Genomic DNA, 103,269 nt, shown 5'->3' with positions numbered 1-103,269 from the left:
CTACAAGGTCATCCGCGAGTTACAACTGCTACTCGCGACCTGGACCGGCGCATGCCCCACCTGCCATCAAAGACTGAAACCGTCACGCCGCAACCGCCATCGACCGACCTAACAAAGCACTACTAGGGCCCGTATCGAAGCCGTTCGTCGATCGTGGCGACGAGCGGTGGCGGACCTGGCGGCCGACCCCATGACGGTGATCAGCGGCAGGGGCCCCGGCAGCCGTGCGCTGCCGGGACCCCTGCCGTACCCGGCCACCTCCGGCACGTCCGGCACGTCCGGCACGTCCGGGCCGGCGCTCAGTGGGCTGGGTGGTCGGGGAAGGAGGCCGGGTGTGCGCGCACCCGGGCCTTGTCGCCTTGCCTGCCGAAGATGTGGAGGATCTCGACGGGGTGGTCGCCCGCGGGGCCGAACCAATGCGGCTCGGCCGTGTCGAACTCGGCCACCTCGCCGGGACGGAGGGTCAGCTCGCGCTCCCCGAGGACGAGCAGGAGTTCTCCCGCGAGGACGAAGAGCCACTCATAGCCGGGGTGGGTGACGAGCCTGCGAGGGCAGGGCGCGATCACCTGCTTGAAAACCTGGAGACGGCCCGGGTATCGCGTCAGCGGCACCAGGACGCTTCCGTGGCGCTTGAGCAGCGGGGTCAGGTGGACCCGCGGGTCGCCGGTCGCCGGGGCGGCGATGAGCTGGTCGAGCGCGACGCGGTGTGCTCGTGCGAGCGGTATGAGGAGTTCGAGGGTGGGGCGCCTCTTGCCGGACTCGAGCCGGGACAGGCCGCTGACCGAGATGCCCGTCGCCTCCGACAGCGTCTCGAGGGTCATGCCGCGGTCGCGGCGCAGTGACCGCAGCCGGGGCCCGATGGCGGCGAGCAGTCGCTCCATTTCGGCGTCCACGTCTACCAGTCTGGCCTGCCCGGGTCCTGGTCGAGCCGGTTTTTTGCGGCTTTCGCAAATTCGCTACCCGATCCGCGGCCGGTGGCCCGACATTGCTGTCCGGCCGCCGCGAGGTCTCGATCCCGCGAGTACCCGTCGAGCGGCGCGAAGGAGTGATAATGGACACCGGATCCGCCGCGCCCAGACGCTGGACGGTGCTGGGCATCTGCTGCCTGAGCCTGTTCCTGGTCGGGCTGGACACCACGATCGTGAACGTCGGCCTGCCGGCGGTGGGCGCCGGCCTGCATGTCGGGACGCGCGCGCTGGAGTGGACGGTCGACGCGTACACGCTCGTACTAGCCGGCCTGCTGATCTCCTCCGGCGCGCTGGCCGACCGCATCGGACGGCGGCGGGTGTTCCGTCTCGGGCTGGTCGTGTTCGGCGCGGCCTCGCTGGCGTGCGCGCTCGCGCCGACCATCGGCGTGCTGGTCGCGGCCCGCGTCGTGCAGGGGGCCGGCGCGTCGATGCTCAGCCCGGTGGCGCTCGCGATCGTCGTGAACGTGATCAGCGACCCAAAGGAGCGGGCGCGGGCGATCGGCGTGTGGGCGGCCGTCTTCGGCGTTAGCATGGCGGCCGGGCCCATCGCGGGCGGCGCCCTGGTCTCGGCCGCCGGCTGGCGGTCGCTCTTCTGGATCAACGTGCCGGTCGTCGCCGTGGCGCTGGGGCTGACCGCGGTCTTCGTCCCGGAGTCCCGCGCGCGGCAACCGCGCCGGCTCGACGGCCCGGGGCAGTTGCTGCTGACCATCATGGTCGGCTGTGCCGTCGCCGTCCTGATCGAGGGACCGCACGTCGGGTGGGCCTCGCCCGCGGTGATCTGCGGTTACGTCGTCGTCGCCGTCTCCGCGGCGGCCTTCGGGTGGGTCGAGTCGCGACGGGCCGAGCCGCTGGTGGACCCCGGGCTGTTCCGCCGGCCGCCGTTCGCCGCGGCCGTGGTGGGCGCGGTGGTGGTGTTCATCGCCCTGAGCGCGACCCTGCTGCTCAACACCCTCTACCTCCAGCACGCCAGAGGCATGACCCCGCTGGCCGTAGGGCTGGTCACGCTCCCGATGGCCGTCGCCGCGACCGTGTGCGCACCGCTTTCGGGGGTGCTCGTCGGGCGTTTCGGCCCGCGTCCGCCGCTGGTGCTCGCCGGGGCGTTCATCACGGCCGGCGGTCTTCGCCTGGTGGGTATCGGTGACGACACCGACATCCGGTCGCTGTCGCTGGCCTACCTGCTCGTCGGCATCGGGTTCGGATTCGCCAACGCGCCGATCACCAATACGGCGGTCGGCGGCCTGCCGCCCGCCCGCGCCGGGGTCGCCGGCGGGATCACCTCCACCGCCCGCCAACTCGGCTCGGCCCTTGGCGTCGCCGTCGCCGGCGGCATGATCGCCGATGTCTCGCCCGCAGGCCTCGCTGAAGCGTCACGTCCCGGCTGGTTCCTCGTCGCCGGGTGCGGGCTGCTCGTCCTCGTCGTCGCCTTGGCGGCGCCGGCCGCCGGCCGCCCCGGGAACCGCACGCCGCATTCACATCGGATTACTTCGATTCGTCGATGACCGCCTATGATCGCGTCTATGGCAGAGCCTCCGCTGATGACCGAGTCCGACCTGTTCGAGGCGTTGCGGGCGCTGGCGAACCCGACCCGGTTGCGGCTGCTGTCATGGCTGCGGGAGCCGGAGCGTCACTTCTCCCTGGAGGGCGCCATCGCCGACCCGGTGGAGGTGGGGGTGTGCGTGACCCACATCCAGGCCAAGGTGGGGCTGGCGCAGTCGACCGTGTCGGCGTACATGGCCGAACTGCAGCGGGCGGGCCTGGTGCGGGCCACGCGGGTGGGCAAGTGGACCCACTACAAGCGTGACGAGCAGCGCATCGCCCAGCTCGTCACCACGCTCGGGCGGACGCTGTAGATCCGGCGGCGATCGAGAGGAGCGTCTCCCCGCTTGCTTCATATCGACGATTTGCGATATTTCTATATCACTGATTGTCGGCAGACGTGAGGAGCTGTGTCATGGGCGGCATCGACGGCGTCGATTTGGGGACGTTCGGGATCTACACCTTCGACTTCGAGCACCAGCCGGCCGCGCGGATGCGCGAGTCGATCCAGGAACTGGAGGAGCAGGGGTGGCGGGCGTTCTGGATGCCCGAACTCCTGGGACGTGAGGCGCTCACACACGCCGGCTACCTGCTGTCCTGCACCGAGCGGATGAACATCGTCAACGGCATCGCGCAGATCTGGTCGCGCGGGGCCAGATGGACGCACGGCGCCGCCCTGCTGCTGGCCGACGCCTATCCCGACCGGCACGTGCTCGGGCTGGGTTTCGGCGGAGAACAACGCCCGGGCACCAAGCCGCTGGCGGCCATGCGCGCCTACCTGGACGAGATGGACGAGCTGGAGACGGTCAACCCGGCCCCCAGAGCGCCGGTGCGCCGCATCCTGGCCGCCTACGGGCCCAAGATGCTCGAACTGGCTCGCGACCGCGCCGCCGGCGCCCACACCTACCACGTCAACGTGGCGCACACCGCCCAGGCGCGGGAGATCCTCGGCCCCGACGCGTTCCTGGCCGTCGAGCACCCGGTGCTGTTCGAGTCCGACCCCGGCACGGCCCGCGCCATCGCGCGCGAGCACCTGCGGCCCTATCTGAACACCCCGTACAACGTGGCGAAGTTCCAGCGGCTGGGCTACACGGAGGAGGAGATCGGCGGCGGCGGCAGCGACCGCCTCGTCGACGACTTCGTGTTCTGGGGCGACCTGGACACCATCGTGGGCAAACTCCGCACCCACATCACGGCCGGCGCCGACCACGTCGCCGTGCAGGTGATCGGGGTCGAGCCGGGCGGGACGGCGATGCCCTACTGGCGGGACCTCGCCGGCGCGCTGTCACCCCGTTACGCCACCACCTGATCCGCGTCCGAGCGGTCCCCGCCTGCGCCGATACTGGGTAGGTGTTGAGCAGTCACCGCCTCAGGGTGCTCCTTGAGGTCTTCAGGACGGGGAGCATCGCGGGAGCCGCGCGGAGCCTGCGGCTCTCCCCGTCGGCGGTGTCCCACCAGCTTTCCCGGCTGGAGGAGGAGGCGGGCATCGGCCTGGTCGAACGCGACGCGCACAGCCTGCGGCTGACGGGGGCGGGGCGCCGGCTGGCCACGCGGGCCCAGGAGGTGCTCGACATCATCGAGGCGGCCGAGAAGGACCTGCTCGCCCAGGCGCGCGCGGACGCCGGGCAGCTCAGCATCGGTTTCTTCGCCTCCGCCGGCTACCGTCTGCTGCCGCTGGCGCTGTCGACGTTCAGCGCCCGGCACCCCGGTGTCGAGCTCGACCTCGTGCTGGGCCAGCCGCACGAGCTCCTCCCCGACCTCGAACGCGGCGCGCTGGACGTGCTGGTGGTGTTCGAGCACGCGCTCGACCCGTGGAAGGCGCCGGACGGGGTCGAGGTGATCCACCTGTTCGACGAGCCGCAACTGCTGGTCGTACCGGTGGGACACCCCGCCGGGCAGCGCCCCAAGGTACGGCTCGCCGACCTGGCCGGCGAGCCGTGGATCACCACCTACGGCACCGACACGCCGGTCTCGGTGCTGGAACGGGCCAGTGCGCTCGAGGGCTTCAGCCCGACGATCCGCTGCCGCAGCGACCACTACGAGGTCACGCTCGGGCTCGTACGGGCCGGGCTGGGCGTGGCGCTGGTGCCGAGCCTCGGGGCGCAGGGCGCCGCGGGGATCCAGATGTGCCGGGTCGAGGGGCCGAAGCTCTACCGCCGCATCGGCGCCGCCGTACGGCCCACCAATCCCAACCCGGCGCTGCGCTCCTTCATCGCCTACCTGCGCGACGCCTCGGCCCAGCTCCGCAACGCCTCGCGCTGACCGCCGGCCCGTCCTCCTCAGGTCGTGCGGAGGGCCAGGGCGCCGATCTTCAGCCCGGCCTGCCGTACGGCGTTGACCAGGTCGTTCTCGCGGCCCACCGGGCCGTGGGCGAGCACGGCGTACCCCACCGGGCGGGCCCCGACGAGCACCCCCACGTCGGTGCGGACACCGGCGTCGGTGCCGGTCTTGTTGGCCACCCAGACGGTGCCGGGTGGCGCCGCGGCCGGGGGCGGCTCGCGGTCCTCGGGCTCGTGGGGGAGCAGGGCGGGCACCAGGCTCCGGTCGGTGTTGTGGGCCATCCACCGGAGCAGAAGGCCCGTCCAGCCCGCGTCCGGGCCGGAGTCGCCGCCCGCCAGGCGCGTGGCGAACCGGGCCAGCTCGGCGGCGGTGCCGACGGCGAAGGTCGGCGGGTGCTGAGGCAGGCGCGGCTCGCGGATCCTGTCCAGGATCCGCGTCCGGACGAACCCGAGATCGCGCGCAGTGTCGTCGACCCGGTCGAGCCCGAGCCTGCGGAGCAGCGCGTTGGTGGCGGTGTTGTCGCTCACCGCCGCCGTGAGGAGGGCGAGGTCGCCCACCGTCCAGCGGCGGGCCGACAGGCCGGTCAGCAGGCCCGATCCGCCGCAGTAGTCGTCGGCGAGCAGCGTCACGGGCTCGTCGGGGTCGAGGGTGCCGGCGGTGATGGCCCGCGCCGCCTCGGCGAGCAGGAGGAGCTTGCCGGCGCTGGCCAGCGGGAGCTGTTCCTCCTCGTTGACCGCGAGCAGGCCGGGCACGGACACGGCCAGCGTCCCCGGGCACCCGCCCGCCACGGATTCGACGTCGATCACCACGCCCGTTCCCGTTCCGTTCCCATGGTGGTCTCCTTCCCCATGTGAGAGCTCTGGTGTGGTCATGTGGTGAGTACGGTGCCCGGGCGGGCGGGGGCGGGCAGGCCGTCCCTGACCACGATCTCGCCGCCGACGATCACGGTCCGGATCCCGGCCGGGGGGAGCAGCGGCTCGGCGAAGGTCGCCCGGTCGGCCACGGTGGCGGGGTCGAACACCACCAGGTCGGCGTGGGCGCCGTCGCGGACCACTCCGCGGCCGGCCAGCCCGAACCGGGCCGCGGCCATGCCGGTCATCTTGTGGACGGCGCTCTCCAGCGTGAGCAGGCCGAGTTCCCGGCTGTAGTGGCCGAGGACCCGGGGGTAGGTGCCCGCCCATCGGGGGTGGGGGCGTCCGCCCGGCTTGGGCACGCCGTCGGAGCCGATCATGGCGTACGGCGCGGCCAGCACCCGCTGGACGTCCTCCTCGACCATCGAATGGCTGATGATCGTCACCTCGCCGTCCTCGGCGGTCAGCAGGCCGGCGGCGACGTCCACGGGGTCGGCGTCCCCGGAGGCGGCCAGTTCGGCGATCGTACGGCCCTCGATCTCGGGGTGGCGGGGGGCACAGGCGATGGAGATGCGGTCCCAGCCGCCGTTGCCGACCGTGTTCTCCCAGCCCGGGACGCCCTCGGCGATGGCCCGCCGCATCCGCTCCCGTTCGGCGGGGTCGGCCAGCCGGGCCGCCAGGGCGGGGAACCCGCCGTCGTTGGCCCAGGGCGGCAGCATCGCCGACAGGGAGGTGCTGCCCGCGGTGTAGGGGTAGACGTCGCAGGTGAGGTCCATACCGCCGGCCCGCAGTTCCGCGATCCGCGGCAGGGTGCGCGCGGTGCGGCCCCAGGCGTACTTGCCCGCCGTCTTGTGGTGGGAGACGTGCAGTGCCGCGCCGCTGCGGCGGGCGATCTCCACGGCCTCCTCCAGGGCCTCCTCCACGCGGGACATCTCGTCGCGCAGGTGGGTGACGTACGGCTTGCCGTGGCGGGCGGCGACGGCGGCGAGCGCGACCACCTCGTCGGTGCCCGCGTACGTTCCGGGGGTGTAGATCAGCCCGGTGGAGAGCCCGGCCGCGCCCTGGGACAGCGACAGGTCGAGCAGGGCGCACATGGTGTCGAGCTCGGCCGGGGTGGCCGGCCGGTCGACGTGGCCGAGCACGCCGGCGCGCAGGGTGCCGTGGCCGACGAGGGAGGCGAGGTGGTTGGCGCGGGGGCGTGCGGAGTGCCGCGCGGCGAAACCGGCGAAGTCCTGAAAAATCCCGACCTCGCCGCCGAAGCTGATCCGGGTCTCCCGGCTCATGTCCTCCAGCCGCCCGGGAAGCGCGGGGAACAGGCTGGACCCGCAGTTCCCGCAGATCTCGGTGGTCACGCCCTGGAGCACCGACGCCCACACGAGCTCGCCGCCGCCCGGCGTGCTGCCGGGGGTGATCAGCGTGATGCCGTCCGAGTGGGTGTGGACGTCGATGAATCCCGGCGCGACGACCATGCCCTCGGCGTCGAGCACCTGCGGCGCCTCCGCCGGCCGTCCCGGCGGCAGCACGGTGAGCCGGCCCGCGGCCACGCCGACGTCGGCCGGGCGGCCCGGCGCTCCCGTGCCGTCCACGACCAGCGCGCCGCGGATCAGCAGATCGAAACGCCCCGGGGTGCTCACAGGACCTGGCCAAGGAACGCGCGGAAGCGCTCGTGGCGCGGGTCGGCGAGCACCTCGCGGGGGTCGCCCTGCTCGACGATCACCCCGCCGTCGATGAACACGAGATGATCGCCGACCTCGCGGGCGAAGCCCATCTCGTGGGTGACCACCATCATCGTCATGCCGCTGCGCGCCAGGTCGCGCATCACCGCGAGGACCTCCTGGACCAGTTCGGGGTCGAGCGCGCTGGTGGGCTCGTCGAACAGCATCAGCTTGGGGCTCATGGCGAGGCTGCGGGCGATCGCCACGCGCTGTTGCTGGCCGCCGGACAGCTGGGCGGGATAGTGGTGGGCCCGGTCGGCGAGCCCGACCCGCTCCAGCAGTTCGACGGCCGAGCGCCGCGCCTGGGCCGCGGAGACGCCCTTGACCGCGACGGGGCCTTCCATGACGTTCTCCAGCGCCGTGCGGTGCGGGAAGAGGTGGAACCGCTGGAAGACCATCCCGATGTCCTGCCTCTGCCGGCACAGCTCGGCCGGGCGGAGCAGGTGCAGGCGTCCGGCCTGCTCGCGGTACCCGATGAGCTCGCCGTCGACCCATATGCGGCCCGCGTCGATGGTCTCCAGGCGGTTCACGCAGCGCAGCAGCGTCGACTTGCCCGACCCCGAGGGGCCCACGACGCAGACCACGCCGCCGACCGGCACGTCGAGGCTGATGCCCTTGAGCACCTCGACCGGCCCGAAGCGCTTGCGCACCGAGCGGATCCGCACCATTGGTTCGTCGGCGGGTCCGGCCGCCATGGGTCCGGTCATGACACCTCACCTTTCGCGAACGGCCGCAGGTTGCGGCGGACCCGGCCGGACAGCGCGTGGTGGCCGCGCTCGAACCGCTTCTCGATGAAGTGCTGCCCGATGCTGGCCAGGGTCGTGAGCACGACGTACCAGATCGATGCCACGACCAGCAGTGCGATGACCTCGAAGTTGCCGAGGTAGATCCGCTGGGCCACGGTCAGCAGCTCCGCGCCGGCGATGACCGACACCATCGAGGTGGTCTTGAGCATGGAGATGAACTGGTTGCCGGTGGGCGGGATGATCACGCGCATGGCCTGGGGGAGGACGACCCTGCGGAGCACCTGGCGGTGCGACATGCCGAGCGATTCGGCGGCCTCGCGCTGGCCGGGGTCCACCGAACGGATGCCCGCCCGCACGATCTCGGCCATGTACGCGCCCTCGTTGATCGCCAGGCCGAGCAGCGCCGCGGTGAACGGTGTGATCAGCTGGTTGGCCTGCCACTCGATCAGTTTGGGGCCGTCGAAGGGGATGCCGATGCTGAACGTCGGGAACACCAGCCCGATGTTGAACCAGAAGATCAGCTGTACCAGCAGCGGCGTGCCGCGGAAGAACCAGGTGTAGAGCGCGGAGGCTCCGCGCAGCACGGGGCTGCCGGACAGTTGCATCACCGCGGCGAGCACGCCCAGCACCAGGCCGATCGCCATCGACAGCACCGTGAGCTGGATCGTCACCCACAGGCCGCCGAGGATCCTGCCGTCGACGAGGAAGGTGGTGATGACGTCCCAGTGCAGGTTCTCGTTGACGATGATCGTGTAGGCGAGCCAGATCATGAACAGCGCGGCGAGCGCGGCCATGAGCCAGCGGCCGGGGCGCGGCGGGTGGACCGCCTTGATCGCGAGCTCCTGCTCCCCGCCGGCGCCCGTCACCGCACCGGGGGCGTCCGGACGGCTCACCGCCATGGCGCGGTGTTGACGAGCACCTGCGAGACGGCGTTGGCGTTCACCCCGTACTTGTCGAGGATCGCCTTGTAGCCGCCGTCGGCCAGCAGTTCTTCCATCGCCTTGGCCACGGCGTCGCGCAGCGCCTCGTCACGCTTGTCGATCGCGATGCCCCACGGCCCGGCGTCGTACTGCTCGGAGAGGACGTCGTACTTGCCGGTCTCCTTGGCGTACATCGCGGCCACGGGGGAGTCGACGATCGTGGCGACGGCGCGGCCGGAGTCGATGCTGAGCAGGCCGGTCGGAGCGTCCTCGCTCTGCATGATCTGCATCTTCTTGGCGCACTTCTCGTTCTGCTTCTGGCCGATGGCGAGGTTGGAGCTGCCCTTGGCCAGCACGACGGTCCGGCCGCACAGGTCGTCGAGGGTCTTGATGCCCTCGGGGTTCCCCTTCTTCACCATGATCGCGCCGCCGGCGTTGAAGTAGTCGACGAAGTTGACGGCGGCGCGGCGCTCCTGGGTGTCGCTGAGCGAGGACAGCACGAGGTCCCACCGGCGGCCCTGCAGCCCGGGGATCAGTCCGTCGAAGGCGGCGTTGGTGATCTTCACCTTCAGTCCGAGCTTGGCGGCGATCGCGGCGGCGAGGTCGGGGTCGACGCCGGTGAGCTCCTGGGTGCCCTTCTTGTACATCTCCATCGGGGGGTAGCCCTCGGAGGTCGCCACCCGCAGCTCTCCGGCGCTGCGCAGCGCCTCGGGCACCAGGTCCTTGGCCGTCTTCGCCTGGGCGGCCGCGGTGCTCTTGCCCGTCGCGGCTCCCGACGATGAACGCCCGCAGCCGCCCGCGACCACCGAGATCGCCAGCGCGGCAGCAATAGCCGCATATAGGCGTTTTGTCATCGAATCTCCTATTTTGCTGGTGCTTGAGCTTATGCTGGCGACGGCGGGTCACGGCCCCAACAGTCGTGAATGCTTGCGAGCCTCAGCATCGAAGACTTCGATGCTCGGGCGGATCCAGCAGCTCAGCGGCCTACAGTCGCCCCCATGACACTGGTGATCGATGAGGTGTGGCCCCGTACGGCCACCTGGGCCGGCGACCAACTGACCATCGGCGGCATCGGCGTGCGCGAGCTGGCCGCCGAGTTCGGAACCCCGGCGTACATCATCGACCAGGCCGAGTTCGAGGCCCGCTGCGCCGAATGGCGCGACGCCCTCACCGGCGGCGAGGTCCACTACGGCGGCAAGGCGTTCCTGTGCCCCGAGGTCGTCCGCTGGCTCGACCGGCTCGGCCTCTGCCTCGACGTGTGCACCGGCGGAGAGCTGGCCGTCGCCCGGGCCGGCGGCATCGCGCCCGGGCGCGTGGTCTTCCACGGCAACAACAAGTCGGTCGCCGAACTGCGCGCCGCCGTCGCCTGGGGCGTCGGATGCGTCGTCGTCGACTCCTTCACCGAGATCGACCGGCTGGCCGCCGTCGCCGCCGAGGCCGGGGTACGGCAGAGCGTGCTGATCCGTGTCACCCCCGGCGTCAACGCCCACACCCACGAGTTCATCGCCACCGGCGGCGACGACTCGAAGTTCGGGTTCTCCCTCAATGCCGGCCTGGCGGCCGAGGCGGTGAGCCGGGTGCTGGCGCGGCCCTCCCTGGAGCTCACCGGGCTGCACTCCCACATCGGCTCCCAGATCACCGACCTGGAAGGGTTCGCGCTGGCCGCCCGCCGCATGGCGGACTTCCTGCTGGCCTGCGAACGCCGGCACGGCGTGACCATCCGCAAGCTCGACTTCGGCGGCGGCCTCGGCATCGTCCACCGTCCCGGCGACCCGGTCCCGCCCCGGCCCGCCGAGGTGGTGGCGGTGCTGCGCGCGGTGCTGCCCGGCCACGTACGGCCGGCGGTGGAGCCGGGCCGTTCGATCGCCGGGCCCACCACGGTCGCGCTCTACGAGGTCGGCACGGTGAAGGAGATCCCCGGCGTGAACACCTACATCAGCGTGGACGGCGGGATGAGCGACAACCCGCGCCCGGCGATGTACGGCGCCGCCTACACCGCGACCCTCGCCTCCCGCGCCTCCGGCGCCCCGCCTCGGGTGGCCACGATCGTCGGCAAGCACTGCGAGAGCGGCGACGTGCTGATCCGCGACCTGCCGCTGCCGGCGGACCTGCGGCCGGGCGACCTGCTGGCGATCCCCGCCTCCGGCGCCTACCAGCGCGCAATGGCCTCCAACTACAACCACGTGGCCCGCCCGCCCGTGGTCGCCGTGCGCGACGGAGCGGCCCGTGTGATCGTCCGGCGGGAGACCGAGGAGGACCTCCTCCGCCTCTACTCCTGAGCCGTGTAGCGCCGGAGCTGGGGCATCGCCCACACGATCGCCGCCACCGTCATCGTGGTCAGCAGCCCGCCGGCCACGATGACGATCCGGGGGCCGTACACCGCCGCGGCCGCCCCGTGCAGCAGGTTGGCGATCTGCGGGCCCCCGATGAGCACGACGGTGAGCGACCCCTGGATCCGGCCGCGCATGGCATCGTCGGTGTGCGCCTGGGAGATGGCGTTGCGGAAGGTGCTCAGCACGAAGTTCACCGCGCCGCCGAGGACGAGCGCCGCCAGGGCGACCCACAGCCGCGCGGCCAGCCCGAGGACGACGACGGTGACGCCCCACGCGGCCGCGGCCCCCGCCATGACGGCGCCGTGGCGGCGGGCCCGGGTGAACGTGCCCGACAGCAGGCCCACGACGAAGACCCCGGCCGGGTAGGCGGCGTAGAGCAGCCCCAGTTCCAGGCCTCCTCCCGCCGGGCCGCCGTAGGCGCGCTGGGCCAGTTCCGGGAACAACGCCGTCGGCATGCCGAACACCATCGCCGCGAGGTCCACCGCGAGCACCGCCACCAGCAGCCGGCTGGCCGCCAGATACCGGAAACCGGCCGGCACCCCGCGGGCCACGGAACGGCGGTGCCCCGCCGGCGGATCGTCCGGCTGCGGGACGGGCGGCAGCGGCGGCAGCTTGACGACGGCCCATAAGACGGCCAGCAGCGCGACGGCGTCGAACAGGTACAGCGTGCCGAGCCCGACGATCGGGATCAGGGCGCCGGCCAGCACCGGGCCCAGGATCGAGCCCGCGTAGCGGACCAGGGAGCTGAGGCTGCCGGCCGCCGGCAGCAACTCGGCCGTGACCAGGCGCGGCACCACGGCCCCCATCGTGGTCATGATCGCCCCGAAGGTCAGCCCCTGGCAGGCCACCAGCACCAGCAGCACCGGGACCGAGGAACCACCGAGCGCCGCCTGCGCCCACAGGGCCGCGTACGTCGCCCCCAGGCCGCAGTCGGCCGCCAGCAGCAGCCTGCGCCGGTCCATGACGTCGGCGAGGGCGCCGCCCCACAGCGCCGCCACGACCAGCGCGGCGAACGACACCGCGGCGGCGACGCCCACCGTCGCCGACGAGCCCGTCACCGTGAACAGTTGCGCCGGAACCGCGGCCACGCTGAACGAGCCGCCCACCGCGCAGACCACCGAGGCCACCCACAGCCGCCGATAGGCCGCGACGGCCAGCGGGCGGCGGTCGACCGCGAAGGCGCCGAGCGACCGGACCGCCGAGACGGTCACCGCCCGGTCCCGGCGGGAGTCTCCAGCGGCACCACGTCGGCGACCACGCAGGCGACGTTGTCGGGGGCGCCGGCGGCGTACGCCCGCTCGACCAGCTCGTCGAGCACCCGCTGGGGACCGCCCGGCCCGGCCAGCACCTCGTGCAGCGACCCGGCCGGCACGACCGTGGACAGCCCGTCGGAGCACAGCAGGTACCGGTCACCGGCCACGGCGTCGTGCAACGACAGGTCCGGCTCGGCGCCGCCCGTCCCGGTGAGCGCCCGGACCAGCAGCGAGCGCCGCGGGTGCGAGGCGGCCTCCTCCGCGGTCAGCCGTCCCTCGTCGACCAGTGACTGCACATAGGTGTGGTCCTGGGTGATCTGGAACAGCTCCCCGTCGCGCAGCAGGTACGCCCGGGTGTCACCGATGTGCACCAGCGCCAGCCGCGACCCCGTCCACAGCAGGGCCGTCAACGTGGTGCCCGCCTCACCCGGCGGCGTCGACGCGGCGATCTCGCCGATCGCCCGGTCGGCTTCCCCCACCGCGTCGGCGAGCGCGCCGAGCAGATCCTCGGCCGGCACGGCCAGGGTCTCCAGCGGCTTGAGCGCGTCGACGGCCGCGTTGCTCGCGCGGTCACCGCCCGGGCCGCCCATGCCGTCGGCCACGGCCAGCAACCTCGCCCCGGCGTAGGCGGTGTCCTCGTTGCTCGTGCGCACCAGGCCCGACTCCGAGCGGGCGGCGTAACGGATCCCCAGCATGGTCGCGGCGTCTTCCACGGCGCTCCCCCTTCCCGACAGATAGTCGACGAGGAAGGAGGCCAGCCGCCCGCGGGCGGCGGTCTCGGCCATCACCTGCTCCCAGTAGGCGGAGACCTCCCCGGCCGCCGCCGCCGGCGGCAGGCCGCACACGCGCCGGATACGCGCCAGCGGCATGCCCAGCCGCCGCAACCAGGCGATCAACCGGGCCTGCTCCAGCTGCGCCGGATCGTAGAACCGGTATCCCGACTCGGCGTCCACCGCGGCCGGCCGCAGCAGCCCGAGCTCGTCGTACAGCCGCAGCGCCTTCGGTGACAGCCGGGCCGCCCGGGCGAACGCCCCGATCGTCAGCAGCTCCCGCACCACTCCTCCTCGTCCCGGCCACCGCGGCCGGTGCCGACGATGCTGCGGCTTCACCCTGGGGAAAGGTCAACCCGGAGCTCCACATTCTCCCCGTACACGCCGCCGGGTGAGCAGCGGGGATCACGGGGGAGACGCGGCCACCCGTACGCGCCGGCTCTCCTCCTCGGAGAGGAACGACGCCAGCTCCTCGCCCTCCTCGGCGACGGCGGTGCGCTCGGCCCGGGAGAAACGCCGCAGCGGGGTGACGACCACGGTGCCCGCCTCGACGTTCCAGGTCGCGGAGACCCGGCCGTCGACCAGCACGACACGCTCGCCCGCGACCGACAGGCCGCGATGAGCGTCGTCGATGATCCGGCCGCGGTCCTGGTAGCCGAGGATCGCGTTGTCGAACGCCGGCAGGAACCGCACCGGGGCCGGGGTGCCGGGATCGGGACGTGGCGCGCCGGGGAGATCGACCAGCTCACGGCCGCGCTCGTCGCGGAAGGTCACCAGCTCCTGGCGTATCGCGGCCACCGCGGCCGGCAGGCCGGCCAGGCCGCTCCAGGCGCGCAGGTCGGCCACGGCCGCGGGGCCGAACGCGGCCAGATAGCGCCGGGCCAGCGCCTGGCCGACCGGATCGGCGCCGTCGGGCGCCGGTGGGTCGATCTCGCGCCCCAGCCACGAGGACAGCAGCACGTTGCGCACCCCCGCCTTCGCGCGCCACAGCCCCCGCGGGGGCAGCTGCGCCACCGGGACCAGGGCGGCGATCAGCATCTCGCCCAGCGCCCGCGGTGCCGGTGCAGGCCATCGCCCGGCGAGGGCCCGCGTGAGCTCGGTCATCGTGCGCGGCTCGCCGTCGGCCATCACCACCCGGCCCGCCGCGGCGAGCTCGTCGAGATCCACCCCCTCGAGCTCGCGGCGGTAGGTCCCGAGCACCCGCTGGCGCAGCATCGCGTCGTGACGGGCCCGCCAGGCCAGGACGTCCTCGGCGGTGAGGAGGTGGACGGTGCGGCGCATGAGATGGGTCCGCACCACGCGCCGCCCGGTCAGCAGGTCCGAGAGCACCGCCGGGTCGAACGCGCGCAGCCGCGACCACAGCCCGACGAACGGTTCCTGCGGCTCCTGAGCCTGCATGCCGCCGAGGTGGGCGACGGCGTCGAGCACCGGCAGGTCGGCGCGGTCCAGCAGCAACTGCCGGGCCAGCGTCGCGCGGTTGAGGGATCGGGTGTCCAGAACGGTCATCGGGTCACGCCGCGGCGCGCTCGCCGGCCGGCCGGCGGCGTAGCGCCGGGCTGGTGAGGTCGGGCGGGGTGTAGGACACGTCCAGCGGCCCGAGGTCGGTCCCGGGCGCCACGATCCGGTCGATGCGGTCGAGGACCTCGTCGTCGAGGGTGGCCGCGGCGCCGGCCAGCAGATCCTCCAGATGCTCCATGGTGCGCGGCCCGATGATGGCCGAGGTGACGCCGGGATGGGTGATCGCGAAGGCCATCGCCAGGTGGGTCACGGTTGGGGTCCTCACCCATCATGCCGTTGACCTTGGTGGCCAGTACGACGTCGTCGCGCCGGCCCTTGAGAGCCTTGCCGACGATCTCCTCGGACTCCCCGTGGGGTCCGTACACGTCGGCGGTGTCGATGAAGTTGATCCCGGCGTCCAGCGCCCGGTGGACGATGCGGACGCAGTCGTCGTGGTCGGGGTTGCCGGCCCGCCCGAACATCATGGTGCCCAGGCAGTAGGGGCTGACCTGGATCCCGGTCCGGCCCAGCGCGCGCGTCTTCACTGCTTACGTCCTTGCTTTGGAGTGGTGTACCGGCCTGTCAGGCCCGTGTCGAACGTCGTCAGCCGAGCGCCGGCCGGGCGGCGGACACCCGCCGCCCGGGCTCCGGCGTTCAGGACGCGTTGTATTCGCCGACGACGTCGACGACCCAGGTGACGCCGAAGCGGTCCTTCAGCATCCCGTAGAGGGGCGCCCACTGCGCGGGGCCCAGCGGCCGCAGGATGGCCGAACCGTCGGACAGCTTCTCCCAGTACGCGGTGATCTCTTCGGCGGTCTCGCCCCGCAGGGAGAGGAAGAACGCGTTCTCGCCCTGGTTCCACGGCAGGTGCGAGGGCACGTCGTAGGCCATCACGCGAAAACCGTTGCCGGCGGCCACCTGGCCCCACATCACCCGGTCGGCGTCGGACGGGTCCTGGAGGTTTCCGGCGTCCTTGTAGGTGACCACGGCCACGTCCCCGCCGAACACGGACTGGTAGAACGTGAGCGCCTCGCGGGCGTCACCCCGGAAGTTCAGGTGGGTAACGGCGTTGACGGACATGTTCGCTCCTCATCTTGTTCGGGTGGTTTCCGGCGGCAGGGCTGGCTCGCCGCGCCGGCGGGGATCGCCGCCACGGACGACGGTCACGAGGATCGGCTCGCCCGGCCCTGCTCGGTGACCACAGTCGCAGGGGAAGCGGCCAGGGTTTGTCCGCTTCTCGCGGCAATATTGGTCTCATGCCGAAAACCTCAGCGCGGCTGCTGTCGCTGCTCTCGCTGCTCCAGGCGCGCCGCGACTGGCCGGGGGCGCTGCTGGCCGAGCGGCTGAACATCAGCCCGCGCACCGTGCGCCGCGATGTCGACCGCCTGCGCGAACTCGGCTACCCGATAGTGGCAACCAAAGGGCCCGACGGGGGGTACCGGCTGGACGCCGGGACGGAACTGCCCCCGTTGCTGTTCGACGACGACCAGGCCGTCGCCCTCGCCGTCGCACTCCAGATCGCCGCCACCACCGGCGCCGGCATCGAGGAGGCCGCGGCCCGTGCGCTGAACACCGTCCGGCAGGTCATGCCCGCGCGGCTGCGCCGCCGCATCGACACCCTGCGGGTCACCGCCGTCGAGCGGCCCGCGACCCGGCAGGACCCACAGGTCGACGGCAGCCTGCTCATGACGCTCAACACCGCCGTCCACGCCCGCGAGGTGCTGCGATTCGACTACGCCCCCGCGTCCCCTCCGGGGGCCGGCGAGGACGAGCCCGCCGTGGCGCCACCGCGCCGGGTGCAGCCCCACCACCTCGTCACCTGGGGCGGGCGCTGGTATCTCGTCGCCTGGGACCTCGACCGCGACGACTGGCGCACCTTCCGCGCCGACCGGATCATTCCGCGCACCCCGACGGGCCCGCGATTCCCCCCGCGTGAGGTGCCCGACGGGAACGTGGCCGCCTTCGTGACCAGCAGGTTCCAGGGCTCCGGCGGCTCCGGCGGCTGGCCCTGCCAGGGCGAGGTGATCCTCGACCTCCCCGCCGCCGTCGTCTCCCGCTACACCCGCGACGGGATCGTCGAGGAACTCGGCCCGGACCGCTGCCGGCTGGTCCTGGGCTCGTGGTCGTGGCCCGGCCTGGCCGCCGCCATCGGCCGGTTCGACGCCGACATCGAGGTCATCGGGCCGGCCGAACTCAAGGCCGCCTTCGCGCACCTGGCCTGCCGCTACGCCGCCGCGGCGGCCGACCGCGTCCAGGAAGGGGGGTGAACGAATATGCCGCTCACCTGCGCTCATCAGAGGCCCCGGGTTGGTTGGCCGGACCTCTGCCTGTCAATGCAGGCGCCCAGGACAGGTGTGCAAGGCACGCCAGGTGTACGACGGACGGCCCCTACGGCGAACGCCGCTATACCGTCCAGCAGATCGCCGACGAATTCGGCGTCACCCGGCCCACCATCTACCGGCACCTCGACACCACCACACCCGCAGGCAGATCGACAGCCTGACCTACCTCGAACAATGCCTCAGATGGCGGCTGGGTTGGGTCGGGCCGCGGTACTGACCTTGCGGCCAGCCCGCCGCACGGCGTAGGCCGGCCGTTGAAGGCACTATGAGGCGGGGATAGGCGGCGGGAGGGTATTGCGGGTGAACCGCACTGGATCGGCGTTCTCGTTGATGTAGGCATAGTGGCGATCGCTGGGAAAACGGGCAGCATGCCCGGTGGGCAGGCTGTAGCGATCGCCGGCGAGTTCTAGGGTGAGGCACCCGGAGGTGACCAGGATCATCTCGTAGGCGCCGGTGGGGTCTGGTTCGGCGTCGTAGCGATCGCCGGGGTCCAGCCGCCAGTCCCAGAGTTCGACGGCGCCCGGGCCAGTGACCGCGATGCGGCCGTAGCCTTCTTCTGATCGCCAGGGGGTGAGCATTGCCTCGGGGGCGATAAGGCGTATTCGTCCCGGTCTCTTGTCGTCTACCAGTGTCGCCAATGTGAGGCCGAGCGCTCGGCCGATGCGCTCTAGAGTGCCCAGGCTCGGGTTAGCCTCGCCTTTTTCGATGAGGGTGAGCATTCGGCGACTCACGCCGGATCGTTCGGCCAGCTCTACCAAGGTCATGCTGCGATCAGTCCGGCGAGTGCGCAGATTGCGCGCGACCGCCGCGGCGATCTCAGGAGAGCTGCCATGACTTGACATATGGATAATATACTGCGCACTCTGGGCAATGCGAGCGCCTGCCCGGGTTTCTCGGCGAAAGACTCTTTTGTGGCCTCGTCCGATCGTCAAAGGAGGGGGCATCGTGCCCGTTGCCGCACGCGCTGTGCGTTCACCGGAGCCACAGGACGTGGAGACTGCCTGGATCACCGTTCGTGGGGCGTTGACTCCTACTCCTGTGGTGCCGTCGCCCCTGGCGTCGGGTGCCTTGTTGAAGCTTGAGATCTTCCAGCCGACAGGGTCGTTCAAGGTCAGGGGGGCGCTGGCGGCCTTGGCCGGGCTGCCTGCGCAGGTGAAAGCGGTCACGGCGAGCGCTGGAAACCATGGATTGGCCATGGCCTACGCCGCGTCACAGACAGCGGCCGATGTCACCGTGGTCGTCGCCGAGACGGCCTCACCCGCGAAGGTCGCGAAGATCAAGTCATACCCGGTCACCCTCGTCCAGCACGGTCGTTATTTCGATGACGCGGAGCAGCACGCCTTGTCGCTGCCGGGCCGCTACGTTTCGGCCTACAACGACCCGCACGTGATCGCCGGGCAGGCGACCATCGGCAAGGAACTGGACGATCAGGTGATAGGGCCGCTGACGGTGGTCGTACCGGTGGGTGGCGGCGGGCTGGTCGGGGGACTGAGCCTATGGGCGCGTGAGCGCGGCGACGTGCGAATCGTCGGGGTGGAGTCGAGCGTGTCGCGGGCTGTCTCAACCGCGGTCGCTACCGGTCGGATCACCGAGGTCGAGGTCGGCGACAGCATCGCTGACGGCATTATCGGAAACATCGAGGCCGGTTGCGTGACGCCCGGTCTGATCGGCGCGGGGTCGGTCGCGTTGACAGCGGTGACGGACGCAGAGATCCATGCGGCCTTGCGCTGGCTGTTCACCGAGCATGGGTTGGTCGCCGAGGGCTCCGGCGCCTGCGGAGTCGCTGCCGTACTCGCTGGAAAGGTCGAGATCAGCGGGCGTCTTGTCGTCGTCCTGTCCGGCCGCAACATCACCGCCGGCACCTTCGCGAAGGCCTTGACCCATGACTGACGTCATCATCCCGGCGCCCGTCGTACTCGATGAGGCGCGGGTGCGCGAGCTCCTGCGGCTGCCCGATGCGATCGCCGTCACCCGCCAGGCCCTGATCGCGCAGGCGGCCGGACATGTCACCCAGCCCGACCCATGGCACTTGGAGATCCCCCAGGTGCGCGGCGAAGTGCACATCAAGGGCGGCTACCTTCACGGTTCCACGCATTTCGCGGCCAAGCTCGCGACCGGGTTTTACGCCAATTCCCAGGCCGGCATCCCCGTCTCGTCCGGTTTGAGTGTCATCGCCGACGCCCAGACCGGTTACCCGGTAGTGATCGCCTTGGACAACGGTTACCTAACCGATGTCCGTACCGCAGCGGCCGGAGCTCTCGCCTCCGACGCCCTGGCACGCAAGGACGCGGACGTCGTCGCTGTGATCGGGCCGGGGATCCAGGGTGCCTTGCAGCTGCGGGCCCTGTTGGAGTTGCGCAAGCCGACCCAGGTACGGGTGTACGGGCCGAACAAAGAACGGGCGGAGGCCTTCGCGACCCGGATGCGCGAACTGCACACCTGGAAGGTCACCGTAACTGACTCCGTTCAACAGGCCGTGGAAGGCGCGGACATCATCACCACCGCGACGCCCTCTCGCAAGCCCCACCTGTTCGGCGAGTGGCTCAAGCCCGGTACACATGTGACCGCCATCGGAGCGGACATGGACGGCAAACGGGAGCTTGCTGCCTCCGTGCTGACGGCAACGGGGCTGATCGCAGCAGACGACCTCGCTCAGTGCCGCCGGGTCGGCGAGCTGCAGTACGCCACCAAAACGGTCCTTGACAGCGCCACCGTGGTGGCGCTCGGCGATGTCCTCGCCGGCCGGGTCCCCGGCCGTACAAGCGACGACCAGATCACCGTCGCCGACCTGACCGGCCTGGGTGCCGAGGACGCCGCTGTCGGCACGGTCATCGCCCAGGCCGTAGCGCGTAGCCGCCCAGCGGCTACTGCGCGCGCTCAACACCAGTGACCACGGCTGTAACGCTGCGAGCCGGCGTAACTGCTCGCAGCCCATCAGCCCGAACCGGTCGCACTGGCCACCGCGCTGGATCTGATCGCGCGCAAGCGCGCTGATCATCACAGGATCGGTCTTGGGCTGCAGGTCGGAACGGTGGGCAGATGGGACGGGGCTCGGCCGCGCCCAGCAGCCGCTCGGCCTGTCCCGGCGTGGGCGGCTCGATCTTCTCCTGCCGGTACCGCGTCACAAACGCCGACCGCAGCCGGTCCCGCGAGGTATCCACCGGGCAGATCTCCTCGGCCATCCAGACGATCAGCTTGTCCTCATCGCCGACCATGATCGTCTGGAACTGGTAGAACTCCCGGATCTGCTTGCGGTGGCTGGCCACCTGCCGGGAGACGAAGTCGAACTGGCCGAACAGCTCCGGAGCGACCTTGACCTGACCGGCGATGAAGTCCACCGCGGGTTTGGGCACGTCCTCCCGCCGCGGGAACCTGCCCTCCAGACCGAAGAACTTCAGCAACAGACCAAAGCCCAGCCGCGTCGCCCCGGTCTTGTTACCCACCAGGGCGAACTCGTCCTCATCCAGCGTCCAGCACTCGATGAGGTCTTCCCGCTCCCACTCCCGCCGCATCGCCCGGCCTTTCTCCCGATCCGTGTAGAAGGTCGGAAGAAACATGATCTGTAATCAGTCGGCTACTGATCGGTTTCGAGAAGTCGTGACGGCTACGTACGACCATGAGGCACCACATAGAGCTACTTTTCACCTGGTCGCACGGACCCGAGCGGAGGGCCTTGTCTGCTGGATTCGCGGTGGAACTACGGGGGACCACACACAGGGCGAGGATATTTCCAGATGCCCCGAGACAGGGGTGAGGCAGAGTTCTACGATCACCTCGTGTCGCACCCGTTAGGCAAGCGCCTGGCCGGTGAACTGGCCTCGCGCGACATCCCTACCGTGGTGGGGGCCGCCGGAGGTGTCACGGTGATCTGTTTGGGGCACCGCCTGATGGCCTTCACCGACGGCTCCCGGATCTGGTGGACCAGCCCGCATCCCAGCGCGCGGGGCCGCCGGCTGTGCACCTACGCGGTGACGGTGGCCGGTGCGGCCGCCCGGCTGGCCGACCACTATGCGGTGGTACGGTCGGGGCCGCCAACGGATGAGGAGCCCGACGGCACCATGGCTGCCGTCGGACGACGATTCAAGGCTGCCCCGTCGCCGGAAGAGCCTCCCAAGGCGCCGCGGGCGGGTCGTCCCAGATGGCTGTACGGCATCGTCGCACTGTTGCTCACGATCAGCGCCGCCGCGACGTACTTCGGGTGGAACCGGTACATCGTCGCGACCGTGCAGCCGCCCCGGCTGACGTCCGCAGGCTCCGTGACGGTGTACGTCCCCCCCGACGTCTGGCGAATCGAGCCACAATCGGTCACCGCCCGGATGAACCTGACCGCCGACTACTCCGGCGCACGGCTCTACTTGCGGATACACCCGCGTGCGCGGAGACCCACGTGCGTCCCCTACATGGTAGAGCTGTATGGCTCCGCGAGCCTGGCGCCTCCCACGCCACTGCTCATCAACCAGGGAGTCGAAATCGAAGGGAACACCTGGCGCCGTACCGCAGGGGCGATGTTGGTTCGCGGATCCGCCTGTCCTGGACGCATCGCCGACGGGCAGGAACCCAGCTGGCTGTATGGAACCGTCGGATGGCCGCTGGCTGGACCGACCGTGATGCGGCAGGGGAGCTGGATGGCCCTCAGTATCCCCCCGCTCAGGGTGTGGACCGTTGGCAAGAAGGACTTCGCCGACGTGCTCCGGGACTTCGACAACGGTTCGCCTCGTGGCTTCGGGACGGCAGTCGGCGTCGGCGCCGACTGCACAGTCGACCTGGGGCCGCTGGGGCCGGTGGATCGGCTGGAAGCCGTGGCCCCTCCACTCGACGGTCCGGGGCTTCGCTGGCTGACCTGTGAGCGGCCCATGACGGCCCTGCTCGTGTCGATCCCCGTCAAGGCTGACGCAGACCGGGCGCTGTTCTGGGCCGGTCTCCTCGGCGGGCTCGCCTTTTCGTTGCTCCTCTTCATCGCGCAGCTGCTCATCGACCCGCCAGGTAAGTAGAGCGGCGGCGGCCACGGAGGGCCCCGTGGCTCAGGCAGAGGCCTGGACAACCAACCCGGGACCACCCGGTTCTGCTCGGGGTTCAACTGGGTGCCACTTCCGCAGAACTCGCCTGGTTAGCCGTCAAGGACGTGCGGATGCAGCGCCTGATGACGGCTTCGCACGTGTCCAGAGCGGCCGTGAGAATGCCCGCAGCGCACCCGTGCCTGGATCACCGGGATGCAGGCCGAAGCCACAGCCGGCGAAGGTGACAGGCATCAGGCGCTGAGCCTGCTCCGGCGCGCCGAGCAGGACCTCGAACGTGCCGACTCGCTCCCGGAGACGGAGTGGACGGGCAACTACCGGCGCGAGTCGCTGGAGCACCAGACCGGGCTGATGCTGGCCGCGCTCGGCGACCTGCCCGGCGCAGAGGAGCACTTCGCTCTGTCGGTGGGGGCGCGCCGCAGCGTAGAGCGACGCACCCGGATCTTGATCGCGCCAGGCTCGCCCACGTCCAGATCCACCGCCGGCAGCCGCAGGCCTCAGCCGAGACCGTGCTCCGCCTGGGCGCCGACCTGAGCGGGATCACTCGGGTAACGAGTGAGCTTCGCGCGTAGCGTGCCGCGTGGGCGCCGTACCGGAAGGAGCGGGAGGTCCAGGACGCTGACCGGCTGCCGGCTGGGCTCCTGTCCTAAAGCTGTACCGGCCACCGAACGCGGCGGTGGCTCTATCGCAATGCCAGGACCACAGAGGTCGAATCCCTCTCGCTCTGGCGTACGCCGCCCGCGGCCCAGACCTCGCGGGTGCCGGGGATCAGCGCCAGGTCCCACAGGTCGACTGCCTTGCCGGCGACCTGTGGGATGCTCGTCGACCACTGCCCCGCGGCCGTACGGGACAGTACGCGAGAGGCCGCGTTCCCAGGGGGGTTTGCGATCACCCGGATGCCGCCCCTGCCGTCCGGGACCGCGTCGCCCAGTCGCCATGGATCCGCAGAGGTCCCCGCCGGGGCCGGGAGGGGGACCTCGACCGGAGACCACGTGTGGCCGTCGTAGTGGGCGGCGACCACCTGATCGCGGCCGTTTCCGGCGTTGGTCTCGCTCCTGTTGCCGAACACCCAGACGTCGTCCTTCGCGATCGCCAGGACCCCGGTCAGGCTGGTGCTCCAGTCGCCCGTGCCTGCGGGGATCGCGGCGCCCAGGGGGACCTTACGCCACACCTGCCCGTCGAAGTGGGCGACGGCGCAGCAGCTGATCGCCCACACGTCCTTCTGAGACACGACGCTGGTCTTGACAGGGGTCAGCGGCAGGCGGCTGTGCCGCCAGGTGCGGCCGTTCCAGAACCAGCCTCCGGAGTCGCCGAAGGCCCAGACATGGTGGCGGCCGAGCACCATTCCATTGGAGAGGTTGGGTCGGGAGCCCATCGCCGGCCTGCCCGCGTCCATCCAGCGACGCCCGTCGAAGCGTAGGGCGTGGGACTCGCCGGTGTCGCTGGCGGTGAAGGCCCACAAGTTGTCGGGGGAGGACGCCCCCGCCGAGCCGACCTCGCCGTAGATGCGGCCGGGGAGGCCGACGGTCCGCCAGGCCCGGCCGTCCCAATGCTGTGCGACCGGATGAGCGGTCCCCGCGCATTCGTCGTCGACGGGCTCGGTCCGGCCGAACACCCACACGTTGGTCCGGCTGAGCGGGACGATGTCGGTCATCGAGTCACAGCCGCCGTAACTGTGCATCCGGACCGGCTCCCAGCCGGGCTGTCCCGCAGGGGGCGATGGCGCCGCGATCAGGCCGACCGCCAAGAGCATTCGCACGACCACGCCTCCAATGATGCCGCCCATCCTTCCGTGTGACCGGGGAATCGGGAACACCTCCGGCCACGAGAGTCCGTGCCGTCTGGACGTCCTGGCGCACCAGACCGCGGACGACAAGCGGTCGACCACCGCACTGGTGGGTTCCTGGGCGCGTCGTCCAGGTAAGACGCGACGAGGGGGACATCACCAGGAGGCGGATGGCACGTGGTCCCAATCTCGAGGCGGCCTCTTTGGGGTGCCGGTAGGAAACGTGTCATGAGCCCCAAACGAGCGTGCTCGTGGGGTTGAACAGGGTTTCGAGGTGCCGTCCGAGTTGGAGGCGGAGAAGGGCATCAGCGACGTGCTCATCCGGCTCGTTGCGGCGCTGGCGGCGATCAACGTGATCACCTTCCTGGCCCGCAGTACGCGCTGATGATTTCTGACGGTGGAGATCTCTACGCTGCCCCGTATGAATCGTGAGCGAATTCTCCTGACCCATCCCGGCACCTCCAAGCCCAAATATCTGGAGCTCCGGGCCGACGGGGTCGAGCTGCACCGGAGCTGGTGGACCGGTGCCGGGAAGCCTCAGGAGCGCATGAAGTCGTACGGCAGCGAGCGCGCGGCACGCGAGGCCCTGGAGAAGATCGTCACCGAGAAGATGCATGACGGGTACGCCGTGCTGCGCGACGTCGCCGCGACCGAGCCGAGCGACGTCGTCGTCCAGTGCGCGACGCCGGCGACCAACGGGATCGTCGCGTTCGCCCTGCACCCGGACGGCGGGACCCTCGCGGTCGCCCGCGGCATTCCTGACCGGGTCAGGCTGCAGCTCGGCTCCGAGGTGCAGACCGTCGACTTACGGACCGGCGCCCGCCGAGTGGTGTACGCCGATGCGTCGCGGAACTCAGCGGTCCATGACATGGCGTTCGAACCGGACGGATCGCACCTGACGTTCACCGTCCGGAACACGAGCAGCGGGGAGGACACGAGCCACACGGTGGCACTCGCCACCGGTCACGTTCAGAGCCTGCCCCACACCCGCTTGGGGCTGGACGCCGTCGGCGGCCGGATGCTGGTAGCCGACGGTCACACGTTGCGCGTGCTGGGCCCGGGTGGCCATTCGTGCCTCGATCTTCCCGCGGGCGAGCCCCCGCGGACCGGCGCCGCCGCCCTGTCTCCGTCAGGCCGGCTCGTCGGTCTCGTCCACCACCCGGACAACCGCGATACGGAGTACGACCTCGAGATCTGGGATGTCGACACCGGCCGGCGAGTGCTCGGTGCTCCGTACCCCTTCCCGACGAAAGCCGATGATGCCCGTGGGCTCGGCAAGCTGATGTTCGACCGGACCGAGCGGCTTCTTGTCGCGAGCAGTGAGACGTTGGGATGCTGCGGCGTCTCGGTGGAATCCGGTGCCTTGTGCTGGACGATCGAAGACAGATTCGCTGACGTCGCGCTGTCACCCGACGGCACCCGGCTCGCCGGCGCCCGCATCCGAGGTCCGGTCATCGTTTATGACGTCACGACCGGACAGCCGCTGGAGCCGCGCTTTGTCGTACCCGGCGAACCGTCGCTCTATTACCGCACGGTTGAGTTCTCCGCCGATGGCCGGCTGCTGGCGGTCGGCGACCACCCCGGCCGCGTCACGGTGTTCCGGTTCGACGGCCTGGAGTTCACCAAGCCCGTCGGCTGACCGGGCGGGCGTTCAACGCTCACGGCGCATGGTGGCGGCGAACTCCTCCCGGTGGCCGGGGTTCTCGCCGGTGGCCTGGGCCGCCATGGTGGCCAGCCGGAGTTCCCGGATGTCCCGCAGGACCTCGTACCCCTCCCGCGTGGTGACGTCGTACCTGTACACGTTCGTTGCTGTGCGTCCCCAACATCGTCCATGTCAACCCGCCGCCACGCGACAACCCTATGCGGAACTCCACGGCCACTTCCAAGGCCCCACTTCCATACCTTGTTTTATGGTGGGGTGCCGCAATACCTCTCCGATCAGTTGCCCGACAGTGTGCCGCAACTGCTCCATACTCTCGTCGATTCCGCGCCTTGGGAGAGCCTTCTCCTTGGCGATCTGAAAGTCGCGCTCGGCTATTGAGCGTGTTTCGCTGAACTGGCCGGTCTCGCCTAGGAGGCCCAACAGCGACGGGATCACGACATGGATGATCGAGGAGATCTGGGCGAGCTTGTCATTCCGGCTGAGATTTACGGGAGGCACTTCGCCGGCCTTCTGCATTTGGAAGAGCTGCAGAATACGGCCGATGGAACGTGGTGAATATCTCGCGAGCGCCAGCATGTTATAGACCAGATAGTATGCTTCCTCCGAACGGATATTGAGGCCGATGACCGGGATCCACGCCTCGAGAACGTTACGTACTGCGATCTTGATCTCAATCGAATGCCGTCCGGCGTGGATGCGGGTTGTGTACCAGTTGAATCCGACGCCGACCACGACGGCGGCTGTGGAGAACCCGACGACTCCGGATATCAAGTTCACCATGATCGGGTGCGCCTGCAAGAAATCGAGCCGCGTCGCCTCCAAATAGAGCGAGCAGGCAAATGAGCCGATGGATACGAGTGACAAGGCGATCAGAAGGGATTTCGGCAGGCGCGCCATGTGTGCCCTCCACATCTGTCGCCGGGCTCCCGCCCAGAACGCCGCATCCATACATATCACCGGGTGTCCGCGGATGGCGGCTGATAGCCGATGGTCAGGAGGTGACGGGCGAGTGCGACGACGTTGGTGTCCGCGAGAGGGCGTTCTGTGAGCATTTGTCCCCCTGTGATCGCCCCTGCGGTATCGGTCGCGCAGCAGGTGGGCGGCCTGTGACCTGCATCAGTTGAATAGGCGTTCTGGTGCGCCTTCGATAGGTGGCTCGACGATTTTCGCCTCCGCTCGCGCTCGGGCTGTCCTGCGCGAACCACCCACCGGCCCACCTGCGGCAACGCAAATCACGAACCTGCAAAACGCCCACTCAGTATGAGCGTGGTAGGCCGAGTACGCGGTGGCCGAGGTAGGACAGGACGAGGTTGTTGCTGACCGGGGCGATCTCCAGGAGCTTGGTTTCGCGGAACTTGCGTTCCACGTCGAACTCGACGGCGAAGCCGTTGCCGCCGAAGGCGGTCATGGCCGCGTTGGCTGCCGCCCAGGATGCCTGCGAGGCTAGAAGCTTCGCGGTGTTGGCCTCGGCCCCGCACGGCAGACCTCGGTCGTACAGGTCGGCCGCGTGGAAGCGCATGAGCGAGGCGGCCGCCAACTGGGCGTGGGCCTGGGCGAGGGGGAACTGGACGCCCTGGTTGGCGCCGATCGGACGGTCGAAGACCTCCCGCTTGGAGGCGTAGTCGACGGCCCGCTCGATCAGGAAGCGGCCGTCGCCTAGGGCCTCTGACGCCACCAGGACACGTTCGGCGTTCATTCCGTCCAGGATGCAGGGGAAGCCGCGTCCCTCCCCGCCGATCAGGTTCTCGGCTGGCACTCGCAGGTCGTCGATGAACACCTGGTAGCTGTGGTGGGCGGACATCACGGGAATGCGCTGCCACGCCACGCTCGGCCCGGCCTCCCGCAGGTCCACCAGGAAGACCGACAGGCCGTCGGTCTTCCGCGTCACCTCGGTCGCGGGGGTCGTGCGGGCCAGCAGCAGCATCAGGTCCGAGTAGGCGATCCTGGACGTGAAGACCTTCTGCCCGTTGATGACGTAGTGGTCGCCATCGCGCACCGCCCTGGTCGTGATCTTGGTGGTGTCGGAGCCCGCGTCGGGCTCGGTCACCCCGAACGCCTGCAGACGTAGCCGGCCCGCGGCGATCTCCGGCAGGTAGCGCTTCTTCTGCTCCTCGCTGCCGTGCCGCAGCACGGTGCCCATCGTGTACATCTGGGCGTGACAGGCGCCTGCGTGCCCGCCCGACCGGTGGATCTCCTCCAGGATGATCCCGGCCTCGGTGACGCCGAGCCCGCCGCCGCCGTACTCCTCGGGGATGAGCGTGGCCAGCCAGCCGAGCTCGGTCATGACGCGGACGAACTCCTCCGGGTACTCGCCGTTCGCCTCCAGCTCGCGCCAGTACCGGCCGGGGAAGCGGGCGCAGACGTCGCGGACGGCGAGCCGGATGGCTTCTTGATCATCGGTGAGCTGAAAGTTCATAGCTGGAGACTGTAGGGCTTGGCGACGATTATGTGTAGCATTCGCGCCAAACACTTCCTTAAATCGTCACTAGGGAGTCATCATGCAACTGAATGGAGAATGATGCGCACCAACTTGCTCAGCGGTGTGCGGGTGCTCGCGGTCGAGCAGTACGGCGCGGCGCCGTTCGGCACGCAGCTCCTCGGGCATCTCGGCGCCGAGGTCATCAAGATCGAGCAGCCGGGCGACGGCGACGTGTCCCGTTCGGTGGGCCCGCTGTTCCGCGACGACCTGCCGGAGACCGCGCGTAGCGTCTTCTTCCAGGGGCTCAACGGCGGCAAGAAGAGCCTCACCCTGAACCTGGCGCACGACAAGGGCCGGCAGATCCTGTCCGAGCTGGCCGCGAGCGCCGACGCGGTGGTCAGCAACCTCCGCGGCGACGTACCCGGTCGGCTGGGCCTCACCTTCGACCGGCTGCGCGCGGCCAACCCGCGGATCGTGTGCGGGCACCTCACCGGCTACGGTCGCACGGGCGAGCGGGCGGCGCGGCCGGGTTACGACTACCTGATGCAGGCGGAGCTGGGGTACTTCGACCTGACCGGTGAGCCGGACGGCCCGCCGTCCCGGATGGGCGTCTCCATGATCGACCTGACCGGCGGCGTGGTGCTCGCCCTCGCCACGGTCAGCGGCATCCTGCGGGCGCGGGCGACGGGCGTGGGGGGTGACGTGGACGTCAGCCTGTTCGACGTGGCGCTGTTCAGCCTCAACTACCCGGCGCACTGGTACCTGAACGGCGGGCTGCGCACCTCCCGGCTGCCCCGCTCGGCGCATCCGTCCCTCACCCCGTGCCAGAGCTACCGCACCGCGGACGGCTGGATCTACCTGATGTGCAACAAGGAGAAGTTCTGGCCGCTGCTGTGCGCGCGGATCGGGCGTCCCGAGTGGGGCGAGGAGCCGAGGTTCCGTACGTTCGCCGACCGGCTGGCGGCCAGGGACGAGCTGACCGGCCTGCTCGACGGGGAGCTGTCCAGGCACACGACGGCCGAGTGGCTGGCGGTCTTCGGCGACGCGGTGCCCGCCGCGCCCATCCTGACACTGACCGAGGCCATGGACAGCCCCATGGTCCTGGACGGCGACCGGGTGGAGCGGATCGATGTGGGCACGGGCGACGTGCTGCGGATGATCGCCGCCCCGATCAGGACCGACGGCCCGGCACGACCGCCCACCTGCGCGCCCACCCTCGGCGAGCACACCGGCGAGGTGCTCACCGCACTGGGCAGAACGGCCGCCGACCTGGACGAACTGCGCGCACTGGGCGTGATATGAGCATCGAGAAGCACCGTGGTGGCAGAAGCATCGACACGGCCCGGGTGATCCTTTTCGTGCCCGGCGACAGGCCCGAGCGGATCGCACGCGCACTGAGCGCGGGGGCGGACGCGGTGGTGATCGACCTGGAGGACTCGGTCGCCCCCGCGAACAAACCGGCCGCCCGCGAAGCCGCCGCCCGCGCGGTCGAGACCACCCGGGTTCTGCCGGTCGGGGTGCGGGTCAACGCGCTCACCACACCCGACGGAATCCGTGATCTCGCGGCCCTGCTCGAGGGTCCGGCCGGGTTTCCGGACTTCGTCGTCCTACCGAAGGTCGAGTCGGCGGCCGAGGCGCGGCTGTGCACTCAGGTGCTCGGCGGCCGGAACTGGCCTGGTGAGCTGGTGTGCGCCATCGAGTCCGGCGCGGGGCTCGAACACGCCGCGGAGATCGCCGCCGCCGACCCGCACGTGGTCGCCCTCGGTTTCGGTGGCGCCGACCTGGCCGCGGCACTGGGCGCCGAGCCGGCCTGGGAGCCGATGCTGCCTGCGCGGGCTCGCCTGATCTGGGCCGCGGGGGCGGCCGGGATCAGCGCACTCGACATGCCCTGCTTCGACCTGGACTCCGCCGCCGTGCTCGCCGAGGAGTGCCGCCGCGCCCGCGCGCTGGGCTTCACCGGCAAGTTCGCGATCCACCCCAAGCAGGTGGACGGCGTCAGGCAGGCGTTCACGCCGACGGCGCGGCAGGTCGCCGACGCGCACGCGGTGCTGCGGGCGGCCGAGGACGGCGGGGCGGTCCGCTTTCGCGGATCGATGATCGACGCCGCCCAGGTGCGCCGCGCCCGGCTCGTCATCGAACGCGCGGGAGGTGGCGCATGACGTTCTCCGCGTACTACCTGCTCGCTCCCGGCAGGTACGCCGAGCGGTTCGGGCTCGACTTCGAGGATTTCGCCGCGGGACAGCGCTTCCGGCACCGGCCGGGAGTCACCTTGTCCCAGCAGGACAACACCGAGCATGCGCTGGACACGATGAACTCCGCGATGCTGCACTTCGACGCCGCCTACGCCGGGCACACCGCGTGGGGCAGACCGCTGATGGTCAGCACGCTCACCGCGCAGCGGGTGATCGGCCTGTGCGCCAAGACGTTCGCCCGGCGGCGCAGGCTGCCGGGGCTTGACGAGATCGGCCTGCGGGCGCCGGTGTTCGGCGGCGACACCCTGTACGCCGAGTCGGAGATCCTCGCGGTGGACCCCGGCGGCGATCCGGACGCCGGCGTCGTATGGGTGCGCACGCGTGGGCTGAACGCGTCCGGCGCCGAGGTGATCGATCTGAGCTACCGAGCGGAGATCTACCGTCGGGGGCGTGGCCCGGACGCCGATCCCGGCGGTCCGCCGGTGGCCGAGCCGAGGTTCGCGGCCTACGACCTGGTCGACGGCGACCTGCGGGAACGCTACGGCCTGTTCTTCGAGGACTGCCGGCCGGGCGAGCGGTTCGTCCACCACCCCGGATACACCTTTCTCCACGAGGAGGCGATCGGGCAGGCCCGCAGGTCGATGGAGTTCGCACCCGGCTACCACGAAGATCCGCCCCTGGTCACCGAGATGTTCGTGCTCGCCGCCGCCGCGACCGCGTCGACGCGCACCTTCGGACGGGTCGTGGCGAACCTCGGCTGGTACGACATCGAGCTGCCGACACCGGTGCGCGCGGGTGACACCGTACGAGCCGAGTCGGAGATCCTCGACGCCCGCCCGTCGAGGTCGCGCCCCGCCGAGGGGGTCCTGTCGGTCATCACGCGGGCGCTGAACCAGCGCGGCGAACCGGTGTTGTCGTTCCGGCGCTCCCTGCTGGTGCACCGCAGGGACGCTGACGGCCCCTACGGCCCCGCCGGCTACGGGTAGACCCGTGTCATCCGGGGCGGCCACGGATACCTGACCTTGAAGATGGACAGGAACACCATGATCTCGACCTCGCGCACGCCGGGCACCGTGCGGATGCGGTCGGTCACCAGCCGGTGCAGGTGCGCGGCGTCGAGGTGGCCGACCTCCGCCATCAGGTCGTAGCGGCCCGCGGTGGCCACCAGCCATTCGACCTCGTCGACCTGCGTGATCGCCGCGGCGATCACGTCGAGGTCGCCCTCGCACCGCAGGCCGATGGCGGCGCGGTGCAGGAAGCTCACCTTCCTAGGGTTGATGATGGCTGCGATCTTGATGACGCCCGTGTCGATCAGGCGCGCCACCCGCTGCCTGGTCGGGGCGAGGCTGAGCCCGACCGCCTCGGCGATCCGGCCGTAGGTCCGACGCCCGTCCTCCTGCAGTTCGGCGACGATGCGCCGGTCGATCGCGTCCAGCGTCACCTCCTCGCCGTCGCCGGTCAGCGCGGGCAGGACCGGAGGGCACCGCCGGGCGCCGGCCAGCTCGTCCGGCACCCGCCTGCCCGAGCCAGGGGGCCAGGAGTATGAGGCCTTGAACAGGTTGAGATACAGGAAGGTCTCGACGTCGCGCACCCCGGGGACCGCGCGCATGCGCTCGACGAGCAGGCCGTACAGGTGCTGCTCGTCCACGCAGCGGAGCTCGGCCATCAGGTCGTAGCGGCCCCCGGTGGCGACCAGCCAGTCGACCTCCTCCACCTCGCTGATCGCGGCTGCGATGGCGTCGAGGTCGCCCTCGCAGCGCAGGCCGACCGCGACCCGCAGCCGGAAGCCGAAGGCGCCGGGGTTGGTGATGGCCACGATCTCGATCAGCCCGGACCCGGTCAGGCGGGCCACCCGCTGCCGGGTCGGCGCCTCGGTGAGCCCGACCGCTTCGGCGATGCGCCCGTAGGTCCGCCTGCCGTCGTCCTGCAGTTCGGCGATGATCCGCCGGTCGATCTCGTCCAGAGCGGGCGGATCCTGCACTTCGCGGCTGTCTTGGAGGGCATCGCTCACCCCGCAATGGAAGCATGACCGTCACCTGTCCGCCACACGACCCCCCAATCCGACCCGCGACAGCGGAAATATGAACAATCAACGGTCTGAAGTGCGAAGAACAGTTGTGGAGAGCTATGTAATCAACTATTTTGCCATGCATGAGCGAATCCTATGACGCCGATGCGGTGGCGCTGTCGGACGGCATGCTCCGCCGCGAGTCCGGCCGCCTGCTGATCGAGGACGTGCCGGTGGACGCCCTGGTCGAGCGGTTCTCCGCACCGCTGTTCGTGCTGTCGGAGTCCACCCTGCGGCGCCGGGCGCGCCGCATCCGCGCCGCGTTCGAGCGGGCCTGGCCCCGGGGTCCGGTCGCGGTGCTGCCCGCGGTCAAGGCCAACCCCGTGCTCGCACTCCAACGGGTGCTCGCGCAGGAGGGCATGGGCGCCGACCTGGTCGGCCCGGGCGAGCTGGAGGTCGCGGTCCGTGCCGGGATCGACCCCGCCCTGATCTCGCTCAACGGCACCGGCAAGGACCGCGCCACGATCGAGCGCGCCGTGGCGCTCGGCGCCCGCGTCACCATCGACGACGTACGGGAGATCGAACTCGCGGTGGCCGCGGCCCGCGCCGTCGGCAAGCAGGCCAACCTGCGTATCCGGCTGCGGCCCTACTGCGAGACCGACGCCCGGATGGAGTCCTTCGGCGTCCCGATCGCCGACATCTACGGCACCTACAAGTCAGGCGTCCCCTACGACGACCTCGCCGAGGCCGGTCGCGCGCTGTCCGCGCCGGAACTGCGGGTCACCGGCGTGATGATGCACATGGGTCGCTACACCACCGACCTGTCGGTCATCGGTGGGTTCAGCAGGCGGTTCGGTGAGCTGACCGCCGAGGTGTCGGAGCTGTGGGGCGGCTGGACGCCGGACACCATCGACGTCGGCGGCGGATTCGCCCCGCACGTCGAGGGGTTCGGCCGGGCCAACCCGAGCTTCGTCCCCCCGGTCCCGCCGTCGATCGAGCGCTACGCCGAGGTCGTCTGCGAGAACCTGGCCAAGGGCCTGGCGTCGGGCGGCATCGGCGTCGAGGGCCGCACCTTGGAGGTCGAGCCGGGCCGCGCGCTGTTCGGGCCGTGCGGCATCCACGTGGCGACCCTGCTCAACGTGAAGCGCCAGACCCAACCCTTCCCCTTCACCTGGTACGAGACCGACACCACGCAACTGTTCCTGGCGGAGATCTCCGACCAGGCCGGCCGCCCGCCGGTGACCCCCGTGCTGCTGCCGGAGACCGAGACCGCGGTCGACGTCCGGGTCGTCGGCCGCTCCTGCATGTCCGACGTGCTCGCGCGCACCGCCACGCTGCCCCACATGAGCGCGGGCGACCTGCTGGCCTTCTGCTTCACCGGCGCCTACAACGACGCGAACGCGAGCAATCTCAACCTGCTGCCCCGCCCCGCGACCGTGCTGGTGAGCGGCGCGCAGGCCCACCTGGTACGGCGGGCCGAGCGCATCGAGGACCTTCTCGCCCGCGACACCCTCCCCGACCACCTCCACCACACCTTCACCGGAGCCGCCCGATGACCAGCACCACGCCCGTACTCGACCACATGGGGCTCACCTGCGCCGACCTGGCGCTCTCGCTCACCTTCTACCGCGACCTGCTCGGCATGCCGCTGCTCAAGCAGGGTGAGGCGCAGGCCCGCGCGGCGGGCATCGAGGACGCCTGGCTCGCCTTCGCCATGCTCGACGCGGGCCAGGGGCAGATGATCGAGCTGCTGGAGTACCGCAGGCCCAAGAGCCCGCCGTCGGTCGCGCCGCCGGTCAGCAGCGCGGGGGGCGGGCACGTCGCCCTGGGCGTCCAGGACCTGGACGGGCTGCTCGTACGCCTGGCCGAGGCCGGGGTCCACCCGCTCACCGGGGAGCCGATCACGATGTCAGGGCTCGGGCCCTGGGACGGGGCGCGGCTCGTGTACGTGCTCGATCCCGACCGCCACGTGGTCGAACTGATCCAGTTCGCCGCGCGGAGGTAGGGCCGGCGCGCGTCCAGCTACGGCGGGCGCGCGTGTCCTCGGCCGCGTGTCCGTTGCCGGAATGGTGATCGTCGGGGTTTGTCGACCACCTGCGCAACGGGCACGCGGAGCTCAGCCGCTCAAGTCGAGGTTCATGGTGCTGCCCTGCGCCCGTGCCAGCGGCTGAACTGCTCTGGAGTACGGACGCCGTCATCCAGCACTGACTGGTAGATATCGACACTCCGCACGGTCTTCCCGTACTCATCGCGATCGGCCCAGGCGTCCTTGATCTGCAAGATCGCCATTCGAGTCTCCGGAGTGAGCCGCGGAGGTATCGTGCGCAGATCCGCGAGGTCCGGCTGGCGTTCGGGTTCGTCCACGAACCAGATGTCCAGGGTCCATTCGTCTCCTTGCGCCGAGCGGTACTCAACGCCGAGGTACAGGCCATCCGGATAGGCCGGGTCTGTGTTCCAGTGACCGGTGTCATCGCGGAACCGAACCTGGCGTACGCGGGGATGCACGGCCAAGCGTGCGCCGAATTGCGCGACGGCCTCAGTGACTGAGATGCCGAGGGCCGGACAGGCGACAGTGATGTCCAGGTCGCGGCGAACCATCAAGCCAAGCGCAGCGCTGCCCACCCATACCGGCGAGCCCAACGCGGACAGCCGCTCGTCCAATCGCAGGTCGAGGCTCACGGTGCCCGCCTCGGCCTGGAGGACTTCCTGACGCTGCACCAGCTCATTGATCACGGACTCAGTATCAAGTCGAGCGTGTCCAAAGCCAAGTCGGCGCCAAGGTGATCGGCGACCTGCCGGCCCACAACCGCCCGGGAGAACAAGTCCTGCACGAACGCCGTGTACGCCCATCCGGCAGCGGTGACCACATACGTGACGTCCCGACCCAGCGGCGCTTCGGGCGTCCGCGGTGAAGTCCCGTACCAGCAGGTCACCGGGCTCTCGTACCCTCTCTCCTCATCAGGGGCATGCCCGCCGCACACCGCCCGCCGCGACACGCTTCCCACCCACGGCGACCGCGAGTCCGCGGTCGCCAGGCTCTCCACCAGGCAGGAGCACCAGCCGACGCCGGATGGGGTGCCGTAGCTCAATCACGGAAATCCCCTTTTTCACCTGTCGGGCGATCAAGGACCATGATCCTTGCCGCGCACCGGGGAGGATCACACCCCACCGTGCCAGGCCATCTCCTTCTAGCTGGGAAACAGGCTAGAACTCACAATGTGTCGTTCGCGCCGGTCTCCTTCGGGCTGCCGGTCAGGGATTGCTTGCTCGGGAGCGGTCACGAAGTCGCCACAGTGCGAGGAGCCCACCGATGGCGGGGATGGCGGCGCGCCAGCGAGCACCGGATGAGGCGGTGGACGGGGCCAGCGCGGTGGCCGTGATGACAGCGAGGTAGGCCGCGCCGTGCAGCGGTCCGACGAGGGAGGAGATCGCTTTCATGTGGATGGTGAACAGGTTGATCAGCAGGACCGTCAACGAGGAGCACTCGACGCCGACCGCGATCCGCAGCGTGCGCACTGTGAATCACGCTCCCGTGGCCGAGCCGGGACGTACGATCATCAAAAGGACGACCGCCCACAGCAGGTCATAGAGGCCGGCGAGCATGTGCAGCGGACGCAGCCGGTTGCGGTTGCCGGGGTTGGCGAGCGCGTCGCGCCGGCGCGGATGGATCTGCGGCGCCAGCAGGAGGCCCGCGGCGGCGGTGAGAACCGTGGCTAGGGTCTCGCCACTGCGGCCTTGGACGTAGGCCAGGACGATGCCCGCGGCGGGCACGATCAGGCCAAACGCGCGGTATCCGCCAGTGATGCGGTGCAGCGCGACGGCTACGACGCGGGTGCGCTCTCCCGGCGCTTGCGGCGGGGGGCCCGGGGCAGCGGGCATGGCCACGTCCGGTGGAATGCCGGTAGTGGCCGGGACGTAGCGGGGAAACAGGCTCGTCGCGACTGCGGAGCCTCCGACGAACACGATGGCGGCCATGACATGCACCGACAGCGACAACTGTTCCATGAGCTCTCTTTCTCACGGTCAGGGCGTCCGAAGCTCGGCACGCGAGCGTCAGGCCCTCCGGTTCCTTGGGCTGACGCCCCGGTCAGTCGTCCCAGCCGCTGGCGTCGAGGAAGTCTTCCCAGGTGATGTAGGGAGTCTCGGGATGCCGCTGGTGCAGGACCTCGCCCGGTAGGGTCATGGGCGGGGCTTTGCGCGGATCGGCGAGGCACTGCGCGATCATGGCGTCGGTCAGGGCGCGGGCGCCGCCGTGGCGGGGGTAGACGGCATGCACACGTGCGGCGTATCCGGCGGGTAGGTCGTCGGGGCCGCCGGTCAGGTCGATGCCGATGCCGTTCTGCGCGATCGTGATTTCCGGCGGGCGGCGACGGGTGAACACCGGCGAGTCGTGGAGGCCGTAGGAGGTGTGCAGGGCGATGCCGTCCCAGACGGTGTCGACGCGGGCATCGGTGATGCCCTGCTTCTCCAGAAAACGTGCGGCGAAGTCGGCACCGTCGACTTCGAACCGCTGGCCGGTGTTGGCGTGTTCGGTCAGGCCCATGTCGTGCAGCACGCAGATGAGGAACATGACCTCGGCGTCGTAGTCGCGGCCCGGTAGGCGTCCGGCCTTGGCGGCGGCCGCCCGGGCGAAGAGGAAGCTGCGCAGGCTGTGGTTACGCAGGTAGGGCTTTTGCGAGTCGGTCACCAGTCGTCGGGCCGCCTTGGCGACGCGTGTGGCGGGAAAGGACAGGTCGGTGTGCGGAGTCTTGGCGTGGGCGGGAGGCGTGCCGACGGCCAGGCTCGCGGCGCCGGCGAGGCCGGCTCCCAGCAGTGTGCGGCGGTTCAGGGACGAGCTCATCTGTTCTCCTTCGGGATCAGCGGCGAATGGGAGATGCTGCGGAAGCGCTGGCGGTAGGCGGTCGGAGTGGTGCCCAGGACCTTCAGGAACGTACGGCGCATCGTCTCGTCGGATCCGAGACCGCACCTGCGGGCGATCGACGCCACGGGTTCGGCACTGGTCTCCAGGAGGGCCTGCGCGGCCTCCACCCGGATCCGCTCGACGTACTGGCCGGGGGTGAGCCCGATCTCACGACGAAACAACCGGGTCAGATGGCGTTCGCTGACCGTGACCTGGGCCGCCATCGCGGCCAGCGTGTGCTCTGCCGCCGGGTCGGCCACGACCGCGTCCAGCAGGCGGCGCAGCGCCGGGTGACGCGTCGCGGGGACGGCCACGCGAACGCTGAACTGCGACTGGCCGCCCGGCCGCTGCAGGAACACGACCATGTACTTGGCCACCGCCCGCGCGAGGTCCGGTCCGTGGTCCTCCTCCACAAGCGCCAGCGCCAGATCGATTCCGGCGGTGACGCCCGCCGAGGTCACGACCGGTCCATCGCGGACGAAGATGGCGTCGCGCTCCACGGTGACCCGCGGGAACCGGGACTCCAACTCGGCGCAGGCCGCCCAGTGTGTGGTGGCCCGTCGCCCGTCGAGCAGGCCGACCTCCGCCAGCAGGAGCGCACCCGTGCACACCGACGCCACCCGGCGCGCGCGACCGCCGATGTCACGCAGCAGGTATGAGAACGCCTCCCCAGGGCGGTCGCCGTCCGGCGGCGCGTACCCCGGCACCAGCAACGTGTCGATCGGACCTTCGCACTCGCCCAGAGCCAGGTCGGCCCCCAGCGGCACACCGGCATCCGTACGCACCGGCCGCCCATCGACCGAAGCAAGCCGGACCCGGTAGCCGCCGGACCCGTGCAGAACCTGCACCGGTCCGGCCGCATCGAGCAGCACCACCCCGTCGTAGACGGCCACAACTACATCGAGCACCCCACCAGCCTCACGGTTCGCCGCAAAAGTCCACAAGGACCACTAGCCCACAGATCCGGACATCACAGGTCTCAAGGCATGAGGGATATCGCGGGCCTCCAGGGCGACGGCGTGGGCTCTGCGCGCCGCCCACCACTCGTCGTGCACGGGGGTGAACTTGCCCGCCGCCCGCGCCTGCTCCAACACGGTGGCTCAGGGCAGGGCGCCGGGCTTGCGGATGAGGACTTCCAGGTAGTGGTCCAGCTCCAGGCGGCTTGCCGCCTGGCCGGCAGCCGCTCGTGCCGGGCGACCCCTTCGCGGCCGTCGTAGACGATGAGCTCGCAGGCGTGCAGCATGACCCGGACGCGTCGGCCGATCAGGCGGGCAGGCACGGAGTAGCGGTTGGCGCGCACGGTGATCTGGCTGTGGCGGTCCACCCGCGGCGACAGCAGCAGGCCGGTCTCGAAAGGCTCGACGGGCAGTGGTTCGAGCAGCGGCGCCTCGACGGCGAAGTACTCGCCGACGGTGCGGATCCCGGCTGCCGATCCGGCGCTCCTCGTCGGCCCGGTCCCAGGCGTCGATCATCATGTTCAGCTCGGCCAGCGAGGCGACCTCGGGGATCGGCACCAAGTGGTTGCGGTGAAACCAGCCGATGTCGCCCTCCACTCCGCCCTTCTCGTGCGCGCCCTGCTTGCCGGGCTGGCAGTCGAACGGCTCGATGCCGTAGTGGGAGCGAAACGCTGTCCAGCGCGCGGTCTCCACCCGGACGGGGGAGAACCCCAGCACCCGGGCGACGGCGGCCTCGAGGTTGTCGTAGCGGATCTGGCCGGTCGGCACGCCTCTAATATGCGGGTCTCGATGTCAAGCAAGCCATCCGCAGCGGTGAGGGCTTACCAGCAATCGTGTTACGCCCCCGACGGCTGCAAATCCGGCGACGCTGTGCTCGCCGGGAAGCCGTATAGCTCGCGAAGCCTGGTAGCGATGGCCTTCCCTGCGGCTGTGGCCGCCCCATAGAACTCGCCGTTGTGACTGGGATCCATTCCGGACTCGCGCGTCCAGTACATCGGGTAGGCGGTCGATGTCAGGCGCTCCACCGCTTCGATCACTGGAGGATGCAGAAGGAGGGCGGACTCGTGACTGCACCGCACGTTCGCATGCATGGCTGCCGCGCGCAACTCTTGGCCACCGTCGCTCTCACGCCAGTCCAGTCCGGCGGCTTCCGCCTTGGCCTGTGCCATGGCGATCGCGTTCACCCTGCTTAGCAGGTCGTGAATGGCCGCGTGCATGGCGCGGAGCCCATCACGCTCGAATGCGACTCGATCTAAGTGTTCGGCTTGTTGACGCTCAGCGTTGCGAGTGTCCTGCGTGTTCTGTCTGGTCCAGCGGGTGCGGAACAGTTCTAGCAGGTAACTCGAGACGAAGCCGAGGACAAGCGTAATCAGGGGCAGCAACACGGTGAGCATGCCGCCTACCATCTTCGATTTGGCATTGGGTGTCCACGGGGTCTGCCCAGGCTGCCATGGACCTCCTTCGAGGTTTGAAGACGAGTTCAGGAAGCTTCCCCGTCGAGCCGGTTGAGGAGCCTGTTGAAGATCTGCTCACGAGCGACTTGGCCCTTGGCCGCCGCATCGTCTCGCTGGCGTTCCAGGGTCGGGCGGAACTCGATGGTCGTCACGAAGAAGGTGCATGACTCGCAGATCGACTCGAAAGGGCAGTCCATCTCGACTGGGCGGGCGCAGTAGCCGTTGCCGAGCATCCTGCGGTGCATCTCGCGCCGGAGCTTGGGACCTTCTTTGGAATCGGCGGCTCGATGCTGGTCATGTGCATGGCCGCCATGGGAATCCCGATCTTCCGCATGCTCGAATCCTTTTCTCAGCATGCTGTCTGAAATCGGAGCCTGGATGCCGTCATGTCCCTACCCGGAGTAAGGGCACCTGGGCACGGACGGCTTCATGATCACTGCCGCTGCGCTGGTGCTGGCCGGATGAGGCCACGCGATGGTGATGTTTACGGTGATCTTCTTCCGGTGCTGATGGGGCGGGGTGGCAGAACGGATGTGATCTCCCCCTTGTGCGGCCGGGGTGAGGCTTGGGCGCTTCAACCCGGACCTGCGAATTCACGCCGAGGCAGAGAAGGTGGCGCGGGCTCTGCTGGTCGCGGCCGAGCGCGAAACCGAAAAATTATCGGCGTCCGCAATGGACATGAGGTGTCCATCCCGTTTGTTTCGGTCCAACCTGCCATTTTGTGGTTATTGTGATCGTCGTTCGTGATCCCTTAACGTCACCGGCGTGGGCCCTCCAGGGCCCGGCCAGGAGGCGCAGGGATGGTGCAGTTCGTGCGGACGACGAAGCCCACAGGGTTCAAGGCGATCATTCCGGGCCGGCAAGATCCATGGGAAGCGCTGTTTCTCCGGGACGGCCAGGTCGCGAAGATCAACCTGGAGAGGCTGATCTCCGCAGGGCGGCTGCTGGACGCCTACGACAAGCAACTGGCCGGGATACCCGAGCCGTTCGTCACCTATAGCGACGCGGCGTTCGAAGTGCGGGGTACCACAGGAGCTCGGCGGACGATATTCATCGACGAAGACAAGTGTCTGGACTGGGAGTGGGGCGTCGCGGCCAGATATCAGGGGCCGATCATCGATCTACCGGACTTCGGGCGCCACATCCCGGACGGGTTTCGCAGCGGCCTCGACGCCGTCATGGGACTGCCGGACGACAGCACCATGCTGTTCAAGGGGAGCCAGTGCGCGATCATCGAGTGGGGGGCCAACGGCGGCTGTACCTACAAAGGCGCCCTGGTCGACATGCCCAAATGGAGCTGGCTGAATGTGCCCTCGGACATGAGGGCCGACTTCGACCACGCCGTGATGATCAAATCACCGGACCAGTCGCAGGAAGAGACCTTGTTCATCAAGGGTGACAAGGACGGTTACAGCACCCTGGCCGGCCCGCTCACCTTCACCGTGACCTGAGCCCGCGACCGCGCAGTGACCCCGGTGAGCGGCCACCGGGTCCTGCGCCTGTGGGGCGGACCTGCGGCCGGCATCCGGCGCGTGTGTCACGGCGGATCGCCGCGTACAGCTCGACCTTCGACATGCGAGACTCCCGCAGCACCTCGATGGTTGCACCGCGATCAGCTGAGCGCCGTCGAACTCAGCGGGCGGCCGGGTAGAGGCTCAGGTTGTGGGTGAGCGCGGCGACTCGGCGGGCCGTGAGCCGGCGACGGCCCGGGGCGGGTACGGCGCGCCGCACCCGCGGCGCGACCTCTGGCAAGGCGGCCGTGGCCGCTCTCCCCAGGTCGCCTGTCAGGCCGTCTTCAGCTGCTGGAAGCGGATCATGTTGCCCGCCGGGTCGCGGAAGGCGCAGTCGCGGACGCCGTAGGGCTGTTCGATCGGCTCTTGGAGGACCTCGGCGCCGGAGGCGCGGATCTGCTCGAAGGTGGCGTCGCAGTCGGGGGTGGCGAAGACGACGGCGCGCAGCTTGCCGTTGGCGAGCAGCTCGCCCAGCGCCTTGCGCTCCTCGGGGGAGGCGGCCGGGTCGGCGTTGAGGGTCTCCAGGACGATGTTGACCTCCGGCTGCGACGCCGGGCCCATGGTCAGCCAGCGCGCGCCCCCGTAGGCGACGTCGTTGCGCACCTCCAGGCCGAGAACGTCCCGGTAGAAGGCCAGCGCCTTGTCGCCGTCGTCGATGGTGATGTAGCAGTAGTGAAGGGTGAGTTCCATGTCGGAAACGCTACGACCGGCCCTGTTCCCCCCGCTTCTTCGATCCTGATCGGTCTGACGGTGCGGGGGAGGAGGGCGTGCCCGCCCGGCGTCATGGCCCTCCGCTTTGGGGCGCCGGTTCGAACTCGACATGAACCACCACCTCGACCTGCCGCCGCGCTGACCGTCATCCTGCACCGGCGTAGAAGGCGCGGGCGATGGGTGTCAGCCGCCGGTCACGGTGGTCGTGACGCCGTGAGACCTGATCGCGACCGTGATCCGCTGAAGGACGGGCGCGGTGCGTCCAGCGAGGAAGGCGCCCGCCCAGGAGGACGAGGCGCGACACCGGCCGAGCCGGCCGGCGGAAAATGGGTGGGCGGGACCGGGTTCGGACTGATAGCGTCCGAGAGACCGTGACAGGCCGCTAGGAGGTGAGACCCATGAACGCTGTATCGATGTGGGTGCTCCCCCTCGTCGTCACGGTTGGGCGATTGACGTAGGTGTCGCCGGGAGCGCTTCGACCAGGCAATCCCGGAAGGCGACAACCTATGAATTCAATGCATTCCACTTCGGGCCTGGGCAAGCCCGCCGTAGTGATCAAGCGGGTCGCGGAGACGCAATGGCACGCCGTCGAGGACGACCGGGTGGTCGGCCGCGGCGACACTTCGCGCAGGCCCGACGGGCGGATCTTCGTCAGCATCGACGCCTGGCACGGTGCGGCCTTCGACCGGCTCGCCGAAGCCATGCTGGCGGACCTGCCGAAGCCGCTGTACACGCTGGTCGACGAGGTCGACCTCGAGTTGACGTCCCATTGGGCGCGGGCCGGCTTCACGACGCGGCGCCGCGAGTGGGAGTACCTCGTGCCCACCGATCCGCGGGTCACGGGACTCGGCGCGGCGCTACCACCGCCGGACGTGACGATCATGGCCCTCGGCGCGGCGGAGGAGGGTCCTCTGCGCGCCTTGGACCGCGTGATCCGCGACGAGGTCGAGGCCACCGTCGGGTGGCAGGAGATGCCCGCTGAGGTGTTGCCCCGCCCGGCCGACGTCACCGTGCTAGACCCGTCGAAGTACGCGGTGGCAGCACGGTCCGACGAATACGTGGGACTGGTCCGCCTGGCGCCGGTGCCCCGGCAGCCACGGATCGGGCTGCTCGCGGTCCGGTCCGACCAGCACCGCCGCGGCATCGCCCGGGCGCTGCTCGCCCACGTGCTGGGTTCGCTGCACAGCGGCGGGATCGAAACGGCATCGGCCGAGGTGAACGAATCCAACGCAGCGGCCATGGCGCTGTTCGAGGGCGCCGGCGCCAGGCGCGCGAACAGCAACCTGGAGTTGGTACTCCGCTGACGTCCCACCGTCGACGGATTCCCTTTCCTCACCCACATCACAGTCACCGACCGGAGAAACACGAGAATATGACAAGAACAGCAGGGGGCATCGAAATCGAGGGCACCGTCCTCGAATGCCTGCGCAACGCCACCTTCACGGTGGAACTCCAGAACGGGCACAAGGTGCTCGCGCACATCAGCGGGAAGATACGCAAGAACCACATCAAGATCGTGCTGCACGACCGGGTGCTCGTGGAGCTCAGCCCGTACGACCTCACCCGCGGCCGGATCCTCTTCCGCTACCGGACGTAGCGGCGGACGGGACGCGCGACCAGTCCGACGATCGAGCTGATCTCGGAGACGCGCATCGCGTGGGCGGTGCCAAGGTAGAGCAGTATGCCGAGGCCGCCGCCCACGGCCAGGACGATGAGCGCGCCGAGGAACCCGAGGCCTCCGAACGCGCGCCGGACCACCCAGAGCGAGGCAAGCGCCAGCGCGGCGGCATAGGCGAGGGCCAGTCCCTTGACGACATGCTGGGCGGGCAGCACGACGTACAGGGTCAGCATGAGCAGTGGCCTGCCGTTCACCTGCGCCTCAGATGTTTCGCCCTGACGGCAGCGTCCCCGACCGCCTCGTTCATCGCCGGCCGGCGACCACGGCCGGTGCGTCGACGAGGTGCGTGCGGATCAGTCAGAGGTCACCTCGATGGCGGACGCGGGGCAGACCGCGGCGGCCTCGCGGACCGCGGCGTGCTGGTCCGCGCCGGGCTCGGGTTCCAGCAGGACGACGATGCCGTCGTCGTCACGCTGGTCGAACACCTCCGGCGCGATCAGCACGCACTGGCCCGCGCCGCAGCACTTGTCCTCGTCGACGATGACTTTCATACCGTTTTCTCCTCGTTCTGATTACCAGCGGACCGGCACGGTGCGCAGGCCGCCGACGGCCAGCCCCTCCACGCGCTCCAGTTCCTCCACCGGCACCGCCAGGTCCAGGGTCGGCAGCCTGCGCAGCAGCACCTCCAGCACGACCTGCAGCTCGGTGCGGGCGAGCGCCTGGCCGAGGCAGGAGTGCGCCCCGGCGCCGAACGCCAGGTGGGGGTTCGGGCTGCGGGTCAGGTCGAACCGCTCGGCGGCGTCGAACGCGCTCTCGTCGCGGTTGGCCGCGGCCATGCTGCAGACGACCGTGGTGCCCTTGGGCAGGTGTACGCCGCTGACCTCGGTCTCCTCCTTGAGGTAACGCGGCAGGCCGAAGCCGGAGTTGGCGTCCAGGCGCAGCGACTCCTCCACCGTCGTGCGGATCAGCGACGGGTCGGCCAGCAGCGCCTCCCAGCGGGTTCGGTCCGCCAGCAGCATCGAGACCATCTTGCCGATCATGTTGGCGGTGGTCTCGTGCCCGGCGACCAGCAGGGCCATGCCGGTGACCAGGATCTGCAGGTCGTTCAGCCCGCCCTCCTCGGGCGTGCCGGCCGCGATCAGCTCGCTCAGCAGGTCGTCGCCGGGCTGGGCGCGCTTGGCGGCGAGGTGGTCGGACATGTACTGGAAGAACTCGGCCTGGGCGGCCTCGATCTCCGCCTTGCCGTAGCGGGTGAGGTTGAGCAGGGTGTCCGACCAGTACGAGAACCGGTCCCGGTCTTCGGCGGGCACGCCGAGCATGTCGCAGATGACGTACACCGGCAGCGGAAAGCCCAGGGACGCCTTGAGGTCGCCGGGGGCGCCGCGCTCGACCATGTCGTCGATGAGGTCCTCGGCGATCCGCGCCATCGTGGGCCGGATGGCGTTCATGCGCTTGGCGGTGAACCACTTGCCCACCAGCCGCCGCCAGTGCTGGTGCTCCTCACCGCCGTCGGGGATGATCGCCGCCATTTCGCTGCTGAACAGCCCGCCGTCCTCGGTGGCCGACAGCCGGGCCGCGTCGGGCGCGTTCAGCAGGCGGGTGAAGCGCGGATCGGCCAGCACCTGCTTGACGTCCTCGTAGCGGGTCAGCAGCGCCGCCTGGTCGCCACTGGGCAATGTCACGTGGGCGACAGGGCACTTGCCGCGCAGCTCGGCCCATTCCGGAGGCGGGTCGAGCGCGGCGTCATTCGGGATCGGGTAGTTCAGGACCTGCTCGTTGACACTCATTCGATATCTCCTCGGGGGTCCTGCTGATTCCTCGGGCGGGCGTGAGCGGCGGGTCCGGCTGCCAGGCGCCGGCCGGGATCTGTTCCGACGGCGGCGGCCGGTCGTACGTGGGTGGAGATCCCTTCGTCGTCCGGCCCACACACTAACCTACAGCTGCAAGAAAACTTACACCTGTAGCCGTTCGATATGCTGGAAGACGTGGCCACCACCAGACACAGCACCACCCCACCGAGTGACCGGCGCGTACGCCGCACCCGATCCGCCCTGGCACGCGCACTGATCTAACTCGTGGAAGAACAGGACCTGCCCCGCATCAGCGTCTCCGACGTCGCCGAAAGCGCCGGAGTCAGCCGCTCGGCCTTCTACCGACCATTACCGGCGTGCGATGGGCGTTCCTACGCCGGGTGGTAGGAGCAGCGCGTTCCGGTGTGGATGGCGGCGCGTAATTCGCCGCCGATGAGCGGGTCGGCCTCGGTGATGCGGTTCAGGGCGCGGCGGATGGCCTTCCCCACGGCGATCCGTGCGCGTTCCTCGCTGCCGGCGAACCTACGGGTGCGTCCGCCGAGCCCGGTGGCCGAGGCCAGCTCGGCGATCAGCCAGTCCCGCTCCGCGCGTACGGTGTCGGCGCGCCCGAGGTCGTTCATCGCCTCGAGTTCCTCGATCTCCTCCTGCAACTGCGACAGCCGCTGCTTGTAGGTGCGTTTGGCCTCGTCGTCCAGGACCGGCTGGCCGGACTCGCCGCCGCCCGCCCCCTCCGGGTCCCCAGGCTGAGGGCCGGCCGCGAGGTCGGTGGCGGAGATCTCGTAGCCGGGGTTGGCGAGCAGCGTGGCCAGGTGGCCCATCCCCACGCTGTGGCCGACGACCACGACCCGGCCGCCCAGCTCGATGCGCCACTGCCGGCCTCGGCGCCGGCACACCACCGCCCGCGCCGGCTCGCTCCCCGAGGACGGCAGGCCGTGCCCGGTCGCCGGTGGCGCGACCGGGCCGGCGCCGGCGGGCGGTGCCATGCCGAGGGCCGCCGCGTCCTGGGCGGCGATGGCGAGCTGGCGCAGGGCCGCCTCCGCGTGCGGGCCGTCCCGCAGGGCGAGTGCCTGGCCGAGGCGCGACCGGGACAGGACGGCGGCCGGCCAGTGCCCCAGCGCGAGGTTCCCGCGGACGGCCGCCCGCAGATGCTCCACCGCCCTGCCCACCTCGCCGACGGTGAGCGAGGCGACGCCGAGGGAGTGGTGCACCGAGCCGAAGCAGGTGACCCCGAGGCTGGCGATCACCGGACGGCTCGCGAAGGGGGACAGCAGGGCGTAGGCCTGGGCCGAGATCTCGTCGTCCGCGAGCAGGTGCGCCGCCTCCACCACCCCGTACATCGACATCAGCCAACTGCTCGACCGTGGCAGGTCGGCGAGGTCCTGGCCGCGCAGGCGTGCCAGCATGGCCGTGGCCAGGCGGCGGTCTCCGGCGGTGGCCGCCGCGACGGCGAGGCCCGCGAAGGTGGAGTTGTCGTTGGTGCTCAGGGCGGGGGAGTTCACGAGTTCGGACAGCAACGGGACGAGTTCGGAGGCCCTGCCCTGGTACCACCGGATCGTCCCCAGCTGGGCCCGGTACCACCCGATGGTGTCGATGTCGCCGGCCGCCATGCCGCGCCCGGCGCAGTCGGACGCCATGGCCTCCGCCTCGGCGAACCGGCCGCCCCGGATGTGGAGCATCACCTCGATCGCGCTGATCACGAAGCCGGCCGCCAGGTGGTCCTTCGGGGAGAGAAGACCACGCAGTTCCTCCAGGGAGCGTTCGGCGTGCGGGTCACCGTCCAGGAACAGGTCGACCGTCCGCCACAGCAGCCCCATCACCAGGTCGCCGCGGCGAGAGGTGCTGACCGCGACGCCGATCATCTCCTGCGCCAGTTCCAGGCGCAGGGCCGCGTGCTCGGGGCCGAGCACGCAGTGATGGGCCAGGCTCAGCGCCTCGGCGAGCGCCACGGCGTCGCGGGTGTCCCTCGCCTCCGCGACCACGCCCATGATCGTCCTATGGTCGCCGGCCCGGTACCCCTCCTCGCCGGCGAGCCTCGCCCGCAGCCGGAGCGCGAGCGAGGAGGCCGGGTCGACCAGCGAGAGCGCACGGCTCTGCCGTACCCCCACCGTCGCCGCGCCCGTGGCCGTCCGGTGCTCGTGCACCCACAACCCGCCGAGCCCCAGCGCGGCACGTGCCGTCGCCTCAGAGTCGCCTCTGACCTCGGCCGCGTCGTGGGCGGCCTCGAACCACCTGCGGGCGGCCTGCAGGTCCCCCTCCACGTACAGCGCGTGCTCCCCGGCCTGAAGCGCCGATCGGACGTCGTCCCACGCGGGAGATCGCCTCTCCACCCCTGGCACCGCACTTCCTCGCAGTCGGATCCCCGATCCGGCGTTCGGGTAGTCGTGCGGGCGGGTGCCGGCGGAGCGTGTGATGCCGTGCCAGGTCCCCGCTCGCGTGTCAACGAGCATGCCGCGCGGCCCTTGTAAGCGGCTAGTGAACGGGCCGCCACTGCTCTGGTGGAACGCGACGGAACGGCGTGGAACGCCTACCCAGTGAAGAGCGGAGACGCTCCACCAACGGGGAAACCGCAGCATCAAGGAGAGCCGACAGATGAAGAACAAGGGTAAGCTCGCCGCCCTGGCAGGCGCGTTCGTCGCGCTGGGGGTGGTCCTGCCGGGGGCGGCCCAAGCCGCCACCGGGAACAACCTCAACGTCCCGTTCGCCGATCAGTACTCCCACCTGCCCAGGACGATCGTCGCCGGCGACTGCCGGGAGACCGGCCTGAACCAGGAGCCCGATCTGGCGCACTCGTACATTCGGCTGTTACCGCCGAACGCGACCGGCAACAGCGAGTACATCTGGAAGAGCACGGTCTACACCGTCAAGAGCACCACGGGTGACGTGTGGCACGCGACGTTCGTCTTCAAGACCGCCGCCGGGACCCCGGTGCTCACGGTGAAGGCCGACGGGCCGCGCATGGCCCCCGGCTGGGTCCGTAAGAAGCTGGGTCTGCCGTTCTACTACGACGAGACCAGAGGCGGCACCGTCAACATCACCCAGGCCCAGTACAACAGCATCGCCTTGGTCGACTGGAGCGGCGATTGCTAGAGCCCCGGTGACGTCCCCGCCCGATGACCGGCCGGCCATCGGGCGGCGGCCGTTACTCCTCCTCGTAGCAGTCCGGCCAGGGGAAGCCGAGCATCTCGGCGAACTCCCGGCCGCCGCTGATGATCTCGGCGTAGGCCTTCGGGTCGTCGCCGCGCAGCCGGTTCACCAGGCGCGCCGCCTGGCTGTTCACATCCGTGCCGTCGAGGGGGACGGTCAGTGAGAACTGCAGCCACGGTTCGTCGTCCGTCCAGTCCTCCAGAGGGGAGGGGCGGCGCCGGTGCAGGAAGATGATCTCGATCTCGTCCTGCCGGTCGACCGCCGCGTGCACGTGGTGCAACTCGCACTGCCACGCCGACAACAGGCCGGGATCCTCGCGCAGCAGGCGGAGCACCTCCCACGCGAGCGTACGGGCGCGCCACTCCCAGCCGCGGTCGCCCACGGCCCGGCCGATCACCTCCTCGTAGGCGTCGGCGGCGAAACAGGCCGGCTCCAGCGTGACCGCCTGGCCGGAGGAGTCGCGCCAGTCGCGCCAGACGACCGTGCCGTCGTCGCGGGCGATCGTGACGTAGAGAGCGCCGCAGCACCCCTCGGTGCGGTACGCCTCGGCCAGCCGTACCTCCCGGGGCTCCTCGGCCGCACCCAGGTCGTCCAGCAGCAGTTCAGGAGGGTACGGCGTGCCCGCGCGGAACGCCTTGGCCACGACCGGCCGGCCGTTCACCAGCAGCCGTGTCTCCACCGGTCCGGACAAGGCGGGATCGGGGACGACGACGTGGACGGCGAGATGGTCGTACCCGTCCTGGCCAGGCGGCGGCACCGGAGGCAGGGTGCCGACCGCGCGCTGTGCCCAGCCCGCTCGCCAGCGGGTCATCGCGTCGGGGGATCGTGCGGCCTCCTGGAGCAGATCGATCCAGCGCGCCGAGACCAGCAGCCGCCGTAGCCGCTCCAGCGTCGCCTCGAGAGTGCCTGACGACCAGGGCAGGCAGGCGGCATGGCCGCTGACCAGCTCCTGGGCGAGAGTGACGGCCGCGGCGACGAGGTCCAGCGCCGGGTTCGCGGTCGCCGCTTGCACGGCGAAGGCCGCGACGGCGTACCTTCACGGCCACGGGCCCGAGGCATCGCAACAGGCCGAGCGTACGGACCAGGGGGACGTCCTCCGGACAGGCTCGGGATAGGGGCGTCCGCCGTCCGGGAGGGGCGCGTCCGGTGTCAGCGCGTGCAGGCGCGACGCGTGATCGAACATGGACGGCCGGTGGCCGAGCGCACTGCGCTCGTGGCCGACGCTCATCGGCCGGGGCTGAACTCGATTCTCTCAGCCATGCGGCACACCATGCCATCCCCGGAGCTCAGGCGGCAAGAGCGGAGGGGCCCTCGATCGGGGCTCAGAGGTTGCGAGGGGCCCTCCGAGGAGGTTCAGAGGTTGCGAGGGGCCCTCCGAGGAGGTTCAGACGTTGCGAAGGGCCCTCTGGTGGGGTTCAGACGTTGCGAAGGACCGAGACCACGATGCCCAGCACCACGGCGTCGTCACCGTCGATGACGTCGTAGGCGGGGTTGCGTGGTTCGAGATGAACGTGCCCGTCACGCCGGCGGTACACCTTGACGGTGGCCTCGCCGTCGATCATCGCGGCGACTATCTGGCCCGAATGCGCCTCGGGCTGCTGCCGCACCACGACGATGTCGCCGTCGCAGATCGCGGCGTCGATCATCGAGTCGCCCCGCACGCGCAGACCGAACACGGTGCCGCGCCCGGTGAGGTCACGAGGCAGGGTCAGCGTGTCGTCCACGTGCTGTTCGGCCGCGATGGGGCTGCCCGCGGCGATGTCCCCGACCACGGGCACGGTCACCAGGTCGGCGGCCGGTTCCGGTGCCGAGGCCCGCAGGAACAGACGCACGTCGATCGGCCGGGTCATCGTCGTGCCCCGGCGGAGGAAGCCCTTCTCCTCAAGGCTTTTGAGGTGTTTGGACACCGATGAGGACGACCGCAGCCCGACGGCGTCGCCGAGCTCGCGGGTGCTCGGCGGATATCCGTACCTGACCACCCAGTCCCGGATCGTGGCCAGGATCCGCTGCTGGCGCTGCGGCAGGGCCGAGAAGTCCAGGTACTCGAACGCGTCAGGATCGTCGTAGGTGGTCACCTGGGCAATGGTAAAGGCCGGAGCCTCGGTGCGCGGGCGGTGCAGGCCGAGTCTTTCGGCCGGGGGAGTGGGGCCAATGGCCCTAACGGGCGGCCGGCGGATGCACGAACCCTGAAGTTGAACGGCAAGGCAGACCCCGTGGAGAGGAGGCCCATGATGACGTGGAAGCACGGGCCCGCCGGGCGGTTCGCGTGCGGGGAGCCCGGCCAGGAGGAGCAGCGGCGGAGACGTGGAACGCCGCGGGTGCGGCCATGAACGCGATGAGGCTGCTGCTGGCAGGAGCAGTGGGCGCGGTCGCGTGGGGAGCCGCCTCGACCGCCGGGCCGCCGGCCGGCGCCTCCCGGGGCGGAGCCGAGGCGCCTCCGCCGACGACACGATGCGAAGTACCGGCGTTGCCCGGCACCGTGGTGAAGGTGACCTTGACCGACACGGGCGGCATGAGCTGGAGGCCGCACGACGACAGCCCCGGCTACCGTCCCCAGGCCGCGATGCGGGGGACGATGCGGCTGACGGCCGCCCCGTCCGTCGTACGTCAGGGGACGGTGTCCCTGAAGGCGATCAACACCGGCACCATGGCGCACGAGGTGGTGGTACTGCCACTGCCACCGGGCCACCGCCCCGGGCAGCGCCCGGTCGGCGCCAACGGGAAGGCCGACGAGACCGGCATGCTCGGCGAGGCGGCACGCACCTGCGGAAAGGGCGCCGGCGAGGGCATCCTTCCCCATTCGGCCGGCTGGACCACGTTGACGCTCAAGCCCGGCCATTACGAGTTGATCTGCAACCTGCCCGGCCACTACGCCGGAGGCATGTACGACGAGCTCGACGTCACCGGCTAGAGCGAGGCCGCCGCCTCAGGTGTGGCGGACCCGGCTCACCCCCGGGATGGTCCGCGCCAGCAGGTCGGCGATCTGGTCGAGGTGTTCGGCCGCGTGGCCGTGCAGTTCCACCTCGCCCTCGTGGACCGTCACCTCCCAGGAGGGGCCGGAGGGGAACTGCTCCCGCAGCGCCTTGACGACGGCCTCCCGCACGACGGTGTCGGGGGCGGCCAGCATGGCCATCAGGTCACGCCGGCTGACCATGCCGACCACCTGGTCATCGCGCAGCACGGGAACGCTCTTGACCCTTCTGGCGATCATCAGATCGACCAGGTCCGTGACGTCGGTGTTCTCGGTCACCGTGGTGACCGTGGTCGACATCACGCTGCCGACGCGCCGGGGCGCGGGTCCAGCCGATGTGCCGATCACGCGGTGACTCGCGCGGGGATCGGGTTCGAACGCTCCGCACAGCAGGTCCATCTCGCTGACGATCCCGACCAGTTCCCCGTGGTCGCCCAGCACGGGGGCGGCGGTGATGTCGTGGCCGTACAGCTTCCGGATGGCGTGCCGTATCGGATCTTCGCGGCGGAGGGTGACGGCGGGTGTGCTCATGACCTCGTGGACGAGCATGACTGGCCTCCGGGGATGGGTTTGACGGCCGGCGCCTGGTCGGTTCTCAGGTGGGGCTGCCGGTGAAGGGGGCGTCGTCGTGCACCCATGTGAGTCTGTCGAGCACGTCGACCACGCCGTTGACCCGCTCGATCATCCGGACGATGGCGTGGGCCTCACTGTGGCGGGGCATCCGGCCGGTCACGGTCACCACCCCCTGTGACACCGAGACGCAGACGCCGGAGGTGTCGGTCCAGTGCGGGGGGCCGAGGACGCCGTTGACGATCTCGGTGGCGATGTCATCGTCCGGCCGCGTGAAGACCTTGATCAAGTCGTGGCGGCTGACGATGCCCTCCAGGCACCCTTCGGTGTCGACCACCGGCAGCCGTTTGACCCCGTAGACGTCCATGGCGCGGGCGGCGGCGACCACGCCCGCGTACGAGCGGATGGTGATGGCCGGGGTGCTCATCAGCTCGGCCGCGGTCTCGCCCCGCGCCCTGTCCTCGGGGTCGGCGCCCTGCCGGCCGAAGCGGCCGCGCAGCCGGGAGCGCAGGGAAGGGCGGTAGTCCTCGCCGTAGTACTGCTCCCGGAACTCCTCCTTGCGCAGCAGATCGGCCTCGGAGATCACGCCGATCACGTGCCCCTCGCCGTCGACCACCGGGACGGCGCTCACCTGGTGATGGACGAGCACCTCGGCGACGTCCTTGAAGGGGGTGCTGCCGTTGACGGAGACCACGTGCCGGGTCATGACGTCCCGCACCTTCTTCTGCATGGTCGGCCCCCTCTGATCGCTGTTGCCGCGCATCCCTTCTCATCGAACCCCGAGCCCCCACCAGGGCGAAGAGACCGAGGACCCTTCTCACCGGGACATTCGGCCCGTCTGCCGATAACGCTGGCGGCTGGTACCGCTGGGACCTGCCGGAGGAGCAGGAGAAACTCGTCATCGACCCCCTGTTCGACCTCCTCGAGGAGTACCTGGCCGAGCGCGGGGCGACCCCCACTCCCCTGACCGCGATCCGGTCCCCTTCGGCGATGGCATGAACGGCCCCGGCGGCGCGGGCCTCCAGCGGGCGGGGGGGCAGTGGCGGGTCTGTTGCAGGGACGTGGTCAGTGGCCGGGGTGGACGAGGCCGCATTCGTAGGCGAAGACCACGGCCTGGACTCGGTCGCGGAGACCCAGCTTGGCGAGGATGCGGGTGACGTGGGTTTTGACCGTTGGCCCGCTGAGGTAAAGTTCCGCGGCGATCTCTGCGTTGGAGCGGCCTCGGGCGATGAGCCTCAGTACCTCGAGTTCCCGCGGGGTCAGCGTCTCGAGTCCGGCTGGGCGGTCAGAGCCGGGCCGTGGGCGGCGGACATAGTCCTCGATCATTCGCCGGGTGATCTCTGGTGCCAGTAGTGCCTCGCCCGCGGCGACCGTACGGACGGCTCCCGCGAGCTCGCGCGGCGGTGCGCTCTTGAGCAGGAAGCCGCTCGCCCCGGCCCGCAGCGCCTGGTAAACGTACTCATCCTCATCGAATGTCGTGAGCATGAGGATGCGCGCCCGGCAGGTGCCGCCGTTCAGCAGGTGGCGCGTCGCCTCGATGCCGTCCAGGCGCGGCATGCGGATGTCCATGAGGATGACGTCGGGCTGCAGCACGGCCCCCCGGTCAATGGCCTCGATGCCGTCGACCGCCTCGCCGACCACCTCGATATCGTCCTGACCCTCCAGAATGGAGCGGAAACCGCCGCGTACGAGGGCTTGGTCGTCGACGAGCAGGACCCTGATCATCGCTGGCCCGCCTCCAGCGGCAACTGTGCCGTCACGGTGAAGCCACCGCCGGGTGTGCTCGCCGTCTCAAGCGAGCCGCCGTAGATTCCGACCCGTTCGCGCATCCCGATCAGGCCGTGCCCGACACGGTCGGTATCGGCTCCGCCCGACCCGCCTGTCCGCCCGGTGTCGCGGATGCTCACGCGTACGGACTGATCGTCGTAGTGCAGCCTGACGTGCGCGGTGGTCGGCGCGGCGTGTTTCAGCACGTTGGTGAGCGACTCCTGCACGATCCGGTAGACGGTCAGGTCCACGCCGGGTGGGAGCGGGCCGCCCGAACCCTCCACCGTGAGCTCGACCGGCAGGCCGATCGCGGCCATGTGGTCGACCAGTTCGGCCAGGTCGGCCGTGCCCGGCTGCGGCTTGAGCGCGAGCTGGGCCCGTTCCCCGCGCAGCAGGCCGAGCATGCGCCCGAGTTCGCCGACGGCCTGCCGTCCGGTTTCCTGGACTGAGCGCAGCGGTGCTCGCGCCTTCTGCGGGTCGCGGTCGAGCAGGTCCTCGGCGGCGCCCGCTTGGACCACCATGACGCTGACGCAGTGAGCCACGATGTCGTGCAACTCACGCGCGATCCTGGCGCGCTCGTCGGCAAGCGCGACTCGGATCGCTTCCTCGCGTTCGGCCTCCAGTTGCCGGGCTCGGGCGCGGTCGTCGGAGTGGCTGCGGGCGCGGGCACGCAGCACCCGGCCGGCGACGAAGCACACCGCCAGCGGTACCGCGACGAACGGGATGTTGCCGACGGTGCCGGACTCCGGGTTGCGCAGGAACACCACGACCAAGCCGACGCCGACGGCCGCCACGCCGATGAAGGCCCGCGCCGGCACGCTGTGCCGCGCCACCGAGTAGGTGGCGACCAGGATGGGCAGGAAGTCGCCCCACAGCGTGACCGTCAGCGGCGTCACCAGCATCGGCCCGGCGATCGCGACCGCGAGGATCACGGCGGTGGCGAGCGGCGTCACCCGGCGCAACGCCAGGATCGAGGTCGCCACCAGCGTGGAGGCGACCACGGCCGGCATCGGGCCGTACGGCGTCGAGTTGTCGAGATGGAACGCGAGGTCGGCCTGGGCGAAGCCTGTGATCGCGAGGGCGAGCAGCGCGTCGGGGAACAGCCCGGCCGGCCGATGCCGCAGCCACGCACGCGTCGGCGACTCCACCCGGGCCTGGGCCGGGTTTGTCACGTTCATCACACCCGCAAGTTACCTACGGGCGCGCTCGCGTGGCGTCATCCGGAGGTCGCATTTCCGGCGGCGTGGTTCGCGACCGGAGTATCAACCGTTGCCGACTCCGGTACGACGACGCCGCGGGTGCGCAGGGCCGACGCTGAGGACACGCCGCCGACGAACGGCGTCGCCGCACAGCGCCTGGCGCTGCGAACGATGGAGGAGACCATGACCGTGAACGTGAGACGCCTCGCCGGATGGGCGCTCATCGTCGGCACGATCGTCGCGGGGGCGGGCTACCTCGCCGCCAACCTGCTCGCGCCGGGCAGCGGCGAGGAGGTGTTCCGGTACCAGAACTGGCCGCTGTTCGAGGGGATCGCGCTGGTCGGGGACGTCATCATCGCGCTGGGGCTGCCGGTGATCCTGACCTTCGCCGGGCGTGCGCCGAAGCTGCACACCGTCGGCTACGTCGGCATATTCGCCGCGCTGGTGATGCTCAATGTCGGCGAGGGCACCACTGAGGCGTTCGTCAAGCCGTATCTGGTCGGCCACGGCGGCATCCCCGCACAGGAACCGCCGGGTTTCGCGGCCTTCGAGGGGGTCGCGCTCCTGGCGCTGGTCGTCGGCTCGATCTGCCTCGGCATCGCTGTGCTGAGGGCGCGGACGCTGCCCTGGTGGATCGGGGTCGCGTTGATCGTCTCGTGCCTCCTCGGCGCCCTCGGGCTGCCCGGGGCCTGGTTCCTGGTGCCCGACGAAGTCTTCTTCGCGGCGCTGTTCGCCATCGGCGTCCTCGCCGTGCAGGGGCGGCCGGACCATGCCCCCGCGACGGTCGGGCAGACGGCCGCCGGCAGCCATGAATGATCTTTCGTTCTGCCGTGGCGGTGCCTGTCCGTACCGAACACCGAGGGCTCGCTTGCGCCCACGCCACGCACCACAGGTCCGGCCGAGGTCAATGGCGGAGTACGGACGGCAGGCCTGATCTCAGCGGAGTAGCGGCAGCGAGCCGACGAGCTTGTTGACCTGCTTGCGCGGGCCGTACAGGCCGACACCGACACTGGCCAGCTCGGCGGTCGGGGTGGCCGCCATCTTGTCGATGTATTCCTCGTATGTCCTGCAGCCCTGGGCGAGAGAACTGAAGCTGACGAAGAACATCCCGTCCTGCGCGGCCGCGGTCTGCATGATGGAGTCGACCTGCTCGTGCGGCGCCACCAGGATCGGCAGCGGGGTGTGGATGATGCCCGGGTGGGCGACCCCATCGGCGTCCTTCACGTCCACGCCGACCAGTCCCTCGACGCGGTGCCCCATGGTCAGCGAGAGCACACTCGCCGCGTTGACCGCGAGTCCCGTGGGCAACTCGGCGCTGACCACGATGGCGCACTTGAACTCTGGCCGGTCTGTCATGCGTTGTCCTCTGTGTTTGATCTTGCTGCGTTCGATACTGCCCTGGGCCTGTCGCTCTTCCGCTGGTACAGGCCGGATGCCACGCCGACGATGACGACGGCACCGCCGATGATCTGTCGCACGCTGATGGCCTCCCCGGCCAGCGACGCCGCCCACACCAGGCCCGCCACCGGGACGATGTTCAGCACGTTGACCGCCACGCTGGGCAACAGCCCGCGCAATCCGTGGTTGTAGAGAAGGAACGCGGCCACCGAGCAAAGCCCGGCCAGGAACAGCATGCGGCCGAGGTTGGCCGGTGACGGCCAGACCCAGCGGTCCGTCTCGAACAGCGACATCGCGATGAACGCGAGCGCTCCGGCCAGCGTCTGGTAGTACGTCACCACGACCGGCGAGGCGCCCGAGGTGTCGTGCTGAGCCACCAGGTTGTACCCGGCCCAGACGAGCCCGCCGAAGATCAGCAACGTGTCGCCCCACAACCGGTTCGCGACGTCGCCGCCCGTCCCGCCCCGCACGACCAGCCAGACCCCGCCGATGGCGATGACCATGCCGGCCAGCCGGACGACCGACGGCATGGCCCGCCGCATGACCAACTCGAGGGCCAGGGTGATGATCGGGTACGAGGCGACGATCAGCGTCGCGTCGGACGCCGTCGCCAGGTCGACGCCGAGGTTCTCCACGGCGAAGTACGCTGCGATGCCCAGCAGCCCGGCCAGGCCGATGAACAACCGCTGCCGGACCGTCGGCAGCCGCCGGTCACGCCTGGTATGGACCACTGCGGCCAGGATGAGGGCGGCGAAGCTGAACCGGATCGCGCCGATCGTCATCGGCGGGATCTCCGCCAGTGCCACCTTGGTGACCGCGAACGACGTGCTCCAAATCAGCGCTGCCACCAGGACGGACGAGACCGCCAGGGCGCGTCCGTGTCGGCGCACGGGTTTCGCGGGGCCCGCCGCGGCGGTGAGTTCGGCGAGATCGCCGTCACGCAGGAGCATGACGCCAAACGTAGCGGGCGCTGCAGATTTTCCCGGCTATGGTCGTGCTAAGTTCGGAAAATCGTCGAAAATCTCGAATTCTGCACGGAAACAAGGTGCTCGCGATGGTGCTGGACGAACTTGACACGGCGCTGCTCACGCTCCTGCAGGAGGACGCCCAGCTGTCGAACAAGGAACTGGCCGCCCGCCTGCACGTGGCGCAGTCCACCTGTCTGGAACGCATCCGCCGGCTGACCAAGCGCGGCATCCTGCGTGGCCGGCACGCCGAGGTGGACCTGCGGAAGATCGGCCGTGGCACCCAGGCGATGGTGGCCGTGCAGTTGCGCCCACCGGACCGCACGGTGATCGAGTCGTTCCAGGCCTTCGTGGCGAGCCTGCCGGAAGTACTGTCGTACTTCGTCATGTCCGGCAGCGACGACTTCCTGCTGCACGTCGCGGTGGCCGACAACGATCAGCTCAGCGCCTTCATCCTGGACCGCCTCACCAAGCGGCGGGAGATCGTGCACGTGCGGACCTCGGTGATCTTCAGTCATGTCCGGCGTTCCGTGATCGTGCCCCTGCCGAGCGAGGAGGAATCATGACAGGACGACGCGCTGCCGGCACTGCAGTGCCGACGGTCCGCTCGTAGGTGCCGCGGCCCGTCTCGCGCAGCACCCCCGCCAGGGACAGGCCCGTCTCGCGCAGGTGCGCGGCGTACCCCTGACCGTCGCCCTCTTCGACGACACCGGCCCCTGACCTGCCCCCACGGTAGGCCCAGCGGGGCGAGGCGGTCACACGACGCGGGCCAGGGCGTCCAGCAGTTGGCGGACGGCGGGTGTGGGCGGGCCCGGCAGGACGGCCAGCGAGGTGGTCAACGGAGGTTCGGCGAGCGGGCGGATGGCCACGCGGGAAATCTCCGGAAGGCCGACCACATCGTAGAAGACCGTCCAGGAGGGGACGGCGACAGCGATGTCGGCGAGCGTCTCCTGGAACGTCGTGAACGGCGGGCCGGCCGGCGGGCTGATCCCGGCGGCCCGGCAGGCGTCGGTGACCAGGTCGTGGAAGGGCGGGTTGTCCTCCCGCGGGGAGAGCCGGAGAGGAAGCGCTGCCAGGTCTTCCAGCCTGAGTCCGGCCGCACGCGCCAGCGGATGCTCGGCCGGCAACGCCACGTACAGCGGGTCCGTCCAGATCGGCAGCAGTTCCAGGCCGGGCGCGTCGGTGAGGGCGCGCACCAGGGCCGCGTCGAGTTCACCGGAGCGTACGGCGGACAGCCGGTCGGGCAGGGGGAGGCGCCGCGGGCGCACCTGGAGGCGCGGCGCGACGGCGGCCAGCGCGTTGAGGGTGCGGTAGATCCGGTCGCCCGGCCCCTGCAGGATGCCGAGCCGCAGCACACTGCCGGCGCCCGCGCGCAGCTCGGCGGCGACCTCCCGGGTGCGCTGCGCGGCCGCCAGGACGGCCCGCGCCTCCGGCAGCAGTCGTTCGCCCGCGCCGGACAAATGCACCCGTCGGGTCGAACGGGTGAACAACGGCACGCCGAGCTCGCGTTCGAGCCGGCGGACCTGCTGGCTCACCGCGGACTGCACGATGCTGAGCCGCTCGGCGGCGCGGCCGAAACCACCCTCTTCGGCGACCGCCACGAAATACGCCAGCTGCCGCAGCTCCACCAGCGCCCCCGATTCATCTCGATCCGTGATGAGTGTAGGTGACAACCGGTTCTGGTTCGCGGCTTCTTCCCGGGCTGCAATGGATCCCGATCTCGGAAGGAGCGAAGAATGACTGTCACCCCATCGCAAGCCCTGGTCGTCGCCGCGGAGGCCGCGGAGGTCGTCGGCCTGCCCGCGGGCGGAGCGTTCACCTTGCTCGCCGACGCCAGCGACACCGCCGGCACGCTCGGCGTGAACCGGCTCACTCTGGGGCGGGGCCGGGACGGCGCCAAGCCGCACCACCACGCGCTTTCCACCGAAACGTTCTACGTCCTTGACGGTGAGCTGGAATTCCTCCTTGGGGGAGAGGTGGTGACCGTCACCAAGGGCGGGTTGGTCGTCGTGCCGCCGCGTGTGCCGCACGCGTTCGGCGCGGTGCCGGGCGTGGAGGCGGATCTGCTGGCCGTGCTGACCCCGGGCATCGATCGCTTCGGATATTTCCGGCAGCTGGCGCGCGTTCAGCACGGTCTGGAACCCTTCGACGGCCTGCTGCCCAAGCAGGAGCTTTACGACGTGTACTTCGAGAACGCCGCCGGCTGGCTGTCGATGCGGGCCGCCCGATGACCGCCTCCCTTGTGGCCGGGACCGCGACGCCCGTCAAGCGACTCGGCCCGCTGTCGACGGCTGCGAGCAGGCTCCCGCGGTGGGCTCGTCCTCGCCGTTCTCTCGCTCGTCCTGTCGCGTGTCGCCACGTCAACGCGCTGCCCGCCTGCGGTCACGGATCACGGAGCTTCTCGGCCCTCGGCGGCCGAGTCGAGGACTCCTCTCACGAGCCGGCGGGCGTACGCCGCGTCGAGTCCGTCCGGGCGGAAGAGGATGCGGTACATCAGGGGAGCGACGACGCGGTCGATGACCGTCTCGACATCGGGTGTCTTCTCCCCGCGTTCGGTCGCGCGGGTGAGGATGACATCGATCTGTTCGGCGGCATAGGCGGAGCACCGGCCGGCGTTGCTGCCGTCCGGGTCGCCGAGCAGGGCGTCGCGAATGTAGGCGCGCCCGGCGGGTGAGGCCATCTCGTCGAGGAACTGCTCGGCCCAGGCCGTCAGGTCCGGCGGCAGGGCACCGTGGTCCCCGGGCGCGGTGTCAGGCCGCAGACGCTCGACCGCTACGTCCGACAACAGCTCCTGCAGGTCCCCCCAGCGGCGGTAGATCGTCGATGGGGTCACGCCCGCGCGCTGGGCGACCATCGGGACCGTCAGGGCGTCCCGGCCCACCTGCGAGGCCAGTTCACGTACGGCAGCGTGCACCGATGCCTGGACCCGGGCGCTGCGCCCACCGGGGCGCACCATCTGCCTGCTCATAGAACCCACCTTAAAGCAAAGTCATTGCGTCTAGCGGTCCGTCCACCTCCATGCGACCGGCCGGCCACCGTTCGAGGGCCTTCCGGTCGATTCGGCCGGGCCCGAGCGCTCGTTCACTGTGCGTGCGCGAGCTCGCGGGCGGGCTGGGTCTGCTCATAGGCGTGGCCTACTCGGAGGAGCACGCTCTCTTCGAGGGGCCGTCCGAGAAGTTGCATGCCGATCGGCAGGCCCGCCGTGTCGTGGCCGACGGGTACGGACAGGGCCGGCACTCCGGTGATGTTGGCGGGGGACGACAGGCGTACGTAGGCGTCGGAGACGCTCTCGACGGTGCCGTCGGCCCAGGTGATCGTCTCCTGACCGGCCTTGACGGCGGTCACGGGGACGGTGGGGGCGGCGATCACGTCGACCTCCTGCAGCATGCGGGTCCATTCCTGCCGCATGAGGGTGCGGGAGCGCTGGGCGCGCAGGTAGTCCCCGGCGGTCAGCAGTTCGCCGGCCTCGAGGAGGACGCGGACGTCAGCCTGGTAGAGCTCGGGGACCGTGCGCAGGGTGCCCTCGTGGTAGGCGGTGGCCTCGGGCACCATCAGGCCCCACTGGGTGGCCTGGATGTAGCGGGTCATGGGGATCTCGACCTCGACCAGGCGTGCGCCGAGGGCCTGGAGTTCGTCGATGGCGCCCCGGACGGCGGCTTCGACCTCGGGGGCGATGAGGTCGAAGTAGTAGGTGCGCGGCACGCCGATCCGCAGCCCCGTCAAGTCCGTGCCCGCGGCCGGCCGGTAGTCCGTGGCGGGTGTGGTCAGGGAGGCGGGGTCGCGGGGGTCGTGTCCGGCCAGGGCGCTCAGGACCAGGGCCGCGTCCTCGACGGTGCGGGTGATCGGGCCGACATGGTCCAGTGACCAGGACAGGGAGGTGACGCCGTGGCGTGGGACGAGGCCGTAGGTCGGCTTGAGGCCGACGACACCGTTGAGTGCCGTGGGCACCCTGATGGATCCGCCGGTGTCGGTGCCCAGGGCGAAGGTGGCGGTGCCCGCGGCGACGGCGACGGCGGATCCGCCGCTGGACCCGCCGGCGACCCGCTCCGGATCCCATGCGTTGCGGGTCTGCGGGGTGGTCAGCCCGTAGGCGAACTCGTGGGTGTGGGTCTTGCCGACCAGGATGGCTCCGGCCGCCGACAGGCGTGCGGCGACGGTGCTGTCGGCCTGCGCGCGATGGTCGGCTCTGACCCGGGAGCTGGCCGAGGTGGCCGCGCCGGCGACGTCGATCAGGTCCTTCAGGCCCATGGGGATGCCGTGCAGCGGACCGCGGTAGCGGCCGGCCGCGATGTCGTGTTCGGCTTCACGTGCGGCCCGGCGGGTGTGCTCGGCGGTGACGGTGACGTAGGCCTGAAGGTACGGCTCCACTTGCGCGATGCGCTCCAGGACGGAGTCCGCCAGCTCGACGGGGGATAGATGCCGGGCCTGGATCGCGTCGGCGGCCGCGGTCAGGGACAGCTCATACGGCTGCATCGCGCTTCTCCTCTCCTGCGCGGTAGGCGGGGGCGGGCGGGGTGTCCCCGAAGTCCAGCTCGCGCAGGACCGCGACGACGGAGTGGATGTGGCCGGCGGTGGCCGCGACCGCGGCGTGGCGGTCGGCAGGCAGTGGAAGTCCGGCGCGGGCGGCCCAGCGGGCCGCTTCCGCCGCGGTGAGTTCGGGGGCGGACATCGACGTTCTCTCCTCGAGGCTGGAGTGGCGGAGCAAACCCCGGCAGCAAAAGCTAAGAATTTGCGTTAGCTGACCTTAGTGTCTACGGTGGCTTAAAGCAAACCCATTGCGTTTAGTCCGACAGGAGCTCCATGTCCACCGTCACGCCACGAGCACCCGCGCAATGTCCCCGCAGCTACACGACCAACCGCGCGGCGCCCTTCGTCCTGGACGCCTCGATCCTCACCGCCCTCCTCGCGGCATCCAGCGCACCCACACCGCTCTACCCCCACTACCAGGACGCCTGGGACCTGTCCGCGCTCACCGTCACCGTGGTCTTCAGCGCCTACTCCCTGACGCTGCTGCTGGCCCTGCTCACCACCGGAGCACTCTCCGACCACCTGGGACGACGCCCCGTCCTGGCGAGCGCCCTGGTGGTCGAGGCCGCCTCCATGGTTCTGCTGGCCTCGGCTGACGGCGCCGGGGTGCTGATCGCCGCTCGTGTCCTGCAGGGAGCGGCCACCGGCGCGGCCACCAGCGCCGCGGGCGCGGCCCTCCTCGACCTGGAGGACTCCCGGCGTCCCGGCCGGTCCGCCCTGGCCAACAGCATCGCCCCGGTGTCGGGCATGGCCGCCGGGGTCCTGGCCTCCACCCTCCTGGTCCGTTTCGCACCCGCCCCCGCGGTCACCGTGTACCTCGTGCTGGCGGTCCTCTTCGCCGCTCAGGCGATCGCGGTCACGTTCACCGCGGAGACGGCCCGCCCGCACGCCGGCGCCCTGCGGTCACTGCGCCCCCACCTAACCGTGCCGCCGTCGGCACGCCGCGCTCTGCTGACGGCCGGCACCGGAGTCGTCGCCATCTGGGCTCTGGGCGGCTTCCACTCCTCCCTCGGACCGGCGCTCGTGCGCCTCGTGGCCCCCGGCACCGGGCAGGCGGCCCGCGGCATGGTCTTCTTCACGCTCACCGCCGCCGCCGCGCTGACCGTGTGGACACTGCGCCGCACCGCACCGCGCGCCGCCGTCACCGGCGGAAGCCTGACCGTGGTCCCCGCCGCGGCCTTGACACTGGGTGGTCTGCACGGAGCCGGCCTGCCCGCCGTCTACGGCGGCGCGGCCCTGGCCGGAATCGCCTTCGGCGCCGTCTCCCAAGGAGCGCTGCGCATGGCGCTCGCCTCGCTCGACGAACAGGACCGTGCCGCGACCCTGGCCGCCTACTACGTCCTCAGCTACCTCTCCATGAGCCTGCCCGCCATCGCCGCGGGCGCAGCCGCCCAGCGTTACGGGCTGCGCACCGCCGCCCACGCCTACGCCATCGCCGCCGCCCTGCTCGCCGTCGCGGCCCTGGCGGCACTCGCCGCGCGGAGGGGCGAAGCAGCCCACAGCTCTCACGACGACCTTCCGTAACGAGACCAATGGGGAACGACCGATCATGAATACTCCACCGGCCACTGACCCGACCGCCGTCCCCTCCTGGACCGTAGGCGAGGTCACGGTCCACCGCATCGACGAAACTCTCCTGCCGCCCGCCACAGGATCGTGGCTGCTGCCCGGCGCCACCCCGGACCTCGTCGCCGAGCAGGTATGGCTACGCCCCCACTTCGCCGACGACGAGGGCGTCCTGCGTATCGACAGCCACAGCTTCGCGTTCACCGCCGGCGGGCTGCGCGTCCTGGTGGACACCGGCATCGGCAACGGCAAGGAGCGGGCCAACCCCGCCTGGCACGACCTGAACACCGACTACCTTCAGCGCCTTACCGCCGCCGGATTCTCCCCGGACTCCGTCGACCTGGTGATCCTCACCCACCTGCACGCCGACCACGTCGGCTGGAACACGCAGGACGTGGACGGCGAATGGGTTCCCACGTTCCCCCACGCCCGCTACCTGACCTCCCGCACCGAGAGGGAGTTCTGGGCCGGGTATGACATGGAGGAGGCGCGCAGGCAGATGTTCCGCGACTCCGTGATCCCGGTCGAGGAGGCGGGACTGCTCGACCTCATCGACGTCCCCGCCGAAGGCGTCGAGATCGCCCCGGGCCTGAGCCTGATCCCCACGCCCGGTCACACCCCCGGCCACGTGGCCCTCGAGCTGACCAGCCGCGGCCAGACGGCTCTGATCACCGGCGACTGCATCCACCACCCGGTCCAGCTCGCCCAGCCCAGCATCGGCGCCTGCGTCGACATCGACCCTGAACGGTCCGAGGCCTCGCGCCGCACGCTGCTCGGCTCACTCGCCGACACGGACACCCTCGTCCTCGGCACCCACTTCGCGCCGCCCACAGCCGGCCGCGTCGTCACCCATGAGGGCGCCTACCGGCTCTCGCTCATCCCCGCCGACTCGCACTGACCCGGCGACGTTTTGACCACATGCCGCCCGACTGACCGCCCATGTCGGATCCCCGGCGTCGTAGTTGGTACACGCCGGTAAGGTCCGATCCTGTGGGGCGATTGAGGACCAATTCCAGGCTGGCCGAGGACTTGCTCATCGAACTGGACCGCGATGGCGGGGTGCCACTGCACCGGCAGATCGAGGCGTCCATCCGCACGAGCATCCGGGCGGGTCGGTTGCGAGCGGGTGCGTCGCTGCCACCCACCCGCACCCTCGCGGCCGGGCTCGGGATTTCCCGCGGGGTGGTCGTCGAGGCCTACCAGCAGCTCGTGGCCGAGGGCTACCTTGCCAGCCGATCGGGCGGTTACACCCAGGTCGCCGCGTCGATGCCGCCGGCCGCCGCCGGCGTGGGCTCCGCGGCTTCGATGGCGGCTCCGACGGCGCAGCCGGCCACCCGGAGGGTCGACTTCGGGTACGGTCGCACCGACGTGTCGCAGTTCCCGCGGGCCGCCTGGCTGCGCTCCATTCGTACCGTGCTCACCTCCACACCCAACGACCGGTTCGCCTACCTGGACGGGCGCGGCATGCCGGAACTGCACCAGGCCCTGTGTGACTACCTCAACCGGGTGCGCGGCACGCTGGCCGTCCCCGGCAACGTGGTCGTCTGCAGCGGCTACGGGCAGGGCATCTCGCTGCTGATCCAGGTGCTCGCGCGGCGCGGTGCCAGGCGGATCGCCCTGGAGGACCCGTCGTCCGACGACGACGCCCGGGTGCTGGCCGGGGCCGCGGGACTGGAGGTGGTCGGCATCCCGGTGGGTCCAGACGGCGTTCAGGTCGACGCCCTCGACCCGGTCGACGCCGACGCGCTGGTCCTCACGCCGTCGCATCAGTGGCCGACCGGCGGGGTGCTGTCGGCGGCGGCGAGGGCCGAGGTGATCCGCTGGGCCAGGCGCCGCGGCGCGATCGTGGTCGAGGACGACTACGACGCGGAGTACCGCTACGACCGGTCTCCGGTGGGCGCCATGCAGGGCCTGGCGCCCGATCACGTCGTCTACTGCGGCACGGCCAGCAAGACGCTCGCACCGGGGTTGCGGCTGGGCTGGATGGTAGTGCCCGCCCACCTGGTCGCCGACGTCACCGCGGCGAAACTGCTGGCCGACCGCGGTTCGCCGGTCATCGACCAGCTGGCGTTCGCCGATTTTCTCGGCCGCGGCGAGTTCGACCGTCACCTGCGCCGGATGCGTCCGGTGTACCGGCGCCGCCGCGACGCGCTGCTGGACGCGCTGCGCACCCATCTGCCGGATCTGCGACCGGCCGGGATCGCCGCCGGGCAGCACGTGGTCGCCTGGCTCCCGCCCGACCTCGAGGAGGCGGCGGTGGTGGCGGCAGCCGCCCGGCACGGGCTCGGCATCCAGGGCGTCGGGCCGTTCCGGATCGCCGGCGCCGGGCCCGGTGGCCTGATCTTCGGCTACGCCATCCTCAGCGAGAGCGCCATCGCCGAGGGGGTCGCGCTGCTGGCGACGGCCATCCAGGAGGTGCGGGGATCCTGACGCGGCCCGTCACAGTGCCGGACGGATGTTCTGGTTCAGGTGGAACACGTTCGCCGGGTCGTACGCGGTCTTCAGCGCGGTCAGCCGGGCCAGCTTGGCGGCCGAGTACGCCCGCCGCACGCCGTGCTGCCCATCGGCCAGTTCGTCGGCCGCCAACGAGTTGACGTAAATCCCGCTGGCGTACGGCTCAAGCGAGGCACCGGCGGCGCGGGCGGCGGCCATTCTGGCGTCGTCCTCGGCCGGGTCGGTCCAGCGGGAGCCGGCACCGAACTCGAACATCGTGCCGCGGTGGCTGAACGCCGCGTCTGCTTCCGGGACATCGGCGATCGCGCCGCCGTGGGCCTGCAGGCCGACGCCCGGCAGGTCCAGGCTCGCGCTCAGGTCGGAGCCGCCGCGCAGCAAGAACGCCTCGATCGCCGCGGTGGGAAAGCTCCGCAGGTAGTGCCCCTTGGAATAGCGGCGGTATGCGTGCCCGCCGGTGGAGTCCTCGCGTTGCTGAAGTTCGAGGTACGACGGTGTGGTGATGCGGGAGGCGACGGGACGCCCGAGCGCCCGCATCGCGGGGAGCAGCCGGCGGCCCTCGGCGGGGTCGCCGACCCACACGAACCCCAGCGTGGCGATCGGGCCGGAGGGAGCACTGCCGACACTGGCGGTGAACGTCGCCTGCCGAGGCGCGAGGGCGTTCAGGTCGCGCCAGCCCTCGATGACCGGGACGGCGTCCTCGGCGCGGAAGTCGAACTCGGCGACCAGCGTCCGCGTGCCGGTGTGATGCAACTGGAACTCGAACTGGGTGACAATGCCGAAGTTGCCACCACCGCCGCGCAGGCCCCAGAACAGGTCGGGGTTGTCGGTGCGGCTCGCGGTCACCACGTCGCCCTCGGCGGTGACCATGGTGTAGGAGACGACGTTGTCGCAGGCCAGGCCGTACTGGCGGGCCAGCCAGCCCATGCCGCCGCCGAGCGTGAGCCCGCCGACGCCGGTGTGTGAGACGTTGCCGGCGGTGGTGGCCAGGCCGTACGCCTGGGACGCCCGGTCCAGCGCGCCGAGCAGCGCGCCGCCCTGCACCCGGGCCCGGCGACGGGCCGGGTCGACCCGCACGCGGCCCATGGGCGTGAGGTCGATCATGAGACCACCGTCAGGCACGGCGAAGCCGACGGCGTTGTGGCCGCCACAGCGCACGCCGATCTCGAGGTCCAGTTCGCGGGCCGTCCGCACCGCGGCGACCACGTCGGCGACGCCCGCCGCGCGGACGATCATGCGTGGACGCCGGTCGATCATGGCGTTCCAGACGGTACGGGCGGTGTCGTAGCCGGCGTCGCCGGGCGTGAGTACCTGGCCGTCGAAGCGGGTCGCTGTCGGTGTCATGCCATTCAGCCTGACAGGAATCGGTACCCTCGATAAGGTCCGATCCTGTAAGCCGATTCAGGACCAATTCAGGGTCGGCCGACGATCTGCTCATTGATTTCACACCCGGCATCTGCCGGGTCCGCGCCGTGCCCGCCGCCAGATCGCCACCCGCGGCCCGTGGTCACGCCGGGGGGCGAGCGGGTCCGGCACCAGGGACACGGTCGCCTGGCTGATGCTGGTGGAGGGGCGGTCGATCGTGAAGTGCTCGACGGCGACACGGGCGCCTCCCAGCCCAGCGGAGATCGGCTCGATTGGCGGCATCCTGCGCTAGCGTCCGCGGTCATGACAGTCGTTTCGCTCGAGGAATTACGAGCCGAGTTGCGGAATCTGGCGGAACCGGCCGTGCGGGCGCAGCAGGAACGGGTGCTCAGCCGCGTAGGGGACGACGAACTGCTCGGCGTACGCGTGCCGGTGCTCCGCAGGCTCGCGCGTTCGTGCCGTGGCCTATCGCTCAAGGATGTGGACGTGTTGCTGCACAGCCGTGTCCACGAGGAGCGGTTCGCCGGGCTTCTGGTCGTGGCCGAGAAGGTGCGCGCGGCGCGGAGCCGGGACCGCAAGGCCCTGGTCGACTTCTATCTCGCGCGTACCGGCTGCGTCGACAACTGGGATCTGGTCGACGGTTCGGCGCACGTCGTGCTGGGGCCTTGGCTGCTGGAGGGGGATCTGGGGGTACTGGACGAACTGGCCGCGTCACCATGGCTCTGGGACCGCAGGATCGCGGTGATCGCCACGCTGGCACTGATCCGTGAAGGGCGCTTCGAGCCGACGTTCCATTTGGTGCGGACGTTGCGCCAAGACCCGGAGCCGTTGGTCCACAAGGCACTGGGCTGGATGCTGCGAGAGATCGGCCGCCGGGACGAGCCGCTGATGGTGGCCTTCCTCCACCGGCATCGCGACGAGCTGCCGCGCATCACCCTGCGCTGCGCGACGGAGCGGCTTGCGCCGGCAGAGCGGGCGCGGTTCCTGCAGCGGGTCCGGCCAGGGCGCATGGCCACATCACCATAGGTCTTCCGTGAAGAGGACAGCCGTCATGGCGGCGTAGGCGCGATCCTCACGCTGCCTGCGATGATCGAGTCGGGCGAGATCGTGCGACACACCTGCGGGCCTGCCGGACATGACCTGGACATGAACGTCACCGACACCGGGCCACCGCGCACCCAGCGCTTCGCCCACCTCTACGAGCAGACGTATGCCGCGTTGCTGCGGTTCGTCGAGCGCCGCGTCCACCCCTCCCACGCCGAGGACGTGGTCGCCGACGTGTTCCTCGTCGCCTGGCGGCGCCTGGACGACGTGCCGCCGGCGGCGGACGAGGCGCGGGCTTGGCTGTTCGGCGTGGCGCACCGCACTCTCCGTAATGGGCTGCGGGCCGACCACCGGCGGCAGGCGCTCGCCGTCCGCATCGCCGACAGCCGGCTGACCGGCGCCGCGGCGGCGGAGCTGGACCCCGAGCTGGTGGCACGGCGGCTCGACCTCGTCCAGGCGTGGCGGCGGCTCGGCCCGCGCCACCAGGAGACGCTCGCCTTGGCCGTGTGGGACGGCCTCACAGCCCCACAGGCCGCGCGGGTGCTCGGCATTTCCCCCGTCGCGTTCCGGCTTCGGCTCACCCGGGCCCGGCGTGCCCTGCGCCACTACGCCGACGCGGCCCCCGCCACCACGACCCAGCCCGTGGCGACCGCCACCGTGGACTCCCGGAGCATGCGATGAACGACATCCTCGACCACGCCCTGCGCGGCCTCGACCCGGCTGTCACCCCGGCCGACCTGGACACCAGCACCGACCCCAAGGCTCGGGCCCTGCTGGCCCGGGTGGTGGCCACCGACCCGGCGGAGGCGCCCGCACCGGCGACCAGCCGCCCTCGCCTGCTCACCGCCGGGCGTCTCGCCGCTGTCGGCGCAGGGGTGGCCGCCGGCATCGCGGCAGCGCTGCTGCTGCCCGGCGTGTTCGGCGGCGGCTCGGCGATGGCAGCGTGGACCGCGACGCCGCACACGGTGAGCGGTGGCAGGGCCACCGACGCCCAGGAGAAGTGCCTTGACCACGCCCAGGACGCCGCCAAGCGCACGACCGGGCGCGAGCTCGGCTTCCGGCCCGTGGTGACCGAGGGCCGGGGGCCATGGACGCTCGTCTACGTCAACGACGACAGCAGCCATCTGGCCGAGATCAGCTGCCTGTTCCGCGATGGCGACGTCGCTGCAGTGGGTGGCACCACGCCGGGGCCCGGCGCACAACCGCTTCCGCCGGTGCCCGCGGGGTCGGCGCGGGCCGCCCTCGGCTCGGTCGTGAGCTCGAGTGAGGAGAGCGTGCGTATCGTGACCGGCAGGGTCGGTGCCGGCGTGGTGGGGCTGGAGCTCTTCACGGAGGCGAAAGGCAACGTCACCGCGACCGTCACCGGCAGCTACTTCGCGGCCTGGTGGCCGGACGCGCCAACGACGGAGGAGCGTGAGAACGCCTCACCTCGTGGCGGCGTCAAGAGCGTCACGGCAATCCTCCAGGACGGGTCACGGCACAGCATCTCCCTCGAGGAGCTCACCGGCCGGACGAGCGCGCAGTTGAACACACCGGCCACGGGCGGCTCCGCCGGCGACTGACCTGACCAGCGGCGACGGCGCCGGGCCTCACGGTCCGGCGCCGCCGAATGCGGGATGGACGGACACGGGGCGGGGTCCTGGTGCGCGGCACTGAGCACGGCCGGCTGGGCGGTCCGATCGGCGTGCTCGGCCGCGATCGCCCACGCCGGTCTGGTCGTCCGAGCAGAGGGGGCAGCTCGTCACACGTCGACGGCGCGTGGCATTCGTCTACGACACCTGGCCCGTCCCGTGTCGGTCCATGAGCGCCTGGCGCACCTGCCGGAGCCTCGGCAGTCCGTCCACGACCGCCCCGGCCCTCTGCCGCATCGCCGCCGGCGTGCCGACGCCGAGCTCGTCGAGCAACTCTTGCAGGGCGGCGGTGCCGTAGGGGGCGAACGTCAGACACCGTGCGAAGGTGACGACGATCCACCAGATCGCCTCCCGGTGCAGGCCCTGCTCGATGAGCTCCCGGGTGCCGTCGATGGAGATCTGCCGGGCCTCGGGGGTGAGGTCGCTCCCGTACGGCCGTGCCAGGTCGTACGGGACGCGATCGTAGACGTCGGTCAGCCGTTCCAGGTGAACGCCGGCCCGAGACCTGGAGAGACGCGCGCACCCGAGCCAGTCGAGCAACTCCTCGTGGAACCCGGCTTCGCCGTACTCCGTGAGGACCTCTCGGGCCGCCACGTAGCGGCGGCGAACGGTCGGGTTGACGCCGGCGGCCGTCAGGACCACCAGCGTCGGCAGGCTGGCCGGGAATGCCCAGGAGAGCACCCGTTCGGCGAGGGGCAGGCTGGTGTCGAACCGGGTCAGGCCTTCGATGCGGTCTTCCAGTGCCGCGCATCGTGCGCGGACCCAGTACGGGCGGGCGAACTCCCGTGCCACGGCGGTCTGCAGGGCGGTGAGCGACCCGTCCGGATCGGCGACGACGACGCCTCTGCTCAACCCGGGTGCCAAGGCCGGCGAGGCGAGCACCTGCTCCGCCGGCTGCAACGCGCCGTAGCTGACCTCCAGCAGCAGCCCCTCGTGCCGGAACTTGCCCAGCTTGGGCGGGACCTCACCTCTCACCATGATCATCAGATCGACGTCGGAGGTGACCGGAAGCTCCGCCTCGACCGGTTGCCAGGCGACCGAGCCGCTGATGTAGGCGCCCGCGAAGCCGGGAACCTGATGGTCCGCCACCCAGCGCGCCGCCACCGCCCGCGCTTCCCCGATCTTCATCGTTCGAATCTAGGGGAGGCCGGCCACCGCTACAACCGATCGCCCCCCTACCGGCCGTACAGCCGCTCGCCGCCTACGCGGCGCGGGGAAGGGACGGCTCGCCGGACGACAAGCGCGGCGGTGAGGCACATGGCTCCCGCGACGGCCATCCCGGATGAGGGGCCGAGGGCTGCCATCACCCCGGTGGCTGCGGCCAGGGTGAAAGTCTCCAGGCTCATCCGCGTCGTGCTGAACAGCGCGGCGCCCGCCCCTCCGCGCCGGGAGGGCACGTGGTTGAGCGCCTGCCCGTCCGGGACACCCTCGGTCAGCCCGAGACACAGCCCGATGACCCCGGCCGCGACGAGAAGGACGCCAGGGGCGTCGGTCACCTGGAGGACGACGGCGGTGACGGCGCAGGCGAACAGCGCGCCCGTCACCAGCTGCCGTGCCAGCCGGCGCGCGAGCCGGGCGGCGAGAAGCGGAAGAACCGTCGATGGCACGGTCAGCAGGCCGAGCATGACCGCCGTCTCGCCCGGGCTCATGCTCTGGGCGGAGCCGAGCCGAGGGAGTACGGCCAGCCCCACCACGAGCATCCCCATGAAGGCGCCCGTCGCCACGGCGTACGCGCGATAGGCCGGGATCCGCAGCAGGTCCAGGGGGATCGCGGGTTCGGGTGCGCGCCGCTCCACGCGGACGAGGCCGGTGGCGCCGGCCACGGCGACGAGGATGAGCCCACCCGGCCCCCACCAGGGGACGCCGGCCCCGAAGCCCATCCCCAGTGCGGTCACCGCGGCGGCGACGGTCACCCCGAACAGGGCGGCCCCGGCAAGGTCGAAGCTCTCGGGCGGCTCGGGACTGCGAAGGCCCGGAAGCCCGAGCGTGGCCAGGGCCGCGACGGCGGCGACCGCCCCCGGGGCGACGAAGACGAGGGGCCAACCCCCGACGGCCATGAGGGCCTGGGCGACGACCGGCCCCAGCGCCAGGCTGCCGCCCAGCACGGCGCCCGCGTAGCCGTACACCCGGCGCCGCTCCTCCGGCGGGTACACGGCCAGGACCATCGACGATCCACCGGCGGCGCACATCGCCGCCCCGACGCCCCCGGCCGCGCGAAGCGCCACCAGGGACGGCAGGTCCGGAGCCAGCGCGGACAAGGCCCCGGTGGCCGCGACGACGATGTTGCCGACGGCGAAGAAGCGGGTGCGGGCGAGGCGATCCGCTGACGCCCCGGCCAGCAGTAGAGCTGCGGCGAAGAGCCCGTTGTAGGCGAGGACGATCCATGGCCCCAGGGCGACCGCACCCCGCAGGTGGGCGGTCACGTCGGGGACGGCGGCCGTCGCGCCGGTGATCGCGAGGGGGAACACGGCCGTGGAGATGAGGTCGGCGACAAGGACACGCCGACGTTGACGAGCAGACAAGGCGAACATGAGTGCGCTCCGGAACAAGGGGAATCCGAGCGCCACGAAGGCGCTCCTGGCCAGAGGTCAGGAGCGACGGCGAGGACTGGGGTTTCGCGCCGCCGCTCTCAGCGACGGCGCACCTTGTCCGTTTCAGGCACGAGTGGATGCTAGCAGCGGCCCACGGCCGGATCACTCGGGGCTGATGAAGCGGCATGTGCCTCGGTCGCGGGGCCTGGAGCAGCCGGTCAAGCGCGACGGCGGCCGGCCGCCCGCATGCCGGACGACCTCCGTCCCGGCCCCGCTGTCTCGTGGTTCCGTGCTCGCGCGCCAGGTGCAGTGACCTGGTGGATGCATCCTCGATTGAGGGTTCGGGCGATGAAAGCAGGGATTTCTCGCGCAAAGTTTGTACCGAAAGTTCAACGATACCGTTGAAGGCATGGATATCAAGAACACGGCCCGGCCGCTCGACGGCGCGGGTGTCTCGGCGTTCCTGCGGTCGCTTCCCGCCCGGCCCCTGCTGCTCGGCCTGGGCGAGGCCAGGCACTTCGTGGGGGAGCTGGGCGAGGTGCGCAACGAGATCTTCCGGCATCTGGTCGAGCACGAGGGCTACCGGTCGTTCGCCATCGAGAGCGACTGTCTCATGGGCCTCGTCGTGGACGACTACGTCAGGACGGGGGTGGGCACGCTCGACGACGTCATGGAACGCGGCTTCAGCCACGGCTTCGGCGCCTCACCCGCCAACCGCGAGCTCGTGCGCTGGATGCGGGCGTACAACGAGGAGCACGACGAGAAGCTGCGGTTCTTCGGGTTCGACGGCCCTCTGGAGTACTGGGCGGCGAGCCCGCGCCAGGCGCTCACCGGCCTCTACGCCCTCCTCGACGGGCCGTTTCCCTCCACTGTGGTGACCAGGGAAACCCTCGACACCCTCCTGGGCCCGGACGATGGGTGGGCGAACGAGGCCGCGGCCATGGATCCGTCCCGGTCGATCGGCCGGTCCGCCGACGCGCAGCGGCTGCGAATGATCGCCGACGACCTGGTGGCGCTGCTCGACACGCAGGCGCCGCAGCTGAGCGCGGAGGACAGGGAGCTGGCGGAACTGTACGGGCGCACCGCCATCGGCCTGCTGCGGTACCACTACTGGATGGCCGACGCGTCCCCGGCACGGTGGACCCGGCTGTCGGCCCTGCGGGACGCGATGATGGCCGCCAATCTGCGTGCCGTCGCCGAGCACGGCCCGGCCCTGGTGTTCTCCAGCAACCTCCACCTGCAGCGGAACAAGACCCTGATGCCGTTCGGCGACCAGCAGCTGGAGTGGTGGAGCGCGGGAGCGATCACCGCGGCGCACCTCGGCGACCGGTACGCCTTCCTGGCCTCGGCCTTCGGCACGGCCCTCGACGACACCCCGCCTCCGGACACCGTCGAGGGTGCCCTGTCGGCGCTCCCGTGGGACCACTCTCTCGTCGACGTCCGCCGCCTGGCCGAGGCCATCACGAAGCCCACCCCCCGCGTCTCCCAGGATTTCGCCTATTTCCCGCTGGACCCGGCCCAGCTCGACCTGATCGACGGCATCGTCTTCCTCAAGCAGGTCGTCTGGAGCGGGCCCAGCCCGACATGACCGACGTCATCGTCATTTGACGCGCCGGCGGCCTGCCGCCGCCGCAGGGGCGGGCACCCGATCGTCGATCCATCCGGCTCGCCGCCGCCGGCCGATCCGACGCCCCTCTACGCCGGCGCCTGGACGGCCGAGCCCGCCCTGGCCTGCTCCCACGTGACGCGGCGGCGCCGGGCCGGCAGGCCGAGCGTCGGGTTGGCGACGCTCCAGGCGGCACTCTTGCAGATCACTTCCTTGTAGACGGCGGCGAGCCGTCCGGTCAGGACCGCCTGTACGGCGCGGTCGTCGGCGGTGACGTACTGGATCAGGCCCTCCTTGCGGCCCAGCGAGATGCACTGGTTGAGGTAGCGGATCGACGTGTTGGGGAGCTTCCGGCCGGTCAGGCGCGCCGCGATCGCGTCGGCGGCCTGCCAGGCGGTCGGGGTTCCCGAGGCGCACGACATCCGCAGCGGCTTGTCCCCGGGGCCCATCACCATGGCGGCGTCGCCGACGGCGTACACGTCCGGGTGCGAGACCGAGCGCATGGTCCCGTCCACCGCGATCTGACCGGTGGCGCTGACCTCCAGGGCGGTCGCCCCGGCGATCGGGTGGACCGCGAAGCCGGTGGTCCACACGGTCACCGCCGCCGGGATGGCCCTGCCGTCGGCGGTGACGACGCGGTCGGCTTCGACGCCGGTGACGACGGTGTGCTCGTGAACGGTGACCCCGAGCTTGCCCAAGACCTTCCACAGGTGCTCGCGGCCCTTGGGCGAGAGCCAGTCGCCGAGGCCGTCACGGACGGCGAGGGCGATGTGGAGGTCCGGGCGGGCCTCGGCGAACTCGGTCGCGGCCTCCAGGCCGGTGAGGCCGCCGCCGACGACGACCACGGTCCGCCCGGCGTCGAGGCGGGCCAGGCGTTCGCGCAGCCGGAGTGCTCCGGCGCGGCCGGCGATCTCGTAGGCGTGCTCGACGGTCCCGGGGACGCCCTGGGCGTTCCAGCCGCTGCCGAGGGCGTAGACGAGCGTGTCGTAGGGGAGGAGCTCCTCGGCGCCGTTCCCGTCGGTGACGGCGACGGTCTTGCGCTCGACGTCGACGCCGGTGACCTCCGCGAGCCTCAGCTGGACACCGGTGCCCGCGAACATCTCGTCCAACGGCCGGGGCTTGAGGTCCTGGCCGGCCGCCACCTGGTGCATGCGGACGCGTTCGACGAAGTCGGGTTCGGCGTTGACGAGGGTGATGGCGACGTCCTCACGGCGGAGCCGCTTGGCGAGGCGACCGGCGGCGATGGCTCCGGTGTATCCGGCTCCGAGGACGATGATGCGGTGCCGCATTTCCTTGCTCCTGTCTTGCGCGGGTTCGCCACCTGAACCGGGCGGCCCGCCGTTTCCTGACAGGAATGCGATGTGAAGCACGTCACATCGCGCTCACAAGGCGTCGAACAGGGGCTCTCCGTGGTCGCCGGCCGCCCAGCGCGCGGTCGCGCGTTCGAGCTTGTCGGGGTTGACCTGGCTGCGGCAGGCGGCGATGCCCTCGGCCGTGATCTCCAGGCACATGATGCCGACGACCCGGCCGTCCACGACGGCCACGACGGCGGGTTCGCCGTTGACGGTCCAGGCGTGGACCTCGGGCGCGCCGCCGATCAGGGCGTGCTTGGCCTCGGTGGGTTTGAACAGGCCCCGGAGGAACTTCGCGACCGCGACGGCGCCCTCGAACGCCTTGGCGCGGGCCGGGACCTTCCCGCCGCCGTCACCGATCGCGATGGCGTCCCCGGTGAGCAGGCGTACGAGCGGCTCGGTCCGGCCGCTGGTGGCGGCCGCCAGGAACTCCTCGACGATCCGCCGCGCGGCGGCCTGGTCGATCCGGGTGCGGGCCTTGCCGTCCGCGACGTGCCTCTTGGCGCGGTGGAAGATCTGCTGGCTGGCGGCCTCGGTGATGTCGAGGATCTCGGCGATCTCCCGGTGCGGGTAGTCGAACGCCTCCCGCAGCACGTACACCGCCCGCTCGTTGGGGGAGAGGCGCTCCATGAGGATGAGGACCGCGTAGGAGACCGATTCGCGCTGCTCGGCGGTGTCGGCCGGGCCGAGCATCGGGTCGCCCGCGAGCAGCGGCTCGGGAAGCCATTGCCCCACGTAGGTCTCGCGGCGCGCCCGCGCGGAGGTGAGCTGGTTGAGGCACAGGTTGGTGAGGACCTTCGTCAGCCAGGCCTCGAGGACCTCGATGTGGTCGACGTCGGCGGCCTGCCAGCGCAGGAACGTCTCCTGCACGACGTCCTCGGCCTCTCCGGCGGAGCCGAGGAGGCGGTAGGCGATGGCCTCCAGGCGCGGCCTGGAGGCCTCGAACCGGTCGACGGCGTCCGCGGTCAGGGGCATGGCCGGATCCTAGCTCGCCAGGCGCGTGGTCATGTTCCCTGCCGGGCGCCATCGGGCGGGCCAAGTGGGGGAGTCGGTGGAGTGCGCCCGCCACGCGGCGGCCTACGCGGGCTTGGACCTCGCCAGCCACAGGCCGGTGAACACGGCGGTGGCCAAGGTGACGACGCCGGCCACGACGAAGGCGCTGTCGAGGCCGGCTTCGAAGGACGCGCCACCCGATTCCCGGGTGCGGACGACGGCTCCGAGCACCGCCACGCCGAGCACCGCGCCTATCTGCCGGGTGGTGCTGCTGATGCCCGACGCGAGACCTCCCTCCTGCGGGCTGACCGCCTGGATGGCGGCGCCGGTCAGCGGGGACATCGTCAGCGCGAAACCGACGCCGACGATCGCCAGCCGCCACCACACGTTCCCGTAACCGGTGTCCGCGTGCACGAAGCCCAGCGACAGCAGCCCCAGCCCGGCCAGCGCCAAGCCGATGGTCACCACGATCCGGAAGCCGTACCTGGCGGCCAACCGGCCCGCGTACGGGCTGACGATCACCATGGCGAGGGAGGCCGGCAGGGTCTGCAGACCGGCGCGCAGAATCGAACTGCCCTGGACGTACACGAAGAACTGGGAGAAGAAGAAGGACGACCCCATGAGCGCGAAACCCACCACGACCATCGCCGTGTTGGACACCGTGAACAGCCGCTGCCGGAACAGCCGCAGCGGCAGCATCGGCGTCGAAGTGCGTCCCTCGACGATGACGAAGACGGCGAGGATCACCACCGCGGCGGCGAAGCCGCCCAGGATCACCGGCGAGGTCCAGCCACGGGAACCGCCCTCGATCAGCCCGTAGGTCAGCGCTCCCACGCCCAGGACGGACAGGACCGTCCCCGGGACGTCGATCGCCGGCGCGTTCGGGTTGCGGGACTCGCCCAGGACGCGCAGACCGGCCAGCAGCAGGACCGCGCCGATGGGCACGTTGACGAGGAAGATGGCGGGCCAGCCGAAGGCCTCCACCAGGATGCCGCCGGCCAGCGGTCCGGCGGCCAGGCCGATCCCGCTGAATCCGGCCCACAGCCCGATCGCCTTGACTCGTTCCTGCGGAACCGGGTAGGCGGCGGCGAGCAGGGCCAGCGAGGCGGGGCTCAGCGCCGCGGCCCCGACGCCCTGCACCACCCGTCCGGTGATCAGCCAGCCGATCGAGGGCGCGACGGCGCACAGGACGGACGCGGCGGTGAACACCGCCACGCCGGTCAGGAACACTCGCTTGCGGCCGAAGCGGTCGGCGAAGACGCCGCCGGACAGCAACAGCATGGCGACCAGGAGCACGTAGGCGTCGACGATCCATTGCAGGCCGGTCAGCTGGGTGTGCAGTCGCTGCTGCATATCGGGTAGCGCCGCGCCGACGATCGTGCTGTCGAGCAGCACCATGAACTGCCCCAGGCAGGCTACTGTGAGCAACACCGCCCGGTTCGATCGGATGCCTACGGTTTGAGGTTGTCCAGCCTTCGTGGTGCTTTCGTGCGCGGTCAACGCCGGTCCTCTCGCGATGCGGATGCTTCCGCGGCCAATAGTTCCATAATCCCGAACTATCGAAGCAACTGGTATCGTAGAGGCATGCGACCGCTACCCCAGCCCGAACGCCGGTCATTGACGCTCGCGCCGGTGCTGCACGCGCTCGGTGATCCGGTGCGCCTGGAGCTGGTGCGACGGGCCTGGGGCAATCCCGAGTCGACCTGTTCGGCGCTCGCCGACGGTCTCGACGTGCCGGTGTCGACGCTGTCCAACCACTTGCGGATCTTGCGCGAAGCCGGGCTGATCAGCATGACCGTCGACGGCAGACACCGGCGGGTCCGGCTACGCGCCGACGATCTGAGCGACCGCTTCCCGGGGCTGCTCGATCCGATCCTGCGCCTCACCGCAGCCGATTCGCCGGACAACGGGTAGTCGGCAACGCTCGTGGCGATACGGCCGGTGCCTGGATAATCGCTTGCGCGCCGGGTCGCTGATCAGCATCGTGAGCACGGTGAGCGACGTACCCGAGCGATGGACCCAGGCCAGCGTCTACCCCGACATGTGGGCCGACCCGGACGAGGATCCCCGCAACAATGCGGCAGCCAGCCCCGACGGTGAATTGGCGACGCTGCAGGACTACCTGAGGGACTATCGGCTGACCCTGCAGATGAAGTGCGAGGGGTTGGATCCGGAGCAGCTGGCGCGCCGGTCGGTGCCACCGTCGACCATGTCCTTGCTGGGCCTGGTCCGCCACCTTGCCGAAGTGGAGCGCGGCTGGCGCGGCTGGATCCTGCCAGGAGACCCGGCGCCGAAGCTGTACGGAGCGCGTGATGCCGACTTCGACGGAGCCGTTGGGGAACAGGCGGTGGTCGACGGCGCGTTCGCCGATCTCGCTCGTGAACAGGCGGAGACCGATGCCCTGCTGGCCGAGTATCCGGATCTCGGCGTGCGGGTCGGCCGGGACGCCATCGCCGTCCGGGAGCTGTGGGTACACCGCGTCGAGGAGTACGCCCGCCACTGCGGGCACGCCGATCTCCTGCGGGAATGCATCGACGGCCGGGTAGGGCAGTAGCGGGCTCGTCCGCTTGAGCACCCATGATCGTTTCTGGCGCGGATCGGAGCCACACGTGGAATTCCTCGACGCACATGCCCACTTGTGGCAGGTGAGTGAGCACAACTGGTATCCGGCGCTGCGCACCACGCGGCCCGAGCTCTACCGGGACCACCTCCCGGCCGACTACCGTGCCGGCGCCGCCGGCGCCGGAGTGCGCGTCGCCGGCCTGGTCCACGTGTCGGCCACCTCCGCACCCGGCGCGTTCATCGACGAGACGCGATGGCTCGACCGGCTGCACGCGGAATCTCCCGCCTGGCCGTCGGCCATCATCGGCTCCGTCGACCCGCAAGCCGGCCCGGACGTCCTCGACGAGCAGTTGCGCGTCCAGGAGACCAGCCCGGCCTTTCGCGGCGTACGGGTGTTCTCCGGGCTGGACCCGCGCAGCGAGACGACTGCGACCCTGTTGCGGCTGCTGGCCGAGCGGAATCTGCTGCTGGACCAGATCATCCGCTCCGCTGAGGCCGATGCCTACGCCGCGGCGCTCACCGGTTCTCCCGGCACCACCGTCGTACTGGAACACGCCGGATGGCCCGAGCGGGACCTCCGCCAGTGGCGCGAGGGCGTCGCCCGGCTCGCCGCACTGCCGCAGGTCGTTTGCAAGCTCTCCGGGTTCGGGGTGGCGCTGGGCACCCTGGACGTCACGACCCTGCGTCCCTACGTCGAGACCTGTCTGGAGCTGTTCGGCGTCGAGCGCTGCTTCTTCGGCAGCAACTTCCCGGTGGACGGGACGGCGGGCACCTACACCCAGCTCATGGACGCCTACCAAGCCGTCACCGCAGGACTCGGCCCGGCCGAGCGCCGGGCGCTGTTCATCGACAACGCCGTCCGCTGCTACAAGATCGGTTAGAGCGGCTGTTGTCGCTGATCGCCTCCCATGAGGGCGGGGAGGCGTGCGTGTGTGACCTGATCGGCCCGTTCGGCGTTTCCCAGCCGACCATCTCCCACCACCCGAAGGGGCACGTCGCCCTCGACGACACCGGCCGCGTACCCGGGTGGGCCGCCGCGGCGCTCATGGTGCCGCTTCGACTGATGGAGACGTGGGCTCACGGGCAGGACGCCTTCGACGCGCTGGGTGTCTCCCGCCGTCCGACGGGCCGGCTCCGGCATGTGGCCCTGCTGGGAGTGCTCCAACGCAGGTCCCGAGCCGAGACCGACCTCACGGCAGTCGGCGAGGACGCGCAGAAGTGGCTCGACATCGCTCGCGTTTTCCTCTGAACGAACATCGCTCCGAAGACGCGGGATTTCGTCAATCGCGATCCTTTTATAGAACGGCTCTTTCGCGGCCGATGGTCGGTTCTGCCGACTGAGGTCGGGCACATCGGGCACCGAGGCCGACTCGGCCCGGGTGCACCAGGCGAGAGGGGGCTACCTGCCGGGCGGCGAAGCAATGAAAAAGGCAAGGGGGAAAATCGACCCCTTACCATTACCAACATATAACACACGGGGGGCCTTGCCACAAGGCCCCGGTCATACCCCACAATCACCCTTCGATCCCGGAACATACGGAAAGTGGGGGCCGCGGAATTGCGCCTCGTGTTGGTGACCTACGGGTCGCGAGGGGACGTCGAGCCGATGACCGGGCTGGCGCTGCGCCTACAGGCTCTGGGCGCCGAGGTGCGGGTGTGCGCGCCGCCGGACTTCGCGGAGCTGCTCGACGATGTCGGCGTGCCGCTGACTCCCGTCGGCTGGCCGATCCGCGCACTGGCGACGGGAACGATCCCCGGCAAGGCGAAGGCGGGCCTGTCCGATATCGCCGCCGAGCTGACCGCCATGGCCTACGAGGCGGTCACCGGGGTGGCCGAGGGCTGCGCCGCGGTGGTGGCCACCGGCTCGCTCCCGGCCCTGGCCGGTACGCGGACGGCGGCCGAGAAGCTGGGCGTGCCCTATGTGTTCACGTCCTTCTCCCCGTGTTACCTGCCGTCGTCGCATCACCCGCCTCTCCGCCGGCCGGGCCAGGTGATCCCCCCTGAGGTGACCGACAACCGGGGCCTGTGGGACCTGCACGCCGAGCATCTGGAAGCCCTGTTCGGTGACACGATCAACACGCACCGGACCTCGATCGGCCTGCCGCCGGTGAGCGGCGTCCGCGACCACGTCTTCACCGACCACCCGTTCCTGGCGGCCGACCCGGTCCTCGGCCCGTGGCGGCGGACGCCGGAGCTCGACGTGACGCAGACCGGCGCGTGGATCCGGCCTGACGAGCGCCCGCTCCCGGCCGGCCTGGAGGCGTTCCTGGCCGCCGGCGCGGAGCCGGTGTACGTGGGCTTCGGCAGCATGCTGGTGCGGGGCGCGAACGCGCAGGAGGCCTCCCGGGCCGTCATCGACGCGGTCCGGACGCAGGGGCGCCGCGTCCTGCTGGGGAGCGGCTGGGCAGACCTGGCCCTGATCGACGACCGGGACGACTGCTTCGTCGTCGGCGAGGTCAACCATCAGGCGCTTTTCCGCCGGGTGGCGGCGGTCGTGCACCACGGCGGCGCGGGCACCACGACGACGGTGGCCCGCGCCGGGGTGCCGCAGGTGATCGTGCCTCAGGTCGCGGACCAGCCGTACTGGGCGGGCCGGGTGACCGAGCTGGGCATCGGCACGGGACACGACGGTCCGACGCCGACCGCCGAGTCCCTGTCGGCCGCACTGAAGATCGCCCTGGCCCCCGAGACCGGTGCCCGCGCGGCCGCCGTGGCCGAGACGGTCCGCACCGATGGGGCGGAGCTGGCCGCGAAGCTTCTGCTCGGCCTGTCCGAATCCCCGTAGCCCCCGTACGAAAGGTGTACATCCCCCTTCGCGGGAGCCGGATCACCGGTCGTGGGGGCGGCGCTTGCAGGAGGTCGGACGTGACTTCGATCGGCCCCTCGGCCCCCGGATCGAACGGCGCCGGTGGCGGGGCCTTTCGCCGCTGAGCGACCGAGCCAGGCCCGGTCCGACGGCCTCGCCGCGTTGGCGAGGCCGTCCTTGATCCCGGCCAGCGCGAAGGCTCAGACGACCATGACCCGGCGCCCGCGCGTGTGACCGGCATGGCTGTCGATGTGCGCCGCCGCGGCCTCGGCGAGCGTGTACGACTTCTCGACCGGGATGTGGAGCTTTCCCTGCGAGATGAGGCGGGCGGCCTCGGCGAGCGCTTCCGGCACGCTCCCGGCCACGCCGGAGAACCGGACACCGAGCTCCGGCGCACCGAGATCGGCGATGGAGATCACTTTCTGCGGATCCCCGGTCAGCTCGACGAGCTCGCGGATCACGCCCGAGCCGGCCAGGTCGAGAGCCGCGTCGACGTGGCCGAGCCGCCGCACCCGCTCGACCCAGCCCTCGCCGTACGTCGTGGCCACGGCACCCAGGCTCCGCAGATAGTCCTGGTTCGCGGCCCCGGCCGTGCCGATCACCGTGATGCCGCGGTCGCGGGCGATCTGCAGCACCGCCGATCCGACTCCGCCGGACGCGCCGCTGACCAGCAGCGTCTGCCCGGGCCGCACCCCGACCTGGCTGATGACGCGCAGCGCCGTCTCGACCACCGAGGGGTACCCGGCCGCCTCCTCGAACGTCAGCCCCTCGGGCATGTGGGCCCAGGCCGACAGCACGGCGAACTCGGCATAGGTGCTCGAACCTTCGCCGAACACGTGGTCACCGACCTCGACCCCTTCGACGCCCTCGCCGACCTCGTCCACCACCCCGGAGGCGTCCAGCCCGACCCCGGCGGGCAACTCGATCGGATGGGCCTTCAGCACCTGGCCTTCGCGGATCCTCCAGTCGACGGGGTTCACGCCGGCCGCCCGCACGGCGATGCGTATCTGACCAGGGCCCGCGTGGGGCTCCTCGGCGTCCACGAGTTGGAGGACGTCCGGACCGCCGAACTCGGCGAAGCTCACTTTCTTCATGCGGCCGACCGTAACACTAACGGTTAGCTTTTTGAAACTGATCTACCTTTGTACCTGATAGCATCAGAGCATGACCATGCCGCCCGGCCGCCGTGAGCGTAAGAAGGCCGCGACCCGCCAGAAGATCGCTGACGCCGCCCTGCGGCTCTTCCTGGAACGCGGGTACGACGCGGTGGGCATCCGTGACGTGGCCGCCGAGGCCGACGTGGCCGTCACCACGCTCTTCTCCCATTTCGCCTCCAAAGAGGCCCTGGTGTTCGAGCAGGACGAGAACTTCGAGCAACGCCTCACGCAGGCGGTCACCGGCCGGGCGCCGCACGAGCCGCTCATCCCCGCGCTGCGCCGAGAGATCCACGCCCTGGTGCGACATTGCACGGCCGACGGCGCCGCTCCGATCTGGCGCATGGTCGACGAATCACCCGCCCTGCGGGAGTACGAGGAGTCGATGAGGCTGCGCCACGCGGAGTCGCTGGCGACGGCCATCACCGCCGATCCCGACCTGCCGGCGACCACAACCGCCTGCCGCACGATCGCGAGGTTCGTGATCGACGCCTATTCGCTGGCCCGTGAGGCGGCCGATCCGGAGGCCGCGGTGGACGAGATCTTCCAGATGATCGAGGCGGCCTGGGGGACCGCGACCGCCGGACAGGCTCCGTGAAGCGGCATTGATCATGAGGGTGCTCGCGGGGTTCGCCGGCTGTGTGAGATATCCCTCTCCCCTCGTCGTGGCGCTGGTGGTCCGGTGAGGTGACCATGTAGTGATGACCTCCTCGCCCCGCCCGCCGCATGTCGGTGACCGACCGGATCCGACAGGCGGGACTTCCGCGCTCGTTGGAGAGCCCGCTCCCGCCCGCGGGTACCTGCTGGACAACGCGCGCGCCGAGGCGGGCGAGCGATTCGTTTGGCTGGCCGAGCTGTTCGACGGTGTGACACGGGGGTACTTCGATCGCCTGGGGGTCAGGGTCGGCTCGCGCTGCTGGGAGGTGGGGGCCGGTGGCCGCAGTATCCCGGAGGCGCTGGCAGCGGCCGTCGGTCCGACCGGGTACGTGCTGGCCACGGACATCGACCCGTCGTGGCTGAAGGCAGGCGGCGGGTACGAGGTGCGCCGGCACGACGTCGCCGCTGATCCGCCCCCGGAGCCGGGGACGTTCGATCTGGTGCACGCCCGGCTCGTGCTGGTCCATGTACCCGACCGCGCTCGGGCGTTGGCCACGATGGCGGCGGCGCTGCGGCCCGGCGGCTGGCTGCTGGTCGAGGACGCCGATACCGCTCTGCAGCCACTGGCATGCCTGGACGACAGCGGCCCGGCGCAGCGGCGGGCCAACCGGCTGCGCGACTCGGTCCGGGAGCTGCTGAGGCGCCGCGGCGCGGACCTGCGCTACGGCCGGACACTGCCGCGGGCATTGCGTGAGGCCGGCTTGGTGGATGTCGCCGCGGCGGGCTTTTTCCCGGTCGGCGGGCCGGCCTGCGACAGGCTGGAGGCGGCGACCATCCGGCACGTGCGCGGCGAGCTGCTCGCGGCCGGCCTGGCCGACGACGCCGAGATCGACGCGCACTTGGCCGCCATCGACGCGGGCGAACTCGACCTGACACTCGCGCCGCTGATCTCGGCCTGGGGACGCCGTCCGGCCGAACACCCGCCGGCACTCGGTTAGGCGCGGATCCAGGCATCGTCCGACCTGGCCACAGCGCTGTTCGCCGAGGAGATTTCCGGGCCGCATAGGGCTTGCCGCTGGCCGGCCGGGATCGGCCGCTGCACTGGGCGATCAGCCAGCCATATCCGCCCGATCCTTGCCCTAGTACTACGGGACCTCACCTCGACATCGAGGGTGTGCCCGGCACGAACACGTCCCCTGGATCGCCCCGGCCCGTCCGGCCTGACGAACGGCCCGGTGTCAGCGGCTTGACCGCTCAGAAATCCTCCGCCACGTCGTCAGCTCTGGTAGCCCCTCGCCATCCGCGGAAGGATTGACGAAACATGACCGACGCCAGGCCGCTAGGCGACGACGAGGCCGCGTTCATCGCGGCGGCCCGCTCAAATGACGCGGCACAGTTCGCGCTCATCACGGAGCGCCACCGGCGTGAGCTGCAGGTGCACTGCTACCGGATGCTCGCGAACTACGAGGACGCCCAGGACATGACGCAGGAGACGTTCCTGCGGGTGTGGAACAAGCGAGAGTCGTTCAAGGGCCACGCCGCGCTGCGCACCTGGCTGTACCGGATCGCGACGAACGCCTGCCTCGACTTCCTGGAGAAGCGCGACAACCGCACACCCGTGCCCGCGGAGCTGCCGGGCGCGGGCTCGGAACTGCGCTACCTGCAGCCCTACCCGGACCGGATGCTCCCGGAGGACCCGCAGGAATCGGTGGTGGCGCGGGAGACGATCGAGCTGGCGTTCGTCGTCGCCGTCCAGCACCTGCCGCCGCGGCAGCGGGCGACGTTCATCTTGCGCGACGTCCTCGGCTGGCCGGCGTCGAAGGCCGCCGACGCCCTCGAGCTGACCGTCGCATCGGTGACCAGCGCACTGCAGCGGGCGCGCGTGACGATGCGCGAGCAGCTGCCCGACCGCCGCCTCGACTGGCGGAGCCCTGCCACGCACGAGCTGTCGGATGACGAGCGCGGCGTGGTGAAGTCGTATATGGACGCCCATGAGCGCAACGACCTCGACGGGCTGATGGCCCTGCTGCGCGACGACCTGCGCTTCGCGATGCTGCCCGAGCCGGGCACCTTGACCGTCACGGCCAAGGACGCGGTGGACGGCTGGGTCTCCGCTGGGCTCTTCCAGCGCGGCTACGACGACTGGCGCTGCATCGCCACGACGGTCAACCGCATGCCTGCCGCCGTGCTGTACCTCCGCGCCCCCGACGACGCGGAATACCGTTTGTTCACCATCGCGGTCCTGCACATCGTCGACGGGCAGATCACCGAGCTCACCGGATTCGACGCCACCGACAAACCATGGCTGGACCTGCCCGCGACGCTGTGATCAGAAGTCCCCATCGTCGACGAGTCCAGCGCACGGACCGGCGCCACCGAAGTCACCGCGGAATGAGCACCCCGGCCAGCTGAACACCAACGCGGCAACGCGAGCACCACCGCCCCGCCGGCGGGGCATCCCTATGCCCGAAACCACATCGTCCTGATCAACGACGCCGTCGCCCTCATCTCCACTGCTCACCTGGAACGCGAGGAAGGGTCCCCTCATCGCCGAGGGGCACGGTGAGCACGTCAGGAAGGATTTCGACCTGGGCCTCAACGAGCCGAGCGTTTGGCCCGTGCTCATCGCCTCGTCTCGTACCTGGTCAGCACCACGCCGCCGGGAAACATCCGGGTCTCCACCGGCCTCAGGTTCACCCAGTTGTCCAGGGTTGTGAAGAACGGCGTGCCGCCGCCCACCAGGACCGGATGGGTGACGATCGCGTACTCGTCGATCAGCCCGGCCCGCATGGCCGCCGCGGCGAGTGTGGCACCGCCGATGTCCATGGGGCCGCCGTCGTCGGCCTTGAGCCTGGTGATCTCGGTGACCGCGTCGCCGGTGACCAGGCGGGTGTTCCAGTCGACCTTGTCGATCGTCGATGAGAACACCACCTTCGGCATGTCCCGCCAGCGGCCGGCGAACTCGATCTCCGCCGGTGTAGCCCCCGGTTGCTTGTCGGCGGTCGGCCAGTGGGAGCTCATCGTCTCCCACAGCTTGCGCCCGTACAGCGCCAGGCCCGTCGCGTCCACCCGGTCGGACCACCACTGGAACAGCTCGGCGCTCGGCGACGAGTCCGGTCCCTCCCCTCCACTCCAGCCGATGTCGTCGCCGGTCGCGGCGATGTAGCCGTCCAGGGTCACGTTCATGCCGAAGATCAGTTTCCGCATCGTGCCAGCCTTCCGTGAGTCGATCTCACACGTACAGACGGGCGCGGCGCGGAAACAGATGAAGCCGCCAGTGGCGGGCGTTGACCGGTTGCGTTCCAGTGACTGAGGACACGGGGGAGAAATGTCGGATCCGGAAGTTCCTTACCCTACGCCGAACGACCCCGACCTCGCCGGGCCGCAGAGCGCCACGGCCGGTCCCCCCGCCCCGAAGACCACCGGTCCGCCTCCGGTGTCCGGACCCGGAGCCGGCGTGCTCGACATCACGCAGACCGGGCTCGCCGCGCTGGCGGGACTGTTCGACGGACAGGCCGCGGACCTGCTGGAGGCCCTGCACGAGGCGGAGGAGGATCTGGCGGACATCGGCGACTTCTGGGGCGGCGACAGCACGGGCCGCAAGTTCTACGAGGGCGACCAGGGCGGGCGAGGGTACAAGGACGTCCTCAACGACATCCGCGGCGAGGTGATGGTGGCCGCCGGGAAGTATGTCGGCATCGGTGACCGGCTCGTCCTCATGGGCAGGAGGATCCAGGCCACCGACCAGCCCTCATGGCCTTCCTTCTGGGCCTTCGTCTCCCAGCTACCGGAGGTCCCGAAGTGAGGTTCCCCCGTCCCGCCCTCTACGGTGTCGGCGGCGTGGGCCTGGCCGGGCTGGTCTCGTGGACGATCCTCAGTCACTGGCCCGAGGGGGACCCCGACGGGGCGCGGCGGGCGGCGGCCGTCTGGAGACGACTGGCCGACCGGATCGACACCAACAGCAGCATGAGCGGCCGCGTGGCGAAGATCGTCTGGACCGAGCAGCCGAGCGAGGGATCGGAGGCGTTCCGGCGCGCCTGGACGGGCGAGGCGGGCGGCAGGCCGCCCGGCGGCCTGGCCGGGTACCCCGCCCAGGTCTCGGCGTACTGCCGGCGGGTGGCGGAGGCGTGCGAGGCGTACGCCGAGGCGATCGAGGTGGCGCGCCGCGGGATCTGGGCGCTCGTCGTCAGCAGCTACCTCCAGTACATGTTCGCCTGCTCGTGGCCGTTCATCGGCCCCGGACCCGCGGCCATGGCCAAGTGGCTGTCCGACCGCGTGATCAAGAAGATGCGGGCGAGCATCCTGCTGAGGGTCCTCGACAACACCGTGACACGGATCGCCGTCGAGAAGCTCTCGAGCTACACGTTGGGCAGCGCCACCTTCGCGCTGGGGGACGAGGCGATCTCGCTGGGCACCCGGGCCGCCTTCGGGGTGGACCAGGGCTCGGTCTCCGACAACGCGATGTCGACGCTGAAGGACTTCGCGGCCTGCATGGTGTTCTTCGGAGTCTGGGACGTCACGAAGGTCGGCCGGGTGGGCAAGCTGTTCCCCGCCAACGACCTCGGGGACTTCGCCTCGTTCTACGTCGGCTCGCTCTCGTACACCGTGGCCTACAAGCTGGAGAACGGCGAGACCGGCTGGGACGCCCTGCCGACGTGGGACCAGTTCCTCGCCAAGCTCCTGGTCGGCACCGCCCAACGCTCCAAGACCCCACCCCCCGCCCCGGCCACCTGACCGGCGGCGGCCTTCGGCGCGGGGAATCCCGTGATCACCGCACGTGTTACAGCGCGGGTCGGCAGCAGTCGTGTGAAAGGCCTTTCGTGCGCGCCATACAGATCGACCGGTTCGGCCCACCCGACGTCCTCGGCCTCGTCGAGGCCCCCCGGCCCGAACCGGGGCCGGGGGAGGTGCTGATCCTGACCGTCGCGACCAGCATCAACCCTGTCGACGACAAGACGCGGGAGGGTGCCATCGGCGAGGGAACGCCACCGCTGCCGATGACGCTCGGCTGGGACCTTGCCGGCATCGTGGTCGACGGCGGCGACAGCGGACTGCGCGCCGGGGACCGCGTCATCGCGATGTCACATCAGCTCAGCTCCGCCCGGGGCACCTGGGCCGACCTGGTCGCGCTTCCGGCGAAGTCGGTGGCCGCCGCGCCCCAGGCGATCAGCCTGAACGAGGCCGCCACTCTGCCGCTTCCCGGACTGACGGCCTGGCAGACACTGGACTGGCTCGCGGTGTCCGCCGGGGAGCGGCTGCTGATCGCCGGCGCCTCGGGCGCGGTCGGAGGGCTGGCGCTGCAGATCGCCCGGGCCCGAGGCGTCGAGGTCGACGCCCTGGTCTCCCGGGACGCGCAGGTCGCCTTCGCCCACGACCAGGGCGCCGGCGTCGTCACCACTGACCGTCGCACTCTTCGCGACCGCGGCTATGACGCCGTCTTCGACACCTTCGGGGCCTTCGTCACCGAGGCGGTGGCCGACGGTGGCCGGTACGCCTCGATCGCCACCCAAGCCGGCCCGGTGCCCGACCTGTCCGTACGCGGTGTCCGTACCACCGTCAACCAAGTGCGTGAGGACGGCGCGGCACTGAACGAACTCACCGAACTCGTCGACCGCGGCTCACTCCGGCCGCGTGTGCACTCCACCTTCGGTCTCCACGAAATCCAGGCCGCCCACGAACGCTTCCGCCAGGGCGGCCTGACCGGAAAGATCACCGTGACCTTCTGAGGCCCGCCGGGTCGACGGAGAAGGGGCTGCTCCTCCGGAAGAGTCGCGCTGCCGGAGGTCCGACCACAATTGGTGGGTGATGACTTTGCGCGCCGGCCTCATCCGTACCGACAGGCTCGAACTGCTGCCGCTCCTGGTCGAGCATGCCGAGGAGATGGCCGAGGTGCTCTGCGATCCGGCTCTGCACACCTTCATCGGAGGTACCCCTGCCACGCCGCAGGCGCTGCGGTCCCGTTACGAACGATTGGTCGCCGGATCACCGGATCCCGCGGTCTCCTGGTGCAACTGGGTGATCCGGCTCCGGGACGAGGGATGCCTCACGGGAACCGTTCAGGCGACGGTCGGTCACCGGCGCGAGACGACCGACGGTCGCGGTGAGGTGGAGGAAGGGGACTTGGCCGAGATCGCCTGGGTGGTCGGCACATCGTGGCAGGGGCGTGGCATCGCCCGAGAGGCCGCCCGGGGGCTCGTCGCCTGGCTGCGGGAGCGCGGCGTACGGACCGTGGTCGCCCACATCCATCCCGACCACTCCGCCTCGGCCGCTGTCGCAGCCTCCGCCGGACTCACCCCCACCGCCGAGGAGCAGGACGGCGAGATCAGGTGGCGTCTCACGACGCCCGCAACCCCCGGTCCCTGAGTCCCCGACCCCTGCGGTCCACACGGTGCGTATTGGGTGGTGGTTGGGCGCTGATGCGGTGCTGGTGGGGCGCCGCATCAGCGGAGGGGCCGTGGCGGCCCGATCGGGAAGCCCGCGGGGGTCAGGCGGGGCAGGTTTCGCGCTTGGCGGTCAGGTCGAGGGTCTTCTTGATGGAGCTCAGGCCGAGACGCTTCGACTCAGGGCAGAACTTGCTGAGCGGCGTGGTGTACTCGGCGTGGAAGACCGGCTTGCCCGCCTTGATGAACGGGGTGAGCGCGGAGCACTCCTTGTACTCGGCGCACTGCTCGTTCACCGCGAAGTCGAAGTCGCCGACCAGCTGCGGGATCTGGTCGAGGTCGTTCTTCAGCCCGATCGCCAGGCCCTTCTCGTGGGCGACCTGGGCGAGCATGCGGTTGAAGGCGAGCTGGTGCTTGGCCGTGACGGGGAAGCCGGAGTCCTGCTGGTAGGCGTCCACCAGGTCGGCCTCGACGCCGTCGAAGCCCTTGGCCTTGCACTGGTCGAGCCGGGCCGACCAGATCTTCTTGACGACGTCGATCTGCCGGATGTCGACCCAGCGCTCCTGCGGCCAGCCGTCGACCTTGTTGCCGAGGATCGACTTGGGGAAGCTCTTGAAGTCGGGACGGCCCTGCTCGGCCGCGCCGATGTCGATGTAGCAGACGACCTTGCGTCCCTGCGCGTGCAGCGTGGACACCGTCGCGGCGGGGGCGTCGAACATGTCGATGTCGTAGACGTCGGCCTTCACCGTGGTGTCGATCTTTCCGGAGAGCTGCCACTGCCAGCTCACTCCGGCCTTGGGGTGCCACCAGTCGCCGGCCGCGGCGGGTGCCGCCTGCGCCGGGGCCTGGAGGCCGGCGATGCCGATCGCGGCCAGGGCGAGGACGAGGATCCGATGGGGTTTGAAGATCACGAAAGGGGACTATAGCCCGGCGGGCCATCGCGGGAGGGTTCGTTGGAAAATCAGCCACTTCGGGCAGTAAGCGTGGGCCACGGTGCCGGGGAGCCCGGCTTGATCAACCGGCCTGGGCGGCCGGGCCTTCCGCCCGGCCGCGGGAGGTCAGCCGGCCAGGCCGCGGACCCAGCCGTAGATGTCCAGGACTCCGAGGGCGAGGGGGAACAGGGCGACGATGAGGATGAACTCCACGATGTCGGCCGCGCGGCCCCAGAACGGCGTCGGGCGCTGCTGGGGGAGGTACAGGGCCATGCCGGCGCCCGTCGCCGCCATGGCGAGCAGGGCGGGGGCGGTGAGGAGCGCGGCGAGCGAGCTCGTCAGGGCCAGCCCGACCACGAACACCAGGAGCCCGGCGACGCCCACGGAGATCAGCCAGACGCGCTGGCCGACGCCGAGGAACACCCGGGCGCGCATCATGAGCGCCAGGGCGAGCACGGCCGTCATGCTCCTGCCCATCCAGCCGGTCTGGCCGAGCAACAGCAGTTCGGAGACGAGCGCGACCATCGCCACTCCGGCGGCGAGCCCGGTGGCGAACCGCTCGGCTTCGACGGCGCGCTTCTTGACGTCGTCCCCGTCGAGCTCCTGGTTGTCGGTGCGGAGCTCCTCGGCGTTCCTCGGCGCGGAGGGGAGCGGCAGGCGGGCCAGGCGGAAGGCCAGCGTCGGGATCAGCGGCGTGGACGCCAGTACGGCCGCCACGACCAGCGCGGCGACCCCGGGCGCGGAGGCGTGCCAGATCATGACGATCGCCGCGCCGGCGGCCCCCGCCATCGCGGCCACCATGATCCCGAAGAAGTTGGGCAGGCCCTCCGCGATCACCCAGCCGGCGACGGTGGACGCCAGCGCGGTCATGGCGAAGGCGGCGAGCAGGTTCGGCGCGCCGAACCCCAGCATGCCGACGCTCTTGGCGGGGGCGAACAGCCCCGCGAGGAAGGCGTACGGCAGCGCGGTGTAGCCGATGGCGGCTCCCGCGCCCGCGTCGCCGAGCGCCCGCGACAGGGCCGCGCCGGTCGCGATGAGCAGCACGGTGAGCACGCCGGAGGCGATCGCGGCGAGCGTCCACGGCGGACCGGCCACGGTGAGCGCGACGACCCCGGCGAGCAGGAACGCGACGGCGGCGCCGAGACCGGTCGCCCGGGTGTGCGTGGACTGCCACCGGCCGGACCGCTCCTTGATCCCCGTGGCGATCGTGTCGGCGACGTCGTCGAAGACGGCCTCGGGAAGCTCGGAGGGGCGCGGCAGGAGGTACAGGACCTCGCCGTCGAGGATGCCGAGCGCGTTCATGCTGGCGTCCAGGTCGAGGGCCTTGCCTCCGACGCGCTGGAGCACCCAGCCGGTCGCCGGCAGCATGCTCTCCTCGCTCGCCTCACCCGCCGCCGCGAGCACGTTGGGCAGCACGTGCGAGAGCGGTAGGTCGGAGGGGACGGCGAGGTCGATCCGCTTCCTCGGGGTCACGATGGTGACCTTGCTCATGGCTATGGCGGATCCGGGCGCCCGCAGGACCGCGGACCTGGGGGTTCCGTTCGCGACCTCGATGGCGGCCCCCGGCGTCCCGGGTCCGCCGGGGCCTCGCGCGGGCGGTCCCGCCATCCGGTTCAGCGTCACACCGACTCCATTGAAATCACGCGAATAACCTAGCGGTGCGACATGCCAGGCGAGGACCGTACATATCCATCTTTTCGGGATGGTCACCTTTCGCGGGTCCAGGCGAGGCATGTGATCGAGGTTCGCTACGGTTAGCGGGTCGGTACGGAGTTCCCCGGAACCGCGGGCACCAAGGGGCCGGCAGGTCCCCGGGGGACAGGTTCTGTTGGATATGGAGCGACGTGGGCATAGTCGTTGTCCGGCGGCCCGAGCGTCGGCCGCCTCCGGCGCCGCCGCGCGGTGAGATCCTGCTGGAGTCGCCACCGGAGATCCCCGAGACGACGTCCGGGGGGTTCCAGCAGGTCCTGACCTGGCTGCCCATGGTGGCGGGCGGGGCCGCGATGGGGCTGATGTACACCGCGGGCGGCGGCAACGGCAGCCCCCTCACCTATGTCGCCAGCGGCATGTTCGCCATCTCGATGGTGGGCATGAGCCTGAGCCAGCTCGGCCGGGCGTCCGGCGAGCGCAAGCAGCGGCTCAACGGCCTGCGGCGCGACTACTTCCGCTACCTGTCCCAGACGCGCAAGAAGGTGCGCCGGGCGGCCCGCCAGCAGCGCGAGGCCCTCCAGTGGAACGGCCCCGACCCCGACACCCTGTGGACGGTCGCGATGGGCCCGCGCCTGTGGGAGCGGCGGCCCCGCGACGGCGACTTCGCCACGGTCCGGGTGGGTACGGGCACCCAGCGCCTCGCCGTGCAGCTCATCCCGCCGGAGTCCAAGCCGGTGGAGGACCTCGACGCCATGGCGGCGGGCGCGCTGCGCCGCTTCGTCCGGGCGCACTCCACGGTCGAGGACCTGCCGATCGCGATGTCGCTGCTCTCCTTCGCCCGCATCCTGCCGACGGGCGACCCGAAGGCCGTGCGCGCGTTCCTGCGGGCGCTCGTCGCGCAGCTCGCGGTGTTCCACTCCCCGGAGGACATGCGCATCGCCGTGTGCGCGGGCAAGGAGTGGATGACCCAGTGGGAGTGGGTCAAATGGCTGCCGCACGCCCTGCACCCGGAGGAGTCCGACGCCGCGGGTCCCGTGCGTCTCATGGCCGACGACCTGCGTGACCTCGACCGGCTGCTCGGCGGCGAGCTGAAGGACCGCGGCCGGTTCCGGCAGGGCCCTTCGGCGGAGTCCCTGCCGTACCACGTGGTGATCGTCGACGGCGGGCACGTCCCGCAGGACTCCCCGCTCGGCGCGGACGCCATCCAGGGCGTCACCGTCATCGACCTCAGCGGCTCGACCTCCCCCACGGAGGAGGCCGCCATGCTGCGGCTCGAGGTGCTGCCCGACCGCTTCAACCGGGTGCAGCTCGACCACGCCGGCAAGGAGCTGGTCACCGGGCTCGGACGGCCGGACCGGCTGTCGTACATGCAGGCCGACGGGCTGGCCCGCCAGCTCGCGCCGCTGCGCGCCTCGCCGGCCAAGAGCGGCGACAGCCAGGACGTCCTGAGCGCCAACATGACGCTCACCGACCTGCTCGGCATCGGCGACCCGCTGCGCCTGGACATCTCCGCGCTGTGGCGCGGCAGGGCGCCGCGAAACCGGCTGCGCGTCCCGATCGGGCTCGGCGCCGACGGGCGGGTGGTGGAGCTCGACATCAAGGAGTCGGCGCAGGGCGGCATGGGGCCCCACGGGCTCGTCATCGGCGCCACCGGCTCGGGCAAGAGCGAGCTGCTGCGCACGCTCGTGCTCGGCCTGGCCACCACCCACTCCTCTGAGATCCTCAACTTCGTGCTCGTCGACTTCAAGGGCGGCGCGACCTTCCTCGGGCTGGACACGCTGCCGCACGTCTCGGCGGTCATCACCAACCTGGAGGACGAGCTCCCGCTGGTCGACCGTATGTACGACGCCCTGCACGGCGAGATGGTGCGCCGCCAGGAGCTGCTGCGCGCCGCCGGCAACTACGCCTCGCTGCGCGACTACGAGCGGGCCAGGGAGCAGGGCGCCGACCTGCGGCCGATGCCCACGCTGTTCGTGGTGCTCGACGAGTTCAGCGAGCTGCTGTCGGCCAAGCCCGAGTTCATCGACCTGTTCGTCATGATCGGCCGCCTCGGGCGATCGCTGGGTGTGCACCTGCTGCTCGCCTCCCAGCGCCTGGAGGAGGGCCGGCTGCGCGGCCTGGACACCCACCTGTCGTACCGCATCGGCCTGCGCACCTTCTCGGCGATGGAGAGCCGGGTCGTGCTCGGCGTCGCCGACGCCTACGAACTGCCCTCCGCGCCCGGCAACGGGTACCTCAAGTTCGACACCACCGGCATGACGAGGTTCAAGGCCGCCTACGTCTCGGGCCCGTTCGTGCCCGAGACGCGCCAGGAGCGGCGGGCCTCCACCGACCAGCGCCAGGTCGTGGTCTACAGCCCCGCCTACATCCCGGTGCCGGCCCCGGTCGAGGAGCCCGAGCCCGAGCCGGAGCCCGCGGTCGTCGGCAGGGACAGCCTGCTCGACATCGTGGTCCGCCAGTTCCAGGGGTTCGGGCCGCCGGCGCACCGCATCTGGCTGCCGCCGCTGGCCGAGCCGCTCACGCTCAGCCACCTGCTCCCGCCGCTCAGCATCACCCCCGAGCACGGCCTCACCACCGCCGGCTGGGCGGGGCGCGGCAAGCTGCGCGCCCTGCTCGGCATCGTCGACCGGCCGTTCGAGCAGCGGCGCGACCCTCTCGGCGTCGACCTTTCGGGCGCCGCCGGTCACCTCGCCGTGGTCGGATCGCCGCAGAGCGGCAAGAGCACCATCCTGCGGACGCTGATCACCTGCCTGGCGCTCACGCACACGCCCCGCGAGGTGCAGTTCTACTGCCTCGACTTCGGCGGCGGCACGCTCTCCTCCCTCGAAGCGCTGCCGCACGTCGGCGGCGTGGCGAACCGGCTGGACGGCGACCGCGTCCGCCGTACCGTCGCGGAGGTGACGGGCCTGCTCCAGCAGCGGGAACGCGAGTTCGCCGAGCGCGGCATCGACTCGTTCGCCACCTTCCGCCGCCTGGTCGCCGAGGGCGAGATCACCGACAACCAGTTCGGCGACGTCTTCCTCGTGGTGGATGGCTGGCTCACGGTCCGCCAGGAGTTCGACTCGCTCGAACCCACCATCACCGACCTCGCCGCGCGCGGGCTCGGGTACGGCATCCACGTGGTCGCCGCGACCAACAAGTGGTCGGAGTTCCGTCCCGGCATCCGCGACCTGTTCGGCTCCCGGCTGGAGCTGAAGCTCGGCGACGCCTACGAGTCGGAGGTCAACCGCAAGACGGCCCTGGCGGTGCCCGAGGGCGTCCCGGGACGCGGCCTGACGCGCGACGGGTTCCACTTCCTCAGCGCGCTGCCCCGCATCGACGGGGTGCGGCAGGCCGACGACCTGTCGGTGGGCGTCCGGGCGCTGGTGGACAGCGTCCGGGAGGCCTGGCACGGCGAGCCGGCGCCGCGCGTGCGGCTGCTGCCGTCCGTCCTGCCCGCCGAGAACCTGCCCGGCCCCGAGGCCGGTCAGAACCCGGCGCGCATCCCGGTCGGCATCGACGAGGCGTCCCTGGCGCCGGTCTTCGCGGAGTTCGACACCGACCCGCACCTGGCGGTCGTCGGCGACACCGAGAGCGGCAAGTCGAACCTGCTGCGGCTCGTCGCCGAAGGCATCGTCGCCCGGTACGCCCCCGCGCAGGCCCGGCTCATCGTCATCGACTACCGCCGCTCGCTGCTGGACGCCGCCTACACCGAGCACCGCATCGGGTACGCCGCGTCCAGCACGGTCGCGGCGGAGATGGTGGAGGAGGCCAAGGAGGCCCTGGTCAAGCGGCTGCCGCCGGCCGACCTCACCCCGGAGCAGCTGCGGGAGCGCAACTGGTGGAAGGGCTCCGACCTGTACTTCATCGTCGACGACTACGACCTGGTGGCCACCGGGACCAATCCCCTCTCACCGCTGCTCGAACTGCTGCCGCAGGCGCGGGACATCGGCCTGCACCTGGTGCTGTCCCGCGCGATGGGCGGCGCCGGGCGCGGCATGTTCGACCCGGTCATGCAGCGGCTCAAGGACATGGCGACCCCGGCCGTCGTGCTGTCCGGCGACAAGGACGAGGGTGTGCTGTTCGGCGTGCGCCCGCATCCGCTGCCGCCCGGCCGCGCGTACTTCGTCGACCGCAGGTACGGCTCCCGTCTGATCCAGACCGCCTACCTTTCCCAGAACACCCCGCAGGGCTGACGGATTGATCCCGATTTGGTCCTGCCCTGATCGAGCGCGTCCCGATATGATCGCTTTTTGGTGATCCCGGCCCGGGGGAGTGTGCGGCCAGCCCGTCGCCCGGCCGGCGAGCCAGGGCGTTGTCGGCGGCGACGGAGGGAGCCGGCCCCGGTGGCAGGTATCGATCTACACCGTGAGGCGCTGGAGAGGCTGCGCACCGCGGTGAAGGAGCAGGCGGGGCAGTTGGCCGGCATCGGCGACGGCTACCCCGCCAAGCAGGCCGCGGGGTCCTCGCTGTTCGGCACGCTGACCGGCGCCAAGGAGCTGGCCGAGACGATCGGCAAGGTCGAGACCCACGTCGGGGAGGAACTCGGCACCGTCAAGAACCGCCTGGACGGCGTCGAGCACGCGATCGACAAGGTCGAGGACAACGTCGGCGTCGTCGAGACCGACCTCAAGTCCACCCTCGCCTCCTACCCCGGAGGTGGCGGCGGCGGTGGTGGCGGTGGGGGCGGCGCGTACGGCGGAGGCGGCGGGGAGGCGATCCCGTACAAGGTCACCGGGCACGGCACCGGCGCCGACATCGTCGCCGCCGCCAGGAGCCACCTCGGCGCCCCCTACATCTGGGGCGCCGACGGGCCCGACGCCTTCGACTGCAGCGGCCTGGTCCACGTCTCCCTCAACGAGGCCGGCATCAAGATCGGCGACAACACCGCCGCCGGCTACCAGGCGAGCGGGAAGCTGATCACCGGTCCGCCGCAGCCCGGGGACATCGTCTTCTTCGGCGACCCGCCCGTGCACACCGGCATCTACATCGGCGACGGCAAGATGATCGCCGCACCGAAGCCGGGGGACGTGGTGAAGGTGCAGCCCGTGGCCGGCGTGCAGCCGATCACCTACCGGCGGTTCAACTGATGGACATGTCACGGGGAAGGCAGGGGGGCCGATGAGCGACGTCTCCGGCCTGCCGGGCGGCCAGGCGCTGGCCGCGCTGGCGGACAAGGTCAAGGGCGGCGACCCGGAGGCCATCCGGGACATCGCCAAGCGCTGGCGCAAGGCCGGGGGCGACATCGTCGGCAAGCTGAACGCCGTCGGCACGGCGATCACCCTCGTCGACGCCGACTGGAAGGGCGAGTCCGCCGACGCCTTCGTGACCTACATGCGCAAGTACGGCACCGCCGGGGACGCCCTGAACACCGCCCTGTCCAACTGCGCCGACTCCCTCGACAAGGCCGCCAACGCGGTCGAGTCGGCCAAGAAGAACGTCGACGCCGTCTGCGACGCCGTCGTCAAGTGGGTGGGGGACTACCGCCGCGAGAATCCCGGCGCCAGCGAGGACGACCTCAAGCCCGGCATCCAGAAGGAGGTGGCCGCCGGCGTCACCCAGGCGCAGGGGTACATCGACACCGCCGAGGACGCCCTGTCGACGGCGCAACGCGAGATCGGCAAGTACCTCGGCGAGGCCACTCCCACCTTCGCCGACATCCCACCCGCGGGCGATCAGTCGTTCGTCCCCGGCCCCGGCCACAAGACCCAGTGGGTGCGGGCGCCGAAGGAGGAGATCGACAAGTACTTCGCCCGTGAGACGTACGGCGACGCCGCCTCGGCGGGCACCCTCACGACGTACGGCCCCTCCTCCGGAGGCTCACCCGCCCCGAGCGGGCAGGTCAAGGACTGGATCCAGCAGGCGGTCGACATCCTCAAGGCCCAGGGCGTCGACCCGAGCCTGATGAACCCCGACGACATCGCGCGGAGGATCCAGATCGAGTCGAGCGGTAACCCCAACGCCATCAACAACTGGGACTCCAACGCCGCGGCCGGCCACCCCTCGAAGGGGATCATGCAGATGATCGACCCGACCTTCGAGCGCTGGTCGATCCCCGGCCACCGGGACATCTTCAACCCGGTGGACAACATCGTCGCCGCCGTGCGCTACGCGATCAACCGCTACGGCTCGATGAGCAACCTGCCGGACGGGGGCTACTGACGCTCGCCGGCCCTCCGGAGCCGCTCGGGGCTGTGGTGTCAGCGCCGTGACACGCGGCGTACGGTGGCGGGTGTCAGGTCGTGCCGGGGAAGTGCGCGGCGACGAAGTCGTCGAGCATCTCCTGGTAGGTGTAGATGTCGTCCTCCAGCGACTCCCGGGTGAACCGGCCCGGCGCCTCGCGCCGCACCTCCGCGCCCTGCTCTGTCCAGAAGCCGCTGCCCGGCACCTCGTCGGCGCCCTCCGGCAGGAATCTGGCAGCCTCGATGGTGGCGTCCCGCGCCAGCTCCCACGTCAGCAGCACCTCCTCGAACCGTTCGCGATCACCCGGGGCCGCCGCGAACATCAGGTCCTCGCGCATCGCCCGGCGGGCGTAGGAGGCCCCGAGGGCCCGCCACTGACCGGCGTCGATCAGCTCCGACCGCCCGCTCCCGAAGGGCAGCCGCTCGGCCCGCGCCTCGGCCTCGGAGTCGTACGGCACCTGGACCTCCACCAGCACGGGCAGGCCCAGGGGGTGGCCGTCGAAGCGCAGCGTCCACTCCTCGGCCCCTTCGGTCAGCGTCGTGTGCGCCTCGAAGTCGTGCTCGGTCTCGGCGGCGTCCGGCCCCCCCGCCGTGAGCGTGACGTACAGGTGCGCTTCCAGGAGAGTCCTGGCACGTGGCGGCGCCATGCCGCTCCCCTCTCTGCCGGCCGGGTCCAGATCACCGACCCTACCGGCCTCGTCGACGGCGCGGAGGGCTACCGGGCGTCGGCCAGGCGGCGGTAGGTGTCGCGCACGACGAGCAGCCGGTCCACCCGGAACCGGCCCGGCTCCGCGGCACGCACCTGGCGTCCGAGCTCGGTCCAGAACGCGTTTTCCGGCACCCTGTCCCCGCCCGGTGGCGCGAACTTGACGATCTCCTCCATGGCGGCGATCGCGATCGCCAGCGCCTGCCTGGCGGCGGCGGGATCGTCCGCCGGGATGTTCGCCGCGGTCAGGTCGGCCACCCACAGCCACTGCCCGGCGTCCACGATCTGTGACGGCTCGGGCCCGCCGAAGGTCGGGAACCCACCGGAGCTCACCTCGCGCTCCGGCAGCCCGAACAGATGGCTGCGCTCGGCCCCGCAGTCGGAGCACGTGCCCGTGTAGCGGGCCGCCAGGCCCTCGGGCACGGCGACGAGCGCATGCTCCCACGGCGTCTCGACCGACCCGCACCGCTCGCACGGGTGCAGGTCGAAGTACAGGTGGGCCTCGTCCCTCGTACGCGCCACCGGCAGTGTCATGATGTCCCCTTCGACGCGGGCTCCGGTTGCGGCGGAACCAGGTCCTGGCCGACATCGAGCACGTTCGGATCGTCCCCGATCACCTCGCGGTTCGCCTGATACCAGTCTTGCGCGGCCTGGTCGATCTCCTCCGGCGTGGCCCCCGGACCGAGCCAGCGGCTTGCGATCTTCTGCAGCGTGTCACCGGGCCGCACCGTCACCGGGCTGGAGCTCGGCGCGGGGCTGCTCGGCTGCGGTGACGAGGGCTGCGGCGAGGACGGCGACGGCGACGGCGACGACGGCTGCGGCGAGGAGGGCGAGGACGGCCGCTTCCCGCAGGTGCACGGCCCGCCGGGCGGGCAGGTGCACTGCCCGTCCTCGTCCGGCGGGATCCAGCCGGTGCTGTTGGAGAGCCGGCGCAGCCGCGCCCACTCGTCGTCCGGCGACCTGGGCGGCCGTCCCGGATTGGCCGGCGCGGCGGGCGCGGGCGCGTTGATCAGGCTCGCGATGCTCGGCCGGGGCGCGGGCACCTGCGCCAGCCAGGGCGCCGGCGGGGGAGTCTTGCCGCGGGCCGTGATGAGCCGGGCCAGGCCCTCCATCTCGTCCTTGAGCTCCGCCCGGCGTTCGGGAGCGGCCCTGGCCCACTCGTTGGCCATGTGACGATACTCGTCCACGCGTGCCTGGGCGCACGCGTCCTCCGACGCCGCGATCCGCGCGGCCGGGTCGGGCGCCGCCAAGCGCCCGCGGATCATCCCCTGCGGAGTGCCTTGTGCGATCGCCTTGAGCTCGCGGAGGGCGTGGCTCACCTCGTGGACCAGGGTCCGGGCCACCAGGTGCTCAGGGGTGTCCGGGTCGAGGGTGAGGGGGTGCGGGGGTCCCGCGTTCAGGTCCGTGCTCGCCATGTTCTCGGGCGCGACGGTCCCCACTCCGGGACTGAACTGCACCTGGCCGAGGTCGGCGTCGATCACCGTGACGACCGGGCTGCCGTCCGGCCAGGCCGCCAGGAGGATGTTGTCGCCGAGGACCGCCTGGTCGATCGTCGCCCAGGCCCTGCGCATCTCGGCGTCGTCGAGCGGGCCCGACTCCGGCGCCCTGCCCTTCACGAAGCCCGATTCCGGATGCACCGGCGCGCTGACACCGAGGGCGGCCAGCGCCGCCGGACCCGACTCCTCCTGCGGGCCCGGACCCCACAGCGGCTGCGGGAAGATCGTCCCGGCCTGCTGCGGCACCGCCACACCGAGGCGGCGCAGCGCCGCCTCGACCTCCTCGACGAACGGGCGGGACCGCTCGGACTGGTTGTACAGCGTCCGCAGGTTCAGCCCGTTGAGCACCGCCGTCGCCGCGACCTCCGTCGGCAGCGTCTCCATGGCGGCGGCGAAGCCACCGTCCGGCTCCTCGCTCGATAGCCTCCCCTCCGCGGCGACATAGGTGCGCACCTCGCCGTTCGTCCCCGGCTCGTGCACCGTCAGGCGTACGGGCCTGCCCAGGAGCTGCCTCGACAGCAGGCGCGCCCAGGCCACCGGAACGGGCAGGTCGGCGGGGGCCGCCGTGACGTGGAGCGTGATCGGCCCCGTGTAGCCCCTGGGCAGACGGCCGAGCAGTTCGGCGGTGACGGCGGCCACCTGGTCCTGGTCGAACCGTTCGTTGCCGCGCGCCGCGTTCACCACACTCGTCAACGACTGGGACGGGTGACCGGAAGGGCTGCGACGCCAGGGCAGGCGCCGCCGGCCCGGCTCCTCGTTCAGCGACCAGCCACGCCCAGGCTGAGCGGTCCTCTGGCGGTCCAGCATCGCCTTGTAGTCCTCTTCGGACATCACCAGGTCGGCACTGCCGACGACCGGGGTCGGCACCTCGACCACCCTGACGACCCGCTCGGTGCCGTTCCGCCGCACCCTGGAGATCCGGAACGAGAGCTTGAAGCCCACCCGGAAGGTGGACTCGACCATCCGGCCCTTCTCGTTGAGCGTCTTCTCCTTGCGCATGCCGCCGCTGGAGGAGGTGTGGTCGCCGACCTGGTCACCGGACGACACGCTCACGCTGCCGGCGTGCTCCTCCTTGACCTCGCCGTTGCGGCTCACCGGCGTCAGCTGGTTACGGTCGTCCGCGTGGCCATGATTGTTCTGCCGGCGCCGGGCGTCGCCGCGTTCGATGTTCTCCCGCGGCCCGACGATGAGCTGTTCCTCCGTGGGCGCCGAGGCGTGCAGCATCACGTCCAGCTTCACGTTCCCGGGGAGGTGGAGACGCACCATCCGGTGCCCCTGCGGGCTGAACATCAGCTTGAACTTGGCCGTCAACGCCATCGGCAACAGGGCGTCCGTGACGCGCACCCTCTGCTCCTCGACGCCTTCCGGGCCGATCAGGTCGGCCAGAGCGGCGAGGGCGACGCCGGGAAGGTCGTCGGCGACCACCTCGGCCGGGTAGTAGTTGTCCGGCAGCTCCTGTGGCCGGGCATCGGGGAGCGGGTCCGGGAGCGGCCGGTTCTGCTCCGCCCGGACCGTGAGGCCGTCCGGCACCCGGCGGACCGCCGTGCCGACCAGCACGATCGGCTCGGGGGCCGTCTCTATGCCGGCGTGCCGCACCCTGTTCCGCGTGCCGATGTTCAGGGCATGGGTGCCGCGGCGGACGAGCCGGGCGAGGGCGTGCAGGGGCCGGGTGAGGAAGTTGCCCCGCCGGCCCGCGGGGAGGGACACCCGTTCGGCCGAGACGGTCACTCTGACGATCTGCGAAACGAGGTCGGAGCCGTCGAAGGAGGCCTCGCGCTCGATATCGGTGAACTGCTCGCCTTCCGACTTCGACTTGCCGTGGCCGCGGTGCGTGCCGCCGCCCACGCTGCCCGCGACCTGCCCTCCCGGGACGTCGGTGCCGACGCCGGTGCCGACTCCGTAACCGGACGAGCGGGACTCTCCCGTTTCCTCGTACCCGTAGACCTGGTCGATGTCGACGGACTCGTCGTCCCGGCTGTGCAGCAGTGCCATCTCGTTGACGAACTCCGTCTTCAGGTTGATCCGCAGCAGCTCCGTCTGGTGCGGGCCCACCCGCACCGGCTGCTCCCAGGACAGACCGGTGGGCGTGAGCTGGTTGCGCACGGTACCCCACCAGTTGTCGCCCACCAGCATGCCGACCAGGGCGCGGTCCATGACCAGGTCGGAAAGCTCGGCGCCGGGGAAGACCTTGCGAACCTGCTCCAGCACCGCGTCCAGCACGCTCGCGCGGTCGCCCTTGCTGTCGCCCGAGGTCCGGTACAGGTCGACCGAGTCGAAGGTGGTCAGGCCCATCCGCCGGCCGGAGTTCTTCGGCAGGGCCACCCTGACCTTCTTGAGCATGTAGCGCACCGGGTGGAAGAAGTCGTCCAGCTTCTTGGCCGGCTTGTCCAGATCCTTGTTCAGCCGCTTGCTGAGCCCGCTGAACAGCTCGTCCTCGGTGTGACCGGCGATCAGGGAACCGGCCGGGACGGCCTGCTGCCGCATGGCCTC

104 protein-coding genes and 1 pseudogene (1 of these 105 running past the window's edge) are annotated in these 103,269 nt (G+C 70.8%); 46 read left to right on the top strand and 59 right to left on the bottom strand.

Going from position 1 to position 103,269, the window contains the following annotated elements:
• Positions 1-299 precede the first annotated feature (299 nt).
• On the bottom strand, positions 300-893 hold the full coding sequence (locus tag KIK05_RS19060) for a helix-turn-helix domain-containing protein (protein ID WP_214412077.1): 594 nt from the start codon (positions 891-893) through the stop codon (positions 300-302).
• Positions 894-1,051: 158 nt separating this feature from the next.
• Here KIK05_RS19060 and KIK05_RS19055 point away from each other — a divergent pair, with 158 nt between their 5' ends.
• The 4 genes from KIK05_RS19055 to KIK05_RS19040 all read left to right on the top strand — a co-directional run bounded on the left by KIK05_RS19055 (position 1,052) and on the right by KIK05_RS19040 (position 4,766).
• Positions 1,052-2,467, top strand: coding sequence for an MFS transporter (locus KIK05_RS19055; protein WP_250563002.1), 1,416 nt, complete (start codon positions 1,052-1,054; stop codon positions 2,465-2,467).
• An 18-nt stretch (positions 2,468-2,485) separates the two neighbouring features.
• Positions 2,486-2,818 carry an ArsR/SmtB family transcription factor gene (locus tag KIK05_RS19050; protein WP_214412076.1) on the top strand — a complete coding sequence of 111 codons (333 nt, stop codon included), beginning with the start codon at positions 2,486-2,488 and terminating at the stop codon, positions 2,816-2,818.
• A gap of 101 nt (positions 2,819-2,919) precedes the next feature.
• Positions 2,920-3,813: a TIGR03620 family F420-dependent LLM class oxidoreductase gene (locus tag KIK05_RS19045; RefSeq protein ID WP_214412075.1), complete on the top strand. Its 894-nt coding sequence runs from the start codon at positions 2,920-2,922 to the stop codon at positions 3,811-3,813.
• Positions 3,814-3,854: 41 nt separating this feature from the next.
• Positions 3,855-4,766 (top strand): LysR family transcriptional regulator, encoded by a 912-nt coding sequence (locus tag KIK05_RS19040; protein ID WP_214412074.1) that lies wholly within the window; start codon positions 3,855-3,857, stop codon positions 4,764-4,766.
• 17 nt (positions 4,767-4,783) lie between these two features.
• Here KIK05_RS19040 and KIK05_RS19035 read toward each other — a convergent pair whose 3' ends face one another.
• Genes KIK05_RS19035 through KIK05_RS19015 form a run of 5 tightly spaced genes read right to left on the bottom strand, consistent with a single transcriptional unit; the run spans position 4,784 to position 9,870 of the window.
• Positions 4,784-5,593: a serine hydrolase gene (locus KIK05_RS19035; RefSeq protein WP_308249995.1), complete on the bottom strand. Its 810-nt coding sequence runs from the start codon at positions 5,591-5,593 to the stop codon at positions 4,784-4,786.
• Between the two features lie 59 nt (positions 5,594-5,652).
• Entirely contained in the window at positions 5,653-7,269 is a 1,617-nt protein-coding gene (locus KIK05_RS19030; protein ID WP_214412072.1) for an N-acyl-D-amino-acid deacylase family protein, read from the bottom strand.
• The gene (locus KIK05_RS19025) at positions 7,266-8,057 is read right to left on the bottom strand and encodes an amino acid ABC transporter ATP-binding protein (RefSeq protein WP_284681351.1); all 792 of its coding nucleotides are present in this window, start codon (positions 8,055-8,057) and stop codon (positions 7,266-7,268) included. Before KIK05_RS19025 ends, KIK05_RS19030 begins: the two co-directional genes overlap by 4 nt.
• Positions 8,054-8,995, bottom strand: coding sequence for an amino acid ABC transporter permease (locus KIK05_RS19020; RefSeq protein ID WP_214412071.1), 942 nt, complete (start codon positions 8,993-8,995; stop codon positions 8,054-8,056). Before KIK05_RS19020 ends, KIK05_RS19025 begins: the two co-directional genes overlap by 4 nt.
• Positions 8,986-9,870: an ABC transporter substrate-binding protein gene (locus KIK05_RS19015; RefSeq protein ID WP_214412070.1), complete on the bottom strand. Its 885-nt coding sequence runs from the start codon at positions 9,868-9,870 to the stop codon at positions 8,986-8,988. Before KIK05_RS19015 ends, KIK05_RS19020 begins: the two co-directional genes overlap by 10 nt.
• Positions 9,871-10,014: 144 nt before the next feature.
• Between KIK05_RS19015 and lysA the strand changes: the two genes are divergently transcribed.
• Positions 10,015-11,295 (top strand): diaminopimelate decarboxylase, encoded by a 1,281-nt coding sequence (lysA, locus tag KIK05_RS19010; RefSeq protein ID WP_250563001.1) that lies wholly within the window; start codon positions 10,015-10,017, stop codon positions 11,293-11,295.
• On the opposite strand, the gene KIK05_RS19005 is transcribed toward lysA, so the two are convergent.
• The 6 genes and pseudogenes from KIK05_RS19005 to KIK05_RS18980 form a co-directional block, all read right to left on the bottom strand.
• Positions 11,286-12,560, bottom strand: coding sequence for an MFS transporter (locus tag KIK05_RS19005; RefSeq protein WP_214412068.1), 1,275 nt, complete (start codon positions 12,558-12,560; stop codon positions 11,286-11,288). The genes lysA and KIK05_RS19005 overlap by 10 nt on opposite strands.
• The gene (locus KIK05_RS19000; protein ID WP_308249994.1) at positions 12,557-13,657 is read right to left on the bottom strand and encodes a MerR family transcriptional regulator; all 1,101 of its coding nucleotides are present in this window, start codon (positions 13,655-13,657) and stop codon (positions 12,557-12,559) included. Before KIK05_RS19000 ends, KIK05_RS19005 begins: the two co-directional genes overlap by 4 nt.
• Positions 13,658-13,777: 120 nt before the next feature.
• The gene (locus KIK05_RS18990) at positions 13,778-14,878 is read right to left on the bottom strand and encodes a winged helix DNA-binding domain-containing protein (RefSeq protein ID WP_214412067.1); all 1,101 of its coding nucleotides are present in this window, start codon (positions 14,876-14,878) and stop codon (positions 13,778-13,780) included.
• Between the two features lie 4 nt (positions 14,879-14,882).
• Positions 14,883-15,140 (bottom strand): aldo/keto reductase, encoded by a 258-nt coding sequence (locus KIK05_RS47015; protein ID WP_308249993.1) that lies wholly within the window; start codon positions 15,138-15,140, stop codon positions 14,883-14,885.
• Between the two features lie 76 nt (positions 15,141-15,216).
• Positions 15,217-15,351 (bottom strand): annotated as a pseudogene (locus tag KIK05_RS47010) (aldo/keto reductase); the annotation flags it as partial.
• Between the two features lie 172 nt (positions 15,352-15,523).
• Positions 15,524-15,949, bottom strand: coding sequence for a VOC family protein (locus tag KIK05_RS18980; protein WP_214412066.1), 426 nt, complete (start codon positions 15,947-15,949; stop codon positions 15,524-15,526).
• Positions 15,950-16,125: 176 nt separating this feature from the next.
• Between KIK05_RS18980 and KIK05_RS18975 the strand changes: the two genes are divergently transcribed.
• A complete protein-coding gene (locus KIK05_RS18975; RefSeq protein WP_214412065.1) occupies positions 16,126-17,136 on the top strand; it encodes a helix-turn-helix transcriptional regulator in 1,011 nt (336 codons plus the stop codon).
• A 338-nt stretch (positions 17,137-17,474) separates the two neighbouring features.
• Here the strand turns inward: KIK05_RS18975 and KIK05_RS18970 are convergent, their stop codons facing one another.
• The gene (locus KIK05_RS18970) at positions 17,475-18,053 is read right to left on the bottom strand and encodes a helix-turn-helix domain-containing protein (RefSeq protein ID WP_214412064.1); all 579 of its coding nucleotides are present in this window, start codon (positions 18,051-18,053) and stop codon (positions 17,475-17,477) included.
• Positions 18,054-18,081: 28 nt separating this feature from the next.
• Between KIK05_RS18970 and KIK05_RS18965 the strand changes: the two genes are divergently transcribed.
• Positions 18,082-19,101, top strand: coding sequence for a threonine ammonia-lyase (locus KIK05_RS18965; protein ID WP_284681350.1), 1,020 nt, complete (start codon positions 18,082-18,084; stop codon positions 19,099-19,101).
• Positions 19,094-20,101 carry an NAD(P)-binding domain-containing protein gene (locus KIK05_RS18960; RefSeq protein ID WP_214412062.1) on the top strand — a complete coding sequence of 336 codons (1,008 nt, stop codon included), beginning with the start codon at positions 19,094-19,096 and terminating at the stop codon, positions 20,099-20,101. Before KIK05_RS18965 ends, KIK05_RS18960 begins: the two co-directional genes overlap by 8 nt.
• On the opposite strand, the gene KIK05_RS18955 is transcribed toward KIK05_RS18960, so the two are convergent.
• A complete protein-coding gene (locus tag KIK05_RS18955; RefSeq protein ID WP_214412061.1) occupies positions 20,076-20,768 on the bottom strand; it encodes a DUF4158 domain-containing protein in 693 nt (230 codons plus the stop codon). The genes KIK05_RS18960 and KIK05_RS18955 overlap by 26 nt on opposite strands.
• A gap of 177 nt (positions 20,769-20,945) precedes the next feature.
• Between KIK05_RS18955 and KIK05_RS18950 the strand changes: the two genes are divergently transcribed.
• Together KIK05_RS18950 and KIK05_RS18945 are read left to right on the top strand one after the other, a co-directional pair.
• Positions 20,946-22,202: a hypothetical protein gene (locus KIK05_RS18950; RefSeq protein ID WP_214412060.1), complete on the top strand. Its 1,257-nt coding sequence runs from the start codon at positions 20,946-20,948 to the stop codon at positions 22,200-22,202.
• A gap of 219 nt (positions 22,203-22,421) precedes the next feature.
• Positions 22,422-22,760, top strand: coding sequence for a hypothetical protein (locus KIK05_RS18945; RefSeq protein ID WP_214412059.1), 339 nt, complete (start codon positions 22,422-22,424; stop codon positions 22,758-22,760).
• A 148-nt stretch (positions 22,761-22,908) separates the two neighbouring features.
• On the opposite strand, the gene KIK05_RS18940 is transcribed toward KIK05_RS18945, so the two are convergent.
• Positions 22,909-23,985, bottom strand: a complete 1,077-nt coding sequence (locus KIK05_RS18940; protein WP_214412058.1) for a hypothetical protein — start codon at positions 23,983-23,985, stop codon at positions 22,909-22,911.
• A 424-nt stretch (positions 23,986-24,409) separates the two neighbouring features.
• Between KIK05_RS18940 and KIK05_RS18935 the strand changes: the two genes are divergently transcribed.
• A complete protein-coding gene (locus KIK05_RS18935; protein ID WP_214412057.1) occupies positions 24,410-25,651 on the top strand; it encodes a hypothetical protein in 1,242 nt (413 codons plus the stop codon).
• 12 nt (positions 25,652-25,663) lie between these two features.
• Here KIK05_RS18935 and KIK05_RS18930 read toward each other — a convergent pair whose 3' ends face one another.
• The 3 genes from KIK05_RS18930 to KIK05_RS18920 form a co-directional block, all read right to left on the bottom strand.
• Complete coding sequence (locus KIK05_RS18930; protein WP_214412056.1) at positions 25,664-25,813, bottom strand: hypothetical protein; 150 nt, start codon at positions 25,811-25,813, stop codon at positions 25,664-25,666.
• A 57-nt stretch (positions 25,814-25,870) separates the two neighbouring features.
• Positions 25,871-26,572 carry a hypothetical protein gene (locus KIK05_RS18925; protein WP_214412055.1) on the bottom strand — a complete coding sequence of 234 codons (702 nt, stop codon included), beginning with the start codon at positions 26,570-26,572 and terminating at the stop codon, positions 25,871-25,873.
• A gap of 358 nt (positions 26,573-26,930) precedes the next feature.
• Positions 26,931-28,091 carry an acyl-CoA dehydrogenase family protein gene (locus tag KIK05_RS18920; protein WP_214412054.1) on the bottom strand — a complete coding sequence of 387 codons (1,161 nt, stop codon included), beginning with the start codon at positions 28,089-28,091 and terminating at the stop codon, positions 26,931-26,933.
• A gap of 102 nt (positions 28,092-28,193) precedes the next feature.
• Between KIK05_RS18920 and KIK05_RS18915 the strand changes: the two genes are divergently transcribed.
• Genes KIK05_RS18915 through KIK05_RS18905 form a run of 3 tightly spaced genes read left to right on the top strand, consistent with a single transcriptional unit; the run spans position 28,194 to position 31,272 of the window.
• A complete protein-coding gene (locus tag KIK05_RS18915) occupies positions 28,194-29,396 on the top strand; it encodes a CaiB/BaiF CoA transferase family protein (protein WP_214412053.1) in 1,203 nt (400 codons plus the stop codon).
• On the top strand, positions 29,393-30,253 hold the full coding sequence (locus tag KIK05_RS18910) for an HpcH/HpaI aldolase/citrate lyase family protein (protein ID WP_214412052.1): 861 nt from the start codon (positions 29,393-29,395) through the stop codon (positions 30,251-30,253). The genes KIK05_RS18915 and KIK05_RS18910 overlap by 4 nt, the downstream gene beginning before the upstream one ends.
• Complete coding sequence (locus KIK05_RS18905; RefSeq protein WP_214412051.1) at positions 30,250-31,272, top strand: MaoC family dehydratase; 1,023 nt, start codon at positions 30,250-30,252, stop codon at positions 31,270-31,272. The genes KIK05_RS18910 and KIK05_RS18905 overlap by 4 nt, the downstream gene beginning before the upstream one ends.
• Here the strand turns inward: KIK05_RS18905 and KIK05_RS18900 are convergent.
• Positions 31,263-32,297 (bottom strand): Lrp/AsnC family transcriptional regulator, encoded by a 1,035-nt coding sequence (locus KIK05_RS18900; protein WP_214412050.1) that lies wholly within the window; start codon positions 32,295-32,297, stop codon positions 31,263-31,265. The two genes, KIK05_RS18905 and KIK05_RS18900, sit on opposite strands and share 10 nt — an antisense overlap.
• Positions 32,298-32,437: 140 nt before the next feature.
• On the opposite strand from KIK05_RS18900, the gene KIK05_RS18895 reads away from it, so the two are divergent.
• Positions 32,438-33,850: a diaminopimelate decarboxylase family protein gene (locus KIK05_RS18895; RefSeq protein WP_214412049.1), complete on the top strand. Its 1,413-nt coding sequence runs from the start codon at positions 32,438-32,440 to the stop codon at positions 33,848-33,850.
• Positions 33,847-34,299 carry a VOC family protein gene (locus KIK05_RS18890; protein ID WP_214412048.1) on the top strand — a complete coding sequence of 151 codons (453 nt, stop codon included), beginning with the start codon at positions 33,847-33,849 and terminating at the stop codon, positions 34,297-34,299. Before KIK05_RS18895 ends, KIK05_RS18890 begins: the two co-directional genes overlap by 4 nt.
• A 131-nt stretch (positions 34,300-34,430) precedes the next feature.
• Here KIK05_RS18890 and KIK05_RS18885 read toward each other — a convergent pair whose 3' ends face one another.
• From KIK05_RS18885 to KIK05_RS18845, 9 genes are all read right to left on the bottom strand, one after another.
• On the bottom strand, positions 34,431-35,027 hold the full coding sequence (locus KIK05_RS18885; protein ID WP_214412047.1) for a hypothetical protein: 597 nt from the start codon (positions 35,025-35,027) through the stop codon (positions 34,431-34,433).
• The gene (locus tag KIK05_RS18880; RefSeq protein ID WP_214412046.1) at positions 35,024-35,383 is read right to left on the bottom strand and encodes a hypothetical protein; all 360 of its coding nucleotides are present in this window, start codon (positions 35,381-35,383) and stop codon (positions 35,024-35,026) included. The genes KIK05_RS18885 and KIK05_RS18880 overlap by 4 nt, the downstream gene beginning before the upstream one ends.
• A 163-nt stretch (positions 35,384-35,546) precedes the next feature.
• Positions 35,547-35,810: a hypothetical protein gene (locus tag KIK05_RS18875; RefSeq protein WP_214412045.1), complete on the bottom strand. Its 264-nt coding sequence runs from the start codon at positions 35,808-35,810 to the stop codon at positions 35,547-35,549.
• A gap of 6 nt (positions 35,811-35,816) precedes the next feature.
• Positions 35,817-36,299 (bottom strand): hypothetical protein, encoded by a 483-nt coding sequence (locus tag KIK05_RS18870; RefSeq protein ID WP_214412044.1) that lies wholly within the window; start codon positions 36,297-36,299, stop codon positions 35,817-35,819.
• 82 nt (positions 36,300-36,381) lie between these two features.
• Positions 36,382-37,134: an HD domain-containing protein gene (locus KIK05_RS18865; RefSeq protein ID WP_214412043.1), complete on the bottom strand. Its 753-nt coding sequence runs from the start codon at positions 37,132-37,134 to the stop codon at positions 36,382-36,384.
• On the bottom strand, positions 37,131-38,102 hold the full coding sequence (locus tag KIK05_RS18860) for a GlxA family transcriptional regulator (RefSeq protein WP_214412042.1): 972 nt from the start codon (positions 38,100-38,102) through the stop codon (positions 37,131-37,133). Before KIK05_RS18860 ends, KIK05_RS18865 begins: the two co-directional genes overlap by 4 nt.
• A gap of 71 nt (positions 38,103-38,173) precedes the next feature.
• Entirely contained in the window at positions 38,174-38,518 is a 345-nt protein-coding gene (locus tag KIK05_RS49425; RefSeq protein ID WP_372455598.1) for a Mu transposase domain-containing protein, read from the bottom strand.
• A 468-nt stretch (positions 38,519-38,986) separates the two neighbouring features.
• Positions 38,987-39,544: a hypothetical protein gene (locus KIK05_RS18850; protein WP_214412040.1), complete on the bottom strand. Its 558-nt coding sequence runs from the start codon at positions 39,542-39,544 to the stop codon at positions 38,987-38,989.
• Positions 39,545-39,630: 86 nt separating this feature from the next.
• The gene (locus KIK05_RS18845) at positions 39,631-39,960 is read right to left on the bottom strand and encodes a hypothetical protein (RefSeq protein ID WP_214412039.1); all 330 of its coding nucleotides are present in this window, start codon (positions 39,958-39,960) and stop codon (positions 39,631-39,633) included.
• 444 nt (positions 39,961-40,404) lie between these two features.
• On the opposite strand from KIK05_RS18845, the gene KIK05_RS18840 reads away from it, so the two are divergent.
• Positions 40,405-41,055 carry a hypothetical protein gene (locus KIK05_RS18840; protein ID WP_214412038.1) on the top strand — a complete coding sequence of 217 codons (651 nt, stop codon included), beginning with the start codon at positions 40,405-40,407 and terminating at the stop codon, positions 41,053-41,055.
• A gap of 333 nt (positions 41,056-41,388) precedes the next feature.
• Here the strand turns inward: KIK05_RS18840 and KIK05_RS18835 are convergent, their stop codons facing one another.
• The gene (locus tag KIK05_RS18835; RefSeq protein ID WP_214412037.1) at positions 41,389-41,805 is read right to left on the bottom strand and encodes a VOC family protein; all 417 of its coding nucleotides are present in this window, start codon (positions 41,803-41,805) and stop codon (positions 41,389-41,391) included.
• 527 nt (positions 41,806-42,332) lie between these two features.
• On the opposite strand from KIK05_RS18835, the gene KIK05_RS18830 reads away from it, so the two are divergent.
• Positions 42,333-43,130 (top strand): GNAT family N-acetyltransferase, encoded by a 798-nt coding sequence (locus KIK05_RS18830; RefSeq protein ID WP_214412036.1) that lies wholly within the window; start codon positions 42,333-42,335, stop codon positions 43,128-43,130.
• A 68-nt stretch (positions 43,131-43,198) separates the two neighbouring features.
• Positions 43,199-43,423: a translation initiation factor IF-1 gene (gene infA, locus KIK05_RS18825; protein ID WP_214412035.1), complete on the top strand. Its 225-nt coding sequence runs from the start codon at positions 43,199-43,201 to the stop codon at positions 43,421-43,423.
• Here the strand turns inward: infA and KIK05_RS18820 are convergent.
• The 4 genes from KIK05_RS18820 to KIK05_RS18800 form a co-directional block, all read right to left on the bottom strand.
• Positions 43,411-43,698, bottom strand: a complete 288-nt coding sequence (locus tag KIK05_RS18820) for a hypothetical protein (protein WP_214412034.1) — start codon at positions 43,696-43,698, stop codon at positions 43,411-43,413. The genes infA and KIK05_RS18820 overlap by 13 nt on opposite strands.
• Positions 43,699-43,797: 99 nt before the next feature.
• The gene (locus tag KIK05_RS18815) at positions 43,798-43,995 is read right to left on the bottom strand and encodes a ferredoxin (protein WP_214412033.1); all 198 of its coding nucleotides are present in this window, start codon (positions 43,993-43,995) and stop codon (positions 43,798-43,800) included.
• A gap of 21 nt (positions 43,996-44,016) precedes the next feature.
• Positions 44,017-45,231, bottom strand: a complete 1,215-nt coding sequence (locus KIK05_RS18810; protein WP_214412032.1) for a cytochrome P450 — start codon at positions 45,229-45,231, stop codon at positions 44,017-44,019.
• Positions 45,232-45,626: 395 nt separating this feature from the next.
• Positions 45,627-47,591, bottom strand: a complete 1,965-nt coding sequence (locus KIK05_RS18800; RefSeq protein WP_308249992.1) for a hypothetical protein — start codon at positions 47,589-47,591, stop codon at positions 45,627-45,629.
• A 253-nt stretch (positions 47,592-47,844) separates the two neighbouring features.
• On the opposite strand from KIK05_RS18800, the gene KIK05_RS18795 reads away from it, so the two are divergent.
• A complete protein-coding gene (locus tag KIK05_RS18795; RefSeq protein WP_214412031.1) occupies positions 47,845-48,342 on the top strand; it encodes a hypothetical protein in 498 nt (165 codons plus the stop codon).
• 52 nt (positions 48,343-48,394) lie between these two features.
• Here KIK05_RS18795 and KIK05_RS18790 read toward each other — a convergent pair whose 3' ends face one another.
• Positions 48,395-49,411 (bottom strand): hypothetical protein, encoded by a 1,017-nt coding sequence (locus tag KIK05_RS18790; protein ID WP_214412030.1) that lies wholly within the window; start codon positions 49,409-49,411, stop codon positions 48,395-48,397.
• A 403-nt stretch (positions 49,412-49,814) separates the two neighbouring features.
• Positions 49,815-50,423, bottom strand: a complete 609-nt coding sequence (gene lexA, locus KIK05_RS18785; protein WP_250563044.1) for a transcriptional repressor LexA — start codon at positions 50,421-50,423, stop codon at positions 49,815-49,817.
• 302 nt (positions 50,424-50,725) lie between these two features.
• Here lexA and KIK05_RS18780 point away from each other — a divergent pair, with 302 nt between their 5' ends.
• Complete coding sequence (locus tag KIK05_RS18780; RefSeq protein ID WP_214412029.1) at positions 50,726-51,310, top strand: cupredoxin domain-containing protein; 585 nt, start codon at positions 50,726-50,728, stop codon at positions 51,308-51,310.
• Positions 51,311-51,325: 15 nt separating this feature from the next.
• Here the strand turns inward: KIK05_RS18780 and KIK05_RS18775 are convergent, their stop codons facing one another.
• The 4 genes from KIK05_RS18775 to KIK05_RS18760 form a co-directional block, all read right to left on the bottom strand.
• On the bottom strand, positions 51,326-51,919 hold the full coding sequence (locus tag KIK05_RS18775; protein WP_214412028.1) for a CBS domain-containing protein: 594 nt from the start codon (positions 51,917-51,919) through the stop codon (positions 51,326-51,328).
• A 46-nt stretch (positions 51,920-51,965) separates the two neighbouring features.
• Positions 51,966-52,670, bottom strand: a complete 705-nt coding sequence (locus KIK05_RS18770) for a CBS domain-containing protein (protein WP_214412027.1) — start codon at positions 52,668-52,670, stop codon at positions 51,966-51,968.
• Between the two features lie 335 nt (positions 52,671-53,005).
• On the bottom strand, positions 53,006-53,665 hold the full coding sequence (locus tag KIK05_RS18765) for a response regulator (protein WP_214412026.1): 660 nt from the start codon (positions 53,663-53,665) through the stop codon (positions 53,006-53,008).
• Positions 53,662-54,885, bottom strand: a complete 1,224-nt coding sequence (locus KIK05_RS18760; protein WP_250563043.1) for a sensor histidine kinase — start codon at positions 54,883-54,885, stop codon at positions 53,662-53,664. Before KIK05_RS18760 ends, KIK05_RS18765 begins: the two co-directional genes overlap by 4 nt.
• 204 nt (positions 54,886-55,089) lie before the next feature.
• Here KIK05_RS18760 and KIK05_RS18755 point away from each other — a divergent pair, with 204 nt between their 5' ends.
• Positions 55,090-55,722, top strand: coding sequence for a hypothetical protein (locus tag KIK05_RS18755; RefSeq protein WP_214412024.1), 633 nt, complete (start codon positions 55,090-55,092; stop codon positions 55,720-55,722).
• Between the two features lie 120 nt (positions 55,723-55,842).
• Here KIK05_RS18755 and KIK05_RS18750 read toward each other — a convergent pair whose 3' ends face one another.
• The gene (locus KIK05_RS18750; protein ID WP_214412023.1) at positions 55,843-56,262 is read right to left on the bottom strand and encodes a DUF2000 domain-containing protein; all 420 of its coding nucleotides are present in this window, start codon (positions 56,260-56,262) and stop codon (positions 55,843-55,845) included.
• The gene (locus KIK05_RS18745) at positions 56,259-57,254 is read right to left on the bottom strand and encodes a DMT family transporter (protein WP_214412022.1); all 996 of its coding nucleotides are present in this window, start codon (positions 57,252-57,254) and stop codon (positions 56,259-56,261) included. Before KIK05_RS18745 ends, KIK05_RS18750 begins: the two co-directional genes overlap by 4 nt.
• Before the next feature lie 104 nt (positions 57,255-57,358).
• Here KIK05_RS18745 and KIK05_RS18740 point away from each other — a divergent pair, with 104 nt between their 5' ends.
• On the top strand, positions 57,359-57,835 hold the full coding sequence (locus tag KIK05_RS18740; protein WP_214412021.1) for an Lrp/AsnC family transcriptional regulator: 477 nt from the start codon (positions 57,359-57,361) through the stop codon (positions 57,833-57,835).
• A gap of 189 nt (positions 57,836-58,024) precedes the next feature.
• Here the strand turns inward: KIK05_RS18740 and KIK05_RS18735 are convergent, their stop codons facing one another.
• Positions 58,025-58,897, bottom strand: a complete 873-nt coding sequence (locus tag KIK05_RS18735) for a LysR family transcriptional regulator (protein WP_214412020.1) — start codon at positions 58,895-58,897, stop codon at positions 58,025-58,027.
• Positions 58,898-59,005: 108 nt separating this feature from the next.
• On the opposite strand from KIK05_RS18735, the gene KIK05_RS18730 reads away from it, so the two are divergent.
• On the top strand, positions 59,006-59,500 hold the full coding sequence (locus KIK05_RS18730) for a cupin domain-containing protein (RefSeq protein WP_214412019.1): 495 nt from the start codon (positions 59,006-59,008) through the stop codon (positions 59,498-59,500).
• A gap of 158 nt (positions 59,501-59,658) precedes the next feature.
• On the opposite strand, the gene KIK05_RS18725 is transcribed toward KIK05_RS18730, so the two are convergent.
• The 3 genes from KIK05_RS18725 to KIK05_RS18715 form a co-directional block, all read right to left on the bottom strand.
• Positions 59,659-60,237 carry a TetR/AcrR family transcriptional regulator gene (locus KIK05_RS18725; protein ID WP_214412018.1) on the bottom strand — a complete coding sequence of 193 codons (579 nt, stop codon included), beginning with the start codon at positions 60,235-60,237 and terminating at the stop codon, positions 59,659-59,661.
• A gap of 113 nt (positions 60,238-60,350) precedes the next feature.
• Complete coding sequence (locus KIK05_RS18720; protein WP_214412017.1) at positions 60,351-61,742, bottom strand: amidase; 1,392 nt, start codon at positions 61,740-61,742, stop codon at positions 60,351-60,353.
• Positions 61,729-61,938, bottom strand: a complete 210-nt coding sequence (locus KIK05_RS18715; RefSeq protein ID WP_214412016.1) for a hypothetical protein — start codon at positions 61,936-61,938, stop codon at positions 61,729-61,731. The genes KIK05_RS18720 and KIK05_RS18715 overlap by 14 nt, the downstream gene beginning before the upstream one ends.
• Before the next feature lie 131 nt (positions 61,939-62,069).
• Here KIK05_RS18715 and KIK05_RS18710 point away from each other — a divergent pair, with 131 nt between their 5' ends.
• The 3 genes from KIK05_RS18710 to pdxR all read left to right on the top strand — a co-directional run bounded on the left by KIK05_RS18710 (position 62,070) and on the right by pdxR (position 65,792).
• Entirely contained in the window at positions 62,070-63,320 is a 1,251-nt protein-coding gene (locus tag KIK05_RS18710) for an MFS transporter (protein WP_214412015.1), read from the top strand.
• A 25-nt stretch (positions 63,321-63,345) separates the two neighbouring features.
• A complete protein-coding gene (locus tag KIK05_RS18705; protein WP_214412014.1) occupies positions 63,346-64,260 on the top strand; it encodes an MBL fold metallo-hydrolase in 915 nt (304 codons plus the stop codon).
• 101 nt (positions 64,261-64,361) lie between these two features.
• Positions 64,362-65,792: a MocR-like pyridoxine biosynthesis transcription factor PdxR gene (pdxR, locus tag KIK05_RS18700; RefSeq protein WP_214412013.1), complete on the top strand. Its 1,431-nt coding sequence runs from the start codon at positions 64,362-64,364 to the stop codon at positions 65,790-65,792.
• Positions 65,793-65,801: 9 nt separating this feature from the next.
• Here the strand turns inward: pdxR and KIK05_RS18695 are convergent, their stop codons facing one another.
• Both KIK05_RS18695 and KIK05_RS18690 read right to left on the bottom strand, forming a co-directional pair.
• Positions 65,802-67,157 carry an FAD-binding oxidoreductase gene (locus KIK05_RS18695; RefSeq protein WP_214412012.1) on the bottom strand — a complete coding sequence of 452 codons (1,356 nt, stop codon included), beginning with the start codon at positions 67,155-67,157 and terminating at the stop codon, positions 65,802-65,804.
• A 99-nt stretch (positions 67,158-67,256) separates the two neighbouring features.
• A complete protein-coding gene (locus tag KIK05_RS18690) occupies positions 67,257-67,460 on the bottom strand; it encodes a hypothetical protein (RefSeq protein WP_214412011.1) in 204 nt (67 codons plus the stop codon).
• A 21-nt stretch (positions 67,461-67,481) separates the two neighbouring features.
• Between KIK05_RS18690 and KIK05_RS18685 the strand changes: the two genes are divergently transcribed.
• From KIK05_RS18685 to KIK05_RS18675, 3 genes are read left to right on the top strand one after another with little or no spacing between them, the layout of a single operon-like run.
• Complete coding sequence (locus KIK05_RS18685) at positions 67,482-68,204, top strand: DNA alkylation repair protein (RefSeq protein WP_214412010.1); 723 nt, start codon at positions 67,482-67,484, stop codon at positions 68,202-68,204.
• Positions 68,205-68,264: 60 nt separating this feature from the next.
• Positions 68,265-68,903 carry an RNA polymerase sigma factor gene (locus KIK05_RS18680; RefSeq protein WP_214412009.1) on the top strand — a complete coding sequence of 213 codons (639 nt, stop codon included), beginning with the start codon at positions 68,265-68,267 and terminating at the stop codon, positions 68,901-68,903.
• Positions 68,900-69,784, top strand: a complete 885-nt coding sequence (locus KIK05_RS18675) for a hypothetical protein (RefSeq protein ID WP_214412008.1) — start codon at positions 68,900-68,902, stop codon at positions 69,782-69,784. Before KIK05_RS18680 ends, KIK05_RS18675 begins: the two co-directional genes overlap by 4 nt.
• 207 nt (positions 69,785-69,991) lie before the next feature.
• On the opposite strand, the gene KIK05_RS18670 is transcribed toward KIK05_RS18675, so the two are convergent.
• Together KIK05_RS18670 and KIK05_RS18665 are read right to left on the bottom strand one after the other, a co-directional pair.
• A complete protein-coding gene (locus KIK05_RS18670; protein WP_214412007.1) occupies positions 69,992-70,981 on the bottom strand; it encodes a hypothetical protein in 990 nt (329 codons plus the stop codon).
• A 47-nt stretch (positions 70,982-71,028) separates the two neighbouring features.
• Positions 71,029-72,321: an MFS transporter gene (locus KIK05_RS18665; RefSeq protein WP_308249990.1), complete on the bottom strand. Its 1,293-nt coding sequence runs from the start codon at positions 72,319-72,321 to the stop codon at positions 71,029-71,031.
• Between the two features lie 472 nt (positions 72,322-72,793).
• Between KIK05_RS18665 and KIK05_RS18660 the strand changes: the two genes are divergently transcribed.
• A complete protein-coding gene (locus KIK05_RS18660) occupies positions 72,794-73,972 on the top strand; it encodes an erythromycin esterase family protein (RefSeq protein WP_214412005.1) in 1,179 nt (392 codons plus the stop codon).
• 107 nt (positions 73,973-74,079) lie between these two features.
• Here the strand turns inward: KIK05_RS18660 and KIK05_RS18655 are convergent, their stop codons facing one another.
• From KIK05_RS18655 to KIK05_RS18645, 3 genes are all read right to left on the bottom strand, one after another.
• Complete coding sequence (locus KIK05_RS18655; RefSeq protein ID WP_214412004.1) at positions 74,080-75,279, bottom strand: NAD(P)/FAD-dependent oxidoreductase; 1,200 nt, start codon at positions 75,277-75,279, stop codon at positions 74,080-74,082.
• A 93-nt stretch (positions 75,280-75,372) separates the two neighbouring features.
• Positions 75,373-76,317: an RNA polymerase sigma-70 factor gene (locus tag KIK05_RS18650; protein ID WP_214412003.1), complete on the bottom strand. Its 945-nt coding sequence runs from the start codon at positions 76,315-76,317 to the stop codon at positions 75,373-75,375.
• A gap of 102 nt (positions 76,318-76,419) precedes the next feature.
• A complete protein-coding gene (locus KIK05_RS18645) occupies positions 76,420-77,766 on the bottom strand; it encodes a DHA2 family efflux MFS transporter permease subunit (RefSeq protein WP_214412002.1) in 1,347 nt (448 codons plus the stop codon).
• A gap of 153 nt (positions 77,767-77,919) precedes the next feature.
• Here KIK05_RS18645 and KIK05_RS18640 point away from each other — a divergent pair, with 153 nt between their 5' ends.
• From KIK05_RS18640 to KIK05_RS18620, 5 genes are all read left to right on the top strand, one after another.
• Positions 77,920-78,249 (top strand): ArsR/SmtB family transcription factor, encoded by a 330-nt coding sequence (locus KIK05_RS18640; RefSeq protein WP_214412001.1) that lies wholly within the window; start codon positions 77,920-77,922, stop codon positions 78,247-78,249.
• Between the two features lie 79 nt (positions 78,250-78,328).
• A complete protein-coding gene (locus tag KIK05_RS18635) occupies positions 78,329-78,889 on the top strand; it encodes a DinB family protein (protein WP_308249989.1) in 561 nt (186 codons plus the stop codon).
• Positions 78,890-78,944: 55 nt separating this feature from the next.
• A complete protein-coding gene (locus KIK05_RS18630) occupies positions 78,945-79,778 on the top strand; it encodes an amidohydrolase family protein (protein ID WP_214412000.1) in 834 nt (277 codons plus the stop codon).
• A gap of 8 nt (positions 79,779-79,786) precedes the next feature.
• Positions 79,787-80,146: an ArsR family transcriptional regulator gene (locus KIK05_RS49700; RefSeq protein WP_443729124.1), complete on the top strand. Its 360-nt coding sequence runs from the start codon at positions 79,787-79,789 to the stop codon at positions 80,144-80,146.
• Between the two features lie 318 nt (positions 80,147-80,464).
• Positions 80,465-81,682, top strand: coding sequence for a glycosyltransferase (locus KIK05_RS18620; protein WP_308249988.1), 1,218 nt, complete (start codon positions 80,465-80,467; stop codon positions 81,680-81,682).
• Between the two features lie 221 nt (positions 81,683-81,903).
• Here the strand turns inward: KIK05_RS18620 and KIK05_RS18615 are convergent, their stop codons facing one another.
• A complete protein-coding gene (locus tag KIK05_RS18615; protein WP_250562999.1) occupies positions 81,904-82,797 on the bottom strand; it encodes an NADP-dependent oxidoreductase in 894 nt (297 codons plus the stop codon).
• Between the two features lie 70 nt (positions 82,798-82,867).
• Here KIK05_RS18615 and KIK05_RS18610 point away from each other — a divergent pair, with 70 nt between their 5' ends.
• From KIK05_RS18610 to KIK05_RS18600, 3 genes are all read left to right on the top strand, one after another.
• Positions 82,868-83,455, top strand: coding sequence for a TetR/AcrR family transcriptional regulator (locus KIK05_RS18610; protein ID WP_214411998.1), 588 nt, complete (start codon positions 82,868-82,870; stop codon positions 83,453-83,455).
• A 103-nt stretch (positions 83,456-83,558) separates the two neighbouring features.
• Entirely contained in the window at positions 83,559-84,452 is an 894-nt protein-coding gene (locus KIK05_RS18605) for a methyltransferase domain-containing protein (protein WP_214411997.1), read from the top strand.
• A gap of 323 nt (positions 84,453-84,775) precedes the next feature.
• Positions 84,776-85,783, top strand: a complete 1,008-nt coding sequence (locus KIK05_RS18600) for an RNA polymerase subunit sigma-70 (protein WP_214411996.1) — start codon at positions 84,776-84,778, stop codon at positions 85,781-85,783.
• Positions 85,784-86,076: 293 nt separating this feature from the next.
• On the opposite strand, the gene KIK05_RS18595 is transcribed toward KIK05_RS18600, so the two are convergent.
• Positions 86,077-86,661 carry a dihydrofolate reductase family protein gene (locus tag KIK05_RS18595; protein ID WP_214411995.1) on the bottom strand — a complete coding sequence of 195 codons (585 nt, stop codon included), beginning with the start codon at positions 86,659-86,661 and terminating at the stop codon, positions 86,077-86,079.
• A gap of 121 nt (positions 86,662-86,782) precedes the next feature.
• Here KIK05_RS18595 and KIK05_RS18590 point away from each other — a divergent pair, with 121 nt between their 5' ends.
• The 4 genes from KIK05_RS18590 (at position 86,783) to KIK05_RS18575 (ending at position 89,817) form a co-directional block, all read left to right on the top strand.
• The gene (locus KIK05_RS18590; protein ID WP_214411994.1) at positions 86,783-87,259 is read left to right on the top strand and encodes a WXG100 family type VII secretion target; all 477 of its coding nucleotides are present in this window, start codon (positions 86,783-86,785) and stop codon (positions 87,257-87,259) included.
• Positions 87,256-88,188 (top strand): WXG100-like domain-containing protein, encoded by a 933-nt coding sequence (locus tag KIK05_RS18585; RefSeq protein WP_214411993.1) that lies wholly within the window; start codon positions 87,256-87,258, stop codon positions 88,186-88,188. The genes KIK05_RS18590 and KIK05_RS18585 overlap by 4 nt, the downstream gene beginning before the upstream one ends.
• Before the next feature lie 86 nt (positions 88,189-88,274).
• On the top strand, positions 88,275-89,180 hold the full coding sequence (locus tag KIK05_RS18580) for an NADP-dependent oxidoreductase (protein ID WP_214411992.1): 906 nt from the start codon (positions 88,275-88,277) through the stop codon (positions 89,178-89,180).
• Between the two features lie 79 nt (positions 89,181-89,259).
• Positions 89,260-89,817, top strand: a complete 558-nt coding sequence (locus KIK05_RS18575) for a GNAT family N-acetyltransferase (protein WP_214412096.1) — start codon at positions 89,260-89,262, stop codon at positions 89,815-89,817.
• 121 nt (positions 89,818-89,938) lie between these two features.
• Here the strand turns inward: KIK05_RS18575 and KIK05_RS18570 are convergent, their stop codons facing one another.
• A complete protein-coding gene (locus KIK05_RS18570) occupies positions 89,939-90,745 on the bottom strand; it encodes an endo alpha-1,4 polygalactosaminidase (protein ID WP_214411991.1) in 807 nt (268 codons plus the stop codon).
• A gap of 147 nt (positions 90,746-90,892) precedes the next feature.
• Positions 90,893-92,389, bottom strand: a complete 1,497-nt coding sequence (gene eccD, locus KIK05_RS18565; RefSeq protein ID WP_308249987.1) for a type VII secretion integral membrane protein EccD — start codon at positions 92,387-92,389, stop codon at positions 90,893-90,895.
• 221 nt (positions 92,390-92,610) lie between these two features.
• Between eccD and eccCa the strand changes: the two genes are divergently transcribed.
• From eccCa to KIK05_RS18550, 3 genes are all read left to right on the top strand, one after another.
• Positions 92,611-96,591 (top strand): type VII secretion protein EccCa, encoded by a 3,981-nt coding sequence (eccCa, locus tag KIK05_RS18560; protein ID WP_214411990.1) that lies wholly within the window; start codon positions 92,611-92,613, stop codon positions 96,589-96,591.
• 150 nt (positions 96,592-96,741) lie between these two features.
• On the top strand, positions 96,742-97,485 hold the full coding sequence (locus KIK05_RS18555) for a C40 family peptidase (RefSeq protein ID WP_214411989.1): 744 nt from the start codon (positions 96,742-96,744) through the stop codon (positions 97,483-97,485).
• A gap of 31 nt (positions 97,486-97,516) precedes the next feature.
• On the top strand, positions 97,517-98,557 hold the full coding sequence (locus tag KIK05_RS18550; protein ID WP_214411988.1) for a WXG100 family type VII secretion target: 1,041 nt from the start codon (positions 97,517-97,519) through the stop codon (positions 98,555-98,557).
• A 73-nt stretch (positions 98,558-98,630) separates the two neighbouring features.
• On the opposite strand, the gene KIK05_RS18545 is transcribed toward KIK05_RS18550, so the two are convergent.
• From KIK05_RS18545 to KIK05_RS18535, 3 genes are all read right to left on the bottom strand, one after another.
• Positions 98,631-99,224, bottom strand: a complete 594-nt coding sequence (locus KIK05_RS18545; protein WP_214411987.1) for a hypothetical protein — start codon at positions 99,222-99,224, stop codon at positions 98,631-98,633.
• A gap of 68 nt (positions 99,225-99,292) precedes the next feature.
• Positions 99,293-99,817 carry a hypothetical protein gene (locus tag KIK05_RS18540; protein ID WP_214411986.1) on the bottom strand — a complete coding sequence of 175 codons (525 nt, stop codon included), beginning with the start codon at positions 99,815-99,817 and terminating at the stop codon, positions 99,293-99,295.
• On the bottom strand, positions 99,814-103,269 hold the end of the coding sequence (locus KIK05_RS18535; protein WP_214411985.1) for a WXG100-like domain-containing protein. Its footprint extends 7,305 nt past the window's final position; the window shows 3,456 of its 10,761 coding nt (coding positions 7,306-10,761); its start codon lies beyond the right edge, outside the window — the gene reads right to left on this strand; the stop codon is at positions 99,814-99,816. Before KIK05_RS18535 ends, KIK05_RS18540 begins: the two co-directional genes overlap by 4 nt.

This window comes from Sphaerisporangium fuscum, from assembly GCF_018531465.1.
Taxonomy (GTDB): Bacteria; Actinomycetota; Actinomycetes; order Streptosporangiales; family Streptosporangiaceae; genus Sphaerisporangium; species Sphaerisporangium fuscum.
The sequence above is the reverse complement of the archived record's forward strand: the minus strand, read 5'-3'. Positions and strand labels throughout refer to the sequence as shown.

Coding starts and splice junctions, on each gene's coding strand:
- KIK05_RS19055 (WP_250563002.1), top strand. CDS start 1,052: ATGGACACCGGATCCGCCGCGCCCAGACGCTGGACGGTGCTGGGCATC.
- KIK05_RS19050 (WP_214412076.1), top strand. CDS start 2,486: ATGGCAGAGCCTCCGCTGATGACCGAGTCCGACCTGTTCGAGGCGTTG.
- KIK05_RS19045 (WP_214412075.1), top strand. CDS start 2,920: ATGGGCGGCATCGACGGCGTCGATTTGGGGACGTTCGGGATCTACACC.
- KIK05_RS19025 (WP_284681351.1), bottom strand. CDS start 8,057: ATGACCGGACCCATGGCGGCCGGACCCGCCGACGAACCAATGGTGCGG.
- KIK05_RS19020 (WP_214412071.1), bottom strand. CDS start 8,995: ATGGCGGTGAGCCGTCCGGACGCCCCCGGTGCGGTGACGGGCGCCGGC.
- KIK05_RS19015 (WP_214412070.1), bottom strand. CDS start 9,870: ATGACAAAACGCCTATATGCGGCTATTGCTGCCGCGCTGGCGATCTCG.
- lysA (WP_250563001.1), top strand. CDS start 10,015: ATGACACTGGTGATCGATGAGGTGTGGCCCCGTACGGCCACCTGGGCC.
- KIK05_RS18990 (WP_214412067.1), bottom strand. CDS start 14,878: ATGACCGTTCTGGACACCCGATCCCTCAACCGCGCGACGCTGGCCCGG.
- KIK05_RS18980 (WP_214412066.1), bottom strand. CDS start 15,949: ATGTCCGTCAACGCCGTTACCCACCTGAACTTCCGGGGTGACGCCCGC.
- KIK05_RS18975 (WP_214412065.1), top strand. CDS start 16,126: ATGCCGAAAACCTCAGCGCGGCTGCTGTCGCTGCTCTCGCTGCTCCAG.
- KIK05_RS18970 (WP_214412064.1), bottom strand. CDS start 18,053: ATGTCAAGTCATGGCAGCTCTCCTGAGATCGCCGCGGCGGTCGCGCGC.
- KIK05_RS18965 (WP_284681350.1), top strand. CDS start 18,082: ATGCGAGCGCCTGCCCGGGTTTCTCGGCGAAAGACTCTTTTGTGGCCT.
- KIK05_RS18960 (WP_214412062.1), top strand. CDS start 19,094: ATGACTGACGTCATCATCCCGGCGCCCGTCGTACTCGATGAGGCGCGG.
- KIK05_RS18955 (WP_214412061.1), bottom strand. CDS start 20,768: ATGTTTCTTCCGACCTTCTACACGGATCGGGAGAAAGGCCGGGCGATG.
- KIK05_RS18950 (WP_214412060.1), top strand. CDS start 20,946: ATGCCCCGAGACAGGGGTGAGGCAGAGTTCTACGATCACCTCGTGTCG.
- KIK05_RS18945 (WP_214412059.1), top strand. CDS start 22,422: ATGCAGGCCGAAGCCACAGCCGGCGAAGGTGACAGGCATCAGGCGCTG.
- KIK05_RS18925 (WP_214412055.1), bottom strand. CDS start 26,572: ATGGCGCGCCTGCCGAAATCCCTTCTGATCGCCTTGTCACTCGTATCC.
- KIK05_RS18920 (WP_214412054.1), bottom strand. CDS start 28,091: ATGAACTTTCAGCTCACCGATGATCAAGAAGCCATCCGGCTCGCCGTC.
- KIK05_RS18915 (WP_214412053.1), top strand. CDS start 28,194: ATGCGCACCAACTTGCTCAGCGGTGTGCGGGTGCTCGCGGTCGAGCAG.
- KIK05_RS18910 (WP_214412052.1), top strand. CDS start 29,393: ATGAGCATCGAGAAGCACCGTGGTGGCAGAAGCATCGACACGGCCCGG.
- KIK05_RS18905 (WP_214412051.1), top strand. CDS start 30,250: ATGACGTTCTCCGCGTACTACCTGCTCGCTCCCGGCAGGTACGCCGAG.
- KIK05_RS18895 (WP_214412049.1), top strand. CDS start 32,438: ATGAGCGAATCCTATGACGCCGATGCGGTGGCGCTGTCGGACGGCATG.
- KIK05_RS18890 (WP_214412048.1), top strand. CDS start 33,847: ATGACCAGCACCACGCCCGTACTCGACCACATGGGGCTCACCTGCGCC.
- KIK05_RS18870 (WP_214412044.1), bottom strand. CDS start 36,299: ATGGAACAGTTGTCGCTGTCGGTGCATGTCATGGCCGCCATCGTGTTC.
- KIK05_RS18865 (WP_214412043.1), bottom strand. CDS start 37,134: ATGAGCTCGTCCCTGAACCGCCGCACACTGCTGGGAGCCGGCCTCGCC.
- KIK05_RS18850 (WP_214412040.1), bottom strand. CDS start 39,544: ATGCTCACCGTGTTGCTGCCCCTGATTACGCTTGTCCTCGGCTTCGTC.
- KIK05_RS18845 (WP_214412039.1), bottom strand. CDS start 39,960: ATGCTGAGAAAAGGATTCGAGCATGCGGAAGATCGGGATTCCCATGGC.
- KIK05_RS18840 (WP_214412038.1), top strand. CDS start 40,405: ATGGTGCAGTTCGTGCGGACGACGAAGCCCACAGGGTTCAAGGCGATC.
- KIK05_RS18835 (WP_214412037.1), bottom strand. CDS start 41,805: ATGGAACTCACCCTTCACTACTGCTACATCACCATCGACGACGGCGAC.
- KIK05_RS18830 (WP_214412036.1), top strand. CDS start 42,333: ATGAATTCAATGCATTCCACTTCGGGCCTGGGCAAGCCCGCCGTAGTG.
- infA (WP_214412035.1), top strand. CDS start 43,199: ATGACAAGAACAGCAGGGGGCATCGAAATCGAGGGCACCGTCCTCGAA.
- KIK05_RS18815 (WP_214412033.1), bottom strand. CDS start 43,995: ATGAAAGTCATCGTCGACGAGGACAAGTGCTGCGGCGCGGGCCAGTGC.
- KIK05_RS18810 (WP_214412032.1), bottom strand. CDS start 45,231: ATGAGTGTCAACGAGCAGGTCCTGAACTACCCGATCCCGAATGACGCC.
- KIK05_RS18795 (WP_214412031.1), top strand. CDS start 47,845: ATGAAGAACAAGGGTAAGCTCGCCGCCCTGGCAGGCGCGTTCGTCGCG.
- KIK05_RS18780 (WP_214412029.1), top strand. CDS start 50,726: ATGAACGCGATGAGGCTGCTGCTGGCAGGAGCAGTGGGCGCGGTCGCG.
- KIK05_RS18775 (WP_214412028.1), bottom strand. CDS start 51,919: ATGCTCGTCCACGAGGTCATGAGCACACCCGCCGTCACCCTCCGCCGC.
- KIK05_RS18770 (WP_214412027.1), bottom strand. CDS start 52,670: ATGCAGAAGAAGGTGCGGGACGTCATGACCCGGCACGTGGTCTCCGTC.
- KIK05_RS18765 (WP_214412026.1), bottom strand. CDS start 53,665: ATGATCAGGGTCCTGCTCGTCGACGACCAAGCCCTCGTACGCGGCGGT.
- KIK05_RS18760 (WP_250563043.1), bottom strand. CDS start 54,885: ATGAACGTGACAAACCCGGCCCAGGCCCGGGTGGAGTCGCCGACGCGT.
- KIK05_RS18755 (WP_214412024.1), top strand. CDS start 55,090: ATGACCGTGAACGTGAGACGCCTCGCCGGATGGGCGCTCATCGTCGGC.
- KIK05_RS18750 (WP_214412023.1), bottom strand. CDS start 56,262: ATGACAGACCGGCCAGAGTTCAAGTGCGCCATCGTGGTCAGCGCCGAG.
- KIK05_RS18745 (WP_214412022.1), bottom strand. CDS start 57,254: ATGCTCCTGCGTGACGGCGATCTCGCCGAACTCACCGCCGCGGCGGGC.
- KIK05_RS18740 (WP_214412021.1), top strand. CDS start 57,359: ATGGTGCTGGACGAACTTGACACGGCGCTGCTCACGCTCCTGCAGGAG.
- KIK05_RS18730 (WP_214412019.1), top strand. CDS start 59,006: ATGACTGTCACCCCATCGCAAGCCCTGGTCGTCGCCGCGGAGGCCGCG.
- KIK05_RS18725 (WP_214412018.1), bottom strand. CDS start 60,237: ATGAGCAGGCAGATGGTGCGCCCCGGTGGGCGCAGCGCCCGGGTCCAG.
- KIK05_RS18720 (WP_214412017.1), bottom strand. CDS start 61,742: ATGCAGCCGTATGAGCTGTCCCTGACCGCGGCCGCCGACGCGATCCAG.
- KIK05_RS18715 (WP_214412016.1), bottom strand. CDS start 61,938: ATGTCCGCCCCCGAACTCACCGCGGCGGAAGCGGCCCGCTGGGCCGCC.
- KIK05_RS18710 (WP_214412015.1), top strand. CDS start 62,070: ATGTCCACCGTCACGCCACGAGCACCCGCGCAATGTCCCCGCAGCTAC.
- KIK05_RS18705 (WP_214412014.1), top strand. CDS start 63,346: ATGAATACTCCACCGGCCACTGACCCGACCGCCGTCCCCTCCTGGACC.
- KIK05_RS18695 (WP_214412012.1), bottom strand. CDS start 67,157: ATGACACCGACAGCGACCCGCTTCGACGGCCAGGTACTCACGCCCGGC.
- KIK05_RS18690 (WP_214412011.1), bottom strand. CDS start 67,460: ATGCCGCCAATCGAGCCGATCTCCGCTGGGCTGGGAGGCGCCCGTGTC.
- KIK05_RS18685 (WP_214412010.1), top strand. CDS start 67,482: ATGACAGTCGTTTCGCTCGAGGAATTACGAGCCGAGTTGCGGAATCTG.
- KIK05_RS18680 (WP_214412009.1), top strand. CDS start 68,265: ATGATCGAGTCGGGCGAGATCGTGCGACACACCTGCGGGCCTGCCGGA.
- KIK05_RS18675 (WP_214412008.1), top strand. CDS start 68,900: ATGAACGACATCCTCGACCACGCCCTGCGCGGCCTCGACCCGGCTGTC.
- KIK05_RS18670 (WP_214412007.1), bottom strand. CDS start 70,981: ATGAAGATCGGGGAAGCGCGGGCGGTGGCGGCGCGCTGGGTGGCGGAC.
- KIK05_RS18660 (WP_214412005.1), top strand. CDS start 72,794: ATGGATATCAAGAACACGGCCCGGCCGCTCGACGGCGCGGGTGTCTCG.
- KIK05_RS18655 (WP_214412004.1), bottom strand. CDS start 75,279: ATGCGGCACCGCATCATCGTCCTCGGAGCCGGATACACCGGAGCCATC.
- KIK05_RS18650 (WP_214412003.1), bottom strand. CDS start 76,317: ATGCCCCTGACCGCGGACGCCGTCGACCGGTTCGAGGCCTCCAGGCCG.
- KIK05_RS18640 (WP_214412001.1), top strand. CDS start 77,920: ATGCGACCGCTACCCCAGCCCGAACGCCGGTCATTGACGCTCGCGCCG.
- KIK05_RS18615 (WP_250562999.1), bottom strand. CDS start 82,797: ATGAAGAAAGTGAGCTTCGCCGAGTTCGGCGGTCCGGACGTCCTCCAA.
- KIK05_RS18610 (WP_214411998.1), top strand. CDS start 82,868: ATGACCATGCCGCCCGGCCGCCGTGAGCGTAAGAAGGCCGCGACCCGC.
- KIK05_RS18605 (WP_214411997.1), top strand. CDS start 83,559: ATGACCTCCTCGCCCCGCCCGCCGCATGTCGGTGACCGACCGGATCCG.
- KIK05_RS18600 (WP_214411996.1), top strand. CDS start 84,776: ATGACCGACGCCAGGCCGCTAGGCGACGACGAGGCCGCGTTCATCGCG.
- KIK05_RS18595 (WP_214411995.1), bottom strand. CDS start 86,661: ATGCGGAAACTGATCTTCGGCATGAACGTGACCCTGGACGGCTACATC.
- KIK05_RS18590 (WP_214411994.1), top strand. CDS start 86,783: ATGTCGGATCCGGAAGTTCCTTACCCTACGCCGAACGACCCCGACCTC.
- KIK05_RS18575 (WP_214412096.1), top strand. CDS start 89,260: ATGACTTTGCGCGCCGGCCTCATCCGTACCGACAGGCTCGAACTGCTG.
- KIK05_RS18550 (WP_214411988.1), top strand. CDS start 97,517: ATGAGCGACGTCTCCGGCCTGCCGGGCGGCCAGGCGCTGGCCGCGCTG.
- KIK05_RS18545 (WP_214411987.1), bottom strand. CDS start 99,224: ATGGCGCCGCCACGTGCCAGGACTCTCCTGGAAGCGCACCTGTACGTC.
- KIK05_RS18540 (WP_214411986.1), bottom strand. CDS start 99,817: ATGACACTGCCGGTGGCGCGTACGAGGGACGAGGCCCACCTGTACTTC.